Genomic DNA, 114,224 nt, shown 5'->3' on the forward strand with positions numbered 1-114,224 from the left:
CGGCCAGCAGCGTGCCCATGCGGGCGACGTTGCGGTTCTCCTCGCCGGCGCCGTTGGCGTTGCCGAGGATCACCTCGTCGATCGCGGCGGGGTCCAGCGCGGACGCGCGCCGGACCTGCTCGCCGATCACCAGGGCGGCCAGGTCGTCGGGGCGCACGCCCGCCAGGGCGCCGCCGAAGCGGCCGAAGGGGGTCCGCACGGCGTCGTAGATGTAGGCCTCGGTCATGGTGTTCCTCACTTGCGTCGTTGCACGTCGGTCACGGGGTGCCGGAATGGGGTGGTCGGAGGGCCGGCAGGTCAGGGGGCCGGGGGCGCCGCGGAGTCCTCGGCGTCGAGGGCGTCGAGGACCTGCTTGGCGTGCTTGAAGGCGTTGTTGGCGGAGGGCACGGAGAGGTAGATCGCCGACTGGAGCAGGATCTCCTTGATCTCGTCCCGCTCCAGGCCGTTGCGCAGGGCGGCGCGCACGTGCATCTCGAACTCCTCCCAGTGCCCGGCGGCGATCAGCGCGGTCAGGGTCACGGCGCTGCGCATCCGCCGGTCCAGTCCCGGCCGGGTCCAGATCTCGCCCCACGCGTAGCGGGAGATGAAGTCCTGGAACTCGGCGGTGAAGGCGTCCTTGCCGGCCTCGGCGCGGTCCACGTGGGCGTCGGAGAGCACCTCGCGGCGCACGGCCATGCCGTCCGCGTGGGCCTCCTGCTCGGTGCGCCGGGGGTTGCCGCTCATGCTCGTGCTCCTTCGTGGTGGGGTGGGTGGGCGCCGATGTGCTCCTCCAGCAGGCGTGCCACGTCCTGCGGGGCCTCGGCGGGCACGAGGTGGCCCGCGCCCTCGACGACCACGAGGCGGCCGCCGGTCGCCCCGGCCAGCTCCGCCACGGCGTCGGGCGGCGTGGCGGCGTCCTGCGCGCCGACCACGGCGAGCACGGGGACGTCGACGGCGCCGAGGCGCCCGGTCGCGTCGAAGCCCGCGAGGGCCTCGCAGGCCCGGGCGTAGGAGAACCGGTCCGCGTCCTGGAGGGCGTGCAGCAGCCCGGTGGTCGTGACCGCGTCCCGCTCGATGAAGCCCGGGGCGAACCACCGCTGCGCGGAGCCGACGATCTGGGTGGGGGTGCCGGCGGCGGCCACGAGCCGGGCGCGCTCGGACCACGCGGCGGGCTCCCCCACCCGGGCGGCGGTGCCCACCAGCACGGCCGCCGCCGGCCGGTGCGGCGCGTCGAGCAGCAGCTGGAGGCCGACGCAGCCGCCGAGGGAGGTGCCCGCGTAGTAGAACGGACCTCCGGTTTCGAGGCCGGCGGCCTCCTGGTACCGGTCCACGGCGTCGAGCACGCCCCGGGCCAGCTCGGCGGTGCCGAACGGCTCGTCGGCGGGCGCGGAGCCGCCGTGGCCGGGGAGGTCCCAGCCGACCACGCGCAGGTCGGCCTCCAGCAGGTGCGCCGCGGCGGACCACAGCGAGGCGGCGGAGGTGCCGAGCCCCGGGCCCAGCACCAGCAGGGGCGCCCGCGGCGACGGGGCCCGGCGGGTCGAGAACTCGACGAGGGTGAGGACGGGGACGGTCATGCGGATGCTCCTGGGCTGGTCCGGGTGATGGACGGACGGTCGTTCGCGGACCGGCGGTGCTGCGCGAGCACGCGGTCGATCAGCAGGTCGTTGGCCCCGAGGTACCCGGCGGGGTCGAGCAGCCCGGCCACGACGTCCCGGTCCACGGGGGTGCCGTCGGCCAGGGCGGTGCCGGCGGCGAGCCCCACGAGGGCGTCGAGCATGCCCGGTCCGTCGGTCGCGTGCTCGCGCACGACCGCCTGCACGCGCTGCCGCCCCGTGGCGCCGTCGGCGGCGGGCGGCAGCAGGGGCGCGAGCTCCGCGCTGATCCGCTCGGCGAGCACGGCGGGACCCGACGCGTCCAGGTTGGCCCGCATCCGGGCGCTCTGCACGGTGAGCCCGGCCGTGAGCTCGGCCGCGTGCGACGACGCCGCGACGGCGAGCCGGGCGAGCTCCCGCAGTGCCGGCCACTCCGTGTGCCAGGCGCCGTCGGGGCGCTCGTCGACGAACTGGGCGGCGGCGACGTGGAGCTGGGCCACGAGCTGCGGCGCCGTCAGGGCGGTGCGCTTGAGCAGCACGGACAGCACCGGGTTCTGCTTCTGCGGCATCGCCGAGGACACGCCGCGCCCTTCGACGGCCGGTTCCCGCAGCTCGCCGAGCTCGGGGCGGGAGAGCAGCAGGACGTCGTTGGCGATCCGGCCGAGGGCCGCGCAGACCGCCGCGAAGGTCTCGCCGGTGCGCAGCACCGGCCGCCTGGTGGCGTGCCACACGTGCGGCGGCAGGCTCAGGCCGAGCTCGTCGGCCCAGCGGCGGGCGAGCTCGAGGGCCTGCTCGGCGGCGTCGGGGGCGCCCGGGAAGAGCGCGAGGCTGCCGGCGAGGGTGCCGGCGGCGCCGCCGCAGGACACCGGGAGCCGGGCGAGACCGGCGAGGTCCGCCTCGAGGTCCTGCAGCCCGGCCAGCCAGCCGGCGGCCTTGAGCCCGAAGGTGGTCGGCAGCGCGTGCTGGGTCAGGGTGCGGGCGGCCTGGACGGTGCCGCGGTGGACGTCCGCCAGCCGGGCCAGGGCGTCGGCCGTCTCGGACAGTCGCTCAGCGAGGGGGACGGCGGCGCGCCGGGCCAGCAGCATCATGGCGGTGTCCATGACGTCCTGGCTGGTCAGGCCGCGGTGCACGAAGCGCACGGCGCCGGGGTCGAGCTGCCCCAGCCGGCGCCGGTAGTCGGCGAGGAGCGGGATGACGGGGTTGCCGCCGCCCTCGGCGCGCCGGGCGATGTCCCCGGCGTCGTAGTCGGCGGCGCGGGCGGCCGCACGCGCGGACGCCGCGGCGGCGCGCGGGGCGAGCCCGGCGTCCGCCTGCGCGGCGACCCAGGCGGCCTCGACGTCGAGCAGCGCCTGGAGCACCGCGGTGTCGTCCGTGTGCGCGTCACCCCGGTGGGCTCCGGGGCGGAGCAGCCCGGCGTCGGTCATGCGCGTCCTCCTTCGGTGGTCGTCGGGTCGTCCGTGGCGGGGTGGTGCCGTGCGGGGGCCCCGGGGCGGCCGGGGCCCCCGCACGGAACGGTCACGCCTGGAGGTTCGGGTAGGTGAGGAAGACGGTCTCGCCCTCGCCCTGGAGCCGGAGGTCGAAGCGCAGGGAGCCGTCGGCCTCCCGCTCGGCGACCAGGGTGCGGCGGCGGTCCTCGGGCAGGGAGCGCAGCAGCGGGTCGTTCGCGAGGGCCTCGGTGTCCTCCGGCAGGTAGATGCGGGTGAACAGCCGGTTCGTCACGCCCCGGGCGAAGACGGTCAGCGTGATGAACGGCGCCTTGCCGGGCTCGGTCGGCCCCGGGTCAACGGTGGTGAAGGTGTAGTGGCCCTCGTTGTCGACGGACGCGCGGCCGAAGCCGGTGAAGGTGTAGCCGTCGCGCACGAGCGAGCCGGTCGCGGTGGGGACGTCGCCGTTGCCGTCGGCCTGCCAGATCTCGAGCATGGCGTCCGGCACGAGGTCGCCGTGGCCGTCGGTCACCGTGCCGTGCAGGCGCACCGCCTGCGGGTGCCCGAGCGGGACGAGCAGCTCGCCCTTGTCGTAGGGCAGCGCGTAGCCGAAGAACGGCCCGATGGTCTGGCCGGGGGTGGCCGGGAGTGCGGGGGTCGCGGGGGTCTCAGACATTGGAGTCGCCTTCCGTCCAGGTGCGGTTCGAGCCGCTGAGCACGATGTCCCAGGTGTAGCCGAGCAGCCACTCGTGCTCGGACGCCTCGTGGTCGTAGTCGGCCACGAGCCGGCGGCGGGCCTCGGGGTCCACGATCGACTGGAAGATCGGGTCCAGCGCGAACAGCGGGTCCGAGGGGAAGTACATCTGGGTGATCATCCGCTGGGTGAAGTCCGTGCCGAACAGGGAGAAGTGCACGTGCGCGGGCCGCCAGGCGTTGTGGTGGTTCTTCCAGGGGTACGGCCCGGGCTTGATGGTGACGAACTCGTAGGAGCCGTCGTCGCCGGTCAGGCAGCGCCCCACGCCGGTGAAGTTCGGGTCGATGGGGGCCGGGTGCTGGTCCCGCTTGTGGATGTACCGCCCGGCCGCGTTGGCCTGCCAGATCTCCACGAGCTGGCGGCGCACGGGCCGGCCGTCGCCGTCGAGGACCCGGCCGCGGATCTTGATCCGCTCGCCGATGGGCTCCCCGCCCGACTGGATGGTCAGGTCCGACTCGAGCCGGTGCACGTCCCGCTCGCCGAAGGCGGGCGCGTGCAGCTCGATGGTCTCCGGGTCCGCGTGGTGCAGGTCCTTGGTGGGGTGCCGCAGGATCGAGCTGCGGTAGGGCGCGTAGTCCAGCCGCGGCTGCGTCTCGGTGCGGCCGGACGCGCTGTAGTCGGCGCTGATGCCGGCCATCTCGCGGTCGAGGTCGGCCTGCGTGTCCGCCGCGTCGTCGGGGCCCTTCGGGGTGAGGTGCACGAAGGACTCCTCCGGCCCCTGGTCCTGGTCGGTCATGGTTCAGCTCCTTTGTTGCGAGGTGGCTGCCGCACCGGCGGGCGTGGTGCCCGCGGCGAACTCTCCGAGGCTAGCGCATTCGGTGCAGCATTCGCACATGTGTTCACTGTGCGAACTTATTGTGGGGTCACAGTGGGGAGGTCCGGCGGGGCCGGGGGTCAGCGGTCGTCGGGCCAGCCGGTGTAGGACTCCGCGAAGTAGGCGGCGCCGCGCTCGGAGCCGGTGATCGCCTTGAACTCGCCGCGCCGGCGCTTCTGGTTGAAGGGGTTCTCCCCCGGCTGGGTGTGCATGAGGTGGGTGGCCCAGTAGGAGAAGTTCTGCGCCTTCCACACCCGCTCCAGCGCCGTGGCCGAGTACCCGGCCAGCCCGGTGCCGTCGCCCGTGCGGAAGAACTCGACGATCGCCGGGGCGAGCACGCGGACGTCGCAGAACGCGAGGTTCAGGCCCTTGGCGCCGGTCGGGGGGACGGTGTGGCCGGCGTCGCCGACGAGGAACAGGTTGCCGTGGCGCAGGGGCTCGCAGACGTAGGAGCGGAACTTCAGCACGGTCTTGTCGAAGATGGGGCCCTCCTGGAGCCGGAGCCCGTCGGGGCCCTCGACCCGGCGCTGGAGCTCGGCCCAGATCCGCTCGTCGCCCCAGTCGTCGACGTCCTCCTCCGGGTCGCACTGGAAGTACATCCGCTGGACGGTCCCGCTGCGCTGGGAGATGAGGGCGAAGCCGTGCTCGGAGTTCGAGTAGATGAGCTCCGGGGCGCTCGGCGGGGCCTCGGCGAGGATGCCGAACCAGGCGAAGGGGTACTCGATGAAGTTGTCGGTGCGCTCCTGCTCCGGGATGGCGCGGCGGCAGATGCTCTGCGAGCCGTCGGCGCCCACGAGGATCTCGCAGCGGACCTCGAAGTCCTCGCCCGCGGCGTCGGTGAAGCGGATGCCCGGCCGGTCGGTGGTCAGGTCGACCACCTCGGTTTCCGTGACGGACCAGCGGACGTCGCCGCCGTCGCGCTCCCGGGCGTCGGCCAGGTCCAGGAACACCTCGTTCTGCGGGTAGAGCCACACGGACTCGCCGACGAGCTCCTTGAAGTCGATCCGGTGGCTCTCCCCCTCGAAGCGCAGCACGGTGCCCTCGTGCTCGTGGCCCTCCGTGAGCACCCGCCCGTCGACGCCGGAGTCGGTCAGCATCCGCACCGTGGGCGCCTCGAGGATGCCCGCCCGGTGGGTGGCGTGGATGGTGTCCTTGTCGCGCTTCTCGACCACGATGCTGTCGATGCCGGCGCGGCCGAGCAGGTGGGCCAGCATCAGCCCGGCGGGGCCGCCGCCCACGATGCCGACCTGCGTGCTGAGAACGGTGCGCTGTGCGCTCATGAGTGCTCCTGGTGATACGACGGGAATCGTGTCCAGTGTCTCAGCGACCTGTGGGCGGCACCACAGTCGTCCCGTTGAACGGGATGCTGGAGGCGACGGGCGCGGTGTGCCCGGGAGCCGGTGCCGCGGCCCGTCTCAGCGGGGGGCGTCCCGCAGGGTCCGGCGGATGCCGTGCGCCGCGGTGTGCAGCGCCTGGACGATCGCCCCGGCCCGCGCGGCCGGGTCGCCCGCCGGGGTGATGACGCCCAGGCCCGCCACCACCTGGTCGCCGCGCCCCCGCACGGGGACGGCGATCCCCGCCGTGCCGGCCTCGAGATAGCCGGTCTGCAGGGCGTGGCCCGCGCCGCGGATCCGCTCGAGCTCCGCGGCCAGCACCGCGGGCTCGGTCGGCGAGAGCTCGGTGAACGCGGTGAGGGGCCCCTGCAGGTACTCCTCCTGGTAGTCCTGGGGGGCGTGCGCCAGCAGCACGAGGCCCGTGGCCGACAGGTGCAGGGGCAGCCGGCCGGCCACCTCCGACCGGACGGGCACCGCCCGGGGGTGGGAGAGCCGCTCCACGAGCAGCACCTCGCGGCCCTCCACGATGCCGAGCTGCACGTGCTGGCGCAGCACCGCGTGGATGTCGCCCATGAAGGGGCGGGCGGCGCGCGCCAGGCCGAGCTCGCGCGAGGAGCGGTTGACCAGCTCCCACAGCCGGGTGCCGACCACGTAGTGCCCGCCCTCCACCCGCTCGAGCCAGCCCTGGCGGGCCATGTCCCGGGCGAGCCGGTGCGCGGTGGCGGTGGGCAGCCCGGTGAGGGCCGCGATCCGGCCCCCGGTCAGCCGCGAGTCCTCCGCCGTGAACGCCGCGAGGATCCGGTCCGCCCGCTCGAGCACGGACTCCCCGGTGGGTGAGTTCGCCATGGTGACTCCTGGGGCTCCTTCCTGGTCCGCGGCCCGGCCCCGTGACCGGCCGCGGGACGGGGGCAGCCCCGCCCCGGAAGACGCTACTTCCGGAACGGGGCTGCCGTGGTGACCACGAGGGTGATCACGTCCTGCGCGGGACGCCGACCTCAGTTGGAGCCGAAGTCGTAGTCCTCCAGCGGGATCGCCTGGAACTCGGCGGGCGAGGAGTTCTCCTCCGCGTAGCTGAAGTCCGAGAACGAGCCCGGCTCCGTGAACAGCGAGGCCTTCGCCTCGTCCGTCGGCTCCACGTCGATGTTGTTGTACCGCGCGAGCCCGGTGCCGGCCGGGATCAGCTTGCCGATGATCACGTTCTCCTTGAGGCCCACCAGCGGGTCGGACTTGCCCTCCATGGCCGCCTGCGTGAGCACGCGGGTGGTCTCCTGGAAGGACGCGGCCGACAGCCACGAGTCGGTGGCCAGCGAGGCCTTGGTGATGCCCATCAGCTCCGGGCGGCCGGCGGCCGGCCGGCTGCTCTCGGCCACGGCCTTGCGGTTGGCCTCCAGGAAGCGCACGTTCTCGACGAGCTCGCCCGGCAGCAGGTCCGTCTCGCCCGACTCGATGATCGTCACGCGGCGCAGCATCTGCCGCACGATGACCTCGACGTGCTTGTCGTGGATGCCCACGCCCTGGGAGCGGTACACGCGCTGCACCTCGTCCACGAGGTGCTTCTGCGCCTGCCGCGGACCGCGGATGCGCAGCACCTCCTTGGGGTCGACGGCGCCCGAGACCAGCTGCTGGCCGACCTCGACGTGGTCGCCCTCGGTCACGAGCAGCTTGGCGCGGCGCAGCACCGGGTACCCGATCGCCTCGTCCCCGTTGTCCGGGGTCACGACGAGCTTCAGGGCCTTCTCGGTGTCCTCGATGCTGACCCGCCCGGCGACCTCCGAGATCGGCGCGACGCCCTTGGGCGTGCGGGCCTCGAAGAGCTCCTGGATACGGGGCAGACCCTGGGTGATGTCGCCGTCCGAGGACGCCACACCACCGGTGTGGAAGGTGCGCATCGTGAGCTGCGTGCCCGGCTCGCCGATGGACTGCGCGGCGATGATGCCGACGGCCTCGCCGATGTCCACCAGCTGGTTGGACGCCAGCGAGCGGCCGTAGCAGGCCGCGCAGACGCCCACCGCGGACTCGCAGGTCAGCACGGAGCGCACGCGCACCGTGTCGGCCCCGCCCGCGAAGAGGGCGCTGATGAGCCCGTCGGAGAGGTCCGTGCCGGCCTCGGCCAGGATCTCGCCGTTGGCGTCCACGACGTCCACCGCGAGCACCCGGCCGTGCACCGTGTTCTCGATGTCCTCGTGCAGCACGCGGGACCCGCTCTCCTGCACGTCGGCGAGCGGCAGGTTCAGGCCGCGCTCCGTCATGCAGTCCGCCTCCCGCACGATGACGTCCTGGGAGACGTCGACGAGACGACGGGTCAGGTAGCCCGAGTTCGCCGTGCGCAGCGCGGTGTCGGCCAGGCCCTTGCGGGCACCGTGGGTCGCGATGAAGTACTCCAGCACCGACAGGCCCTCGCGGTACGAGGACTTGATCGGGCGGGGCATGATCTCGCCCTTGGGGTTGGACACGAGCCCGCGGATGCCGGCGATCTGGCGGACCTGCATCCAGTTGCCTCGGGCGCCGGAGGACACCATGCGGTTGATGGTGTTCAGCGGCGAGAGGTTCGCCTGCATGGCCTGGGCGACCTCGTCCGTGGCCTTGGTCCAGATGTCGATGAGCTCCGAGCGGCGCTCGTCGTCGTCGATCAGACCACGGTCGTACTGGCCCTGGATCTTCGCGGCCTGCGCCTCGTAGCCCTCCATGATGGCGGGCTTCTCCGGCGGGGTCGCGATGTCCGAGATCGCCACGGTCACGCCCGAGCGGGCCGCCCAGTGGAACCCGGCGTCCTTGAGCTCGTCCAGCGTGTGCGCCACGGTGACCATCGGGTACCGCTCCGCGAGATCGTTGACCAGCGCGGACAGGTGCTTCTTGTCCGCGACGGCCTCGTCCCAGGGGTAGTCCTCGGGCAGCGTCTCGTTGAACAGCACGCGGCCCAGCGTGGTCTGCACCAGCACCGGCTGACCCGGCTCCCAGCCCTCGGGGGCCTCCCAGCCCTCGAACGGCACGAAGTCGTCCAGCTCGATCCGGCACAGCGCGTTGAGGTGCAGCCGGCCGGCGTCGTGGGCCATGATCGCCTCGGCCACGGAGGAGAACGAGCGGCCCTCCCCCTCCTCGCCCTCGCGGACGGTGGTGAGGTGGTACAGCCCGATGATCATGTCCTGCGAGGGCAGTGCGATCGGCTTGCCGTCCGAGGGCTTCAGGATGTTGTTCGAGGACAGCATCAGGATGCGCGCCTCGGCCTGGGCCTCCGGGGACAGGGGCAGGTGCACGGCCATCTGGTCGCCGTCGAAGTCGGCGTTGAACGCGCCGCACACGAGCGGGTGGAGCTGGATGGCCTTGCCCTCGACGAGCTGCGGCTCGAACGCCTGGATGCCCAGACGGTGCAGGGTGGGGGCACGGTTGAGCAGCACGGGGTGCTCGGTGATGACCTCCTCGAGCACGTCCCACACCTGGGGGCGGTAGCGCTCGACCATGCGCTTGGCCGACTTGATGTTCTGCGCGTGGTTGAGGTCCACCAGCCGCTTCATCACGAACGGCTTGAACAGCTCCAGCGCCATCTGCTTCGGCAGACCGCACTGGTGCAGCTTCAGCTGCGGGCCGACCACGATGACCGAGCGGCCGGAGTAGTCGACGCGCTTGCCGAGCAGGTTCTGCCGGAACCGGCCCTGCTTGCCCTTGAGCATGTCGGACAGCGACTTCAGCGCACGGTTGCCCGGCCCGGTGACCGGGCGGCCGCGGCGGCCGTTGTCGAACAGCGAGTCCACGGCCTCCTGCAGCATCCGCTTCTCGTTGTTGACGATGATCTCCGGGGCGCCCAGGTCCAGCAGGCGCTTGAGCCGGTTGTTGCGGTTGATCACGCGCCGGTAGAGGTCGTTGAGGTCCGACGTGGCGAAGCGGCCGCCGTCGAGCTGGACCATCGGGCGCAGCTCCGGCGGGATCACCGGGACGGCGTCCAGGACCATGCCCAGCGGCGAGTTGTCCGTGGTCAGGAACGCGTTGACGACCTTGAGCCGCTTCAGGGCGCGGGTCTTGCGCTGACCCTTGCCGGTGGCGATGGTCTCCCGCAGGGACTCGGCCTCCGCCTCGAGATCGAAGGTCTCGAGGCGCTTCTTGATCGCCTCGGCGCCCATCGAGCCCTCGAAGTACATGCCGTAGCGGTCCACCATGACGCGGTAGAGCGCCTCGTCTCCCTCGAGGTCGTTGACCTTGAGGTTCTTGAAGCGGTCCCAGACCTGCTCGAGGCGGTCGATCTCCAGGTTGGCGCGCTTGCGCACGTTGGCCATCTGGCGGTCGGCGGAGTCGCGGAGCTTGCGCTTCTCCGCGGCCTTGCCGCCCTCCTCCTCGACCCGGCCGAGCTCGGTCTCGAGGTCGCGGGCGATCGCGGCGATGTCGGAGTCGCGGGTGGACTCCATCTGCGCCTTCTCCCGGTCCACGGCGGCCTGCAGGTTCGGCAGGTCGTCGTGGCGGGCGTCCTCGTCCACCGACGTGATCATGTACGCCGCGAAGTAGATGACCTTCTCCAGATCCTTCGGGGCGAGGTCCAGCAGGTAGCCGAGCCGCGAGGGCACGCCCTTGAAGTACCAGATGTGGGTCACGGGAGCGGCGAGCTCGATGTGGCCCATGCGCTCACGGCGCACCTTGGCGCGGGTGACCTCCACGCCGCAGCGCTCGCAGATGATGCCCTTGTAGCGCACGCGCTTGTACTTGCCGCAGTAGCACTCCCAGTCCCGGGTGGGACCGAAGATCTTCTCGCAGAACAGGCCGTCCTTCTCGGGCTTGAGCGTGCGGTAGTTGATGGTCTCCGGCTTCTTGACCTCGCCGTAGGACCAGGTCCGGATGTCCTCCGCGGTCGCAAGACCGATCCGCATGAGGCCTAGTGAAGATTCGTTGGACATGAGGGTCCTTTATCTCTTTCTCTGGAAAAGTTGACGTCTCGTCGGGGTGGACCGAGCGGGATCAGACCTCTTCGACCGAGCTGGGCTCGGAGTGCGAGAGATCGATGCCCAGTTCCTCGGCCGCCCGGAAGACCTCGTCATCCGAATCGCGCATCTCGATGGTGTTGCCGTCCGCCGAGAGCACCTCGACGTTCAGGCACAGCGACTGCATCTCCTTGATGAGGACCTTGAAGGACTCGGGGACACCCGGCTCGGGGATGTTCTCGCCCTTCACGATGGCCTCGTAGACCTTCACGCGCCCGTGCACGTCGTCGGACTTGACCGTCAGCAGCTCCTGCAGCGTGTAGGCGGCGCCGTACGCCTCGAGCGCCCAGACCTCCATCTCGCCGAAGCGCTGGCCGCCGAACTGCGCCTTACCGCCCAGCGGCTGCTGGGTGATCATGGAGTACGGGCCGGTGGAGCGCGCGTGGATCTTGTCGTCCACGAGGTGGTGCAGCTTCAGGATGTACTGGTAGCCGACCGACACCGGGTCCGGGAACGGCTCGCCGGAGCGGCCGTCGAACAGCCGGGCCTTGCCGGACCGGTCGATCAGCCGCACGCCGTCGCGCGTCGGGTTGGTGTGGTCGAGGAGGTCGAAGATCTCCTCCTCGCGCGCGCCGTCGAACACCGGGGTGGCCACGTTCGTGGGGCCGGACTGCTTCGGGAAGTTCGGCAGCCGGTCGAGCCACTCGGGGTCGCCCTCGATGTTCCAGCCCTGCTTCGCGAGCCAGCCGGTGTGCACCTCGAGGACCTGCCCCAGGTTCATGCGGCCGGGCACGCCCAGCGGGTTGAGGATGATGTCCACGGGGGTCCCGTCCTCGAGGAACGGCATGTCCTCCAGGGGCAGGATCTTCGAGATGACGCCCTTGTTGCCGTGGCGGCCGGCGAGCTTGTCGCCGTCCGTGATCTTGCGCTTCTGCGCCACGTACACCCGGACCACCTGGTTGACGCCCGCGGGCAGGTCGTCGTCCTCGTCGTCGCGGTCGAAGACGCGCACGCCGATGACGGTGCCGGACTCGCCGTGGGGCACCTTCAGGGACGTGTCGCGCACCTCGCGGGACTTCTCGCCGAAGATCGCCCGCAGCAGGCGCTCCTCCGGGGTCAGCTCGGTCTCGCCCTTCGGGGTGACCTTGCCCACGAGGATGTCGCCGGCCTGGACCTCCGCGCCGATGTGGATGATGCCGCGCTCGTCGAGGGCGGACAGCACCTCCTCGGACACGTTCGGGATGTCCCGGGTGATCTCCTCGGCGCCCAGCTTCGTGTCGCGGGCGTCGATCTCGTGCTCCTCGATGTGGATCGAGGTGAGCACGTCCTCCGAGACCATGCGCTGGGAGAGGATGATCGCGTCCTCGTAGTTGAGGCCCTCCCAGGACATGTAGGCGACCAGCAGGTTCTTGCCCAGGGCCAGCTCTCCCTGGTCCGTGGAGGGGCCGTCGGCGATGACCGAGCGCTCCTCGACGCGATCGCCCTCGGAGACGATGACGCGCTGGTTGTAGGTGTTGCCCGGGTTGGAGCGCGTGAACTTGTTGATCGGGTAGACCGTGGTCGTCCCGTCGTCGTTGAGCACGCGCACGAGGTTCGCCGAGACCTCCTCGACCACGCCGGCCTTGCGGGCCAGCACGGAGTCCCCGGCGTCCAGGGCCGCGTAGCGCTCCATGCCGGTGCCCACGAGCGGGGCCTCGGACTCGAGCAGCGGCACGGCCTGGCGCTGCATGTTGGCGCCCATGAGCGCGCGGTTGGCGTCGTCGTGCTCCAGGTACGGGATGAGCGCGGTCGCCACGGACACCATCTGGCGCGGGGAGACGTCCATGAACTGCACGGCGGTCGGGTCGACCAGCACGGCCTCGCCCGAGCCGTCGGCGGCGCGCGCGAGGACGGCGTCCTCGGCGAACCGGTTGTCCGGGCCCAGCGGGGCGTTGGCCTGGGCGATCGTCACGCCGCGCTCGTCGTCGGCGGTGAGGTACTCGACCTCGTCGGTGACGAGGCCGCCGACGACCTTGCGGTACGGGGTCTCGATGAAGCCGAACGGGTTGATCCGCCCGTAGGTCGCCAGCGAGCCGATGAGGCCGATGTTGGAGCCCTCGGGGGTCTCGATCGGGCACATGCGGCCGTAGTGCGACGGGTGGACGTCACGGACCTCCATGCCGGCGCGGTCGCGGGAGAGACCGCCCGGGCCGAGCGCGGACAGGCGGCGCTTGTGGGTCAGGCCCGCGAGCGGGTTGTTCTGGTCCATGAACTGCGACAGCTGCGAGGTGCCGAAGAACTCCTTGATCGCCGCCACGACGGGACGGATGTTGATCAGGGTCTGCGGGGTGATCGCCTCGACGTCCTGGGTGGTCATGCGCTCGCGCACCACGCGCTCCATGCGGGACAGGCCCGTGCGGATCTGGTTCTCGATCAGCTCGCCCACGGCGCGGATGCGGCGGTTGCCGAAGTGGTCGATGTCGTCGACGTCCACGACGACCTCGCGGGGTTCGCCGTCGCGCACGCCCTTCATGGTGCCGCCGCCGGCGTGCAGGGTGACGAGGTAGCGGATCATCGCGACGATGTCGTCGACCGACAGCACGGAGGCGTCCTCGTCCTCGAACGCCTTGTCGAGGCCCAGCTTCCGGTTGATCTTGTACCGGCCGACCTTCGCGAGGTCGTAGCGCTTGGAGTTGAAGTACATGTTGTCGAGCAGCGCCTGCGCGGCGTCGACCGTGGGCGGCTCCCCCGGGCGCAGCTTGCGGTAGATGTCCAGCAGCGCGTCCTCGCGGGACTCGACGGTGTCCTTCTCGAGGGTCGCCCGGATGGAGTCGAACTCCCCGAACTCCTCGAGGATGCGGGACTCGCTCCAGCCGAGGGCCTTGAGCAGCACGGTGACCGACTGCTTGCGCTTGCGGTCGAGGCGCACGCCCACCTGGTCGCGCTTGTCGATCTCGAGCTCGAACCACGCGCCGCGCGAGGGGATGATCTTCGCGGAGTAGATGTCCTTGTCCGAGGTGCGGTCCTGGCCGCGCTCGAAGTAGGCGCCCGGCGAGCGGACGAGCTGGGACACGACGACACGCTCGGTGCCGTTGATGACGAAGGTGCCCTTCTCGGTCATCAGCGGGAAGTCGCCCATGAACACGGTCTGCTGCTTGATCTCGCCCGTGTTGTTGTTCATGAACTCGGCCTTGACGTACAGGGGCGCCGAGTACGTGGCGTCCCGGTCCTTGCACTCGTCCATGGTGTACTTCGGGTCGTAGAACTCCGGCTCCGAGAAGGACAGGGACATGGTGCCCTGGAAGTCCTCGATCGGGGAGATCTCCTCGAAGATGTCGGACAGCCCGGAGGTGCGGGCGATGCCCTGCTCCCCGGTCTCGATGGCCTGCTGGACCCGGGCCTGCCACCGCTCGTTGCCCACGAGACGGTCGAAGCTGTCCGTCTGGAGGGCCAGCAGGTTCGGCACGTCCAGCGGTTCATGGATCTTGGCGAAGGAGATGCGGCGCAGGATGTTCCCGTCGGCCGGTCGGTTAGCGGTTACGTTCGAATCGGTGCTCGAGGCGACCAAGATGGATTCCTTCCACAGACCTGCAGTTGAATCGCGCAGTTCCCGAATCGGGGATACGGGTGGGCGAGGGCCAGCGGACTCGAGATGCTGGTTCGCTCCCCGGGGGCGCCCACCGCTATATGAAGGCACGCAGAATGAGGGACAACGCAAAGATCCAGCATAGACGCGAAGTGCGGCTCTGTCCACACGACCGGTGGACGCGGGCGTCCACCGGTCGTAGGATGGGAAATTTCGTGCTCCGGGTCTCACCGGCACCGGGGGCGCCGGGCCCGCGGGTCAGCCCGCGGCCGCGAACGCCTCGACCGGCGGGCAGCTGCAGACCAGGTTGCGGTCCCCGGCGGCGTTCTCCACCCGGCCCACGGGCGGCCAGAACTTGGCGCGGCGCAGCTCGGGCAGCGGGTAGGCGGCCCGGGACCGGGGGTAGGCACGGTCCCACTCGTCGGCCGTGAGCACCTCCGCGGTGTGCGGCGCGCGGCGCAGGACCGAGTCCTCGAGTGCGACCTCGCCGTCGGCCACGGCGGTCATCTCCGCGTGGATCGCGCGCATCGCGGCCACGAACCGGTCGAGCTCCGCGAGGTTCTCGGACTCCGTGGGCTCCACCATGAGCGTGCCCGCCACCGGGAACGCGAGGGTGGGGGCGTGGAAGCCGTAGTCGACGAGCCGCTTGCAGACGTCCTCCGCGGTTACCCCGGAGGCCTTCGTGAGCGCGCGCAGGTCGAGGATGCACTCGTGGGCCACGAACCCGCCCGGGCCGGTGTAGAGGGTCGGGAAGACGTCGGCCAGCCGGGCGGAGACGTAGTTCGCGCTGAGGATCGCGGTGCGCGACGACGCGGTGAGCCCCTCCGCGCCGGTCATGGCGATGTACATCCAGGAGATCGGCAGCACCCCGGCCGACCCGTGGCGGGCCTGGGACACGGGGAAGGAGTCCTCCCCGCCGTCCGGGGCCGCGGGGTCCCCGGGCAGGAACGGCACGAGGTGCTCCGCCACGGCCACGGGCCCCACGCCGGGCCCCCCGCCGCCGTGCGGGATGCAGAAGGTCTTGTGCAGGTTCAGGTGGGAGACGTCCCCGCCGAAGCGGCCCGGCCGGGCGAGGCCCATGAGCGCGTTGAGGTTGGCGCCGTCCACGTAGACCTGGCCCCCCGCCGCGTGCACGGCCTCGCACACGGCCGTGATCTGCTCCTCGAACACGCCGTGCGTGGAGGGGTAGGTGACCATGATGCCCGCCAGCTCCTCCCCCACGCTCCCGATCTTCGCGGCGAGGTCGTCCAGGTCCACGGAGCCGTCCCCGGCGGTGGCCACGACCACCACCTTGAGGTCCGCGAGCACCGCGGAGGCGGCGTTGGTGCCGTGGGCCGAGGACGGGATGAGGACGGTGGTGCGCTGCCGGTCGCCCCGGGAGAGGTGGTAGCGGCGGATCGCGAGGAGCCCGGCGAGCTCGCCCTGGGAGCCGGCGTTGGGCTGGACGGAGACCGCGGCGTAGCCGGTGATCTCCGTGAGCCAGGACTCGAGCTGGGCGATGAGCTCGCGCCAGCCGAGGGTCTGGTCCTCGGGGGCGAGCGGGTGGATCGAGGCGAACTCGGGCCAGCTGATGGGCTCCATCTCCGCGGCGGCGTTGAGCTTCATGGTGCAGGAGCCGAGCGGGATCATGGTCCGGTCGAGGGCCAGGTCCTTGTCCGCGAGGGAGCGCAGCCAGCGCATCATCGCGGTCTCGGAGCGGTGCAGCGTGAACACGGGGTGGGTCAGGTAGGAGTCGGTGCGCAGCAGCTCGGCGGGCAGGTCCCACGCCCCGCCCGCGTCGTCCGTAGCCGCGGCGCCGAAGGCCGCGAGCACGGCGTCGACGTCGCGCTCGTCGTGGGGCTCCCCCACCGACACGGAGACGTGGTCCGCGCCGGCCCGGCGGACGTTGATCCCACGCTCCGCGGCGGCGGCCACGACGGCGTCGGCGCGGCCGGGGACCTCGGCGAGCACGGTGTCGAAGAACCGGTCGTGGACCACGCGCACGCCCGCCGCGGCGAGCCCGGCGGCCAGGCGGGCGGCCAGCCCGTGCACGCGCTCGGCGATGGCGCGGAGCCCGTCCGCGCCGTGGTAGGCGGCGTAGGCGCCGGCCACGACGGCCAGCAGCGCCTGGGCGGTGCAGATGTTCGAGGTGGCCTTCTCACGGCGGATGTGCTGCTCGCGGGTCTGCAGGGCCAGCCGGTAGGCGGGCCGGCCGGAGGAGTCGGTGGAGACGCCCACCAGGCGACCGGGCAGGTTCCGCTCGAGGCCCTTGCGGCAGGCGAGGAACGCGGCGTGGGGCCCGCCGAAGAACAGGGGCACCCCGAAGCGCTGGGCCGAGCCCACGGCGATGTCCGCGCCCTGCTCCCCCGGGGAGCGCAGCAGGGCCAGGGCCAGCAGGTCGGTGGCCACGGCCACGAGCGCCCCCCGCGCGTGCGCCTCCTCGGCGCGCTCGGCGAGGGGGACGACCTCGCCGTCGACGCCCACCTGGGTCAGGACCACCCCGAAGAGCTCGCCCTCGGGCAGCCCCTCGGCGAGGTCGGCGACGACCAGCTCGATGCCCACGGCCCGGCAGCGCCCGCGCAGCACGGCGAGGGTCTGCGGGAGCGTCCGGGCGTCGACGACGACGCGCCGGCTCGTGGCCTTCCGGTTGGCCCGGCGCATCATGAGCACGGCCTCGGCCACCGCGGTGGCCTCGTCCAGGAGGGAGGCGTTCGCCAGGTCCAGGCCGGTGAGGTCCATGACGGCGTTCTGGAACGTGAGCAGGGCCTCGAGGCGGCCCTGCGAGATCTCGGGCTGGTAGGGGGTGTAGGAGGTGTACCAGGCGGGGTTCTCGAGGATGTTGCGGCGCAGCGCGGGCGGGGTGACGGTGTCCGCGTAGCCCTGCCCGATCATCTGGGTCATCACCCGGTTCTTCGCCGCGACCCGGCGCAGCGCCGCGAGGGCCTCGTGCTCGGACATCGGGGCGGGCAGGCCCAGCGGCTCGGAGGAGGCGATGGTCGCGGGGACGGCGCGGGCGACGAGCTCGTCGAGGTCGGCCGCGCCGACGGTCTCGAGCATGATCGCGGTCTCGGCGGCGTCCGGGCCGAGGTGGCGTGGCAGGAAGGACAAGGTGAGCTCCTCGTGGTCCGAGGCCCGGTGGGGCCCGTCCGCCCTCCCCCGCCCGGACTCTCCCGCTGCGCGTGGGCGGCCGATGTGGTCGTGCCCCCAGTCTCCCACAGACCGTCCGGGCCCGGCACGGCACGAGGCCCCGGACGCCGTGCGTCCGGGGCCTCGCAGGAGCGTCCGTGAAGGGACGCGTCCGGGGTCCTACTTGAGGGTGACGGTGGCGCCGGCGCCCTCGAGGGCCTCCTTGGCCTTGTCCGCGGCCTCCTTGGTGGCGCCCTCGAGGACGGCCTTGGGGGCCGAGTCCACGAGGTCCTTGGCCTCCTTGAGGCCGAGGGAGGTCAGCGCGCGGACCTCCTTGATGACCTGGATCTTCTTCTCGCCGGCGGCCTCGAGGACGACGTCGAACTCGGTCTGCTCCTCGGCCTCCTCGGCGGCGGCGGCCGGAGCGGCGGCACCGGCGACGGCCACGGGGGCGGCGGCGGTGACGTCGAAGGTCTCCTCGAAGGCCTTCACGAACTCGGAGAGCTCGATGAGGGAGAGCTCCTTGAACGCGTCGATCAGTTCAGCGGTGGTGAGCTTGGCCATGGTTGTGGCTCCTTTTCGATGGTGTGCCCCGGCCGGGTTCGTCGGCGCGGGACGGTCTGGTTCCGTGGTGAGAATGTGCCTCGCGGCGGGGATGCTGGTCAGGCGTCCTGCTCCTCGACCTTGGCGCGCAGCGCCTCGGCCGTGCGGACGGTCTTCGACAGCGGTGCCTGGAACAGCGCCGCGGCCTGGGACAGGGACGCCTGCGCGGCACCGGCCACCTTGGCCAGCAGCACCTCGCGGGACTCGAGGTCCGCGAGCTGCTTGATCTCCGCGTCGCTCAGGGCCTTGCCCTCGAGGTAACCGCCCTTGACGACGAGCTGCGGGTTCGCCTTGGCGAAGTCACGCAGGCTCTTGGCGGCCTCGACGGGGTCCCCCGAGATGAAGGCGATCGCGCTCGGGCCGGCGAGCTGGCCGTCGAACGCGTCGATCCCCAGCTCCTTGGCCGCGATCGCGGTCAGCGTGTTCTTCACCACGGCGTATTCGGCGTTCTCACCGAGCGAGCGGCGCAGCTCCTTGAGCTGGGCCACGGTGAGGCCGCGGTACTCAGTCAGGACAGCGGCGTCCGAGTTGGAGAACAGTTCCTTCAACTCGGCGACCGCGGCTGCCTTTTCCGGGTTCGCCATGGTACTCCTTCCGGTCTTCGATGCCGGTCGCTGCCGCAAGGGCCCGGGCACAGAAAAAGCCCCGCGCAGATGCCCGGGGCTCGGCGTCGCACCCCGTGCAGGACGGGACGTGCTCGCTGTGCTGGTTCACCTGCGCTGGCGGTTCCTGGCGGAACTCTTACGGCTGTCCTCCCGCTTCGCGCACTCCGAAACGGGGCGCACGGGGCAGGGGGACCACGACCGGCGGTCTTTGGTGTCTCCCAGGCTACCGGAGGCCCCCGCCGCGGCCAAATCGGCTCCGGGGCGGCCCCGGACCCGGCTCAGGCGGAGGGGAAGTCGCGGGCCCACACGCCGCTGCGCCCGGCCACGCGGAAGCCCAGCCGGGCGTTGACCCGGCTCATCCGGTCGTCGCCGCTGTGGCTCCAGGAGTAGACGGTGCGCACGCTCGGGGCCAGCCGCTCGAGCTGCTGCAGGTTGGCCAGCTTCAGCCGGGTGGCGAGCCACCGGCGGCGGTGCTCGCGCAGGACCACGGTCTCGTCCTGCATCCCGATCGGCGGCTCCTCCCCCGCCAGGACGATCTCGGTCATCCCGACGAGGCGTCCGGTGGGCTCGTGCTCGGCGACGGCCACGAGCGAGAGGTTGCCCGCCTCGGCGCGCAGCTGCTCGGTGCGCCGCACGCGCTCGGCGTCCCAGGGCTCTGGCTCGGCGGCGGCCACGGGGGCCAGGAACGAGTCGGTCGCCATGCGCGAGTGCAGGGCGGCGAGCTCGTCGAGCCGGTCCTCGGGGGCCGGGCCGCTCCAGACGTGGATCCGGTACGGCTCCTGCGCCGGCGAGGCCGCGACCTCGTCCAGCAGGGCCGCGACGCGCTCGGGCGGCAGGGGGACGTCCAGCACCCCGAAGTCGCTGACCGACTCGAGCCGGTAGCCGGCGCTGAGGGCGAAGCGGGTCTGCCGGTTGGACACGGGCAGCCGGCCCGAGCCGTCGGCGGCGTCCACCCACTCGACCATCCCGGGCGTGACCAGCGGGAAGACCCCGGTGACGCTGCCGTCGCCCTGGATCTCCTCGGGCCCGGGGTGCTCGGTCTGGATCCGCAGGTGCCGGCGGGACTCGCCCACGGCGAGCTGCTCGGCGGCGGCCAGCAGCTCGCTGCCGGTGCCCTGGGAGGTGACGTCGGGGTCCACGTCGACGGTGATGTGGGCGGAGTCGGTGAGCGTGACCAGGGGCATCCGCACCTCGGCCCGTCCCGCCAGCCGGTCCCCGGCCCACGCCAGCAGGACGACCACGCGCTCGAAGGGGTCCAGCAGGTCCCGGTAGAGCTCCTGGGCGTCACCGGTGAGGTCCGAGATCCCCCACACGTGCTGCCGGGACCGGCGCACGAGCTCCGCGACGCGCCCCAGCAGCTCCTGCGCGGCGTCGTCGAACTCGTCGGGGATGCGCATCTGCTCGATGCGCACCGGGGGGTGCTCGCTCACGTGGGGGGTCTCCGTTCCGTGGGCGCCGGCGGACGCCCGCCGGCTGCTGGGTCGTGGGAGGAATGGTCCCGTCGGACGGGAAGGGGCCCGGCCGCATCGGCCGGGCCCCCACCCGTCGGAGCCCCGCGGGCTCCGGTGCACGGCGTCAGGCGCCGACGACGACCTCGGTGGCGTTCGGGTCGACCGGGATGCCCGGTCCGAACGTGGTCGAGACGGTCGCCTTCGTGATGTAGCGGCCCTTCGACGCGGAGGGCTTCAGGCGCAGGATCTCCTCGAGGGCGGCGCCGTAGTTCTCCGCCAGCTTCTCGAGCTCGAAGGACGTCTTGCCCACGATGAAGTGCAGGTTCGAGTGCTTGTCGACGCGGAAGTCGATCTTGCCGCCCTTGATGTCGTTGACGGCCTTGGTCACGTCCATGGTGACGGTGCCGGTCTTGGGGTTCGGCATCAGGTTGCGGGGGCCGAGGACCTTGCCCAGCCGGCCGACCTTGCCCATCATGTCCGGGGTGGCCACGGCGGCGTCGAAGTCGGTCCAGCCGCCCTGGATGCGGGCGATCAGGTCGTCGGAGCCGACGTAGTCCGCTCCGGCCTCCTCCGCGGCGGCGGCCTTGTCGCCGGTCGCGAAGACGACGACGCGGGCGGTCTTGCCGGTGCCGTTGGGCAGGTTCACGGTGCCGCGGACCATCTGGTCGGCCTTGCGGGGGTCGACACCGAGGCGGAGGACGACCTCCACGGTGGAGTCGGTCTTCGCGGTGTCGAGCTCCTTGGCCAGGGCCACGGCCTCGGCCGGGGCGTACAGCGTGCCCGCGTCGATCTTGGCGGCGGCCGCCTGGTATGCCTTGCTGCGCTTTGCCATCTGCTTCTTCTCCTTGTGCAGTTGTGGTCTGCGGGCCGCGCTCGGCCCTGCCACGTCAATAACGGTGGGTGGTGATCAGCCGAGGCTGGTCACTCGACCTCGATGCCCATGGAGCGGGCGGTGCCGGCGATGATCTTCGCGGCGGCGTCGATGTCGTTGGCGTTGAGGTCTTCCTTCTTGGTCTCGGCGATCTCGCGGACCTGGTCCATGCTGAGCTTGCCGACCTTCTGGGTGTGCGGGACACCCGAGCCCTTGGCGACGCCGGCGGCCTTCTTGATCAGCTGCGCGGCGGGCGGGGTCTTCGTGACGAAGGTGAACGAGCGGTCCTCGTAGACCGTGATCTCCACGGGCACGATGTTGCCGCGCTGGGACTCCGTGGCCGCGTTGTAGGCCTTGCAGAATTCCATGATGTTGACGCCGTGCTGACCGAGGGCCGGACCCACGGGAGGAGCCGGGTTGGCGGCGCCTGCCTGGATCTGCAGCTTGATCAGGCCGGAGACCTTCTTCTTCTTGGGAGCCATGTGCTGGTCCTTCTTCTGCTGGACGTACCGGCGCACAGGAGCGTACGACGGCGGGTGGCCGCCGTGGCGCGGCGGCCGGGCGGCCCGGCGGCGAAGCATGCACCGCGGGGCCGGGAACTGGGGCGGGCCGGAGCGGCCCGCGGGGCTCAGATCTTGGAGACCTGGTTGAAGCCGAGGGTGACGGGGGTCTCGCGCTCGAAGATCGACACGAGGACGACCAGCTGCTGGGACTCCACCTTGATCTCGGAGATCGTGGCGGGGAGGGTCTCGAAGGGGCCCTCCTTGACGATGACGGACTCGCCGACCTCGAAGTCGACGTCGATCTGCGGCTGCGCGCTGGGCTGGGCGGAGGACTCGGCCCCCGCGCCCTGCGGCGCCTCGAAGACCGGGTTGAGCATCTCGAAGACCTCGTCGAGGCGCAGCGGCACCGGGTTGTAGGCGTCCTGGCCGACGAAGCCGGTGACGCCCGGGGTGTGGCGGACCGCGCCCCAGGAGGCGTCGGTGAGGTTCATGCGCACCAGCACGTAGCCCGGGATCCGCACCCGGCGCACGATCTTGCGCTGGGCGTTCTTGATCTCGACGACCTCCTCCATCGGCACCTCGATCTGGAAGATGTCGTCCTCCATGTTGAGGGACTGGATGCGGGTCTCGAGGTTCGTCTTCACGCGGTTCTCGTAGCCGGCGTAGGTGTGGATGACGTACCAGTCACCCTCCTGGCGGCGCAGCTTCGACTTGAACTCCTCGACGGGGTCCACGGAGGGCGCCTCGTCCTCGGCCGCGGGGGCCTCCTCGTCGGCCGGAGCCTCCGCCTCGAGCGGGGCCTCCTCGTCGGCGGGCGCGGCGGGAGCCTCGTCGGCGACCGGGGCGTGCTCCGGGTCGTGGGCGGCCGCGAAGTCGTCCTCCTGCACGGAGGTCTCGGCCTCCGGCAGCTCCGGAGCCTGCTGGTCGACCTCGGCCGGTGCCTCGGTGCCGTTTTCGAGCTCGTGCTCGGTCACTGGATCTCCCTCAAAGTTCTTTCGTGGATGTCGTGCTCTGCTGGGTCACGGTGGCCGGCCGCGCCGGTCCGTGCGCCGCCCGGATCAGCCGGCGGCGTCCCCCTGCCCGAAGATCCACAGGGCGGCCTGGCCGAACGCCAGGTCCAGGACCGAGATGAGCACCATCATGAACGCGACGAACACGAGGACGACCAGGACGTAGTTGACCAGTTCGCGCCGGGTGGGGGTGACCACCTTCCGGAGCTCGCCGACGACCTGGCGCAGGAACAGGAACAGGCGCCCGAAGACGCCGCGGGGGCTCTCCGCGCCCTGCTCCGGGGGCTGGCCCGACGCGCGGCCGGCGGTGGTCTGCGACATCGGCTCTCCCTGTGTGGACTCGTGCGTGCCGCGCAGTGCTGCCGGCCCGCCGTCGCCGCGGCGGCTCCCGGCACCCCGTGGGGGTGCCGGGGACCACCCCGGACTGGAGCAGGGCAGACAGGACTCGAACCTGCAACCTGCGGTTTTGGAGACCGCTGCGCTACCAATTGCGCCACTGCCCTACGTGCCTCGCGGCCTCGGCCGGCGTGGGGACGCCGGTCTCGATCGCTCGGACCCGGTCACCGACTCTACCATCCGGTCCCGCCGTGACGGCGCGGCCGAGCAGGCGCCGATGACACCAGTCGTCCATCCTAGGCGACCCGGGCGGCGGGGTGCAATCCGGGCGGGCGCGGCCGCCGGGGCGCCGGGCCCGCGGTGCGGACGCCCGAGTAGCATGGGGGCGTCCGCACCGCCGTCCCCGCACCCGGCGGAGACCGCCCGTTCCCCTCCAGGAGGCCCCCGGTCATGACCACGTCCCGCATCTCCCGGCGCGTCGGCGCCATCGCAGAGTCCGCGACGCTCGCCGTGGACGCGAAGGCGAAGGCCCTCAAGGCCGCCGGCCGGCCCGTGATCGGCTTCGGCGCCGGGGAGCCCGACTTCCCGACCCCCCAGTACATCGTGGACGCCGCCGCGGCCGCCCTGCAGGACCCGGCGAACTTCCGGTACACGCCGGCCGCGGGCCTGCCCGAGCTGCGCAGGGCGGTGGCCGAGCAGACCGCCCGGGACGACGGCTACGCGGTGGAGCCCGCCCAGGTGCTCATCACCAACGGCGGCAAGCAGGCCGTGTTCCAGGCCTTCGCGACGGTCGTGGACGAGGGCGACGACGTCCTGCTGCCCGCCCCGTACTGGACCACCTACCCCGAGGCCATCAAGCTCGCCGGGGGCAACCCGGTCGAGGTCTTCGCCGGGCCGGAGCTCGGCTACAAGGTCACCCCCGAGCTGCTCGAGGCGGCGTGGACCGAGCGCACCAAGGCCCTGCTGTTCTGCTCGCCGTCGAACCCCACGGGCGCCGTGTACTCCCCCGAGGAGACCGCGGCCGTGGGCCGCTGGGCGGCGGAGAAGGGGATCTTCGTGCTGACCGACGAGATCTACCAGCACCTCACCTACGACGGCGTGCCGTTCACCTCGATCGCCGCCGCCGTGCCGGAGCTGGGCGAGAACGTGGTCGTCCTCAACGGCGTGGCCAAGACGTACGCGATGACCGGCTGGCGGGTGGGCTGGATGATCGGTGCCCCCGACGTGATCAAGGCGGCCACGAACCTGCAGTCCCACCTGACCTCCAACGTCAACAACGTGGCCCAGCGGGCCGCGCTGGCGGCCGTGTCCGGCCCGCTCGACGAGGCCCACCGGATGCGGGAGGCCTTCGACCGCCGCCGCCGGGTCATGGTCGAGGCCCTCAACGCCATCGACGGCGTGGAGTGCCCCACCCCGACCGGCGCGTTCTACGCCTACGCGGACGTGCGGGGCCTGCTCGGCCGGCGCTTCGGCGACGCGACGCCGCAGACCTCCGCCGAGCTGGCCGAGCTGATCCTGGAGCAGGCGGAGGTGGCCGTGGTGCCCGGCGAGGCGTTCGGCCCCTCCGGCTTCCTGCGCCTGTCCTACGCCCTCGGCGACGACGACCTCGCGGAGGGCCTGCGCCGGCTCCAGGAGTACCTGGGCGGCGCCGCGTGAGCGCCGCGACGGACGCCCGGGACACCGCCGTGGCCGCGGCGGAGCAGGTGCCCGCGGCGGCGCTCGTGAGCGCCGGGCTGATCGGCGGGTACGCCACCGCCCGGGCGACCGGCGTCCGCCCCCTGGGCGGGGCGGTGCTGGCCGCGGCCGGCGCGGCGGCCGCCCACACGTGGTGGCACCGCGGCGGGCCGGGCACCACGGCGGCGCTCGGCGCGCTCTACGTCCTGGGCTTCGGGCTCTCCCACCCGCTGGCCCGGCGGATCGGGGCCTGGCCGTCGGTCCTGGCCGTGACCGCCGTCAACGCCGCCGCCAATACCGTCCTGGTGGACCGCCCCGGCCGCTGAGCCGCGACCGCCGCGCACCGGCGCCGCCCGCCCCCGGAAGGGGACGGGCGGCGCCGTCGTCGTCCCGCGTCCCCGGGCCGCACCTCAGTCGCCGACGGCCTCCAGGCCGCGGCGCACGATCAGCGGGTCGGGGGGATAGACCACGTCCGGGTCCTTGTCCTCGTAGTCGAACTGGTCCAGGAAGAAGCGCATCGCGTTGAGCCGGGCGCGCTTCTTGTCGTTGGACTTCACCGTGATCCACGGGGCGTGGTCGGTGTCCGTGCGCAGGAACATCTCCTCCTTCGCCTCGGTGTAGTCCTCCCACCGGTCCAGGGACGCCAGGTCCATGGGCGAGAGCTTCCACCGGCGCACGGGGTCGATCTGGCGGATCGCGAACCGGGTGCGCTGCTCGTGCTGGGTCACGGAGAACCAGAACTTGGTGAGGTGGATGCCGGAGTCCACGAGCATCTTCTCGAAGACGGGCGCCTGGGCCATGAACTGCTCGTACTGCGGGTCCGTGCAGAAGCCCATGACGCGCTCGACGTTGGCGCGGTTGTACCAGGAGCGGTCGAACATCACGATCTCCCCCGCCGTGGGCAGGTGCTGGATGTAGCGCTGGAAGTACCACTGGCCCCGCTCCCGGTCCGAGGGCTTCGTCAGGGCCACCACCCGGGCGGCGCGCGGGTTGAGGTGCTCGGTGAACCGCTTGATCGTCCCGCCCTTGCCGGCGGCGTCCCGGCCCTCGAACACGATGACGTGCTGGAGGTCGTGGTCCTGGCCCCAGTACTGGAACTTCAGCAGCTCGATCTGCAGCTGGTACTTCTCGAGCTCGTACTCCTCGCGCGACAGCCGCTCGTCGTACGGGTAGTCCTCCCGCCAGGTCTCCACGGCCGATCCCCCGGGATCGATGAGATCCGGGTCCGGGGACTGCCCGTCCCGCACCGTGTACCCCTGGTCGACCAGCTTGTCGATGAACTCCCGCAGGTTCTCCCGGGCCGGTTCCTTGTCCGTGTTCAACGCCACCCCTCCTTCCGGGCCCGTCGGGGCCCTCTTCCCGGAAGTCTAGGCCGCAGGCCGGCGGGCGGCGCCGGGGGCCAACACGGCCGGGCCCGGCCCTGCCGCCCGGGCCCGGACTGACTAGACTGGGCGTGCCGGCGCACGTCCGGCCGCCACGCACGCCCCGCCCACCCGGAGGAGACTGTACGGATGAAGATCGGACTGCTGACCAGCGGCGGGGACTGCCCCGGACTCAACGCGGTGATCCGCGGCGCCGTGCTGCACGGGATCAAGACCTACGGCCACGAGTTCGTGGGCTTCCGCGACGGCTGGCGCGGGGTGCTCGAGGGCGACATCATGGACCTGCCCCGCACCCGGGTCCGCGGCCTCGCCCGGGAGGGCGGGACCATCCTCGGCACCTCCCGCACGAACCCCTACTCCGGGCCCGGAGGCGGGCCGGAGAACATCGGGGTGATGCTCGAGCGCCACGCGGTGGACGCGATCGTGGCCATCGGCGGGGAGGGCACCCTGGCCGGCGCCAAGCGCCTGGCCGACGCCGGGCTGCCCGTGGTGGGGGTGCCCAAGACCATCGACAACGACCTGCAGGCCACGGACTACACCTTCGGCTTCGACACGGCCGTGTCCATCGCCACCGACGCCATGGACCGGCTGCGCACCACCGGGGAGTCCCACCACCGGTGCATGGTCGCCGAGGTCATGGGCCGCCACGTCGGGTGGATCGCGCTGCACTCGGGCATGTCCGCCGGCGCGCACGCGGTGCTGATCCCGGAGCAGAAGGTCTCCATGGACCAGGTCTGCGCTTGGGTGCAGGAGGTCTACGACCGCGGCCGCTCCCCGCTGGTGGTCGTCGCGGAGGGGTTCATCCCCGAGGACCGGGAGGACGTGCTCGCTGGGAAGGGCACCGAGGCCGACGGCCGTCCGCGCCTGGGCGGGATCGGGGAGTACGTCACGCAGGAGATCGAGCGCCTCACCGGCATCGAGACCCGCAACACCACGCTCGGGCACATCCAGCGCGGGGGCGCCCCCACGGGCTTCGACCGCGTGCTCGCCACCCGCTTCGGGATGTCCGTGGTCGACCTCGTGCACGAGAAGCAGTGGGGGCGGATGGTCGCCATCCGCGGCACCGACATGGTCCGCGTCGACTTCGCCGAGGCCCTCGAGGGGCTCAAGACCGTTCCCCAGGACCGCTGGGACGAGGCCCGCGTCCTCTTCGGCCGCTGAGGCGGGCGGCGGCCCCGGTCGGTCAGGCCTGCGGGTCCGCGCCGCCCGGGGCCCGGGGCGGACGTCGGTGACGGGAGTCCCGGGGTCCGGCGAGGTCAGGGGCGGGGCCCGCGGAGGAAGCCCGTCTGCCGGCCGACCACCTGCCCGGCGTCCGGCGGCACGACGACCTGCTGCGCCGCGGCCCACCGCTGCTCGCCGTCGGTGACGACGAGCTCGGCGGCGGGATCGACGGTGCGCTTGAGCACGGCCAGGGCGATGGGACCCTGCTCGTGGTGGAGCTGCACGGAGGTGACGCGCCCCACCGTGCGCTCCCCCGCGACCACCTCGGCCCCGGCGGCGGGCAGCGTGTGCTCCGACCCGTCGAGGTCGAGCAGCACCAGCCGGCGGGGCGGGTGCCCGAGGTTGTGCACCCGTGCGACGGTCTCCTGGCCCTTGTAGCAGCCCTTGGCCAGGTGCACGGCGGTGCGCAGGAGGTCGAGCTCGTGCGGGATCGTCCGTTCGTCCGTCTCGGCGCCCAGGCGGGGGCGCCACGCGGCGATCCGCAGCGCCTCGGCGGCCCACGCGCCGGCGAGGGGGAGGTCGAGGGTCAGGGCGTCGAGCTCGTCGCGGGGCACGAGGTGCTCCCACCAGGTGCGCTCCTCGCCGGGGTGGGGCCCGTCGAGGACGGCGTAGCTCCACCCGCCGGGGGCGACGTGGGGCCAGGGGTCCCGCCACACGACCGTGGCGGGCAGGCCGGGCACGGGGCCCGTGGCGCCGAGCACGGCCCACTGCCCGGTGCGGTCCTCGATCTCGACGCGCAGCGCGAAGCGCATGCGCTCGAGCCACGCCACCAGGGCCGCGGTCTCGTCGGCCTCGGTGATCAGCCAGGTGCTGGTGCCGTCGTCCACCACGTGGGGGGCGTGCTCGATCCGCCCCTGCACGGACAGGAAGAGGGTCTCGGTGCTGCGCCCGGGCTCGAGCCCGGTGAGCACCTGGGAGGAGAGGGTGGTGAGCCAGCTGAGCCGGTCGGGCCCGGTGACGGTCACGACGCCCTTGTGGGAGAGGTCCACCACGGTGCCGGGGGTGCGCACGAGGGAGCGCTGCTCGCGCAGTGGGTCGCCGTAGTGGGCGGCCACCCCGCGGTCCAGGCCCTCGGCCTCGACGGCGCCCGGCCGGTGGAGCAGGGGGGAACGGTGCTCGGTCACGGAACTCAGCCGATCTTCCGCAGCTGCGCGGAGGCGTGGGTGGTCAGGGGCTCGCCGAGCGCGGCCATGTCCCAGGCCCAGAACAGGTCGCCGTGGACCAGGCCGTACATGCGGGTCGAGGAGCTGTACTCCTTGGCCCCGCGGGCGCGGATCACGGCGTCGGTGGCGAGGTCGATCCGCGGGCCCTTGATCTGCCCGGCGTAGAGCTCGGCGACGCCGCCGGGGTGGGTCAGGGTCACGAGGACGTCGAAGCCGCCGTCCGCGTTGCGCATCCGCTCCACGTCCTCGGCGCCCTGGAGCACGGGCACGAGGTCCGGCGGGAGCATCCCGGGGCCCACGTCACCGTCCTCGAGGGTGCGGTCGAGCTGCCAGAAGCCCTGTTCCACGGTGGCCGGGCGCATCGGCTGCCCCTCGTCGTCGAGGAGTGTGGTCTGTGCCCGGTAGTCGAGGAACGGCAGCCCGTTCTGCTCGAAGGTCACGCGCTGCCGGAACGGCCGCTGCTCGACCTCGCCGTAGCCCATGAAGCCGTCGCCCTCCCAGGTGCCCAGCAGCCAGGCGAAGGGGACGAGCTCGGGCAGCAGATCCGAAGGGATCTCGATCGGCACGGGACTAGTGCTGTCCCTTGAACAGTCCGAGGACCACCTTCAGGGAGATCCCGGCGATGAACAGGCCAGAGATGCCGAGCAGGGCGAGGTAGAAGATTTCGAGTGCAAGCATGGCCCTAAACTACCACGGTGCTCACCAGCCGGGCAGTGAACACGGCCCCCACCCCGAGGAACGCCACGGGGGTCACGCCGAGGGCCACGACGCCCCGCTTGGGCGAGCTCTTCGGGGCCGCCGCGATGACGCGCCCGCCCACGAGGGCCACCAGCGCGGCCAGGACGGCGCCGACCACCACGAGCAGGGCGGGGTCCGGGCCCGTGGCCCGGTAGTCGCCGGCCAGGGCGATCCAGCCGGAGGAGCTGACCGCCGCCAGCACGCCCGCCGTGGAGGCGATCGCGGACTCGAGCCGGTGCTCGGCGCCCTCGCCGCGCACCAGCTCCGCCGCGAACACCGTCATGAGGGCCACGCCGACGACGGCGGGCAGCCACACGAGCTGCTGGCCGGGCAGGAACTGCACGAGCAGGGCCGCGGCGACGCCGGCGGCGGTCATGATCACGTTGTGGCGGTGCCTCGCCGCGATGCCGGTGGCCGCCGGCCAGCCGAAGCCGATGACCACGGACATGCCCAGCGCCAGCACCAGCGGCGCGGGCCCGGCGACCGCGACCGCCACGAGGGCCGCCACCAGCACGGCCACGCTGCACGCGGCGATCATGGCGTATCTCATGGTGATCGGGTTCCTGCACTGTCGGGGGTCGGGACCTGCGCCCGGGCGGACACGAGCAACGATAGCGGCTCGCCGCGGGGCGCGGGCGGAGCGCCGGGACCGGGTGCAGGACCGGGAACCGGGCGCGGGGTGCGGGCGGGCACGGGCCGCGGGACGCTCCGGACCGGCGGGGTCGCGGAGCCGGTCGCCCGCCCGGACCTATACTGACAGCTCAGTCCGTACGCCAGAGTGGAGAAGCACGAGTGTTCCAGATCCTGATGCTGACCGACGCGGACGGACCTTCGGCATCGGTGCTCCCGGCCCTCGACCTGCTCAACCACAAGGTCTCGGTCGCCCCGACGCGGACCGTGTCCGGCAGCCTCGACGGCCGGTCCCCGGACGTGGTCCTGCTGGACGGGCGCACCGACCTGATCACCGCCCGCAACCTCGCGCAGCTGCTCACGGCCAAGGGTCTGGCCGCGCCGCTGCTGATGGTTCTCACCGAGGGCGGGATGGCGGCCGTGGCCGCGAACTGGATGGTCGACGACGTCGTGCTCGACACCGCCGGCCCCGCGGAGGTCGAGGCGCGGCTGCGCCTGGCCTCCTCCCGCACGGCCGAGGTCCCCGAGGACGACACCCGCATCCGCGCGGGCTCCGTGGTCATCGACGACGCCGCCTACTCCGCGCACGTCAACGGCCAGCCCCTGAACCTCACCTACAAGGAGTTCGAGCTGCTGAAGTACCTGGCCCAGCACTCGGGGCGGGTCTTCACCCGCGCCCAGCTGCTCAGCGAGGTCTGGGGCTACGACTACTACGGCGGCACCCGCACCGTGGACGTGCACGTGCGGCGCCTGCGCGCCAAGCTGGGTGCGGACCACGAGCACCTGATCACCACGGTGCGTAACGTGGGCTACAGCTTCGCCACGACGCGGGCCCGGGAGGGCTGAGCACCTCCCGACCCGGTCCGTGCGCCCCATCCCGTTCCGCAGGAGGTCCCCATGTCCCGTTCCGTGCCGTACGACCTCGACCGCCCGGACGTCCCGCCGGCCGAGGAGATCGTGGCGCTCGCGTCCCGCGCCGCGGCCGCGGACGGCGACCCGCCGTTCTCCGACCAGACCCTGGTGGACCTGCGCTCGGCGCGCGACGGCCGGGTCCGCACCGTCCTGGCGCGCTCGCGCGAGGGGGAGCTCCTCGGCGCCGCCGTGCGCGTGCCCGAGCCCGACGGCGCCCACCTCGTGGAGCTCGTGGTCGGCCCCTCCCACCGCGGCGCCGGGATCGGCGCGGCGCTGGCCGGCGCCGTGGCCGCCGGGACCACCGGCACGGTGCGCGCCTGGGCGCACGGCGGGCACCCCGCCGCCGCCGCGCTCGCCGCCCGGCACGGCCTGGCCCCCGTGCGGGACCTGCATCGGCTGCTGCGCCCCCTGCGCGGCGCGGCGGACCTGCCCCTCCCGGAGGCGATGCCCGAGGGCTTCCGCCTGCGGGCGTTCGAGCCCGGCCGCGACGAGCAGGAGTGGCTGCGGGTCAACGCGGCCGCCTTCGCCGAGCACCCGGAGCAGGGCAGGATGACCCTCGACGACCTCCGGCAGCGGGAGGCCGAGCCGTGGTTCGACGCCGCCGGCTTCCTGCTCGCCGTCCGGGAGGACGAGCCCGGGACCGTGGCCGGCTTCCACTGGACCAAGGTGCACGCCGCCGACGCCGAGCGCGGTCCCCTCGGCGAGGTGTACGCCGTGGGCGTGGCCCCCGGGCACCAGGGCACGGGGCTGGGCCGGGCGCTGACCGCCGCCGGCGTCAACCACCTCGCCCGGCAGGGGCTCGACGAGGTCATGCTCTACGTGGACGGGGACAACGCCGCCGCGATGCGGCTGTACGAGGCGCTGGGGTTCCGGCCCTGGCACCTCGACGTGATGTACGCCGGCACCCTCCCCGGCTGACCCGCCACCCGATCCTCCCGCGCCCGGACCGCCGGGGCGGGCACGACGAGACAGGACCGTGATGACCACCCACCAGCAGGACAGCCCGCAGTCCGCGCCGGCCCCGAGCGCCCCCGGGGCCCCGGCCGCCGGGTCCGGCACCGCACCCCCCGGGGGCCCCGACGAGCTCCCCGACTCCGCCCGGAGCCACGGGGACCGGGACCGGATCGACGACCCCGTGCCCGCGGCCCGGCAGGTGCTGGAGGGCCGGCACGGGCCCGAGCGCTTCCTGGACCGCGAGGCCAGCTGGGTGGCGTTCAACTCCCGGGTCCTGGAGCTCGCGGAGGACCCGGACCTCTTCCTCCTGGAGCGGGTGCACTTCCTGTCCATCGTGGCCTCCAACCTGGACGAGTTCTTCATGGTCCGGGTGGCCGGGCTCAAGCGGCGCATCGCCACGGGCATCGCCCGGCCGGCCGCCTCCGGGCACTCCCCCGCGGAGCAGATGGCCACCATCGCCGCGCGCGCCCACGAGCTGCAGGAGCGGCACGCGCGGGCCTTCCACGACCTGGTGCGGCCCGAGCTGACCCGGCAGAACATCCACCTGGTCGGCTGGGAGGACCTGGACGCCGCCACCCGGGAGCGGCTCACCGGGGACTTCCACCGGCAGGTGTTCCCCATCCTCACGCCGCTGGCCGTGGACCCGGCCCACCCGTTCCCCTACATCTCCGGGCTGAGCCTCAACCTGGCCGTGATGGTCCGCAACCCGCAGTCGGGCAAGCGGCTGTTCGCCCGCGTGAAGGTCCCGGACCAGCTGCCCCGGCTGCTGTCGGTGGACGGGTCCCGGGCCTCGCGCCTGCCGAACGGCCAGGCCCGGTTCATCCCGCTCGAGGACGTCATCGCCCAGCACCTGGACGACCTGTTCCCCGGGATGGAGGTCGAGGAGCACCAGGTGTTCCGCGTGACCCGCAACGAGGACCTGGAGGTCGAGGAGGACGACGCCGAGAACCTCCTGCAGGCCCTGGAGAAGGAGCTGCTGCGCCGCCGCTTCGGTCCCGCGGTGCGCCTGGAGGTCACGGACAGCATCAGCACGGAGGTGCTCGAGCTGCTCGTCTCCGAGCTGGGCATCGACGAGTCCGAGATCTACCGGCTGCCCGCCCCGCTGGACCTGCGCGGGCTGGGGGTCATCGCCGGCATCGACCGCCCGGAGCTGCACTACGCCCGCCACGTGGCCCACACCTCCCGCTACCTCAACGCCGCGGAGACCGCCAAGGCGGCGGACGTCTTCGCCGCGACCCGGGCCCGGGACGTGCTGCTGCACCACCCCTACGACTCGTTCGCCACGAGCGTCCAGGCCTTCCTGGAGCAGGCCGCCGCGGACCCGAAGGTCCAGGCCATCAAGCAGACCCTGTACCGGACCTCGGGCGACTCCCCCATCGTGGACGCGCTCATCGACGCCGCCGAGGCCGGCAAGCAGGTGCTGGCGCTGGTGGAGATCAAGGCCCGCTTCGACGAGCAGGCCAACATCTCCTGGGCCCGCAAGCTCGAGCAGGCCGGGGTGCACGTGGTCTACGGCATCGTGGGGCTGAAGACCCACTGCAAGCTCTCCCTCGTGGTCCGCCAGGAGGAGCACGGGCTGCGCCGGTACGTGCACATCGGCACCGGCAACTACCATCCCTCCACCGCGCGCTTCTACGAGGACCTGGGGCTGCTCACGTGCGACCCGGAGGTCGGGGAGGACGTCTCCCGGCTCTTCAACCAGCTTTCCGGCTACGCGCCCAAGACCACCTTCCAGCGCCTGCTCGTGGCGCCCCGCTCCGTGCGCTCCGGGCTCGTCGACCTCGTGGAGGCCGAGATCCGCCACCACCGGGCCGGCCGCCCGGCCCGGATCCAGGTCAAGTGCAACTCGATCGTGGACGAGGCCGTGATCGACGCCCTCTACCGGGCCTCGCAGGCCGGGGTGCCCGTGGACGTGGTGGTCCGCGGGATCTGCGCCCTGCGCCCCGGGGTGCCGGGGCTGAGCGAGAACATCCGGGTCCGTTCGGTGCTGGGCCGGTTCCTGGAGCACTCCCGGGTCTTCGCGTTCTGCAACGCCGGCGAGCCCCTCGTCTACATCGGCTCGGCGGACATGATGCACCGCAACCTCGACCGCCGGGTGGAGACCCTGGTGCGGATCACGGACCCCCAGCAGGCGGCCGCGCTCGTGCGGCTGCTGGCCCGCTACGTCTCGGACGCCACGGCCAGCTGGCACCTGGACGCCGAGGGCGTGTGGACCCGCCACCACCGGGACGCCGAGGGGAACCCGCTCGTGGACGTCCAGGAGCACCTGCTGCGCAGCCGGGCCCTCGGCCGGCCGACGATCTAGTCGGCGGTGGAACGGGTCAGCGGTAGCATCGTGGGGGTGCCGCCCGACGGTCCGGACCGCGGGCCCCGGCACGCCCGTGCACCACGGACAGGGGACGAAAGAGGGGCCATGCCCAGGACCGCAGAGAAGACCACCGAGCAGCGCCCGGCCGAGAGCCCCGGCCGGGCGGGCGGCAGGACCGGCACGAGCGGCGCGGCAGGGAGCGGGCGGCCCGCCGACGTGCTCGCGGCCGGGTGCCTGTGCTGGCGCCGGACGGGCGGCGGGCTCGAGGTGATGGTCATCCATCGGCCGCGCTACGACGACTGGTCCTTCCCCAAGGGCAAGCAGGACGACGGCGAGACGCTGCCCGAGACCGCCCACCGGGAGGTCAGCGAGGAGATCGGCCTGCTGCCGCGCCTGGGCGTGCCCCTGCCCACGATCCGCTACGACGTCAAGGACGGGTGCAAGGACGTGCACTACTGGGCCGCGGAGTTCGGCCCCGGCGCACGGCCCGAGCCCGATGGCAAGGAGGTGGACGCCGTCCGCTGGGTCTCGCCCGAGGACGCGCACCGGATGCTGACCAACCCCTCCGACCGGGAGCCGCTGGCGGCCCTGGTGGACCTGCACGAGCGCGGGGACCTCGCCACGCGCCCGGCGATCGTGGTGCGCCACGCCAAGGCGAAGCCGCGCTCGGCCTGGTCCCGGGCCGAGGGCGACCGGCCGCTGGCCGCGACCGGCAAGCGCCAGGCCCTCGCCGTGACCCGGCTGCTCCGGGCGTGGTCCCCCGAGCGGGTCCTCACGTCCCCCTGGCTGCGCTGCCTGTCCACCGTGGTGCCGTACGCGCGCAAGGCCGGGGTCTCCGTGCGAGAGCGCCCGCAGCTCACGGAGGCCTCGCACAAGCGCCACCCCAAGAAGGCGGCCGCCGTGGCCCAGACCATGTTCGACAAGGACACGCCGGTGGCGCTGTGCACGCACCGCCCGGTGCTGCCCACGGTCCTCAAGGTCATCGCCCGGCACGCGAGCCCAGAGCTCGCCGCGCAGCTGCCGGCCAAGGACCCGTACCTCTCCCCCGGCGAGATGATCGTGCTGCAGGTCTCCCGCCGGCACCGCCGGCGGGTGGTCTCCGTGGAGCTCGTGAAGCCCTTCGACGACTGACCCCCGGCCCGGCGCCGCAGGACCCGCGGCGCACCGTCCCGCAACCGCCGGGACCGCAGCGCACCACCCGCCACGAGCCACCCGCCACGGACCGCCCGGCCCGCCCCGACTTCCCCCGAGGAGACCCGCATGACCGCCCCCGACCCCGTGCCCGCCCCGGTGCCGACGCCCTACGAGGACCTCCTGCGCGAGGTCCTGGAGCAGGGGGTGCACAAGTCCGACCGCACGGGCACCGGGACGCGCAGCGTCTTCGGGCGCCAGATCCGCTTCGACCTGGCGGAGTCCTTCCCGCTGCTGACCACCAAGCGGGTGCACTTCCGGTCGGTGGCCCTCGAGCTGCTGTGGTTCCTGCGCGGGGACTCGAACGTGCGGTGGCTGCAGGAGCGCGGTGTGACCATCTGGGACGAGTGGGCGGACCGGGACGGGGAGCTCGGACCCGTCTACGGCGTGCAGTGGAGGTCCTGGCCCACCCCCGGCGGCGGGTCGATCGACCAGATCGCCAAGGTCGTGGAGCAGATCCGCACGAACCCCGACTCCCGGCGCCACGTGGTGACCGCGTGGAACCCCGCCGAGGTGGACGAGATGGCCCTGCCGCCGTGCCACGCCCTGTTCCAGTTCTACGTCGAGCCCAGGAAGGACGGGCCGGGGCGGCTGTCCTGCCAGCTCTACCAGCGCTCCGCGGACATGTTCCTGGGCGTGCCCTTCAACATCGCCTCCTACGCGCTGCTCACCGTCATGATCGCCCAGCAGACCGGCCTGGAGCCCGGGGAGTTCGTCTGGACCGGCGGGGACTGCCACGTCTACGACAACCACGTGGCGCAGGTCCGCGAGCAGCTCTCCCGGGACCCCTACCCCTATCCGCGGCTGCGGCTCGCCCGGCGGCCCGCCACCGTCTTCGACTACGAGCTCGAGGACTTCGAGGTCCTCGACTACCGCCACCACCCCGCGATCAAGGCCCCGGTGGCCGTATGACCGCCGGGACGACCGGGGCGATCGGGGCGATCTGGGCGCAGACCGCCGACGGCGTCATCGGCCGCGCCGGGGCGATGCCCTGGTCGCTGCCGGAGGACATGGCGTTCTTCCGGCGCACGACGACCGGCCACCCCGTGATCATGGGCCGGCGCACGTGGGAGTCCTTCCCGGAGCGCTTCCGGCCCCTGCCCGGACGGACCAACATCGTCATCACCTCCTCCCCCGGCCGGGTGGCCCGGGGTGAGGCTCCCGGCGCGGTGCTGACGGCGTCCTCGTACGCCGAGGCCGTGCGCCTGGCCCGGACGAGCCCCGGCGCGGAGCGCATCTGGGTGATCGGCGGCGGCGAGGTCTACCGGCAGGCCCTGGCCGACGCCGAGCACCCCGTGACGGAGGCGCTCGTGACCGTCATCGACCTCGACGCGGACGGGGACACGCACGCCCCGGTGCTCGACGACGGGTGGGCCACGGAGCCGGTCCTCGGCCCGTCGGTGTCCCGCACGGGCCTGGGCTACCGGATCGAGCGGCGCACGCGCGGCCGGCGGGGACCGGGCGGAGGGACGCCCGGTTCCGGTAGCCCGGCGGCTCCGGTAGCGTGAGCTGCACCACGACCAGGAGGAACACCGTGACCGACCGGCACCCCGACCCCGCGATCCGGGACGACGAGCAGCTGCGCGTCGTGAAGAACACGGACCTCGACCGCTATGAGCTGTGGCGGGGGGAGCAGTTCATCGGCTTCGAGGGCTTCCAGGACCATGAGGACGGCACGGTCGAGCTCCAGCACACCATCATCGGCGAGCAGTTCGGCCGGCAGGGCTACGCGCGCACCCTCGTCACGCTCCTGCTGGACGGCTTCCGGGAGCAGGGCGTCGCGGTGCGCCCCACGTGCACCTACGTCCAGGACTACCTCCACCGCTTCCCGCAGTACGGGGACCTGGTGGTGCCCGGCCTCGAGCTCCCGCCGGCGCAGAAGGTGAAGGAGAAGCGCCGGCGCTGGGCCCTGCACCGCGCCCACTAGACTGGGGGCCATGACTTTTAGCTCGGGTGATTCGGTAGGGTTCGTCGGCTGGCGGGGCATGGTGGGTTCCGTGCTCATGCAGCGCATGCAGGAGGAGGGGGACTTCGGGGGCATCACCCCGGTGTTCTTCTCCACCTCCAGCGCCGGCCGGCCCGCCCCGTCCTTCGCCGGGGACGCCGGCACGCTGCAGGACGCCTACGACCTCGAGACCCTGGCGAAGCTCCCGATCGTCGTCACCGCCCAGGGCGGGGACTACACCAAGGACGTGCACGGGAGGTTGCGCGCCGCCGGCTGGGACGGTCTGTGGATCGACGCGGCGTCGACCCTGCGGATGAACGACGACGCGATCATCGTCCTGGACCCCGTCAACCGGGACGTCATCGACCGCGGTCTCGCGAGCGGCGTGAAGGACTTCGTGGGCGGCAACTGCACGGTCTCCTGCCTGCTCGTGGGTCTCGGCGGGCTGTTCCGCAACGACCTCGTGGAGTGGGCCACGTCGATGACCTACCAGGCCGCCTCCGGCGGCGGGGCCCGGCACATGCGCGAGGTGCTGGCGCAGTTCGGCGCCCTCCACGGCGTCGTCGCGGATGAGCTGGCCGATCCCGCCTCGGCGATCCTGGACATCGACCGCAAGGTGCTCGCCGCCCAGCGCGGCGACGCCCTCGACACCTCGATGTTCGGCGCGCCCCTGTCCGGCTCCCTCATCCCCTGGATCGACGCCGACCTCGGCAACGGGCAGTCCCGCGAGGAGTGGAAGTCCGCGGCCGAGACCAACAAGATCCTCGGCCGCACGGACCGGTACGCCCAGGACTGGGTGCCCATGGACGGGCTGTGCGTGCGGATCGCCACGATGCGCTCGCACTCCCAGGCCCTCACGATCAAGCTGCGGGAGGACCTGCCCGTGGCGGAGATCGAGCGGATCGTCGACGCCGACAACGAGTGGGCCACCGTGGTGCCCAACACCAAGGAGGACTCGATGCGGGACCTCACCCCCGTGGCGACCTCCGGCACCCTGGACATCCCCGTGGGCCGGATCCGCAAGCTCGCCATGGGGCCGGGCTACATCAGCGCCTTCACGATCGGCGACCAGCTGCTGTGGGGCGCGGCCGAGCCGCTGCGCCGCATGCTGCGCATCGCCACCGGCACCCTGTAGCCGGTGGAGGAGACCTCGATCCCGCCGGGGCTGTCGCTCGACGCGGGCGACGACCGCCCGCCCTCCGAGCAGCTCAGGCACCGCGTGCAGCAGGGCCGCGCGGACGGCACCCTGCCGGCGGGCACCCGGCTCCCACCGGTGCGCCGGCTCGCCGAGGCGCTCGGCCTCGCGGCCGGGACCGTGGCCAAGGCCTACCGCGAGCTCGAGGCCGCCGGCGTGATCGAGACCCGGGGCCGCCGGGGTAGCTTCGTGCGCGCCGCCGACCGGACCGAGGACCTGGCGGTGCAGGCCGCCCGGCGCTTCGCCGACGAGATCGCGGACCTCGGGATCCCGGCCGAGCACGCGCTGGAGCTGGTGGCCGCGCAGCTCGGCCGCTCCCGCTGACCGGGAGGGCCCGTCCGGAGGCGTCATCGCGCGCACCGGCGCGGGCCCGTGCGACCGCGGCCGCGGGGGGCTCCCCGGCAGGAGGCCGTCCCGGCTCAGGCTCCCGGGGACCGCAGGTGCCGGGGGCCCGGCACGAGGTTGCCCGTCCCGGCGAGGGCCCGGCGGTGCCGCCCCTCGGCGGTGCGCGCCAGCCACCACCGCCAGCCGCGCATCACCTGGCCCTTCGCCCACTGGTTGAGCCGGTGCGCCCAGTGGAACTCGGTGCCCCAGATGCCGAGCCCCAGGAAGATGGCGAGCCACCCCGGGCCGGGCGTCACGAGCATGATCAGGCCCGCCAGCACGAAGACGCCCCCGAGGACCGTCACGAGCGTCCGGTAGGCCACGAACAGCAGGGGGTGGCCGCGGGACCAGCGGCGCAGCCGGCCGAGGGCTTGCCGCACACGGCTGTCGGAGCTCTCCCCCTGGGCGATCTCCTCCTCGAGGCTGCTCACGGCCGCCGCCTCAGACCGCCGTGCCCACGATGACGGGCTCGGCGACGAGGTCCACCCCGTAGACGGACGCGACGCCGTCGCGCACCGTCCGGGCCAGCGCCATGAGGTCCTGGGCGGAGGCGCCGCCGCGGTTGGTGAGGGCGAGCGTGTGCTTGGTGGACAGGGAGGCGCGGCCCCCGGCGACGGCGGCGCCGTCGAGGTCCAGGAGCTCGTTGCGGGTCCCGGGCAGGCCGAAGCCCTTGCCGAAGCCGGCGTGGTCGATGAGCCACGCGGCGGAGAGCTTGACCCGGTCCTCGAGCGGGCGGCCCGCGGCGTCCACCACGGGGAAGCGGGGGGCGTCGGCGGGCAGCCGCTCCCCCAGGGCGTCGGCCGGGAGGATGGGGTTCGTGAAGAAGGACCCGGTGCTGTAGGTGTCGCGGTCCTCCGGGTCGAGGACCATGCCTTTGCCCGCGCGCAGGGCCAGGACCGTCTCCCGCACCCGCTCCAGCGGGGCGCGCTCCCCCACCTGGACGCCGAGCCGGCGGGCGAGCTCGCCGTAGCGCACCGGGGCGCTCTCGGTGCCGCGCTCGAGCCGGAACCGCACGGCGAGCACCACGTGGCGCGGGGAGCCGGCCACCGTGCTGCGCTTGAGGGCCGAGTCCCGGTAGGAGAACGCCAGGTCGGCCGGGGCGAAGTCCCGCACGCGCCGCTCCCGGCGGTCCCAGACCCGCACCAGCTCGACGGTCTGGGCCACCTCCTGGCCGTAGGCCCCCACGTTCTGCACCGGGGTGGCACCCGTGGTGCCGGGGATCCCGGCCAGGGCCTCGATGCCGACCAGCCCCTCGGCCACGGCCTGCGCCACGAGCTCGTCCCACGGGTGGCCGGCCTGGACCTCGAGGAGGGCGCCGGCGGGATCCTCGGCGAGGACCTCGACGCCGCGCGAGAGCACGTGCACCACGGTGCCCGCGAACCCGGCGTCGGCCGCGATGAGGTTGGAGCCGCCGCCCACCACGAGCACGTCCCGCCCGGCGGCGTCGGCCGCCGCCACGGCGTCGACGACCGCCTGCTCGGACTCCGCCCGCACGTAGTCGCGGGCGGGCCCGCCCACGGCGGCGGTCGTGAGGTCTGCGATGCGAGGGGACGTCATGGCGACCACCCTATCGGGCGGCCCGCGGTGCCCGGGCCCGGGCTCACGCCAGCCGCACCACGGCCTGGGCCTTGACCAGCACCTTCAGCGCCGCGGCGGTCGCCGGGTCGGCTCCCGCCGCGGAGAGGTCGGGGGCGGTCACGGTGAGGTCGACGCGCACGGTGCGGGCGGCGTCGTCGAGGGCGCCGATCTTCCCGGACACCGTGAGGGCCGTGGAGGCCTCGACCGCGGTCCCGAACCGGTTGGGGACGACCACGGGCTTGGTGAAGCGCGTCTGGTAGTCGACCACGGCGCCGGGGTCGCCGGCCCAGTCGGTCACGAGCTGCACGGCCGCGCCCATCGTGAGCATCCCGTGGGCGATGACGTCGGGCAGGTCCACGGAGCGGGCGAACTCCTCGTTCCAGTGGATGGGGTTGAGGTCCCCGGAGGCCCCCGCGTACCGGACCAGGTCCGCGCGGGAGAGCTCGATCCGGCGCTGCCCGATCTCCTGGCCCTTCTCGAGGCTGTCGAAGGCGATGCTCACGGTCACTGGTCCTCTCCGCGCACGAGCAGGGACGAGACGGTGGTGGCGACGTGCTCGCCGTCCGCGGCGCGGATCTCGGCGCGGGACGTCACCATCGCCCCGGAGCCCATGGCCCGGACCTGGTCGACGTGCAGCTCGGCCACGAGCTCGTCCCCGGCGACGATCGGGCGGTGGTGGGTGAAACGCTGGTCGGCGTGGACCACGCGGGAGAAGTCGATGCCGGCCTCGGGGTCGGCGATCAGGGCGGCGTCGGCGCGCTGGGCCACCACGATGGCGAAGGTGGGGGGCGCCACGAGGTCGGGGTGGCCGAGGGACCGGGCCGCCTCGACGTCGTGGTGGGCGGGGTGGGCGGCCTGGACGGCGCGGGCGAAGTCGCGGATCGCCTCCCGTCCGACGCTGTAGGGCTCGGCCGGCGGGTAGGTCCGCCCGACGAGATCGGGGTTCACGGGCATGGCAGCTCCTCGCTGGACGGGCCGCGCGCGGGCGGCGGGACCCGTCCAGTCTACGGCGGCGCGCCCCGCCCCGCCGGGCGCCGCCGTCCGGGGCACGTACACTCCTGCCCATGGATCTCCTGGACGTCGGCCGGATCGTCGCAGGGCTGGCGCTGCTGGTTCTCGGCGGAGAACTCCTGGTGCGGGGGGCGTCCGCGCTCGCCCGGCGGGTGGGGATCTCCTCCCTCGTGGTCGGGCTCACCGTGGTCTCGGCCGCCACGTCGGCGCCGGAGCTCGCCGTCACCGTCGGCGCCGTGCTGCGCGACGAGCCGGGCCTGGCCGTCGGGAACGTGGTCGGCAGCAACATCGTCAACGTCCTGCTCATCCTCGGGCTCTCCGCCCTCGTCGTTCCCCTGGCGGTGAAGCAGCGGCTGGTGCGCTTCGACCTCCCCTGGATGGTCGTGCTGTCGATCGGGCTGCTGCTCGTGTCCCTCGACGGGCGGATCGGCGCGGTGGACGGAGTGGTCCTTCTCGCCGCCGTGGTGCTGCACACGGTGCTGACCGTCGTGATCGGCCGGCGCGGTGCCCCCGTCCCCGCGGCGGCGCCGTCCGGGGACCGCGGAGCCGGCGGCGGCACCGGCGGTGCCGAGGACGTCAGGACCGAGGAGGAGCCGCCCCCGGCCTCGGTCCCCCGGTCCGTGCTGCTCGTGGTGCTGGGGATCGCCCTGCTGGTCGCCGGCGCGACCCTGCTCGTCGAGGGGGCGGTGAGCATCGCCACGTCGCTGGGGGTCAGCAGCCTGGTGGTCGGGCTGACCGTGGTGGCCGTCGGGACATCGCTGCCCGAGCTGGCGACCTCCGTCATCGCGGTGCGCCGCGGTGAGCGCGACCTGGCCGTGGGCAACGTGGTGGGCAGCAACATCTTCAACATCGGGGTGGTGCTCGGCCTGCCGGCGCTGATCTCCCCCGGGGGCATCCCGGTGTCCGGTGCCGCGGTGGCCCTCGACATCCCGGTGATGCTGGCCGCCGCGGTCGCCCTGCTCCCCATCGCGTTCACCGGGTTCGCGGTGGCCCGCTGGGAGGGCGCCCTGTTCGTGGCCCTGTACGCCGCCTACACCGGCTACGTGGTGCTCGCGGCCACCGAGCACGACGCCCTGGAGGGGTTCACGTGGACCATGGCGTGGTTCGTCCTGCCGCTGGTCGCGCTGACGCTCGCCGTCTTCACCGCCTACGAGATCGGCCTGCGCCGTGGCCGCCGGGATCCGCTGCGCTCGCCGTGACCGGTCCGCCCGGACCTGCGTCGGGTCCTGGACGGGGTGCCGGATCGAGGGGCCGGTGCCGGACCGGCCCGGGGACGACAAAAGCCCGTGACCGGAGGGTCACGGGCTTTTCGCCGTAGCGGTGGACGGGCTCGATCCGTCGACCTCACGATTATGAGTCGTGCGCTCTAACCAGCTGAGCTACACCGCCAGAGGGATGGGACACCGCGGCTGACGGCCTTGACGGCCGGGCCACAGGATCTCATCACGAGAGCCCCGACCGGGAATCGATCCCGGGACCTCCATCTTACCAAGATGGCGCTCTACCACTGAGCTATCGGGGCAACGACGAAGACTCTACCAGCACGTTTCGGGAGAACCAAAATCGCCGGGCACCCCTCTCCAGCACCTCCGGAGCCGTCCTGCCGGCCCTGGATCGGACAGGGTTCTCCGGCCCGTCGGCGCCGTCCCGCCCGCCCGGGCCGGGGCGCCCCGACACGGCCGGCAGGCGCCCCGGACCCGGCGCTCAGTCGTCCACGTCGTCGTCCCGGTCGTCGTCCCGGTCGTCGTCCCAGTCGTCGTCGAGCGGGGCGGGCTGCACGGGCAGCGGGACCTGGGCCGGGGGTGCGGGGACGGCCGGCGGGGCGGGCGGGGCCGGCGGCGGCTCGACCGGAGGGACCGGCACCGCGGAGCCCCCCGCGTCCCCGCGGTCCGGTCCCGGGGCGTCTCCCCCGTCCTGCGCGGGGCCGGTGGGGGACGGCGACGACGACGGGTCCCCGGCCGGCGGCGCCGTGCCGGCCGACGGTCCCGGAGGGGGGCTGCCGCTCACGGAGACACCGCCGCGCACGACCTCCACGCGGTCCGTGCCGCTCGCCGCGTTCCACAGCAGGAGCGCCAGGCCCGCGACGACCAGGAGGGAGACTGCCGACCAGAGGATCCTCATGCCCACCAGTGTCCCGGAACCGGTTGAGGGGGGCATGAGAACATGAGAGCCCTCTCAGGAACGCAGCCCGTCGAGCAGGTCCTGCGCCACAGCGCGCCACCGCGGGCGGAACGCGTAGACGCAGGCGAGCCGCAGCCGGGTCGCCTCGGCGTGCACGGCGAGACGGCCGGGGTCGGCGCCCAGCACCCGGGCCACCGCGGTCACGGCCTCCTGTCCCGCCGCCCGGAGCGCGGGGTCGAGCAGGCCCTGCGCCGCGCGCAGCTCCAGGTGCACGGAGAGGTTCGCGAGGTCGAGCTCGGGCTCGCCGAGGGCCGCGGTGTCGAAGTCCAGGAGCCCCAGCCGTGCGCCGTCGAAGAGCAGCTGCTGGTCGTGCAGGTCCCGGTGCAGCACGACCCGGCCCCGCCGGTCGGCGGGCAGGGCCGAGAGCTCCGCCCCGATCCGCCGTGCCCGTGCGGCGACCGCCCCCGGCGGGGCCTCGAGCAGATCCGGGAACGCCTCGAGCCGGCCGGCCCAGCGGGCCAGCGTGCGGGCCTCGTCCTCGGCCGTGTGCGCGGGCAGCGGCTCCGTGCCCGGCGCGGCGGTGGCCAGGGCCGGCCAGCACCGCGCCCACTCCGCCCAGGCGGCACGGTAGGCGTCGTTCCGTCCCGCGGCCCCCAGCTCGTGCAGGCTCCGGCCGGGCAGGACGGAGAACTCGACCCGGTCCTCGGCCCGGGCCAGGACGGCGGGCACGGCGAAGCCCGCCGCCGTGCCCAGCCCGTGGAGCCGGTCGGACAGCTCGGCGACCCGGGCGGCCCGGCCGCGGGCCAGGAACTTGACGAAGCGGTCCGGGGTGCCGACCACCGCCCGCCGGCGGTGCCGGTGCACGACCACCCGGCCGCCGGCCGCGGCCGCCGCGGCGAGTCCGGGGAGGCGGGGGTCCTCGCCGTGGGGCAGGACGCGGACGGCCCACGGCCGCCCCGCGCCGGGGGCCGCCTCGCCCGCGCGAACGCGTCCGTGCTCGTCCTCGAGCTCGAGCACGAGCCGGGTGCCGTCCGCCGGCCAGGCGCGGCGCACCCGCAGCGGCCGCCCGTCGGCGTCCGGCACGGTCTCCGGCACGCGCACGGGGCGGGTCCGCGGGACGTGCCCACTGCCGGAGTCCACGACGTGCACCGGATCCCCGCCGGCGGGCACAGGGTCGGCAGGCACGGGGCCCGCGGGCACACGGTCGGCGGGCACGGCGCCGCGCGGCACGGACGGCGGGGCGCCCGGCGCGGACGGCACGGACTCCGGCGCGAGTGTGGGGGTCACCGGCGCCCGCTGCACCTGATCCACCAGCCGCTGCGCGAGCTCGATCCGCCGGTCCGTGCGCTCCCGCCAGTCGGCGGCGGCCGAGCGGAAGGGCTCCATGCTCCGGGCGAGGACGTGGAACGCGGCCCAGGCCAGGATCTCGGGCCACGGCGGCAGCGCCGCCCCGGACCCGTACCCGCGCAGCAGGGCGCCCGTCAGGGACAGCTCCTCGGCTGCGGCGGGGGGCTGTTCGGCGCCCGGGCCGAGGAGCTCCACGGCGAGGAAGCTGCCGAGGTCGTCGGCCGCCGTGCCGGTGCGGACCCGGTCGAGGTCGGCGAGCCGGAGCTCCGGCGCCCCCGGGCCCCCGTCGCCGCGCACGAGCACCTGGTCCGCGGAGAAGTCCCCGTGCAGCATCCGCACGGGGGCCCCGGTGCGGTCCGCCAGGGCCTCGGCCACGACCCGGCCGGTCCGGGCGCAGCGGACGCCCGACCGCCGGTCGAGGGCGGACAGGTCGGCGGCCAGCGAGCGCAGCTTCCGGCCCGCGTCCAGGGGGGCGCCGACCCGTGCGGGGCCGAGGAGCGCCGGTCCACGCTCGTGCAGCTGCGCCAGTGCCGTGCCCGCGGCGGCGGCGGCCTGGAGCACGGGCCCTCCGGGTCCGGTGCCGGGGCCTGGGCCGTCCGGGGCCGCGGCGCGGGCCGCGAGGTCGCCGTCCCCGAACCAGGGGTAGTGCAGCACGTGCGGTGACACGGGGAGGCCGGGGACGGGCACCGGGGCGAGCACCGGGATCCCGGCGGCGGCGAGCCGGGTCAGCAGCACCGGGTCTGCGGGGGCGGGGCCGGCGGTGAGCTTCGTGACCCGGCCGGCCCCGCCGCTGTCGGCGCCCGTGAGGACCGCGCGGCGGCGGGGGTTGTAGCGCAGCAGCCGGGCGGGGTCCCCCGGCTGCCCGAGCCGCCGGGCCCGGTCCGGCCCGAGCACGGCGAGCGCGCGCCGCAGCTCGGGGTCCGTGCTGATCGTCCCCACGGCCAGACGGTGACCGGGGCGTCCCGGCACGTCCGCGACCAGCACGGGCGCCGGCCGGCCGTCCCGCGCGGCGCGGGCCAGGACCTTCTCGAGCTTGTCCCCCCCGTCCCCGGCGGGGGCGTAGGCGGCGACCCAGTGCACCGCGCCCGTGGTCCCGGCGTCCACGCGGGCCACGACCGAGACGCCGGGCTTGTAGCGCAGGTGGCTGGTGCGCAGCGGGCCGCCGAGCTGGTGGCCGAAGAGCTCGGTGAGCCGGCCGGGGTCGAGGACCGCGGCGAGCGCGGGCAGGCTCTCCCAGGAGTCGGGCAGGTGCAGCGTCACGAGCGGACCTCCCGGCGGTCCTGCGCCCGCTGCTGCTCGACCCACGCGGCGAACACGCCGTCCGGCCGGGCGAGCAGCTCCTCGGGGGCGCCGTCGAGCAGGATGCGCCCGTCCTGGACCCACAGCACGCGGTCGGCGGCGAGCGCGAGGGCGGCGTCGTGGGTCACCGCCAGGGACGTGCGGCCGCGGACCAGGCGCCCGAGGGCGTCCAGCACGTCCCGGGCGGACCGGGGGTCGAGTCCGGTGGTGGCCTCGTCGAGCAGCACGACGGGTGCGTCCCGCAGCAGGGCGCGCGCGATGGCCAGCCGCTGGCGCTGCCCGCCCGAGACGGTCGAGCCGCGCTCCCCCACCGGGGTGTCGTAGCCCTGCGGGAACGCCGTCACGAACTCGTGGGCCTGGGCGGCGGACGCGGCGGCCTCGACCTCGGCGTCGGTGGCCCCCGGGCGGCCGAGCCGGATGTTCTCCCGCACGGTGCCGTGGAAGAGGACGGAGTCCTGCAGCAGCAGGGCGGTGCTGCCGCGCACCGTGCCGAGGCTCAGGGCGCGCAGGTCGTGGCCGTCGAGGGTCACGGACCCGGCGACCGGGTCCATCATCCGCACCAGCAGGGAGACGAGGGTCGACTTCCCGGAGCCGGACGGGCCGACGACGGCGACGTGCTGGCCCGCCGGGATCACGAGGTCGACGTCGCGCAGCACGGTGCGCCCGCCGTGCTCCGGGTCCCCGTACGCGGCGTCCACGTGGTGGAGGGCGATCTCCCCGCGCACCCCGGGCAGGACCAGGGCGCCCGAGGCCTCCCGCACGTCCACGGGCTCCGCCACGAGGTCGGCCACCCGCTCCCCGGAGGCCGCGGCGCGGGCGATGCGCCCGGTGTACTTGGCCATGTCCCGCAGGGGCTTCATGCACGTCTTGAGATAGGTCGTGAACAGGACCAGGTCGCCCAGGCTCATGGCGCCCTCGAGCACCCGCAGGCCGCCGCCGAAGATCACGGCCGCGGTGGCCACGCCCACGATCACGTCCGTGGCCCGCTCGAGCGCGGCGGCCAGACGGCGGGACTGCACGCCCTGGGTGAGAGCCTGCCGGTTGGCGCGGCCGAAGGAGCCGGCCATGTGCTCCTCCAGCCCGTAGGCCTGGACGGTGCGGATCGCGCCGAGGGACTCGTGGGCGGTGTTCGCCAGCGCGCCCTCCCCCTGCCGGGTCCGGCGCGAGGCCTCGGTGATCCGCCCGGAGGACCCTCGGCCCACCAGCAGGAAGGCCAGGATCGCCACGACCACCACGAGGGCCAGGAGCCAGTCGAGGAAGAGCATCACCGTGCACATGACCACGAGCGTGATGACGTTGGCCAGCAGCGGCAGGCCCGCGGTGACGGCCACCTCCTGGAGCTTGCCGATGTCCGAGACGAGGCGCTGGACCGTGTCCCCGGCCCGGGAGACCGAGTGGTAGCGGTCCGACAGCGCCTGGACGTGCGCGAACACCCGTGCGCGCAGAGCGGTGGAGACCCGGGAGCCGACGAGGGCGAACGCGACCGTGGCGAGGTAGTTGGCGAGCGCGCGGAACCCCACCACCGCGACCGTGGCCAGCCCGGCGGCCGCGAGCAGCTGCCACGAGGCCTCCGGGATCCACGGGTCGACGTTGTCGGCGCCGAGGGAGAGGGACACGGCGTCGACGACGATCTTCAGCGGCCACGGCTCGAGCACGCGGAAGGCCACCTCGGCCAGGAGCACCACGACGCCGCCCGCGGCGAGCAGCCGGTGCTCGCGCAGGTGCGGGGTGAGCAGCCCGAGGGTGCGCCGGAGGGCCCTGCGGTCGAGCCGCCTGCCCCCGCTCACCGCGGCGCTCCCTGCAGTGCTCCCGGTGCGGCCGGGCGCGGTGCGGCGCCGCTGCGGGGTCGCGTGCCGGTGGGATCCGGAGGGGCGAGGTCCGTGCCGGCGAGGATGCCGTCGAGCACCGCGGTCCAGGAGCGCCGGGCGACCGCGTCGCGGCGGCCGGCGCGTCCCAGGGCACGCCGCCGGCCGGGATCGGCCACCAGCGCGTCGACGGCGCCGGCCAGCGCGGTGGGGTCCGAGGGCGCCACGAGCAGCCCGGTCACCCCGTCCTCGACCGCGGCCGGCACCTGGCCCACGCGGGACGCGACGACCGGCAGGGCCGCGGCGGCGTACTCGTAGATCTTCAGCGGCGAGAAGTACTGGTCCGCGGCGTCCTCCGTGGCGGGATAGGGCGCGACGGCCACGGCGCAGTCGGCCAGCAGCCCGGGCACCGCGGCGGGGGGCACCGCGCCGGTGAACTCGGCGTCGACGCCCAGCTCGGCGGCCAGCTCCTCGAGGGACGCCCGCTGGGGGCCGTCCCCCACCACGCGCAGGCGCCAGTCGGCGGCGGCCTCCGCGCGGGCCCGGATCAGGTGCTCCACGCCGTGCCAGGGCTTGAGCGTGCCGACGAACACGACGACCGGCGACACGGGGTCCGGTCCCCGGGCGGCGGAGTCGCGGCACGGACGGATGCGCTCCACGTTCACCCCGTTGGGGGCGACCAGGACCCGGCCGGCCGGCCCGCCGGTGTCGGCCACGGTCCGCTCCACCCAGCGGGCGACCGGCTCGGAGACGCAGGCCGTGCGCTCGGCGGCGGCGACCTGCGCGGCGAGCGCGGCGCGGGCGGCCGCCCCGTCCACGAGGTCGCGGTGGGTCCGCTGCTCGTCGATCAGCGGCGAGTTCACCTCGAGGACGCCCGGGACGCCGAGCGCGCCGGTGATCCCGGCCAGGGCGGTCGAGAACAGGGAGTGCCGCTCGTGCACCGCGTCGGCGCCGTCGGCGACGACCCGCTCCGTGATCCGGCGGGCGGCGTCCGCCTGGGCCCGCTCCCGGGCCGCGACGCGCGCGGCGCGGCCGGGAGCGGCGGACGCGGGGGCCGCCGGGACCGGGACGTGGACGACCGGGACGTCGGCGAGGTCGGCGGGGACGTCGTCGCCGACCCGGGTGGCGTAGAGGCGGACCTCGGCGCCGCGGGCGCGCCAGGCGCGCAGGATCTCCTGGACGTGGACGGAGGCGCCCTTGGTGCCGAACACGGGGACGCCGGGGTCGGCGCAGACGTAGGCGAGACGCATCAGCGGTCGGCTCCTTCGCGGAGGGGGACGGGTCCTGGGACGGGGTCGGCGGCTCGGGCAGGGGCCGGGGCGGGCTCTCGGGTCCGGCCCCGGGGCGGCAGCAGGCTCGGGGCCTCCGGGGGGCGTGCGGCGTGCCGGACAGGGCCCCGGGCCGGGTCGGGCTCCGCTCGGTCCGGGACCGGCGGGGGCAGCAGCGCCTGCAGGGCGGCGGCCTGGCCGGTCGAGTCGTAGTCCCGGGTCACGAGGGCGCGGGCGGCCCGGGCGGCGCCCACCCGGTCGAATCCGGGGTCGGCGACCGCGGCGAGCGCGCCGAGCAGGGCGTCGTCGTCGTCGGCGGGGACGAGGACCCCGGTGCGCGGGGCCGCGTTGCGGACCACCTCGGGGATGCCGGTGACGTCGCTCGCGATCACGGGCACGCCCATGGCCATCGCCTCGAGCAGCACGGTGGGCAGGCCGTCGGCGTTGCCGTCGGCGCCCACCGTGCACGGGGCCGCGAAGACGTCCGCGGCGCGCAGCAGCCGGCCGACCTCGGCCTGGGTGCGGGGCCCGACGAGGTCGACGACGTCCCCGGCGCCGAGCTCCGCGACCAGGGCGCGCAGCGGCCCCTCCAGCTCGCCGCCGCCGGCGACGGTGACGGACAGCCGCCCGCCCTGCTCCCGGTACCGGGCGGCCGCCCGCACGAGGCGGTCGAAGCCCTTCTTCTCCACGAGCCGCCCCACGGCCACGACCCGCAGGGTCTCCCCCACGGGCGCGGGGTCCCGGTAGGGGAAGCGGGCGAGCTCCAGGCCGTTGCGCACGAGCCGCAGCCGGTGCGCGTGCGCGGGGAACGCGGAGGCCAGGTGCCGCCGGTTGTACTCGGAGATCGCCACCACGTGCTCCGCCCGCTCGAGGGTGCGGCGCAGCCGGGCGGGGTCCACGGACTCGTGGAAGATGTCCTTCGCGTGGGTCGTCACGGAGAACGGCACCCCCGTGAGCCGGGAGGCGATCTCGGCGACGTGCGCGGCGAGGGTCGCGAAGTGCGCGTGCAGGTGCGTGATGCCCTGCTCCACGACCCGGGTGGCCAGCGCCACCCCCTGGTGGACCTCGGAGGCCTCCGTGCCGGCCAGCTCCGGGAGCAGGGCGGCGAAGCGGGGGCCGAAGCCGGGGACCACCTCCGCCGCGCGGGCCAGGACGGCCCAGCCGGCGGAGGCCCGCTCGGGGCGCTCCACGTGGTGGACCGGTGCCTGGACGCGGGCCAGCTCGGGGTGGAAGCGCGGGTCGGTGCTGTGCCGGAGGGCGAAGATCGTGAGGTCCTCGCCCTGGGCCTCCCGGGCCAGGACCTCGGTGACCACGAAGGTCTCCGAGAAGCGGGGGTAGACCTTCAGCACGTAGCCGATGCGGTGGCCGCTCACCGGAGGCCTCCGGCACGGGCCGGCACGGCCTGCGCGGGCTCCGGCGGCGGGCCCGCGGGCAGGAGCCGCGCCGCGAGGACGGGCACGGCGTGCAGTCCGTCGAGCGCCAGGTGCCGGCGCAGGCGCACGGTGCCCACCACGCGGTGCAGCCAGCCGCTGAGCGCGGCGCCGGTGAGGGCGTCGGCGGTCAGCACGTCCACCGCGCCGTGGGCCTGGAGGGCGCGGGCCCGGATCAGCTGCTCCTGCCGGGGCCGGTCGCGCGGGACCAGGAGCGCGGGGGTGTTCGTGGTGAGGATCTCGGCGACCGAGTTGTAGCCGCCCATCGACACCACCGCGCTCGCGTCCACCACCTCCGCGAGCGCGTCGGGCACGGACGGCAGGACGAGGGTGCCCGGCACGGCGGCGGCGCGCACCTGCTCGGCGTGCTCCTCCGGCATCTGCGGACCCGTGATCACCACGTGCCGGTGGCCGTGGGGCACCCGGGCGCGCGCCGCCGCGAGGGTCAGGCGGTGGCCGTCGGAGCCCCCGCCGGCCATGGTGAGGACGTAGGGGCGGTCCACGCCGCTCGTGCGCCGTCCGGCGGCCCGGCCGGTGGCGAGGTAGCCGGTGTGGCGGACCAGGTCGGCGAGCTCGGCGGGGATCTCGCCGGAGGCCACCGGGTCGTGCACCGCGCGGTCGCCGTACACCCAGATCTGGTCGTAGACCTCCCGCACGGGGTCCAGGTCCCCGAGCGCGGCCCACTCGCGGGCCGCGGCCGCGGGCTCGTCGAGGACCTCGCGCAGGCCGAGGACCACCGCCGTGCCGGGGCTCCGGTCCCGGAGCCTGCGCAGCGGCTCCAGCAGCTCCCGGTCCACCCCCCAGGCGTGGCGGTCGACGACGACGAGGTGCGGGCGGAAGGCCGTGAGCGCGGCGTCCACCATCCCGGAGCGCAGGGCGGTCAGGTGGCGCATGTCCACGGAGAGGTTGCGGGGCGCGTAGCCGCCCGCGCCCTTGCGGATCCCGGGCAGCACCACCCAGTCGAAGCCGTCGGGGCGCCCGTAGGACGTGGCGGCGTCGATGCCGGTCAGCAGCATGCCCGTCACCGGGCGCCCCGTCAGCGCCGGCAGGTGCTGGGCGAGGGACCGGGCGAGGGCCAGGTTCCGGCGGGTGTGGCCCAGGCCCTGGGAGTCGTGCGAGTACAGCACCACCCGCAGCTCGTCGTCGCTCATCGTGTCCTCCTCGGGGGATCAGCGCCGGCGGGTCCGGCGCCGGTGCGGCTGCCGCCCACTGTGGCCGAGGGACATGATGAGAACATGAGCCGTCGATGAAAAGGTTCTCATCTGCGGACGCCCGGCCCGCCGGGACCGGCCCGGAGGCCCCGGCGGGCCGGTCCGCCCGCGTGGACCGGCCGCGGGCCGGCTCAGCCGCCGAAGACCGGCGCGACCGCCTTGACCAGCTGCTGGCCGCCCAGGACGGCGAAGAGCAGGGCCGTGATGCCCAGGGCGATGTTGGTGTGGAGCTTGTTGGCCCACTCCTTCGGGATCCGGCTGCCGTTGAGCAGGCCCAGCAGCGTGAGGGCGAGGAACGGCATGAACAGCGAGCCGAGGACGCCGTAGGCCAGGATCAGGCCGATCGGCTGCCCCAGGGCGAAGAGGACCATGGGCGGGAACGTCAGCCACAGCACGTAGAAGCGGAAGTACTTGCCGCCCACCCGGGTGTCGGGGTGGCCGGACTCCTTGCCGCGGATGTTGCCCCAGAAGTCCGCGAACATGAGGGAGACGCCGTTCCAGACGCCGATGATCGAGGAGAAGGACGCGGCCCAGAAGCCGATGAGGAAGCCGGTGCCGACCACGTCGCCGTACTCCGCGCGCAGCACGGCGTAGAGGTCGAGCAGGCCCTCGTCACCGGAGCTGAGCGCCACCCCGGCGGAGCGGACCACCTCGGCGCCCACCACGAGCATGGCGATGACGAAGACCCCCGTCACGACGTAGGCCATGGAGTTGTCGATCCGCATGACGCGCATCCACTTGGGCGTGTACCACCCCTTCTCGCGCAGCCAGTAGCCGTAGGCCGCGAGCGTGATGGTGCCGCCCACGCCCCCGGCGAGCGCCAGCGTGTAGAGCACGCCGCCCTCCGGGATGACGGGCACCAGGCCCGTCAGCATCTCGGGGATGTTGGGGGCGGCGATGACCGCCAGCCCCACCACGGTGACGAACATCAGGCCGACCAGGGCTGCGGTGACCTTCTCGAAGAAGGAGTACTTCCCGAACCACACCATGACGAACCCGAGCAGCCCCATGATGATCGCCCAGGCCCACAGGGGCAGGACGGGGAACACCGCCGCGAGGGGCAGCGCCGCCGAGGACATCGCGGTGGCGCCGTAGACGAAGCCCCAGATCATGATGTACGGGCCGAAGTACCAGGTGGTCCACCGGCCCAGTGACCGCCAGCCCTCGAAGATCGTCCTGCCGGTGGCCAGGGTGAAGCGCCCGGCGCCCTCCACGAGGATGATCTTGAGGATCACGCCGAGGATCACCGCCCACAGCAGTCCGTACCCGTACCGGGACCCGGCGACCAGGGTGGCGACCATGTCGGCGGCGCCGACGCCCGTGGCGGCGACCACCAGGCCTGGGCCGACGATCTTCCACTTGGCGGGCGCCCCGCCGTCGTCGTCCGTGCGGGCGCGGTGGGCCGCGAAAGACTTCTCGTTCGCTTCGCTCATGCTGGTTCCTCGTCAGATCGGTCCGTCGGGTGGCCGGGGCCGTGCCCCGGATCACCCTACCGGGCCGGTGCCGATCAGAGCTTGGCGAGGCGGTAGCCGGCTCCGCGCACGGTGACGATGCGCTCCGCGCCGAGCTTGTTGCGCAGGTAGCGGACGTAGACGTCCACCACGTTGGACGAGCCGTCGAAGTCGTAGCCCCAGACCTTGTTCAGCAGCTGCTCGCGCGTGAGCACCTGACCGGGGCTCTCGAGGAACGCCCTGGCCATGGCGAACTCCCGGGCGGAGAGCTCGACCTGCCGGTCCTCGAGCACCGCGCACCGGGTCCCGACGTCGAGGGCGAGCCCGCCGTAGCGCAGCCCGTCGTGGGTCTGCTCGGCCACCGCGCGGTCCCGGAGCCGGGCCCGGACGCGGGCCAGCAGCTCCTGGAACCGGAACGGCTTCGCGAGGTAGTCGTCGGCCCCCTGCTCCAGCCCCGCGACGGTGTCCTCGACCGAGTCGCGGGCGGTGCACATGATCACGGGGATCGAGAAGCCCAGGGACCGCAGCACCGAGAGCACCTGGAAGCCGTCCATGCCCGGCAGACCCACGTCGAGGACGAGCAGGTCGAACTCCCCGGTGCTCGCGTGGTCGAGGGCGCTCGTGCCGTCCTCGACCACGGTGGTCGTGTAGCCCGCGGCGCGCAGGCCCTTCTGGATGAAGCGCGCGATGCGCTCCTCGTCCTCGGCGATGAGGATGCTGGCCATGGGGTGCCTCTACTTCCTGGAGGGTGCGGGGCTGAGGTCGGGACCGGGCACGGGGGCCGGAGGCACCGCGGCACCGGACCCGGCGGCACCGGACGGGGGGACCGGGGCCGCGGCGGGCGGGGACTCCGGCAGCCGGAGCGTGAACGTGGCGCCGCGGCCGGGGCTCGACCGCAGCCCCACGGTCCCGCCGTGCCCGTGGGCGATGGCGGCCACGATCGCGAGGCCGAGCCCGGAGCCCTCCACGGTGCGCCCGGTCTCGGCCCGGCCGAAGCGCTCGAAGATCCGCTGCTGGTCCTCCGGGGCCACGCCCACGCCGGTGTCCCGGACCCACACCTCGAGGCTGCGCGCGGGGGTGTCCTCGCCGGGCGCGGCGGGCCCGGTGGCCCAGGCGGCGCCGAGGGCCACGATGTCCCCGGGGGCGGAGAACTTCACCGCGTTGGCGGCGAGCTGCACGACCGCCTGGGTGAGCCGCTGCGCGTCGGCCACGACCTGCCCCTCGGCCCGCGCCTCGAGCTCCCAGCGCCGGTCCCCCAGCGCGCGCAGCCGGTCCATCGTGTCGTCGAGCCAGGCGGGGACGTCCACGGGGCCGGGGCGGATGAAGTCGGCGCGCTGGGCCTTGGCGAGCAGCAGCAGGTCCTCCACGAGGCGGTTCATCCGCTCGATCTCGTCGAGGAGCATCGCCCGGGTCTCCTCGACGTCGGCGGGGTCGTGCTCGTCCATCAGCTCGAGGTTGCCGTGCAGGATGGTCAGGGGGGTGCGCAGCTCGTGCGCGGCGTCGTCGAGGAACTGGCGCTGCTGGACGAAGGCCGCCTCGATCCGGCTGAGCATGCCGTTGAAGTTCACGGCGAGCTGGCCCACGTCCGAGTCGTCCTGCGTGACGGGAACGCGTCGCCCCAGGTCGTCCGGGCTGATCTGCTCCGTGGCCCGGCGCAGGCGGGTGATCGGGGCGGTGACCCGGCCCACCAGGACGTAGGCCACCAGCCCCGCCACGACCGTCGTGAGGGCGGCGATGCCGAGGTAGCGCCACAGCGAGTCCAGCACGATCCGGCGCTGGGCGCTCATGTCGAAGCCGACCACGAGGTAGCCCTGGCGCGGGTCCTCGTCCAGGACCACCGAGATGACGCCGAGACGGAGCGTCCGGCCGTCCTGCTCGAGGTCGAAGACGACGGTCTGCCCGGGCCGGGCCCGCTCCACGGCCGCGGCGAGCGTGGCGGGGGCGTCGAGCTGGAACCGTGACCGGTCGGCGTGCTCGAACGCCGGCTCGCCGCCGACGAGCGCGAGGATGCTCTCGTGCTCCCCGGGCACCGTGGTGGTCATGAAGGTGTAGAAGAGCTGCGGCAGGTCCGTGAACGGCTCCTCGGCCGTGGCGTCCAGGTCCTCCGAGAGGGAGGCGTCCGGGCCGAGCGGTCCGCGCTGCGCGAGCCGCTGCAGCTCCCCCGCCTCCTGGACGATGTCCTGGCGCACGGACTCGTCGAGGTCCACCAGGCGCAGGTAGTGGGTGATCCCGCCCACGGCGAGGAGGGCGACCGCCAGGAAGGCGATGGTCGTGGCGAGCACCCGGCTGCGCACGGACCGCAGCTCCGTCCGCACCCTCTCCCACCGCGCGCCCGACATGCGCCCCAGCCTATCGACGGCACGTGAGAGGCAGATGAAGGAGGGACGGGCCGTGCGGCCCGTCCCTCCTCCCGGTCCGGGGTCCTGCCCCCGGGCTCAGTACTTCTTGCTGCGCGGCTTGCGGAACGGCTTCTCGCCGTCCCGGTCGCCCGCGGAGTACCCGGAGCGCTTGCCCTGGTAGCCGCCGCGGGAGTCGTCGCCCCGGGCGCCGCCGCCGCGGCGGGGGCGGTCCTGGTAGGAGGACGAGGTGCTGCGGGGTCGGGTCCGGGCGCCGGCGCCCGGGCCGCGGTCGGCCTCGAGCTGGATGAGCTCACCGTTGATGCGCGTGCGGGAGAGCCGGTCCAGGGTGGAGGCGGGCAGGTTCTCGGGCAGGCCCACGAGGGTGTGGGTCGAGCGGATGTCGATCGCCCCGATCTGCTCGCCGCTCAGCCCGCCCTCGTTGGTGAGGGCCCCCACCACGGAGCCCGGCGAGACGCGGTGCCGGTGGCCGACGGACATCCGGTAGGTGGCCATGCCCTTCTCGGTGCGCGGCTCGCGGCGCGGACGGTCGTCGCCGTCCCGCCCCGGACGGTCCCGGTCGCGGGTGCGCTGCACCGGCTCGGGCAGCTCCTCCACGAAGAAGGGCCGCCCGTCCTGGGCCATCACGGCGATCGCGGCGGCGATCTCCACGGCGTCGACGTCGTGCTCCGCCTGGTACTGCTCGACGAGCTCGCGGAACTGGCCGAGGTCCTCGGACTCCATGGTGTCCGTGATCTGCTGGGCGAACTTGTCCTTGCGGGTCTGGTTCACGTCCTCCGTGGAGGGCATGCGCATGAGCTCCACCGGCTGGCGGGTGGCCTTCTCGATCGCGCGCAGCAGGTACTTCTCCCGCGGGGTCATGAACAGGATCGCCTCGCCGGAGCGCCCGGCGCGGCCGGTGCGCCCGATCCGGTGCACGTAGGACTCGGTGTCGTGCGGGATGTCGTAGTTGACCACGAGCGAGATGCGCTCGACGTCGAGCCCGCGGGCCGCGACGTCCGTGGCCACGAGGACGTCGATCTTGCCCTCGCGCAGGGCCTCGACCGTGCGCTCGCGCATGTTCTGCGGGATGTCGCCGTTGATCGCGGCGGCCGCGTAGCCGCGGGCCTTGAGCCGGTCGGCGACCTCCTCGGTGGCGGCCTTGGTGCGCACGAAGACGATGACGCCGTCGTAGTCCCCGACCTCGAGGATGCGGGTCATGGCCTCCATCTTGTGGGAGCCCATGACCTGCAGGTACCGCTGCCGGGTGTTGGTGCCCGTAGTGGTCTTGCCCTTGACGGCGATCTCCTGCGGGTCCCGCAGGTACTGCTTGGCGATCTTGCGGATCGCGGGGGGCATGGTCGCGGAGAACAGGGCGACCTGCTTCTCGACGGGCGTCTGCGAGAGGATCTGCTCGACGTCCTCGGCGAAGCCCATGCGCAGCATCTCGTCGGCCTCGTCGAGGACCACGTACTGCAGGTGGGACAGGTCCAGGGACCCCTTCTTGAGGTGGTCGATCACGCGGCCGGGCGTGCCGACGACCACCTGGGCGCCGCGGCGCAGCCCGGCCAGCTGCGGACCGTAGGGGGAGCCGCCGTAGACCGGCAGGACGGTGAAGTCCTCGAGGTGGGTGGCGTAGGAGGAGAACGCCTCGCCGACCTGGAGGGCGAGCTCGCGGGTCGGGGCGAGCACCAGGACCTGGGTGTCGCGGGAGACGCCGTTGACGTCGGAGAGCTCGGCGAGCCGGGACAGCGCGGGCACGGCGAAGGCCGCGGTCTTGCCGGTGCCGGTCTGGGCCAGGCCCACCACGTCCTTGCCCTGCAGCAGCACCGGGATGGTGGCGGCCTGGATGGGCGTGGGGTTCTCGTAGCCGACCTCGTCCAGGGTGGCGAGCACCCGGGAGTCGATGCCGAGCTCGGCGAAGGTGATGGTGTGCTCCTCGGCGGTGCCGGGGGTGCTGGGGGTGTCGACGGTCATGGAGAAGTGCCTCGTTATCTGTGCGGGTGGCGGCCCGGGAGCATGCCCAGGGGCGTCGGCCACGGTCGTGGTGTCCGGACGTCCCTGCCAACCACTTGGAGCCCCGCACGGGGCGGGAGCGTCGGACTCGGCGCGGCACGGGCCGCGGCCGAACACGATGCGCGGACGGCATCGCGTTGCACGAGAAAGTGAGGGAGTGACCGGATTCGGTCCGTCCACTCTAGCGCACGCGACGGCGCGGTCAGCCCCGGCGGCGCACCAGCACGAGGTGCTTCTCGTCACGCACCTCGGTGTAGCCGGCGCCGTAGCGCTGCCGGGCCCAGCCGGCCACGTCCCCCGGCGGGTTCCCGCCCCACGCGGCCCCGAGCCGGTCGACCACCACGTAGTCGGAGGCGGGATCGCCCTCCGACCCCAGCCAGTGCACCTGCGCGCCGGGCACGAGGTGGTGCAGGAGGGTCAGGTCCGTGGCCACGCTCGCCCCCTCGGGGACGGCCGCGACGACCGCGGCCTTGGCGCCCGCCCGGGGGTCCGGACGGTAGGCGGCGGGGTCCACGAGGTCGGCCAGCGGGCGCCCCGGGACCAGCAGGAGCGCGACGACGAGCGCCAGTGCCGGCGCGGCCCGGGCGAGCCGCCGGAGGCGTCCGCCGCGCAGCCGCAGCACGGCGTCGAGCAGGGCGACGAAGACAATGGGCATGAGGACGGCGCTGTAGTGCCAGCCCGTGCCCCAGTAGCCGTGGTTCGGCGAGAGCATCCGCCAGAGCAGCGTGGGCAGCGCCACGAGCGCCAGCGGCGAGCGCACGGCGACCACCACGCCCACCGCCAGCACGGCCAGCCAGGTGAGCGCCTTCTGGCCCGGCAGCACCAGGGAGACCAGGGCCCCGGCGGGGTCGGCCGCCACCGCCGCGAGGTCCAGCCGGTCCGCGTACGCGAACCGGCCGTCCGGGCTCAGGGCGGGCAGCACCACGGTCACCGCGAGCGCCGACCAGGCCGCGCCCCACGCGGCGAGGGCGAGCCCCAGCGCCACCGGGCGCCGGTCCCCGTCCGCCTCGCGGTGCGCCCGCCAGGCGATCACCAGGCCGAGCACCGCGACCGTGACGCCCAGGTCCTCCTTGACGAACGCGACGGGGGCGGCCCACAGCGCGGCCGCCGTCCACCGCCGCTCCACCAGGCAGCCGAGGGCGAGGACCAGCAGCGGCAGGGCGAAGGCCACCTCGTGGAACTGCACCGCGACGGCGGCCTGCAGCCCGAAGCTGATCCCGTAGGCGAGCCCCAGGGCCGCGCCCGGGCCCGGGCCCAGCGCCCGGACCGCGAAGCCCGTCAGTGCCCCCGCGGAGACGGCCACGAGGACGTCCTGGACCACGAGGAGGGTCAGCGCGGACGGGAACAGCGCGTAGACCGGCCCCAGCAGCACCAGGATCGGGTGGAAGTGGTCGCCCAGCAGGTTCGCGCCGTGGCCCTTGATGTGCACGACCGGGCCGTCCCCGGCGGCGTAGGACTTGGCGAGCTGGGTGAAGATCCCCAGGTCCCAGGACGGGACCTCCCAGCGGTGCCACTGGAGCAGGGACCACCACACGTACAGGACGAGCACGAGGAGCCCCACGCCCAGCGGCACCAGCCGCGCCCGCCCGGTCAGCGGCGCGGGACGGGCCGGCGGGGCGGCGCGGCGGAGCGCGGTGGCGGGCATGGCCTCCTCGGTGGCGGGGGGCGCCGTCGGACAGGACTGCCATCATGGTCTCATGGCCGTCACCGCTCCCCCGCCCGCCCGCCGGCTCCCGGTGGCCCCGGACGCCGAGCTCGTGTGGGACCCCGAGGGCGCGCTGCACCTGGGCCAGACGCTCGGCGTGCTGGGCCGCGGCAGCGCCGATCCCCTGGTCCGGGTCGCGGCGCCCGACGCCGTGTGGGTCACCGCCCGGACGCCGGCGGGCCCGGTCACGGCGCTGTTCTCCCGCACCGGCGCCGGCCGGCCCCTGCAGCGGCCCGTGCGCGTGCGCGCGTGGGGACCGGGCGCCGAGCAGTTCCTGCTGGAGGCCCCGCGCTGGGCGGGCGCGGAGGACGCGTGGGAGCGGTTCGAGGCCTCGGACGCCTTCGGCGCGCTCCCCCACCGGCTGCGCGTCGCCCGGCACCACCACCCGGGGCTGCGGCTGCCCTCGACCGGCCGGGTGCTGGACCGCGCCGTGCTCTCGGTGCTCGAGCAGCGCGTCACCGTCCGCGAGGCCGTGGCGGCCCACCGGCAGCTCGTCCGGCGCCACGGCGAACCCGCCCCCGGTCCGGCGCCGGAGGGGATGCGGATCGCCCCGACCGCCGAGGCGTGGTGCCGGGTGCCCGTGTGGGAGTGGCACCGGGCGGGGGTCGACGGCGCCCGGGCCGCCACCGTCCGCCGCGTGGCCGGACGGGCCGCCGCCCTGGAGCGCCTGGGCCGGGCCCCGCTGGACGCCGAGCTGCACCGGGGGCTGCGCTCGATCCCCGGCCTGGGGCCCTGGACGGTCGCGGAGATCGTCCAGTGCACGCACGGGGACCCGGACTCGGTCAGCGTCTTCGACTTCCACCTCGCGGACACCGTGTGCTGGTTCTTCGACCGGCGTCCCGGCGACGACCGCCGGATGCTGGAGCTGCTGGAGCCGTGGCGGGGCGACCGGCAGCGGGTCGTGCGCCTGCTGCGGGCCTCCGGCTTCCGCAAGCCCTCGTTCGCTCCGCGGCTGCACCCGGAGGACCACCGGCGCCGGTGAGCGCCGGTGGCCCTCCGGCGCGTGCCGGTGAGGACATCCTGTCCTTGCTGGCACGGCCGCACCGGCGGGCGTTCAATGGAGCCATGACCACCGAACACGTGATCCAGGAGCCCCACGGCGTGGGCTACACCGAGCGGATGAACAAGCTGCGGGCCGGGGTGCTGGGCGCCAACGACGGCATCGTCTCGGTCGCCGCGACGGTCGTCGGCGTCGCGGGCGCCACCGCCAGCTCGAGCGCGATCCTCACCGCGGGCGCCGCCGCGCTCGTGGGCGGGGCCCTGTCCATGGCCCTGGGCGAGTACGTCTCCGTCTCCAGCCAGTCGGACTCGCACCGGGCCCTGATCGAGAAGGAGGAGCGGGAGCTCGCCGAGATGCCCGAGGCGGAGCTGCAGGAGCTCGCCGAGATCTACCAGGCCAAGGGACTCTCCGAGGACACCGCACGGCGGGTCGCGGAGGAGCTGACCGAGCACGACGCCCTGGCCGCGCACCTCGACGCCGAGCTCAACATCGACGCGGAGGACATCGTCAGCCCCTGGAACGCGGCGGTCGCCTCCGCGCTGTCCTTCCTACTCGGCGCCCTGCTGCCGCTCCTGGCGATCCTGCTGCCGCCGGAGGAGTGGCGGCTCCCCGTGACGTTCGTCGCCGTGCTCGCGGCGCTCGCCCTGACCGGCTGGCTCGGGGCCCGTCTCGGGGGCACGCCGCAGACAGGTCGCGCGGCCCTGCGCGTCGTCGTCGGCGGCGCCCTCGCCCTCGTCGCCACGTTCGCCGTGGGCTCCCTGCTCGGCGTCACGGGCCTCGTCTGAGCTGCCCCGGCACCCCCGTGCCCCCGCACCCGGGGGCACGACGACGCCGGGCCCCGCCTCACGGAAGAGGCGGGGCCCGGCGCGGTGGTGCGGGAGGGGTCAGGCGTTGGGCGCGTCCTGGGACTGCTTGGCGACCTCGGCGCGGACCTCTTCCATGTCGAGGCCCTTGACGGCGTCGATGACCTGGTCGAGGGCGGAGGCGGGCAGGGCGCCCGGCTGGGAGAAGACCAGGATGCCCTCGCGGAAGGCCATGAGCGTAGGGATCGAGGAGATCTGGGCCGACGCGGCGAGCATCTGCTGCTCCTCGGTGTCGACCTTCCCGAAGACGATGTCCTCGTGCTTCTCCGAGGCGGCCTCGTAGGTCGGTGCGAACTGCTTGCAGGGTCCGCACCACTCGGCCCACCAGTCGAGCAGGACGATGTCGTTCTCGGCGATGGTCTGGCCCAGGGTGTCCTGGGTGATGTCAACAGTAGCCATGCCCTCCAGCGTAGAGGCAGAGCCGTCCGGGGGCACAGGATTTCACTGCCGGCTCAAGACCGGACCGCGGGCGCGCACTAGACTGGGCGTCCGGGCCGGGCCTCCGGCGCGGGCTCCGGGACCGGGACGCCGGTCCGGGGACAGACCCCGTGCACGCCGAGGTGCGCCATGAACTTCGAGATCGGCATCTTCTCGCTGGGCGAGGTGGTCCCGGACCCCGTCACGGGCACCCGGCCCGACAGCCGCCAGCGCCTGCGGGACATCATCGAGCAGGCCGAGGCCGCGGAGCGTGCCGGGCTCACCGTGATCGGCGTCGGGGAGAACCACGGGACGGACGTGGTGGCGGCCTCCCCCGTGGTGCTGCTCTCCGCCATCGCCGGCCGCACCCACCTCCTGCGGCTCACCACGGCCGTCTCCGTGCTCACGGCCGGGGACCCGGTGCGGCTCTACGAGCAGATCGCCATGCTGGACAACATCTCCGGCGGCCGGGCCGAGATGATCGTGGGCCGCGGCGCCTCGCAGCGCGTGCTGCGCGCCCTCGGGCTGGAGCAGCAGGACCACGACGCCCTGTTCGAGGAGAAGCTGCGCCGGCTCCTCACGCTGCGGGAGACCAGTCCCCCGACCTTCGCCGGTCCGCTCGCCCGGGACGGCGTCGAGCTCGAGCTCGAGCCGCGCCCGCTGCAGCCGTGCCTGCCGATCTGGCTGGGCAGCTCCGGCACGCCGGCCTCCGTGGCCCGCGCCGGCGCCCTCGGGCTGCCCCTCGCCCTGCTGCGCACGCACGGCCCCTTCACCGGGGCGGTGCCCGTCGTCGAGGCCTACCGGCGGGCCCTCGAGGCGTCCGGCCGGGACGTCGGCACCCCGGTGGGCCTGAACGTGCCGGGCTTCGTCGCGCGCACCCCGGCGCAGGCCCGGGAGCTCAGCCACCCCTACTTCGCGGCGGGGGCCCGCAGCCACGGGCCTGTCGGGCCGGCGGATCCCCGCTGGTCCCGGGAGGAGTACGACCGGGAGTGCGGCCCGGACGGGACCCTCGTGGTGGGGGACGTGGACGAGGTGGTCGCCAAGATCGTGGCGCAGCAGCGCGCGCTCGGCCACCAGCGCCTCCTGCTCCGGATGGACGCGGGAGGCGTCCCGCACCACCTGGTGCTCGAGTCGATCACGCTGCTGGGCGCCGAGGTGGTGCCGCGGGTCCGCGCCGCCCTGGGCTGACGCCCGGTGCCGGGACCCGGCGCTCGGGGCCGGGGACTCCGGCTCAGGCCGGCGCGGGGGACGCCGTGAGCACCACGTTCTTCCCCCAGAGGTCCTCGGTGTAGCAGCTGACGATGACCAGCCGGTCCGGGACGATGCGCCAGATGTCGCTGTCCTTCAGGGTGTTCTTGTCGTGGGTGACCACCGAGTCCACCACGTACTCCAGCGTCCCGGACCCGGTCTCCAGCTCGATCTCGCTGCCCACGAGCCCGGGATCGCTCAGCCGGTTGAACGGGGCGTCCCGGTCCTCCCAGCTGTGGCCGGTGATGTACGTGGTGTTCTCCGAGCCCTCGCCCGGCATGCCGTACGGGGTGAGCCAGTAGCCGTCCAGGGTGTCCGGCGGGACCAGCAGCTCCGTGGCCAGCTCCTGCTCGCTCGGCGTCAGCGGCAGGACGGTCACGTCGAACCGGGCGTCCTCGACGGTCAGCCGCACGGGGGCCGCCGCCGCCGGCCGGTCGGCGGCGGGCGCTGCGACGGACGGCGTCCGCGTGGCCGCCGCGCTCGGAGGCATCACCGAGGATGCCTCCACCGGCGCGGTGGCCGTCGGGGCCGGGGAGCCGGTGTCCTCCGCGCCCCAGGGGCCGGTCAGCAGGACCGCGGACAGGGCGGCCACGGCGCCGAGACCGCCGACGGCGGCCCAGCGCGTGCCCGCACGACGGCGCGGCGCGGTCTGCTGCTCGGGTGCGTCCATGCTGGCGTCCTCCGGGGGTCGGCTCGGGAAATGGCTGCGCCCTGGTGCCGCGCGAGCGCGGCACCAGGGCGGTCAGCGGTTCGGGATCAGGCGCGGGCGCGGCGCACCCGGAAGGCCACGGCCCCGGACACGGCCGCACCGGCGGCCAGCAGGCCGGCCAGCACGCCGGTGCTGAGCCCGCCCTCCTCGGCGGTTTGCATGTTGATGCCCTGGTTCACGCCGGAGTCGGTGCCGGTGCCGGCCCCGTCGTCCGAGTCGCTCCAGTCGTCGGAGCCGCCCCCGGCGCCCAGGACGTCGCAGTTGCCCTGGAAGAGCGCCACGAGATCGGCGCCGTCCTCCATGAAGACCTCGCCCTGCGCGCGGGCGTCCACGGCGGCGGCCTGGAAGCCGGCCGCGGCGGCGGAGCTCGCCGCGTAGGCCTCGTCCACGGCAGGATCGCTGCTCGAGGCCGCGTAGGACTCCTGCAGGCGCAGGATCTCGGTCCAGGCGCCCTGCGCACGGTCGACGGTGGCGTCGTTCACGATGGCGTCCTCCAGCACGGCCTGCTGGGTCTGGAGCTGGCCCAGGACCGCCTGGTCGGTGACGAGGGAGTTGAAGTGCGTGCCCGCGTCGTAGAGGTGGTCGGCGGCGGTGACCAGGTTGGTCACCGCGGTGCTGGCGGCGGGGGCCACACAGGTGTCGGCGTGGGCGGCGGGGGCGCCCAGGAACAGGCCTCCGGCCAGGACGGCAGCCGACGAACCCGCGGCCACCCACTTCTTCACAGCAGTCATATCGGTCTGTCTCCTCAATCATTCAGAACCCCGGGCCTGCCCCTGGGGTACCAGCGCGCGGCACAGTCCTTCCCAGCGTCCTCGGCGTGGCACGCCGGCGGGAGCGCTGCGGGGTCGGTCGTGCTGCTGGTCATCCGGAGTAGGGGGTCCCGACGTGCCGGCTCGGGGAGTGCTGGCACGTGGCCGGATGATGCTGTCGCCTCAAGCTACAAGGATATTCATGTTCTTAGCAATTGTTAAGGCTGGAACGGCGCGGCGGCGCCGTCGGCGTGTCCCCGGATCAGGGGACTCGGCGCGGAATTCCGCGCGGGCCGGGGCACCTCCGGCACCCGCCCGGGCACCGCCCCGGCGCTCTCCTGGCGGCCGGGGGCGGCGGGTGCGTCCCGGCGGCGGGGGACGTGGTGACCCCGCCGTGACCGGGGACGACGAAGGCCCCGGTCCGCGGACCGGGGCCTTCGTGGTGGAACTCGTGGCAGATGAGGGATTCGAACCCCCGTAGGCATTGCCAGCTGATTTACAGTCAGCCCCCTTTGGCCGCTCGGGTAATCTGCCGGGGTGCTCCCGCCGGTCCTTCCGGACCGGTGGTGGCCGCCCCCGCGTGCGGGAGCAGTTCAACAGTACAGAAGATCCGGCGCGATGCGAAATTGCCGGGGACGGCTCAGGCGGCGAGCCGCTCGCACACCTGCTGGAGGAACTTCTCCGCCTGCTCCGCGGTGATCTCGCCGTGGGTCACGGCGTCCGCGAGGTCCTCGGCGACGCCGATCAGCCGCTGCGCCGCCTGAGGGTCGAGCCGTTCGGTGGCCGAGGCCCCCGTGCCCGGTCGGGCCGGCGGCGCCGTCCCATCGGCGGTCGCGGCCGCCGGTCCCAGCCCGATGCCCATCAGCAGGACCGCCGCCAGCGCGGTGGCCGCCACGGCGCTTCCGCGCCGGGTCCGCCCCGGGCCGGGCGTCACGTCGTCGTGACCCTCGGATGTGCTCATGCCGCCATCCTGGGAGACCGACCTGGACGGATCCTTGGGCGCAGGTCACGAAACGGTGACGGGGCCCTCCCCGGTAGGCTGGGACACAGTCCTGCGGGCCGCACGCCGCCCGTCCACCGTCCCAGCCCAGGAGGCAGCATGGCCAGCGATTCCTCGTTCGACGTCGTCAGCAAGGTCGACAAGCAGGAGGTGTCCAACGCCCTGAACCAGGCACAGAAGGAGATCGCGCAGCGCTACGACTTCAAGGGCGTGGGCGCCGAGATCGACTTCTCCGGCGAGAAGATCCTCATGAAGGCGAACTCCGAGGAGCGCGTCAACGCCGTCCTCGACGTCTTCCAGTCGAAGCTGGTCAAGCGCGGCATCTCCCTGAAGTCCCTCGACGCCGGGGAGCCCTTCGCCTCCGGCAAGGAGTACCGGATCGAGGCCTCCGTGAAGGAGGGCATCGCCCAGGACCAGGCGAAGAAGATCACCAAGCTCATCCGCGACGAGGGCCCCAAGGGCGTGAAGGCCACCATCCAGGGCGACGAGCTGCGGGTGTCGTCGAAGTCCCGCGACGACCTCCAGGACGTCATCACGCTGCTCAAGGGCTCGGATCTCGAGGTGGACCTGCAGTTCATCAACTACCGCTGAGCTCGTCCCGCGGCGCGGCTCGCGCCGCTCCCCCCGTGCGACGACGGAGCCGCCCACCTCGCGAGGTGGGCGGCTCCGTCGTCGTCGGCGGGCGGGCTCAGCGGCGGCCGATCCCCGCCATGCCCTCGAGCCGGGCCACGCGGTCCGCGGTCGGCGGATGGGTCCGGAACAGGCTGGAGGCGCCGCCGCCGCGGAACGGGTTGGCGATCATCAGGTGCGAGGTGTTGACGAGCTTCTGGTCGGCGGGGTTCAGCGGCCGGGCATTCGTGCCCATCTCGATCTTGCGCAGGGCGGAGGCCAGCGCGAGCGGATCGCCCGTGAGCTGCGCGCCGTCCTCGTCGGCGTCGTACTCGCGGGTGCGGGAGACCGCGAGCTGGATGACGGTCGCGGCGAGCGGCGCCAGGAAGGCCAGGAGCAGCCCCACGAGAGGGTTGCCGCGGTCACCGCCCCGCCCCCCGCCGAAGATGGCCGAGAACTGGAGGAACTGCGCGGCCGAGGTGATGATGCCGGCCACGGCCGCGGCGATCGAGGACGTGAGGATGTCCCGGTTGTAGACGTGCATCAGCTCGTGGCCCAGCACACCCCGCAGCTCGCGCTCGTCGAGCAGCTGGAGGATGCCCTCGGTCACGCACACCGCCGAGTTCTCCGGGTTCCGCCCGGTGGCGAAGGCGTTGGGGCTCATCGTCGGGGCGATGAACAGACGGGGCATCGGCTGGTTCGCCCGCTGCGACAGCTCCCGCACGATCCGGTAGTAGCCCGGCGCCTGCTGCTCGGTGATCGGGATGGCGCGCATGGAGCGCAGGGCGAGCTTGTCGCTGTTCCAGTAGCTGTACGCCGTGGACGCCAGGCCGATCAGCGCGAAGACCCAGATGAACACGCTGCTGCCCGTCCCGCTCGCCACGACCCACCCGATGGCCAGCAGCACCGCCCACAGGCCGCCGAGCAGCAGGACGGTCTTGAGCCCGTTGTTGTGGCTGTGCATCGAGGGTGCGGCTCCTTCATCGGGAACGGGGGTCTTCCGTTGGGCACAACGGCGCCGGCGGCGCCGGTCTTCCCGAGCCGGGCGACGCCCAGGGATCTCCCAGCCGGCGCCGGGCGTGCTCGTCGCCCGGTGCCGGCTGGGATCGCCGCGGTCACCCGCCGGGGGTGGGAGGAGTGGCACCGCCGGCACCGGGCTCCGGGGACGGGTTCCCCGGCCCGGTTGCTCCGGTCGACGGGAGCTCCTCGGCCGGAGGCACCGTTGCCGCGGGCGCCGTTGCCGGGGGCTCTGACGCCGGGGCCTCGGGGGCCTCCGGAGCCGGGGGCTCTGCCGGGGGCTGTTCCGCGCCCGGGGTCTCCGGGGCCGGGACCTCCTCCGCGGGTGGCTCGGTGCCCGGGCTCTCGGTCACCGGCGTCCTGGGCTCGGTCGGCCCGGCGGCCGGGGGCTGCTCGACAGGGGCCTCCCCGGCCGGGCTGCCGTCGTCGTCGGCCGCGGGCAGCGGCGCAGGAGTGCCGCCGCCGGCCGCCGAGGAGCCGCCGGGGGTGCCGCTGTCCGAGGGCCGTCCACCCGCCGCCGCGGGCCGGGACGCTCGGCCGTCGTCCTGGACGCTCCCCCGGGTGGAGGGGGCCGCCTCGGTGCGACGCCCGGTCGACGCGCCGGCATCGGCGGCGGCCTCCCGTGAGCCGGCGGCCGGTCCGTCCGTCGTGGCCGCGGTGGTGATCGTTCCGCCGCCCGCCCCGGCGGTCCGTGCCTCGGCCGCGGCCTCGGTCAGGGGGCCGGGGGACGGCTCGGAGGTCGGCAGCGACAGCACCCCGCCGGCACCACCGGGCACCGCTGCACCGGCGCCGCGGGCCATGGTGGCCGCGCCGTCGTCCCCGGCGGAGGCCGCGGGTGCGGAGGCCGTCGGCGCGGAGGGGCCCGTCGCGCCTGAGCCGCCGAGGCGCCCCGTGGCCTGTGTCGTCCCGTCGCCGGGACCGCCGGAGCCGGTCACGACGATCCCGGCCAGCGCCGCCGCGGCCGCCAGGGCCCCGGCGCCGAGCAGCACCTTCCGGCCCCGCCGGGTGACGTGGACGGCGGCGAGGGCCCCGCCGGCCACGTCGGTGCCCGGGGCCGCGCCGAGTCGCCCGGCGCTCATCCGTCCCGCGGCCCGGACCAGCTCCACGAGCTCGTCGGTCCGGACGTCCCACAGCGGCACCCCGGCGAGCACGGGCAGCAGCCAGCCGCGCAGGCCTGCTTCGGTGTCCTGCAGGTACAGGTGGTCGGCGGTGCAGCGCGGGCACTCGTCGAGGTGGTCCTGCACGGCCTGCGTCCGCTCGGCGGACAGGCCGCCGTCGGCGAAGGCGCCGAGGTCGGCCGCGCAGTCCGCGCACCCGGCGAGGGTCGGCAGGTCCTGCCTGGCCCGGCGGTAGGCGGCCCGCAGCCCGGCGCGCGCCTCGAGGTGCAGCGCGGTGGTGGCGGCGGGGCTCAGCCCGAGCACCGCGGCCGTCCGCTCGAGCCCGAGGGCCTCGACCTCCAGGTGCCACAGCACGGCCTGCCACGACGCGGGGAGACCGAGGTAGATGCCGGTGACCGTCCCGGCCGCGCTCGCCCGCTCCACGCCGGCCCGGCCGACGACGGCGACCAGCCGTGCCCGCAGGAAGACCCCCGGCCCGTCCTCGTCCTGCGTCTCCTCGCCGAGCTCCGCGAGGACCTGGTCGAAGGCCGTGCCCGCCAGCTGCTCCGCGTCCTGGCGGCTCGGCGTGTGGAGCCGGGCCACGACCACGGCGGTGTGCCAGTGCCGGTCCCGCAGGTCCGGGAAGGCGTCGGGCTGCTGCGCCCGCACCGCGGCGAGCAGCTCCTCGTCGGTGCGCGGGGTGCGCCCCTGGGCGAGCGGCTCGGTCGTGCGCGTCATGGGGTCTCCGTCGGTCTCGGGAACGCTCGGTCACCTTGCGGTGCGGGCGACCCGGGAGCGGTGCCGCAGGGCCGTGCCCCCGGCGAAGACGATGACGGCGCACGCCGACGGCGCGCGGTTCCAGCACTGTGGACCCCCCGGTCCCCCGAGCCCATGGTAGAGCGCCCCGGTGGAGGGCGGCACGCCGCTCCTGTCACGAGCCGTTCCCGTTCGTAACACAGTGCCGCCGGGAGCCGCGGGGTCGCCGGGTGACGCCAGGCCTCCGGGAGAGGCGGGCGGGGCTGGGCCCTCAGCGGTGGGGGCGGCCCTCCCCCTGGTCGGCGTGACCGCCGGAGCGGCCGGGCGCCCCGTCCGACCCCCGCTGGTGCTCGCGGCCGTGGCGCCCCGAGTGCTTCCGCTCGCGGGACCCGTCCTCGTCCCAGCTCGTCCCGCGGTGCCGGGGCCCGCGCTCGGCGTACCGCACCCCGGGGGCGCCGGCCCCCTGCTGCCCGTGCCGGCGTCCGGGAGCGGCGTCCGAGCCCGTGCGGTCGCTCGGCGGTCCGGCCGTCCGGGCCGGGGGCGCCGGCGCCTTGAACGGCGCGGGGCTCGCGTCCACGACCGGCTGCGGGGTCAGCACCGACGGGACGGGCGAGGGGGTGCCCGCCTCCCGTGCCGGTGTGGGAGCGGTCGCGGGGTCGTCGGCCCTGCGGGCCGGCGGCGCGCTCGTCGGCGCGTCCCCGGACGACGCGTCCCGGGCAGCTCCGGCTCCATCGCCCGACGCCGCGCCGGGCGTCCCGGTCTCCGGGGCACGGTCCCCGCCCGGCACGGACGCCGGCCGCTCCGCACCGGACCGCGGCGGGGTGGCACCCCCGTCCCCGGACGGTCCCGGCACGCCGCCGGCGGCCGCCGCAGCGCCCGCGTCGTCACCGCTGCGGCCGGCACCGGCCACAGCGTCACCGGCCAGGTCGTCATCGCTGCGGTCGGCGTCGGCCACGAGGGCCGCGGCCTCCGGCCCAGCACCGTCCTGGGTCGCGCCGGCCGGGGCGTCGCCCGGCGTCTGCCCGGCCGCGGCCTCGTCCGACCCGGACGGGCTCCCGTCGCGCTCCGCCGCGGAGACCCCGGCACCGGACTCGTCGTCGTCCTGCTCCGCTCCGGCCGCAGGACCGTCCGCGCGAGGCTTCTCCAGGTCCTCGGCGGTGCGCGGCGCCCGCTCGGCGGCGAGGCTGTCGGCGGCCGGGACCGGGTCGCCCCCGCCGGACACGCCCACCGCGGCGACCGCCACGGCGGTCGCCAGGGCCCCTGCGCCCAGGAGGACCTTCGTCCTGCGGCTCGACCACGGCGAGGTTCCCGGCGCGTCCTCCGGACGGGCACGGGAGGCCCCCGCGCCGACGGCAGCGACCCCTGCGGGGGCACCGGCCGCGGCGGCGCCCGTTGCGGCCCCTGCTCCGGCGGCCGCGCCGGTCCCCGCACCGGCGGCGGCGATGAGGTTGGTGAGCTCGAGGGACTCGGTGCCCCACAGCGGCAGACCGGCCAGGACGGGCAGCGTCCACGTGCGCAGGCCCGTCCCGATGTCCTGTCGGCCCAGGTACTCGGCGGTGCAGCGGGCGCACCCGTCCAGGTGCGCCTTGACGTCCCGCCGGCTCCGCTGCCCGCGGGTGCCCCGGACGAAGTGGGGCAGCTCGGCGGAGAACTCCGCGCAGTCCGGTCCCGCTGCCCGGTCCGCCGAGGCCTGGCCGTAGAGCCCGCGGAGACCCCGGACCATGTCACGGTGCAGACCGGCGGCCGCGACCGCGCCGAGCCCCAGCGCCGCCGAGGCACGGCGGGCGCTCTGGCCCAGCACCTCGGTGCGCCAGAGGAAGCCCTGCCACTCGGCGGGCAGGCCGCTGAAGACCCGGACCAGGGACGCGGGGTCGGCGGGATCGTCCGGCAGCGCGACCGGCCGCGTGCCGCCGTCGGCCTCCCGCCCGACCATCCACACGACGAAGGCGCCGAGGAAGGCGCGGGGTCCGCCGCCCTCGCCGACGATCTGCTCGATCCGCCCGAGAGCCGCCGCGGCGACGCCCTCCGCCTCCTCCGTGCTGCCGGTCCGCGACCGCGCCACGGCGAGGGCCGTGCCGTGGTACCGCTCCCGCAGCACCCCGAAGGCGTCGGCGTCCCCGGAGTGGGCGGCGTCGAGGAGGACGTCGTCACGGAGCGCCTCAGGGTCGCCGGCGGGGCCGTTCGGACGGGCGTGGGCAGGACGGGTCATGTCTGTCTCCGTGGTGGTCGCGGTCGTTCGGGAAGAAAGAGCTCCGGGAACGTCCCGTCCGACCCGCGGGCGCGCACGCCACGACGACGGTGCCGGACCCCCATCCCCCGCGCACATCGTAAGCGCAGGTCAGAGGCGGGTGAAAGCCGGCGCCCGCCGGTGCGACCAGAACTGTCACGAGGGATCGACCATGGCGCACACGGGCGGAGCGGATGCGTCCCGCTATTGTGAGTCCATCGTGATAACGCTACGGTAGAAGGATGCAGACAACGGAACGCCCCGCACCGGACACCGCCCGGGCCGCCGCGTGGTCGGACCTGTTGCGCTCCCACGGCCGCCGGGTCACCAAGCAGCGGCTGGCCGTCCTCGACGCGGTGGACCGCCGCCCGCACTCCACCGCCGACGAGGTCCTCGCGGACGTCCGCACGGTGCTGCCGGCGATCACCCTGCAGTCCGTCTACGTGGTCCTCTCCGACCTCACGGCCGTCGGCATGCTCCGCAAGTTCGAGCCGCCCGCGTCCCCGGCCCGGTACGAGACCCGCACCGGTGACAACCACCACCACGCGTACTGTGTGCGCTGCGGAACGGTGGCCGACGTCGACTGCGCCGTCGGCCACGCCCCGTGCCTCACGCCCTCCGAGCACCACGGCATGCAGCTGCTCACCGCCGACGTCGTCTACCAGGGCATCTGCGCCGACTGCCTCGCGGCCGGGGCCTCCCCCGCGCAGGCCGCCCCGGAGCAGCCCTCCGCAGAGCAGCCCCTCCCCGCCGCGGGCTGACGCCCGCCGGGACTCAGCTCCGCCCGGTGCCGTCCCCGGCCGGACCCGGCCCGGCCTCGGCGCCCCCTGCCTGCCCCGGCTCCTTCTCCACGAGGGCCAGGAGCTCCCGGAGCTGATCGGCGGTCAGCGTGGCCACCGGGGGGTGCGCGTTGATGCTGACCTTCCGCGCCCCGGCGTCGAGGGCGAAGCGAAGCGCCTGCCGGGCCGGCGCGGAGCGGACCTCCAGGGTGGTGTCCAGCACGGCGACCTCGGGCGCGGACGTGAACAGCAGGAGGGTGTCCGGCGCGGCGCCCTCCTCCTGCGGCTTCGCGTAGACCGGCACGGCGCGCCCGTCCTGCACGCGCGCGCCGAGCAGCAGCACCGCGTCCGGGGCCAGGAGCCCGGCGAGCAGCTGCGACATATTGTTCTCGAGCATCGCGGCCTTCACGGCGTCGTTGCGCGGCGCCCGCATCGCCCACTCCACCTGGGGGCGGCTGATCCGGCAGCCGCGGTGGGCCGGGTCGATGACCAGGTGGTCGTGCTGCGGGTCGTCGGCGAGCATCTTCAGGACCTTCACGGCGGACTCGCGCAGCAGCACGGGCTTGCCGCCGTCCGGGTGGTGGCGGTCGAACATGGCCTGGGCCTCCGCCGCCGAGGTGTAGGCGGCGAGGGACCGCGTGCCGTCCGGCTCCCCCAGGGTCTGGACGCGCAGGGTGGACTCCGGGCCCACGGCCTCCCCGCCCGGGCCCGCCACGAGGTCGCTGGCCGTGACGTCCAGCAGCAGGGAGCCCGCCATGCACTGCCGGACGACCTCGATCATCGCCTTGTTGTCGGGGGCGCCCACGAACCGGTCGACGGCCGCCCGCACCAGGGGGTTGACGACTCCCTCGGGGTCGGCCTGCTGCTCGGCGCCCGGGGCGAGGACGGGCAGCTCGACGCCGTCCCGCCGGGCGAGCTCGAGGGCCCACGCGGGGATCCGGGCGCGGGTGCGGGGGAAGCGCTCGAGGTGCGCCAGGACGTCCTGGGCCGTGAACGGCCCCTCCGTCCCCCACTGGCGGGGCTCGCCGTCGAGGTCGCAGGTCCCTCCGATCCGGTGGGTCGGCTCGGGCCAGCCCTCGGCGAGGATCACGACCGTGGCTGTGAACCACGTCCCGCGCCCCGGGACGTGGACGTTCTCCCGCAGCTGTTCGACGGCGGGGATGACGGCGCTGTCCTCCTTGATGGGCCCGGCGGTGCCGGGCACCACCTCGTCGCCCCGCTGCTCGCGCACGCGCAGGTGCACGCGCCCGCCCTGGACCTTGAGGTCCACGACCATCCGGTCCCATCCCGGCTCCGTGCGCAGCACGGAGAGCACCCACGAGCCGATCGTGTTCAGCAGCTCCTGCCGGGCCGGTCCGGGGGTCGGGGTGGCGGGGGTCTCGCTCATGCGGTGGCTCGTTCCCGGCCCGCGAGGGGGCCTGCTCGGATCGTGGTGGTCACGGGACGGGCGCGGGGCCGGGCGCGGCACCCGCGGGGCCCCGGAGGTCTCGCCCCACCCTACCCAAGCGGTCCCCGGCCGCCGCGGGCGGAGCGGCCGTCCGGCGCCCCCGCCGACGCACCGGGCGGCGCCCGCCGTGACGCTCCCGCACCCGCGAGGGTTGCTAGCCTGGACGCATGACGAAAACGCTGCAGGAACTGATCGACGAGTCGATCTTCATCTCCACCGAGTACCAGGCCAGGCTGGCCGAGCTGACCCAGGGCGCCGGGTGGGACGTCGACTTCTCCGCGCCGGCGTTCACCCTGCAGACCGAGCCCCCCGTGACCCTGACGCCCTATCTGCTGGGCACCGAGTCCGCCTCCCGCGGCTCCTGGATCTGGTCCTGGCAGGAGCTGGGCCACTTCCCGGCCGCGGTGGTCTCCGCCGCGGTCCAGGCCCGCGAGGCCGGGGAGCGGCTGGGCGTGGACGAGCTGTCCACCGACGAGCTGCCCGTGGCGGAGGGCCTCGCCCGCCGGCTGACGCTGGCGGCCAAGGCCGTGACGGGCGTGTACGCGCACTACCCCGCGGGAGCGGGCGGCGGCGTCACCGCGTGGCTGCTGCTGGACGGACCCGAGTTCGAGCTCCCCGAGCTCACCGTGGAGCGGATGATGCGGGTCATCGCCGAGGCGCTGACCACGGACACCGCGGTGGACCACAACCTCGCCGTGGACTCCTACGCCAAGCTGCGCGGCGCCCACATCGAGTGGGACACCGAGGCCACGTGCGTGGTGACCGTGCGGGACGGCGCGCAGCGGTTCTGGTTCGACGACCACCAGATCTCCGGTGTCGAGCCCGCCGAGCCGTCCGTGGGCCCCGAGATCCTGGTGGACCTGGCCGCCGACGCCCGGGAGCGCGCCGCCATCCTGCGCGAGGACCGTGCCGCCGCCGAGGCCACGGCCGCCCGGCAGGAGGCCGAGCCGCACCGCGCCGCGGCCCCGGCGGCTCCCGCGGAGACCCCGGTGCCCGAGGAGGCCCCCCGGGAGCAGCCCGAGCCGATCGAGGTGCCCGACTTCGTCGAGACGGAGCACGTCCGGCCCGAGCCGGCCGAGGAGTCCCGGCCGGCCGAGGAGCCGGCCGCCGCGCACGCCGGTGCCGCCGAGACCGACCTCCCGTTCGACCAGGAGCCCTCGGACCGGGAGGTGCGCCCGGGCCGCGTGAGCACCACGGTGGTGCCCGGCCCCGAGCCCGTCCGCCCGGCCCGCGAGGAGGTGCCCGAGCCCGCCGCCGCGCAGCACCGGGAGCCCGTCGCGGAGCCGCAGGTGGAGCGCGAGGTCGAGCGCGAGGTCGTGGCCGGCCCCGGCGTCCCGGGCAGCGCCGGGACGGAGCCCGTGGTGGAGGGCGAGGAGATCGCCGAGGAGGAGCAGGGCGAGCGGAAGAAGGGCTTCTTCAGCCGATTCTTCGGCCTCTGACCCCCGGCGGTACCCTCGAGCGTGACCGCCTACAACACCGCACCCGGCCCGGATCCCGACGAGCAGTCGAGGACCCGGGCCGGTGTGCTCTCCGGATTCGCCGCCTACGGGATCTGGGGCCTGCTCCCGCTGTACTTCGTGGCCCTGGAGCCGGCCACGCCGGTGGAGATCGTGGCGATGCGCGTGCTCTTCTCCCTGGTCTTCTGCCTGGCGCTGCTGGCGCTCACCGGGCAGCTGCACCCCCTGGGCCGGGCACTGCGCGCTCCGCGCACTCTCGGGACCCTGGCCGTGGCCGGCCTGCTGATCGGGGTCAACTGGTGGCTCTACACGGTCGCCACGACCACGGGGAACACCCTGGAGGCCTCCCTCGGCTACTTCATCAACCCCCTCGTGGCCATCCTGCTCGGCGTGCTGGTGCTGCGGGAGCGGATGCGGGCCCTGCAGTGGACGGCCGTGGGCATCGGGTTCGTGGCGGTCGTGGTCATGGCCGTCTTCTACGGGCGGGTGCCGTGGCTCTCGCTGGGCCTGGCCTTCTCCTTCGGCTTCTACGGCCTCGTGAAGAACCGGATGGGCGGGTCCTACCCGGCGATCGTGACCCTGACCGTGGAGACGATGGCGCTGACCCCGGTGGCCGCGATCGTCGTGGCGCTGCTCGGGGCGGACGGCCGGCTGACCCTGGGCAGCGAGGGCACGGGCCACCTCCTGCTGATGCTGTCCTCGGGCGTGATCACGGCCGTGCCGCTGATCCTGTTCGGGGTCGCCGCGACCCGCCTGCCGCTGAGCACCGTGGGCATGATCCAGTACGTGGCGCCCATCGGGCAGTTCCTGCTGGCCGTGCTCGTGTTCGGCGAGCAGATGCCCCTGGAGCGCTGGGTCAGCTTCTGCTTCGTGTGGCTCGCGGTGCTGCTGCTCGTGCTGGACGCGGTGCGCGCCCCGCGGGCGCGCCGCGCCTGAGCACCACGTGCAGGAGGGCCCCCGGCGCCGCGCGGCGCCGGGGGCCCTCCTGCTGGTCCCGAGGGTCCGGGACGGGGTCAGGTGGTGCGGACGTAGTCGTCGCCGCCGAAGCCCTGGTCGTTCTCGTCCACCTCCGGGGTGCGCCGCAGGTGCAGGACGGCGGCGATGAAGCCGCCCCAGACCGTGCACACGGCCACGATGAGCATGATGATGGCGGGAGTGGTCATCGGGGGTCCTCCTGGGATCCGGTGGTGCTGGACGGGGTGCCGGAGCTCCAGGGCGCCGCGCCGGTCCCCTCGGCGGGGGCCTCCGCGTGCCGGCCCGTGGACCCGGCCGTGCCCTCGGCGAGGGTGCGGTAGGAGAAGTCCTGGTCGAGGGCCGGGGTGCGCAGGGCGGTGTCCGACCAGTGGGAGAGGTGCCGGTCCCCCTCCATCCGGTTCCGGTCCGTGAAGGCGTCCAGGATCGCGGGGGACGGGCTGAGCTCGTTCGCCCGGGAGGCTCCTGGCCACGGGAGCTTCGAGAGCACGTAGGCGATCACGATGAGCCCGATCGCCATGCCCCAGCCGAACGTGTTGACGAACCAGGTGGGCATCTCGCCGTAGCCCTCCGCCACGGTGGTGGTGAGCGTGTCGATGAGGATGTAGCCCAGCACGATCGGGGTGAGCCCGCCGGCCACGACCATCCAGGTGCGCCCCAGCTTGAAGGAGGACACCGAGTTGAGGTGGTCCCGCAGGGTCGGCAGCGCGGAGAAGCCGGCCGTCAGGAGCATCACGGACACGAGTGCCGCGGCCACGATGCCGAACTGGTTGACGAAGTTGTCCGTGACGTCGAGCAGGTTCAGCCCCGTGGTGGTCGTGAACAGGGCCAGGGAGATCAGCGCCATGGGCACCACGACAGCCACCACGGCGGTGCGCCGGCGCAGGCCGAGCTTGTCCTGGACCGCCGCGACGACGACCTCGACGATGGACACGAGCGAGGTGAACCCGGCGAAGGTCAGCGACGCGAAGAACAGCACCCCGATGAGGGTGCCGAGGGGCGCCTGGGAGATGATCGTCGGGAACGCGATGAACGCGAGGCCGATGCCCGAGGTGGCGACCTCGTCGACGCCCACCCCGGCGACCCCGGCCATGAAGCCCAGTGCCGCGAAGACGCCGATGCCGGCGAGGATCTCGAAGCTGGAGTTGCCGAAGCCCACCACGAGACCGGAGCTGGTGAGGTCCGTCTTGGGCTTGAGGTAGGACGAGTAGGTGATCATGATGCCGAAGCCGACCGAGAGCGAGAAGAAGATCTGGCCGTAGGCGGCGACCCACACGGCGCTGTTGCCCAGTGCGGCCCAGTCCGGGGTGAACAGCGCGTTCAGGCCGTCCGTTGCACCGGGCAACGTCAGGGCGATGACGACGATCACGAGGAACATCAGCACCAGCAGCGGGATGAGCACGAGGTTGACCCGGCCGATGCCCTTCTGCACGCCCAGCAGCAGGACCACCAGCAGCGCCACCCAGGCCACGGCGGTGGTGCCCAGGACGCTGGGGACGAAGTCGAACGCGACGGTCACCTCGTCGGAGGTCTGCAGGACGTCCGCGAGGAAGAACGTGCCGGGGTCCTCGCCCCAGGCCTTGCTGAACGAGAAGTAGGTGTAGAGCATCGCCCAGCCGAGGATGACGGCGTAGTACACGGCGATCACGAAGCTGATGCCCATCTGCCACCAGCCGATCCACTCGGTCTTGGGGTGCAGGCGGCGGTAGGCCAGCGGCGCCGAGGCGCGGAAGCGGTGGCCGATGCCGTACTCGAGCATCAGCAGCGGCAGACCGGCCGTCAGCAGCGCGACGAGGTACGGGATCAGGAACGCCCCGCCGCCGTTCTCGTAGGCGATGTAGGGGAAGCGCCAGATGTTGCCGAGGCCGACGGCGGAGCCGATCGCGGCCAGGATGAAGACGGTGCGGCTGGAGAACGCCTCGCGTGGCGCGGCGGCACGGCCGGGTGGGGACTGAGGGGTCATGGTCGTCCTCGGGTGCGGGAAGTGGTCTGCGGACGGCTACAGGCTAGCCCGTGGGACCGCGGGAACCACACCTGGCGCCACGGCCCGTGACGTACGGTGCGGAGCTCGCTCAGGCCTCGCGGTGGACGACGGCGTGCGCGAACGCCACGAGCGCGCGCTTGGCCACCGTGTCCGGCAGCGGCTCCAGCGACGCGATGGCCTCGTCGGCCCACTGCCGGGCGATCCGCCACGCCTCCTCGGTGGCCCGGTGCCCCGAGACCGCGGCCACGGCCCGGGCCAGGGCCTCGTCCGAGGTGAGGTCGGAGTCGAGGTGCTCGAGGGCGCGCACCGCGTCGGCGTCGCCCTCCCCTGCCATCCGGCGCAGGATGAGCACCGGCAGGGTGGGCACCCCCTCGCGCAGGTCGGTGCCGGGGGACTTCCCGGAGACCTCGTCCTCGCCGGTCACGTCGATCACGTCGTCGGCGAGCTGGAAGGCGATGCCGACCTTCTCCCCGTACTCGACCATGACGTCCACGACGTCCTGGTCGGCCCCGGCCAGGACCGCGCCGAAGTGCCCGCACGCCGCGATGAGGGAGCCGGTCTTGCCCGAGAGGACGTCGAGGTAGTGCTCCAGCGGGTCCTGCCCCTCGCGGGGGCCGACCGTCTCGTGCAGCTGGCCGAGCACGAGCCGCTCGAACGTGTCCGCCTGGATCTTGAGGGCCCGCTGGCCGAGCTCGGAGACCATCGAGGAGGCGCGGGCGAAGATGAGGTCGCCGGTGAGGATGGCCACCGAGTTGCCCCACACGGTCTGCGCGGTCGCGACGCCGCGGCGCAGCGGCGCGGAGTCCATGACGTCGTCGTGGTAGAGGGTCGCCAGGTGCGTGAGCTCCACGACGGCCGCGGACTCGAGGACGGCGTCGTTGATGCCGCCGCCGATCTCCCCGGCCAGCACGGTCAGCAGGGGCCGCACGCGCTTGCCCCCGGCCTGGAGCAGGTGGCGGGAGGTGACGTCGGCCAGGTGGTCGGCGCTGCGCACCGCCTCGTCGAGCCGCTCCTCGATCCGGGCCAGCGACCCGAGCACGACCGGGCCCAGCCGGTCGTCGGACGCGATGAGGTCGAAGCCGGCGGGCAGCCTCACCTGATCGGTGCCGAGACCTGCGGCGGGGCCGTCGGCGCTCGGGGAGGAGGATTCAGTCACGGTCCACCACTCTAGCGAGTTTTCGGGGGGCGGGTGTTGCCGGTCGCGGGCGTCAGGGCGTCCAGGAGGGAGACCACCCGGTCCTCCCACGTGGCGGCGGGGCGGTCGGAGAGCTCCGTCATGACCCGGACCACGAAGCGCATCAGGGCGGGCACGGCCATGCCGGTGCGCACGGCCGCCTTCATCACGGCGGGGCTGCCGATGAGCTGGGCCAGGACCCGGCCCTGGGTGAAGTGCGCGCCCCACTCCTGCCGGACCCGGTCGGGGTAGCCGGCGAGCACGAGCTCCCGCTGGGCGGGGCCGTTGGCGGCCGCGGCCGCCACGACGTGCTCGGCGGCGTAGCGGGCGGACTCCATCGCGTTGGAGATGCCCTCCCCGTTGAACGGGGAGACGAGGCCCGCGGCGTCGCCCAGCAGCAGCATCCCCGGGACGTGGTGCGGCGTGCGGTTGAACGCCATCGGCAGGGCCGCGCCGAGCACGCGGCCGCGGCGGTGCTCCTCGTCGAACGTCCACTCGGCGGGCATGGACGCGGTCCAGTCCGCGAGCACCTTCCGGTAGTCCAGGTCCCCGAACGCCGGGGAGGTGTCCAGGATCCCGAGTCCCACGTTGGCGGTGCCGTCCCCGACGCCGAAGACCCAGCCGTAGCCCGGCAGCAGCGCCCGCTGCGGGTCGGTGCCGTCGGTGAGCTCGAGCCAGCCCTCCATCCAGTCCAGGTCCGAGCGCGGGGACTCGAAGTAGGCGCGCACCGCCACCCCCATCGGGCGGTCGTCCCGCTTGTGCAGCCCGGCGGACACCGCGGTGCGGGAGGAGTTGCCGTCGGCCGCGAGCACGACGTCCGCCCGGTGCTCCTCGGTCTCGCCGGTGCGCCGCCCGGCGGCGTCGAGGACGTTGGCGCGGGCGCCGACGACCCGGCCGGAGCCGTCGCGGAGCACCCCGGTCACGGCCCGGCGCTCGAGCACCCGGGCCCCGGCGGCGCGGGCGTGCCCGGCCAGGTGCTCGTCGAAGCCCAGCCGGGTGCGCACGAGCCCGTAGGGCGGGAAGTCGCTCAGCTCGGGCCACGGCACCTCGACGCTGCGCTCGCGGGCCACGAGCCGCAGCCCCCGGTTGCGGGCGTAGCCGAGCTCGGGCCCGTGCGGGAGGCCCATGAGCCGCATCTCGCGCACGGCGCGCGGGGTCAGCCCGTCGCCGCAGACCTTCTCCCGCGGGAACGCGGTCTTCTCCAGGACGGTGACCTCGATCCCGTGCGCCGCGAGCCAGTACCCGGCCGTGGCGCCGGCGGGGCCGCCGCCGAGGACGAGGGCCCTCATCGGGCGGGGGCGTCCGCGGCGGGCTTGACGGCCCGGTGCACGGCCACGATGCCGCCGGTGAGGTTGCGGTACTGCACGCCGGTCCAGCCGGCCGCGAGGATCTCGGCGGCGAGGTCCTCCTGGTCCGGCCACGCCGCGATGGACTCCGCGAGGTACCGGTAGGCCTCCGGGTTGGACGCCGCGCGCGCGGCGATCCCCGGCAGCGCCTTCATGAGGTACTCCGTGTAGACGGTGCGCAGCGGGGCGGCCGTGGGGGTCGAGAACTCGCAGATCACGAGCCGCCCGCCCGGCCGGGCGACCCGCAGCATCTCGGCGAGCGCGCGGCGGTAGTCCTGGATGTTGCGCAGCCCGAAGGAGATGGTCACGGCGTCGAAGGACGCGTCCGCGAACGGCAGCCGGGTGGCGTCGGCCTGCACGAACTCGATGTCCGGGCGGCGGGCGCGGCCCACCTCGAGCATCCCGAGCGAGAGGTCCGCGGCCACGACGTCGACGCCTGCGTCCGCGTACGGCTCGGACGAGGTCCCGGTCCCGGCGGCGAGGTCGAGGACCTTCTCCCCCGGGACGGCGCCGACGGCCTCCGCGACGACCCTGCGCCAGCCGCGGGTCCGCCCCAGCGAGAGGATGTCGTTGACGAGGTCGTAGCGGGGCGCCACGTCGTCGAACATGGCGGAGACTTCGTGCGGCTGCTTGGACAGGTCTGCTCGGTTCACCCGGTCATTGTCGCACCTCGCTCCGACGCCCCCGCCCGGGCCCCTCCCCCGGCGCCCGCCCCGGACGCCCTCCCGGCGGCCCCGCCCGCGGGAGCGGGACCGGGGGCTGTCCGGCGGTCGGCCTAGACTGGGGGGCGATGTCTCCCACCGCCCCCGCCGCCGACCCCGCAGCCGCCCCGCCGGTCCCCGTGCTGCACGCCCTGACGGTGCCGCTGTCCGCGCTGGGCGCGGACCCCGCAGCCGCCCCGGACCTGCGGGACCTGCTCGCCGGACCGGAGCTGCTCACCTGGACGGTGGACGGGCGCGGACTCGTGGCCTGGGGCCGGGCCGCCGAGCACACGGTGCGCGGCGCGGACCGGTTCACGGCGGCCCGCGTGTGGTGGGACGACCTGGTCGGCGCGGCCGTGATCGAGGACCGCGTGGGAGTGCCCGGGACCGGGCTGACCGCCTTCGGCGCGTTCACGTTCGCGACCGCCTCCGCCGTGGACTCCGGGCTCGTGGTCCCGGAGCTGCTCGTGGGCCGCCGGGGCGACGTCGCGTGGGCGACCCTCGTGGTGGCCGTGGCCCCCGGGACCCCCTTCGCGCTGGGCGCCGACGACGTCGCGGCCGCCTGGCTGCGCCGGATCGGCTCCGCCCCCGGGCGCCCGCCCGCCGCGAGCGGGCCGCCCGCGGCGCCGGCCGTGGTCCGGCTGTCCTCCGGGACCCTGGGCGAGCACGAGTGGACGGAGGCGGTGCGCGAGGGCGTCGAGCGCATCCGCTCCGGCCGGATGGAGAAGCTGGTCCTGGCCCGGGACGTCGTGGCGCGCACGGACGCCCCGCTCGATGCCGTGGCCGTGGTGCGGGACCTCGCCCGGCGCTACGAGCAGTGCTGGACGTACTGCGTGGGCCTCGGCGGGGACCCCGCGGGCGCGGGCCGGCTCATGGGGGCCACCCCCGAGATGCTGGTGCGGGTCCTCGACGGCGTGGCCCACGCCCGGGTCCTCGCCGGCACCCTGGACCGGGACGCCGCGCCCCCGGACGAGGACCCGCACGAGTACGCCGCGCGGGTGCTCGGCGAGTCGGAGAAGCAGCAGCACGAGCACGGGTTCGCGATCGACTCCCTCGAGGCGTCGCTGGCCCCCTACACCGACGCCGTCACGACCTCCCCGGAGCCGTTCATCCTCGAGCTGCCCAACGTGTGGCACCTCGCCTCGGACGTCACCGCCGCGCTGCGCCCGGGCCCGGCCGGGGACCCGCCGTCCTCCCTCGAGCTCGCCGAGGCCCTGCACCCCACCGCCGCGGTGTGCGGGACGCCCACGGCGGTGGCCGCCGCCGCGATCCCGGAGCTGGAGCAGATGGACCGGGGACTCTACGCCGGCCCGGTCGGCTGGCTCGACGCGGCCGGCAACGGGGACTGGGGCATCGCCCTGCGCGGCGCGGTGCAGGAGGACGAGCGCACGGTGCGGCTCTACGCCGGGTGCGGCATCGTGGCCGCCTCCGACCCCGAGTCCGAGCTGGCCGAGACCTGGGCGAAGCTGCGGCCGATGCTCCAGGCCCTGGGGCAGCGGGCCGCCGGGGCCCCGGAGCGCCTCGTGCCCGCCCCGGGCCTGTCCGCCGGCTGAGCCGGAGCCGGGCTCGCACCGTATCCTGGTGCCCGAACACGCGCGGGGCCACCGCCCCGCAGGGCCGGGCCCGCGCCCGGCCCGTCCGCGCCGACGACCACTGCTCCCACCGGAGGAACCCCGCATGCCCCGTCCGACGACCCGCCCGTCCCGCGCGCACGCGCTGGCGGCGCTGTCCGCGATCGCCGCCCTCGCCCTGACCGCCTGCACGTCCGAGAGCCCCTCCGGGGAGGCCGCGGACGGCGGCGGGGAGACCGCGGGGGCCACCGCGTCCTCGGCCGTGGCCCTGGTGGAGCCCGGGTTCCTCACCGTGTGCTCGGAGTCCAACTACCCGCCGTTCGAGATGGAGGAGGGCGGCGAGATGGTCGGTCTCGACATGGACCTCGGCCGGGAGATCGCCGAGGACCTCGGCGTGGAGATGAAGAACGTCACGCTCGCCTTCGAGTCGATCCAGTCCGGCGCGGCCCTCGAGACCGACCAGTGCGACGTCGCGATCTCCGCCCTGTCCATCACCGAGGAGCGGCGGACGGTGATGGACTTCTCCGACCCCTACTACGACAACGAGGTCGGCCTCGTGACCGACGGGGAGGACGGGGTCGACTCCATCGACGCCGCCCGCGAGGAGCAGGTGCGGGTCGGGGTCATGCAGGGCACGGTCGGCGAGACCCAGGCCCGGGAGCTCGGCCTCAACGCCGTCCAGTTCGAGGACGCCACCACGCTGTTCACCGGGCTCAGCACCGGGAGCGTGGACGCGGTGCTCGACGACGTCACGGCGATCGCCCAGCACGCCCAGGACGACCCGGACTTCGTGGTGCAGGAGACCGCCGACCTCGACGACCAGCTCGGCGTGGCCGTGGCGAAGGGCGACGAGGCGATGCTCGGCGCGGTCGACGCCACCCTGGACCGCATCGAGGAGGACGGCACGCTCGAGAAGATCGTCGAGACGTGGATCCCCGTCCAGGAGAACTGACCCGGGGCCGGCGACCCGCACCCGGGACGCCGGCCCCGTCACCGTCCCACCCGTACCACCCAGAACGGACCAACCCATGGCCATGACCATGCACCAGAGAGCACGGCTCTCCCGCGGCGTCCAGTACGCCGTCCTGATCCTCGTCGTCCTCGCCCTCATCGCGGTCGCCGACTGGCCGCTGCTGGTCGAGAAGGTGTTCAACCCGGCCATCGCGGCCCAGCAGTTCCCCGGCATCATCGTGGTCGCGCTGAAGAACACGCTCATCTACACGCTCCTCGGCTTCGTGGTCGGCCTCACCGGCGGTGTGGTGCTCGCGCTCATGAAGCTCTCGTCCGTGGCGCCCTACCGGTGGCTGGCCACGATCTACATCGAGTTCTTCCGCGGCGTGCCCGCCCTGCTGGTCTTCCTCGCCTTCGGCTACGGCATCCCGCTGGCCTTCGGCTTCCGCTTCAACCACTACGTCACGGTGATGATCGCCCTGGGCCTCGTGGCCGCCGCATACATCGCGGAGTCCCTGCGGGCGGGTCTGCAGGCCGTGCCGAAGGGCCAGTACGAGGCCGCGCGCTCCCTGGGCATGTCCCACGCCCGGGCCATGGTCACGATCGTCATCCCACAGGCGCTGCGGATCGTGCTGCCCCCGCTGACCAACGAGGTGATCCTGCTGACCAAGGACTCGTCGCTGGTCTACCTGCTGGGCATGGGCGTGGGCCAGTACGAGCTCACCAAGTACGGCCGCGAGGCCATCTCCGGTGCCGGGGCGGGGCTCACGCCGCTGGTGGTGGCGGGTGTCTGCTACCTCATCATCACGGTGCCCCTGGGCATCCTGACCCGCCGCTTCGAGTCCAAGACCGACCGCATGAAGAAGTCCTAGGAGCCTGACTGTGAGCACTGCATCCTCCCCCACTCCCCGGTCCGGGCCCGGCGGCGCCGACGGCCTCGCGGACGCGGCCTCCGTCGTCGTCGAGGGCCTGCACAAGTCCTACGGCTCCCTCGAGGTCCTCAAGGGCATCTCCCTCAGCGTCGGCGCCGGCCAGGTGGTCTGCCTCATCGGCCCCTCCGGCTCCGGCAAGTCCACGCTGCTGCGCTGCGTCAACCTGCTCGAGACCCCCCAGCAGGGGCGGATCACGATCGGCGACTTCGAGGTCACCGACCCCGAGGCCGACGTCGACCGGATGCGCCGGCACGTGGGCATGGTCTTCCAGCAGTTCAACCTCTTCCCGCACCTGAACGTGCTCGAGAACTGCACCGTGGCCCAGCTCAAGGTGCTCAAGCGGGACCGCGCCGAGGCCGAGCGGATCGCCCGCGGCAACCTGGAGCGCGTGGGCCTGGCCGAGAAGGCGGACAACTACCCCGACCAGCTCTCCGGCGGGCAGCAGCAGCGCGTGGCCATCGCCCGGGCCCTGTCGATGGACCCGTCCCTCATGCTCTTCGACGAGCCGACCTCCGCCCTCGACCCCGAGACGGTGGGCGACGTCCTGGCCATCATGCGCAACCTCGCCGCCGAGGGCATGACCATGCTCGTGGTCACCCACGAGATGGAGTTCGCCCGCGACGTCGCCGACAAGGTGGTGTTCATGGACGGCGGGGTGGTCGTCGAGGAGGGCCCCGCCGCCGAGGTGATCCGCCACCCCCGCGAGCCCCGCACCCAGGCGTTCCTCTCCCGCGTGCTCAACCCCACGCAGGTGCAGGCCCCGGAGCAGTGACCCGGCGCGGTCCGGGCCCGTCGTCTGCGGACGACGGGCCCGGACTCATATCCGCAACAGACCCGATCGAGGACATCAATACCTCCGACATGTGAATCACCCCCTGGTGGATCCCTGGGTCTTTGCCTCATATGACCCGGATCACAGCTCTGCCAGGCTGGACGCAGCCAGGGGACGCACCGCCGGTCTCCCCCGCTTCCTGCCTTGTCCACGCGCTGCCCAGAGAGGTCCCGGGGAACATGACCCAACCACACACCATCATCGCGGAGAACCCGCTGCTCGAGCAGAGGACCGCCCGCTTCGTGGCGTTCATCATCTGCCTCGCCCTGCTCTTCGACGGCTACGACCTCGTCATCTACGGCGTGGTCCTGCCGGGCCTGCTCGCCGACCCCACCCAGATCGGGACCCTGGAGCCGGCCGTCGCCGGCCTGGTGGGCTCCTACGCCCTCATCGGCGTGCTCATCGGCTCGCTCGTCTGCGGGGCCATCGGCGACTTCTTCGGCCGCCGCCGGCTGCTGATCACCGGTGTCGCCTGGTTCTCCGTGGGCATGTTCGTCACCGCGCTCACCACCAGCGTGCTGGCCTTCGGCGCGATGCGCTTCCTCACCGGCATCGGCCTCGGCCTCGTGATCGCCACCGCCGGCGCCACCATGGCCGAGTTCGCCCCCGCCGGCCGCCGCCAGTTCTACAACGGCATCGTCTACTCCGGCATCCCCGCCGGCGGCGTCTTCGCCGCCCTCGTGGGCATCGCCTTCCTCGCCGACCTGAGCTGGCGCGGGCTCTTCATGATCGGGGCCCTCCCCCTCCTCCTGCTCGTCCCGCTCATGCTGTGGAAGCTCCCCGAGTCCCCGCGCTGGCTGCTCACCCGCGGCGAGACCGAGCGGGCCGAGGCCGTCGCCCTCCGGACCGGCGTCCCGCTGATCGAGGAGCAGGTCATCCAGACGGTGGGGGCCGCACCGCGCAGGACCGGCTACGCGGCCGTGTTCTCCAGGCAGTTCGCCCTGGCCTCGATCCTGCTGGGCTTCATGTCCTTCTGCGGCCTGCTGCTCACCTACGGACTGAACACCTGGCTCGCCGTCATCATGAACGGCTACGGCCACAGCATCAGCCCGCTCTACTTCGTCCTCGTGCTCAACGGCTCCGCCCTGGTCGGCGGTCTGCTGGCCTCCCGCCTCGCGGACCGCACCGGCCCGCAGCGGATGATCGCCACGACCTTCGCGCTGGCCGCGATCGCCCTGGTCCTGATGACCTTCAGCTTCCCGCTGCCGCTGCTGTTCCTCTTCATCGCCGTGGCCGGCGTGGGCACCATCGGCACCCAGGTCCTGGTCTACGGGTTCCAGTCGAACTACTACACCACCAACGCCCGGGCCGCCGGCGTGGCGTTCTGCGCGAGCATGGGCCGGTTCGGCGGCATCTTCGGCCCGATCATCGGCGGCTGGCTCGCCGCGGCCGGCTTCGGCGGCCCCCAGGCGTTCTACGTCTTCGCCGGCGTGGCCCTGCTCGGTGCGCTGGTCACCCTCGTGGTGCCCCACCAGCGCGGGCTGGAGGAGGCCGAACACCGGGTGGAGGAGCTCGCCGGGCACCCGCAGGCGCCCGCCGAGCAGGAGGCGCCCACCGTGCGCGGCTGACCCCCGCGGCACCGCCTCCGGGCCCCGTCCCCCCTCGCCGGGGGGCGGGGCCCGCCCGCGTCCCCGGCCCCGGGGCGCCGGCCGGCGCAGGGCACCCGGCGCACCTCGAGACCCGTCAGCGGCCGGTGCGGCCTCCCGCACCGTTGTCCGGAGCCGTGTCCTGCGCGGTGTCCTGAGCCATGTCCTGCGCGGCGGCCTCCGCGGCGGCCCGGGCGACGGCGGCCCGGATCCGCGCGTGGAGGTCCCGCAGCCCGCGCCGGTCCACCACGACCTCCAGGACCGAGCGCCCCCGCACGGGCGCGGCGAGCGCCTGCTCGAGCTCGGCGACGCCGGCCGCACGCCGGTGGGCCACGCCGTAGCCGGCGCACAGCGCGTCGAGCCGGGCCTCGTGCGGGGTGCCGAAGAACCGCTCCACGACCGCCCGGTACTCCTCCTGCTCCCCCAGCACGCCGTGCTCCAGGGTCGTGAAGATCCCCCCGCCGCCGTCGTTGAGGACCACGAGCTGGAGGTCGGGCTCGCGCTCGCCCGGGCCCAGCAGCAGGGACGAGACGTCGTGCAGGAACGTCAGGTCGCCCAGGAGGGCGCGGACCGGCCGGTCCCCGCCGAGCGCCGCGCCGGCGGCCGTGGCCACCGTCCCGTCGATCCCGGCGAGCCCCCTGTTGGCGAGCACGAGCGGGGAGGCCGGGCCGGGCCGGGCGGCCAGGTCGAGGTCGCGCACGGGGTTGGAGGAGCCCGCCAGCAGCACGGCCCCGTCCCGCCGGCAGGCCTCCCACACCGCGGCGGCCACGGCCGGGCCCGTGGCCCGGCCCGGCGGCTCGGCGGCGAGCAGCCCGGCGACGGCGCCGTCCGCGGCGGCGCCCGCCTCCCGCCAGGCCTGCGCCCAGCCGGGGGCGCCGCGGCCGGTGAAGGCGGCCGCCTCGGCCCAGCTCGTGAGCACCCGCTCACGGCGCCGCCCGGGCTCGTACCAGGCCACGGGTGCCGGCCGCACGGCTGCGGTGGCGACGCCCTCCCGGGCGAGCAGGGCCCCGACCGGGCGGGAGAGCGTGGGCCGGCCCACGAGCAGGACCCGCTCGATCCGCCGGCCCAGCGGGGAGTCCAGCAGCAGCCGGTAGGCCCCCACGGCGTGCGGGCCGCTCCGCGCGTTCGAGGAGGGCTCCGCGAGCAGCGGCAGCCCGCACGCCTCGGCGAAGCGTGCCGCGTCCGGTCCGGCGCCGTCCCCGGCGACGACGACGGAGCGCGCCGTCCCGGCGTCCGGCGGCGGGACCGCGACCGGGCCGGCCGCCACCGCGGCCGGCCCCGGGTCCGGCCGTGCCCCCGTCCGGGCGGCCAGCAGCCGGGCCCGGGCCGCGAGCACCGGGCCGTCCTCCGGCGCGGGGTGCAGCGGCTCGCGCAGGGCCACGTTGAGGTGGACCGGTCCCGCCGGCCGGGGCCCCTGCGGTCCACGGCCGGCCAGGGCGGCGAGGACCTCCTCGAGCCGGGCGGGCACGTCGTCGTCCGGGAGGAGGTCCACGGCGGCGCGCACGTGGTCGCCGAAGATTCCCGGCTGGCGGGTGGTCTGGTTGGCGCCGGTGCCCCGCAGCTCCGGCGGGCGGTCGGCGGAGAGCACCACGAGGGGCACCTCGGCGTGGTCGGCCTCCAGCACCGCGGGGAGCAGGTTGCCCACGGCCGTGCCCGAGGTGGTGAGCACCCCGGCCGGCCGGCCGGTGGCCCGTGCGATGCCGAGGGCGGTGAACGCCGCGCTCCGCTCGTCCACCCGCACGTGGACCTCGAGGGCCCCGGCGGCCTGGGCGGCCGCCGCGGCGTAGGCCAGCGGCGCGGACCGGGAGCCGGGGGCTACGACGAGGTGCCGCATCCCGGCGGCGACGAGCTCCTCCAGGACGGTGCGGGCGGTGTCGAGAGAGGGTGTGGTCACAGGAGACCAGGGTAGTCCGGGAACGCAGCGGTCCCCGGCCCGCCGCGGGGCGGGCCGGGGACCGGTGGGCTCCGGACGCCTCAGGAGGCGGGGCTCAGTAGGAGCGGGACGCGGTCCTCGCGGCCGCCTTCGTCTCCGCGGTGGCCTTGCCCTTGTAGCCGCGGTAGCGGGGCCCGCGCTCGCCGTTCTTGCGCCGCTTGTGCTGGTTGCGGCCCCGCCCCGGCCGGTCGTGGATCGCGCCGGGGAACTCGGGCTCCCCGGCCCGGTCCACGGCGAAGACCTGGGCCACGGACGGCCGCGGCAGGGACCACTCGCCCTCGCCCTGGCGGGTCTCCACCACGTAGTCCGGGAAGTAGGAGCGGGGCTCCTCGAAGGAGCCGTCCTCGCCCGGGTGCTGCACGGCCACGTAGACCATGCGCTCGCGGTCGCGGATCACGGGCCCGCAGGTCTCGGCGTCCTGCGGCACGGCGAGGAACTGCTCGACGTTGCCGCGCTCGCGCCCGGACAGTCCCACCTTGAACAGTCCGTCGTTGTAGCCGATGGTCCCCGGGGCGCCGTCCGTGGAGATCCACAGGTTGCCCTCCGAGTCGAAGGCCAGGTTGTCCGGGCAGGAGATCGGGGAGACCTTCTCCACCGGGTAGCCGGAGAAGTAGGTGGAGGCGTTCTTCGCCGGGTCCCCGGCGACGAGGAGGATGTTCCAGCCGAACTCGGTGGCGTCGGCACGGTGGTGACGCTCCGTGATCTCGATGACGTGCCCGTCGCGGTTCTGGGTGCGCGGGTTGGCCTCGTCCGGGCTGGCCTTGCCCGGGGTGCCGCGGTCGGTGTTGTTGGTCAGCGCCACGTAGACCTTGCCGGTGTGCGGGGAGGGCTCGACGTCCTCGGGGCGGTCCATCTTGGTGGCGCCGACCTGGTCCGCTGCCAGGCGGGTGAACACCAGGACCTCCTCCACGGACATGCCGGCCACGGCCGACTCCCCGTCCACCACCAGGGGCAGCCACTCGCCGGAGCCGTCGAACGCGCCGTCGGAGGGCAGCCGGCCGGAGCCGTCGATCTCGGCCGCGGTGTCCCCGGTGAACTTCGCGACGTACAGGTTGCCCTCGGAGAGCAGCGTTATGTTGTGGGCGCGGTCGCCCTCGACGTACTTCTGGGCGGAGACGAACTTGTAGAGGTAGTCGAAGCGCTCGTCGTCGCCGGAGTAGGCCACCACGGTGCCGTCCTCGGCCACGCGCACGTTGGCGCCCTCGTGCTTGAAGCGGCCCAGTGCGGTGTGCTTGACCGGGGTCGAGGCGGGGTCCTGGGGGTCGAGCTCCACGACCCAGCCGAACCGGTTCGGCTCGTTCTCGTAGCCCGGCAGGGTCGAGTCGAAGCGGGGGTCCACCTCGTGCCAGCGCCGGCTCGGGGCCTCGGCGGCGATCCCGTAGCGCTTCTGCTCGGCGGAGCCGTTGCCCTTGAAGTACTGGTTGAAGTTCTCCTCGCCGGACAGGACGGTGCCCCACGGGGTGGTGCCGCCGGCGCAGTTGTTCTGCGTGCCGAGGACCACGGTGCCGGTCGGGTCGTCCTGCGTCCTCAGCAGCGCGGAGCCGGCGGCCGGGCCGTCCACGGCGAAGGGCGTGCTCAGGGTGATGCGCCGGTTGCGGGCTCCGCCGCGGACGTAGGTCCAGGGCCGGCCGGGGCCGGTGCGGGCGATCTCCACGACGGACATGCCGTGGGCGGCCATGGCCACCCGGGCCACCCGCTGGAGGTCGTCCTGCTGCTCGGCGGGGAACATGAGGTTCTCGTTGGTGTACTCGTGGTTGTTCACGAGCACTCCGCTGCGCCCGCCGCGGTCCTGGAGGATGTCCAGGTAGTCGCTGTTGTAGCCGAACTGGGCCGCCTGGGACTCCGGGGTCTGCCGGAGGGGGTCGAACTCCGGGGAGTCCTCGAACAGGGGGTCGCCCCAGCGGATGATCGGGGACCAGTCGAAGCCCTCGGGGACCGTGAGGTCGTCCACGGTGTTCGGCACGGGGGCGATGGGCGCGAAGGACAGCCCGGAGCGTCCGCGGCCGTGGGCCTGGGCGGCCTCCGGGGTGGCGCCGACGACGCCGACGGTCACGGCCGCCGCGGCGCCCAGGCCCAGGGCGGAGCGGCGGGACAGCGCCGCGCTCGCGATGTCGCGGAAGTAGCCGTTGCCGGAGGTGTTGCACTCCGGTCCGGCGCAGGCGCTGCCGCACTTGAGCTGGCACGTGACGGGGCTGCGCTTGCCGCGCGTGTGGCCGAGCAGGGGCAGGACGGTGCGCTTGGCGGTGTCGGTCATGGCTCTCCCAGGGGACGGGGCCCGCGGCGGACCGCGGTCGGGGAACGGGTGCTCCGCCACTGCACCACCGCCCGGTGAGGCCCCGGGGGCGGCCGTGCGAACCGCAGGTGAACGGGCAGTGACCGGCCGGGGACCCATCCGCCCCTGATCAGCGGGTCCGTCCCGGGCCGAGTTCACTCAAAGAAACAATGCGCCGGCGGATTCCGCGGCCGTCCCGGTTCTGGGATGCTCGAGGCGTCAGGCCGTCCCATCCGTTCAGCGCCCCGGACCGTGACCGGGAACGTCCGGAAGACCCCCCTCCTTCTGCTCGATCCGCCCACGGGCCGTGCCGCCGCGGCGGCGGAGCCGGCCGGGACACCGGCGGAGGAGGCGCGCGATGCACACCGAACCAGAGGGGGGACTGCTGTCCCCGCGGGAGCACGGGGGGAACGTTCCGCACGAGCACGGCGCGCACGGGTACCGGCGTGCGGCCGTGGACTGCCTGAGCATCCACCGCGCGTGGGACCTCCACCCGGGGGACTGCCTGCACGGACGGATCATCGCCTCCGTCCGCGGGGTGGTGGGGCTCGCCTGCAGCCCCGTGGCGGTCTTCTCCTTCACGGGCGACGACCCCGAGCACACGGCCCAGACCCGGATCGGCGCCGCCCACCCCGACATGGAGCTCGGCTGCGACGACGTGTGGCGCGCCGCCCGGGCCTGGGTCCGGGGCCACGGGCTGCACGAGGGCGAGCCGGTGGACCCGGACCGGCTCCGGGCCGAGGTCCTGGGGGTCGCGGCTCAGGGGTGAGGCGCGACCCCGGCCAGGGCGTGCACGCGGCGCAGCCGCTCCAGCCACCACCGGCGCCGGTCGGCGGGCACGGCGTGGCGCGCCAGCAGCTCGGGGTCCGGGACCGCGTCCCGCAGCTCGAGCATCCCGCCCACCGGCCGCAGCGGCTCCCGCAGGACGTCCGCCCGCATGAGGGACACCGTCCCGAGCCCGCAGGCGTACGGGAGCTCGGGCAGGGCGGCGGCGAGCGCGAGACCCGCCCGGATGCCCACGGAGGTGTCCAGGGCGGAGCTGACCACCGCCGGCAGGCCGGCCTGGGCGACCACGTCCAGGGCGCGGCGCACCCCGCCCAGCGGGGCCGCCTTGACCACGAGCAGGTCGGCGGCGCCCGCCCGGGCCACCGCCAGGGGGTCGTCCTCCTTGCGCACGGACTCGTCCGCGGCCACCAGCACCGCCACGCCCCGGTCGGCGAGGCCCTCCCGGACGGCGGCGAGGCCCTCGATCGTGGGCACGGGCTGCTCCGCGTACGCGAGCCCGTGCCGCCCGAGCCGTTCCAGGGCCGCGAGGGCCGTGGGCACGTCCCACCCGCCGTTGGCGTCCACCCGCAGCTCGGCCTCCGGCAGCAGGGCCCGCACGGCCGCGACCCGGGCGTCGTCGTCCCCCGGCCCCTGGCCGCGCTCGGCGACCTTGATCTTCACGGCACGCACCCCGCCCCCGAAACCGGCGAGGACCTCCCGGACCCGGGCCGCCGGCACGGCGGGCACGGTCGCGTTGACGGGGATGCGCGTGCGCCGGGGCGCCGGGAAGCCGTGCCACGCGGCGTCGACCGCGGCGCGGAGCCAGGCGCCCGCCTCGGCGTCCCCGTACTCGGGGAACGGGCCGAACTCCCCCCACCCCGCCGGGCCGCGCAGGAGCACCGACTCGCGCACGTCGACGCCGCGGAAGCGCACCCGCATCGGCAGGGCGACGACGTGCGCGTGCGCGAGCAGGTCGTCGAGCGGGGGCAGGACCACGGCGGGGAGCATGCTCCCCAGCCTAGGCGGCGCCTCTCAGCCCGCTCCGATCCGTGCGTGGAATGATGAGGGCTCCGCGGGTGCCCGCACGGCCGCGGCCGTGCCCGCGCCCCGACGATCCGCACCACCGCGGCCGTGCCCGCGCCCCGACGATCCGCACCACCGCCCAGGAGCTCGATGACCACGACCGCCCGCCGCCCCGCCCCCACCGTCCTGCAGATCCTGGGCCACCTGCTCGGCGCCGCCGCCCTGTGGGCGTCGGCCGCGCTGGTCGGGGTCGTGGCCCTCACCACCGCGACCGGGCAGTGGCTCGACGAACTGGCCCTGCGCCAGGCGAGCGGCGCCTTCCCCGACCTCTCCGACCGCGCCGCCCAGCTGCTCGACTCGGTCCCGTGGGTGGTGGGCGCCGTCTCCGCCCTGTGCCTCGCGGTCCTGGCCGTGCGCTCCCGGCGCCTCGCCCCGGCGGTGGTCGGGGCGGCGGTGGTCGTGCTCTCCAACCTCACGGTCCAGCTGCTCAAGCGGGTGCTGCTGGAGAAGCCGGACCTGGGGATCCAGGAGGCCGCCGTCAACTCCTTCCCGTCCGGGCACACGGCCGCCGCGGCCGCCGCCGTGGCGGTGGTGCTGCTCGCGGCCCCCGCCTCCTCCCGGCCGGTGGTCGGGCTGCTGGGGGCGGCCGCCACGACCGCGACCGGGGTGGCCACGCTGCTGAACGGCTGGCACCGGCCCTCGGACGTGGTGGCGTCCCTGCTGGTCGTGGCGGGCTGGGCGGCCCTGGGCGGGCTCGTGCTGCGCCTGACCGGGCCCGTGGAACGCCCCGTGCCCGGCGGGGGCCTGACCGCCCTGCTGGCCGTCTCCGGCGCGGGGGCCCTGCTGGTCGGCCTGCTGCCGCTGTGGGCGGCCCTGCGCGTGCCGGGCGGGGGCTGGGCTGCGGTCGCGGCGTGCGCGGCGATCCTCGGGGTCAGTCTCCTGGCGGCAGCGGCGCTGACAGCGCTGCAAGCTCCTCGGTCGCGGCGTCCTCGGCCCTGATCCGCTCGAGCCGGTCCAGGAGGATCCGCGCCGCCCCCGGGTTGTAGGGCAGGCGGAACATCGAGGCCGTCACGGGCCGCATGCCGTCCGGCTGCGCCGCGGCGGCCTCGCTCGCGTCCACCCGCTCGATCGCGGTGCGCATGAGCCGGGCCTGCTGGAGCACGAAGCCGCGCTCCACCGGGTTGCCGTGGCCGGGGACGAAGACCTGGTACCGGTCGAGGGCGGCCAGGCTCTCGAGGGCCGTGGCCCAGCCCCGCGGGTAGGAGTCGTCGAAGCTGGGGTCGGCGCCCTGCTCCACGAGGTCCCCGGTGAACACGACGTCGTCGACGCCCACGCAGAGGTCGTTGTCGGTGTGGCCCGGGCCGAAGGAGAAGAGCACCGCCGCCCGCTCCCCCAGGTCCACCCGGGTCAGGGCGGGGCGCCGGCCCGTGCCCGGCAGGTGCCGGTTGGGCACGACGAGACGGGTGTCCGGCCCCTCGGCGGCGGCCATCTCGGGCTCGTGGGTGCCCACGAAGGAGCGCTGGAAGTCGCCGTGCGCTTGGATCGCCGCCGCGCAGCCGCGGTGCGCCCAGAAGTCCTCGGCCCCGGCGCGCTGGAACACGGCGTTGCCCAGGAAGTGGTCGTAGTGGGCGTGGGTGTTCACCACCGTCAGCGGCAGGCCCGTGAGCGAGCGGACGGCCTCGAGGATCTCGCGGGCCTGGCGCGGGCCCGCGCCCGTGTCGATCACGAGGGCGCGACGGGACCCGAGCACGACCCCGGAGTTCAGCCTCCAGTTGTCCGTGCTCACGGCGAAGACGCCGTCGCGGATTTCGTTGATGCGCGCCACCCGACCAGGGTACCGACCGCCGCTGGCTATCCTGGCAACCATGACCGCTCCGTCCTCGGGCCGTGCGGCCGGAGGCGCCGGCCGCTATGCTCCGTCCCCCTCGGGGGACCTCCACCTCGGCAACCTCCGCACGGCGCTGCTCGCGTGGGCCCTCGCGCGCTCCACGGGCCGGGGCTTCGTCCTGCGCGTCGAGGACATCGACCGGGTGCGGCCGGGGGCGGCCGAGCGGCAGCTCGCGGACCTCGCCCGGCTGGGCCTCGACTGGGACGGCCCGCCCCTGCTGCAGTCCTCGCGGGAGGCCGAGCACCGGGCCGTGGTGGAGCGTCTCACCGCGGCGGGGCACACCTACGAGTGCTACTGCACGCGCCGGGAGGTGCAGGCGGCCGCGAGCGCGCCGCACGGGGCCCCGGGCGCCTATCCGGGCACGTGCCGGGACCTCGGCGACGCCGAGCGGGCGCGGCGCCGCCGGGAGCGGCCCCCGGCGGTGCGGCTGCGCGCGGACGTGCGCTCCCGCACGGTCGTGGACCGCTGGGCCGGGGCGTTCACGGGGCTCGTCGACGACTTCGTGCTGCTGCGCAACGACGGCCGCCCCGCCTACAACCTCGCGGTGGTCCTCGACGACGCCCACCAGGGCGTGGACCAGGTGGTCCGGGGCGACGACCTGCTGCCCTCGACCCCCCGGCAGGCGTACCTGGCCTCGATGCTCGGTCTGGACGAGCCGGAGTGGGTGCACGTGCCGCTCGTGCTCAACGCGCACGGGCAGCGCCTCGCCAAGCGGGACGGCGCCGTGACCCTCGCCGAGCTCGCCGCGGGGGGTCACGGCGCCGAGGAGGTGCTGGGCTGGATGGCCGCGTCGCTGGGCCTCCCCGGACCGGTCCGGTCGGCGCAGGACGTCCTCGCCGTGTTCGACGAGGACGTCCTGCCCCGGGCGCCCTGGGTCGTGGACCCGGCCCGGTGGGCCGCTCAGGCGCGCGAGGACGCGGAGGTGCCGGCCTCCTCCGGGGCGTGCGGGTCCTCGGGCTCGGCCAGGAACCGCTCGTAGGCGGGGGTGGTCAGGAACGCGGGGTAGTCGTCGCCCAGGGCCACCTCCTCGAAGATGGCGCGGGCGTCGTCGAAGCGGTCGCCCTCGGCGCGCTCGATCTTCGCGAACTCCTCCTCCAGCAGCTCCTGCACCCAGTCCCGGGTGATCTCCTCGCCCTCGTCCGTGATGGCGCGGGTGTTCACCCACTGCCAGATCTGGGAGCGGGAGATCTCCGCGGTCGCGGCGTCCTCCATCAGGTTGTGGATGCCCACGGCGCCGTTGCCGCGCAGCCACGCCTCGATGTAGCGGATGCCCACCTCCACGTTGTTGCGGATCCCCACCTCGGTGATCCTCCCCTCGGCCGAGGCGATGTCGATGAGCGCCTTGTCGTCGGGCACCACGTCCTCGCGGAGCCGGTCCAGCTGGTTCGGGCGGTCGCCGAGCACCGCGTCGAAGACCTCGCGGCACACGGGGACCAGGTCGGGGTGGGCCACCCAGGATCCGTCGAACCCGTCCTCGGCCTCGCGGGTCTTGTCGGCCTGCACCTTCTCGATCGCGGTGCGGTTGACCTCCTCGTCCCGGCGGGAGGGGATGAACGCGGCCATCCCGCCGATGGCCATCGCCCCGCGGCGGTGGCAGGCCCGCACGAGCTGCTCGGTGTAGGCCCGCATGAACGGCTGCGTCATGGTCACCGCGTTGCGGTCCGGGAGGATGAAGCGGGGCCCGCGGGTCCGGAAGTTCTTGATGATGGAGAAGATGTAGTCCCAGCGGCCGGCGTTGAGCCCCGCGGCGTGCTCCCCGAGCTCGTGGAGGATCTCCTCCATCTCGAAGGCCGCGGTGATCGTCTCGATCAGCACGGTGGCGCGGATGGTGCCGCGGTCCGTCCCCAGCATGGACTCCGCCCGGCTGAAGATGTCGTGCCACAGCCGCGCCTCCTGGTGGGACTCGGTCTTGGGCAGGTAGAAGTAGGGGCCCAGGCCGAGCTTCTTGAGCCGGCGCGCGTTGTGGAAGAAGTACAGGCCGAAGTCCACGATGGCGCCCGCGATGGGCTCGTCCCGCACGGACAGGTGCCTCTCCTCGAAGTGCCACCCGCGGGGCCGCACCACGATGGTCGGGTTGGCCCGGGCGTCCCTGTTCTTCAGCGCGTACTTCTTGCCGTCCGGGTTGGTGAACTCGATGGTCCCCTCGAGCGCGTCGATGAGGTTGAGCTGGTTGGTGACCACGTTCGTCCAGTGCGGGGTGTTGGCGTCCTCCATGTCCGCGAGCCACACCTTCGCCCCGGAGTTGAGGGCGTTGATGGTCATCTTCCGCTCGGTGGGACCGGTGATCTCCACGCGGCGGTCCTCGAGCCCGGGCGGGGGCGGGGGCACGCGCCAGGAGTCGTCCTCGCGGATCCTCCGCGTCTCGGGCAGGAACGTGGGGTCGGTGCCGCGGGCGATCGCCTTGCGCCGCTCCTCGCGGGCGGCCAGCAGCTCGCGCCGGCGGGGCTCGAACTCGCGGTGCAGCGCCGCGAGGAAGCCGAGCGCGTCGGGGGTGAGCACACTGTTCTGCCGGGGCACGTGGTGACCGGTGAGGGTCACGCCGTTGATCGTCACGGGGTTGCTGGTCATGGTCATCATGGCTGGGTCCTCGCCTGAAGAGTGTCCTGGGGAGTTCGGGTGGGGCGGCCCCGAAGGGCGCCGGAGCGGGTCGTCGTCGGATGCGGCGCGGCCGGGGACCCTGTCGGGCCCCCGGCCGGTCACGGCCGTTCGGCTCAGGGCCGTTCGGCTCAGAACTGGGCGGTCTCGGTGGACCCGGCCAGCGCCGTGGTGGAGGACTGCGGGTTGAGGACGGTGGAGACCAGGTCGAAGTAGCCGGTGCCGACCTCGCGCTGGTGGCGGGTGGCGGTGTAGCCGCGCTCCTCGGCCGCGAACTCCCGCTCCTGCAGCTCCACGTAGGCCGTCATCTGGTTGCGGGCGTAGCCGTGGGCGAGGTCGAACATCGAGTAGTTCAGGGCGTGGAAGCCGGCCAGGGTGATGAACTGGAACTTGAAGCCCATCGCGCCCAGCTCGCGCTGGAACTTGGCGATCGTGGCGTCGTCCAGGTGCTTCTTCCAGTTGAAGGACGGCGAGCAGTTGTAGGCGAGCATCTGGTCGGGGTGCTCCGCGTGGATGCCGTCGGCGAACTTCTTGGCCAGCTCGAGGTCCGGGGTGCCCGTCTCCATCCACAGCAGGTCGGCATACGGGGCGTACGCGTTGCCGCGGGCGATGCAGGCTTCGAGGCCGTTGCGGACCTTGTAGTAGCCCTCCGCGGTGCGCTCGCCGGTGACGAACGGCTTGTCGCGGTCGTCCACGTCCGAGGTGATCAGGGTGGCCGCCTCCGCGTCGGTGCGGGCGATGATCAGCGAGGGGACGTCGGCGACGTCGGCCGCGAGCCGGGCCGCGCTCAGGGTGCGGACGTGCTGCTGGGTGGGGATGAGCACCTTGCCGCCCAGGTGGCCGCACTTCTTCTCGGAGGCCAGCTGGTCCTCCCAGTGCACGCCGGCCGCGCCGGCGGCGATCATGGACTTCATGAGCTCGTAGGCGTTGAGCGGGCCGCCGAAGCCGGCCTCGGCGTCGGCCACGATCGGGACCAGCCAGTCCTCGACCGTGCTCGTGCCCTCGGAGTGCTCGATCTGGTCGGCGCGCATCAGTGCGTTGTTGATCCGCCGCACGACCGCCGGGACGGAGTTCGCGGGGTAGATCGACTGGTCGGGGTAGGTCTGGCCCGCGAGGTTCGCGTCGCCGGCGACCTGCCAGCCGGAGAGGTAGATGGCCTTGAGACCGGCCTTGACCTGCTGGACCGCCTGGTTGCCGGTCAGGGCGCCCAGGGAGTTCACGAAGTCCTCGGTGTGCAGCTTCTCCCACAGCTGCTCCGCGCCGCGGCGGGCCAGGGTCATCTCCTCCTGCACCGTGCCGCGCAGGCGGACGACCTCCTCCGCCGTGTAGTCGCGGGTGATCTGCGCCCAGCGGGGATCGGCGTCCCACTCCTGGCGGATCTCGTCGGCGGTCTTGGGGGCGTTGGGGTAGGACATGTCGGCTCCTCGTTGAGTGGTCCGAGAACGGGTGCTTCGGCTTCGGGGTCACCGGGAAGTTCACTCCTCCGTGGTGACACATCCCACTTTGCCCCAGTTCAACCCGGATCAACCCCACATTTCTCGTCGAACTTTCGCCGTTTTTCGTCTATCGTGAAGAAATGACGACCAGCGCGTGGGGCACCGAGGAACCGACGACGGCGGAGCCGGCCGGCAGCACCGACCTGATCGGTCTCGGCCGGCGCATCCGCTCGCTGCGCAAGGACCGCGGCATGACGCTCGCGGAGCTCGCCGACCGGGCGGGCACCGCCACCTCGCAGCTGTCCGTGATCGAGAACGGGCGCCGCGAGCCCCGGCTCAGCCTGCTGCGGCGCCTCGCCGAGGTCCTGGGCACGAGCGTGGACGCCCTGCTCGGGGCCGAGCCCGGCACCCGGCGGGAGGCGCTCGAGATCCAGCTCGAGCGCGCCCAGCGCTCCCCGTTCTACGAGCAGCTGGGGCTGCCGACCGTCCGGGTCAGCTCCGCGCTGTCCACCGAGGTGCTCGAGGCGCTCGTGGCCCTGCAGGAGCGGCTGGCCGAGGCCCTCGAGAAGAACTCGGCCACCCCGGAGGAGGCCCGCCGGGCCAACGTGCAGCTGCGCCGGCTCATGCGGGCGCAGGACAACTACTTCCCGGACCTGGAGCAGGCCGCCAAGGAGCTGCTGACCCTGGGCGGCTACTCCTCGGGCCCCGTGTCCAACTCCGTGATCTCCGAGATGGTGGGCAGGCTCGGCTACAGCATCCACCACGTCACCGACCTCCCGCACTCGACCCGCTCGGTGACCGACCTGCTCAACCGGCGGATCTACCTGGTGCAGAGCCCCCGGGCGGACCACGACCCCCGCGCGGTGCTGCTCCAGGCCGTGGGGCACCAGGTGCTGGGCCACGAGCCGCCCAAGGACTACGCCGAGTTCCTCGCCCAGCGCGTGCAGACCAACTACTTCGCCGCCGCGGTGATGCTTCCGGAGGACAAGACCGTCCCGTTCCTGCTCGAGGCGAAGAAGGACCGGGACCTCTTCCTGGAGGACCTCAAGGACCGCTTCGCCGTCTCCCACGAGACGGCGGGCCACCGCTTCACGAACCTGGCCACCCGGCACCTGGGGATCCGCACCCACTTCCACAAGGTGCACTCGTCCGGGGTGATCCACAAGGCCTACGAGAACAACGGGCTGGCGTTCCCGACGGACCACACCGGGGCGATCGAGGGCCAGATCTCCTGCCGCAAGTGGTCCGGGCGCACCGTCTTCGACCAGCCCAACCAGTTCACGGCGTTCGCCCAGTACACGGACACCCCCTCCGGCACGTACTGGTGCTCCACGCGCACGGAGCTCTCGAGCCAGGGCGCGTTCTCCATCGGCGTGGGCGTCGCGTTCACCGACGCCCGCTGGTTCCGCGGCCGCGACACCCCGCACCGCACGGTGTCGACCTGCCCGGACCCCTCGTGCTGCCGGCGCCCGCCCGAGGAGCTCAGCCGGGTGTGGGCGGGCCACGCCTGGCCCAACACCCGGGCCCACTCGCACGTGCTCGCCGCCCTCCCGGAGGGGGCCTTCCCCGGCGTCGACGAGCGGGAGGTCTACGAGTTCCTGCAGGCGCACGACGACGCCTGAGCCGGCCCCGCGGGCCGCCGGCGCGGTCTCCCCGCACCCCCGGGACCGCCTCCCTATACCCGTAGTGGCTGGCCACTGCCCGGGAGCGGGCGTAAAGTTCTGTGGGACCTCTGCTCCACCCACCCCCCTGGACGCTGCGCTCCACCGGGCCGGCTCCGGGCGGAAAGGACACCATGCCCCAAGAGATAGCCCAGACGATCGCGATCGTCATCTACTTCGCCGCCATGATCGGGATCGGCCTCTACGCCAACAGCAGGACGAAGAACCTCGACGACTACATGCTCGGCGGGCGCAACCTCAAGCCCGGGACCGCCGCCCTCAGCGCCGGTGCCTCCGACATGTCCGGCTGGCTGCTGCTCGGTCTGCCCGGCGCGGTGTTCCTCTCCGGTCTGGTCGAGGCGTGGATCGCCGTCGGCCTGATCGTCGGCGCGTGGGTCAACTGGAAGTTCATCGCGCCCCGGCTGCGCTCCTACACCGAGGTCTCGCACAACTCGATCACGATCCCGTCCTTCCTGGACAACCGGCTCAAGGGCGGCAGCCGGCTGCTGCGCATCGTCTCCGGGCTCATCATCCTGGTGTTCTTCACGTTCTACGTCTCCTCCGGCATGGTGGCCGGCGGGCTGTTCTTCCAGTCGTCCTTCGGCTCGACGTACCACGCCGGGCTGCTCCTCGTCGTCGGCGTCACCATCGCCTACACGCTCTTCGGCGGCTTCCTCGGTGCGACCTACACGGACGTGGCCCAGGGCCTCCTGATGTTCGCGGCCCTGCTCCTCGTCCCCGTCGTGGGCGTGATCAACGTGGGCGGCTTCGGCCAGATGGCGGAGAACATCCGCGCCGTCCAGCCCGACGCCCTCTCCATGGTGTCCGGGGCCACGGCCATCGGCGTCATCTCGGCCCTGGCGTGGGGCCTCGGCTACTTCGGCCAGCCGCACATCATCGTCCGCTTCATGGCCATGCGCTCCCCCGCCGACGCCAAGACCGGCCGCCGGATCGGCCTGACCTGGATGGTGCTCAGCGTCATCGGGGCGATCGCCACCGCCCTGGTCGGCGTCGCCTACTACGGTAACCGCCCGGACGAGAGCCCGACCGACCCGGAGTCCGTGTTCCTGGACCTCGCGCAGGTCTTCTTCCACCCCGTGATCGCCGGCTTCGTGCTGGCGGCCGTGCTCGCGGCGATCATGTCCACGGTCTCCTCCCAGCTCATCGTCTCCTCCTCCGCCCTGGTGGAGGACCTGTACAAGCTGACGGTCAAGGAGTCCCCCTCCGAGCGCAAGCAGGTGTGGATGGGCCGCGCGGGCGTGGCCCTCGTCGCCCTCGTCGCCACGTTCCTGGCCTGGGAGCAGAACAACACGATCCTCGGCCTCGTGGCGTTCGCGTGGGCCGGCTTCGGCGCCTCGTTCGGCCCGATCGTGATCCTGTCCCTGTTCTGGCGCAAGCTCACGAACCTGGGCGCGATCACCGGAATGCTCCTGGGCGCGGTCACCGTGTTCGCGTGGACCGTGACCCCGTGGGCCGACCTCTACGAGATCATCCCCGGCTTCCTCGTGAGCCTCGTCTCCGCCGTGCTGGTCTCGAAGGCCACCTATCGGCGCGACGAGGAGATCGAGCGCGAGTTCGACGACGCCGTGCGCCTCGCCCACGCGGCGGAGGACGAGATGGCCGCCCGCTGACCTCTCGCACCGCTCCGCCGGGGTCAGTACCCGATCGAGGCCAGGGTGGCCCGGATCGCCTCGGCGGAGCGGTGCAGCATGGCCAGCTCCTGCTCGTCCATGGGCACGGCCAGCCGCTCGACGACGCCCCGCCGCGCGACGATCGACGGCACGGACAGGGCGACCCCGCTGATCCCCCGGTAGTCGTCGAGGACCGTGGAGACGGGCAGCACGGCGTGCTCGTCCCGCAGCACGGCCTCCGCCACGCGCGCCCCGGCCAGGCCGATCGCGTAGTTGGTGGCGCCCTTGCCCTGGATCACCGTGTACGCCGCGTTGATCGTCCGGTGCGTGATCTCGTCCAGCCGCTCGTCGGTGAAGGGCCGCCGCCCCTCGACGGTCCAGTCCCGCAGCGGGATCTGCCCGATGTTCGCGTTCGACCACAGGGGGAACTCGGTGTCCCCGTGCTCGCCGACGATCGTGGCGTGCACGCTCGTGGTGGACACCCCGCCCTCCTCGGCCAGCAGCCACCGCAGCCGGGACGTGTCCAGCACGGTCCCGGAGGACATCACCCGCTCCGTGGGCAGGCCGGTGAGCTTCTGCGCGATGACCGTGAGCACGTCGCACGGATTGGTCACCAGCACGTACACGGCCTCGGGCGCCTGCTCCACCAGCCGCGGCATCAGCTGCTCGAGGATCGCGGCGTTGGCGCCCGCCAGCTCCATCCGGGTCTGGCCGGGCCGCTGCTTGGCCCCGGCGGTCACGAAGACGACGTCCGAGCCCGCCAGCACGGCGACGTCGTCGGAGCCGGTCACCCGGGAGCTGGGGGTGAACATGGCCCCGTGGGCGAGGTCCAGGCCCTCGGCGCGGACCCGGTCCCCGGCGAGGTCGTAGAGGGCCACCTCCTGGGCGACGCCCTTGATGAGGACCGCGTAGGCCAGGGACGAGCCGACGGAGCCGGCGCCGACCACGCCGATCTTGGTTCTCGCGGGAGTGGTGGGCACGGTCTCGGGCACGGGGAACTCCTCGGTGGTCCGGTGGTCCGCGGCTGCGGACGGTGTGCTCCCATCCTGGGCCAGCGGCGCGGGCCGCGGAAGGGCCCGGGCCACCGTGTCGCGGCTCAGCCGGCGGTGGACGCGGAGGCCGCGGCCAGGAAGTCCCGCATGATGGGTCCGCCGGTGACCGAGCCCAGGCCGCCGTCCTCCACGAAGACCGCCACGGCGAGGTCCTCGTGCTCGGCGATCACCCACGAGTGGGTCCGGGGCGGGTCCTCGTCGCCGAACTCGGCCGTGCCGGTCTTGCCGATCGCGGTGTCCGGCTCGAGCCCCTGCAGCACGCCCAGGTGCCCGGACGAGACGACGGCCCGCATCCTGGTGCGCAGCTGCTCCGCCTCCTCGGCGGTCAGGGGCTCCTCCGGTCCGGGCCGGGTCGCGGCGTCCTCGTCGAGCAGTCCCTCGGTGCTGACCAGCCGGGGGGTGACGAGCTCTCCGGCGGCGACCGAGGCGGTGAGCCCGGCCATGCTCAGCGGGGACACGAGCGTGCGGCCCTGCCCGAACATCGCGGCGGCGTGCTGGGCCGGCGGCTCCTCCCGCGGGACCTCACCCCAGAACGCGGGCACGGACAGCTCCGCGGGCACCCCGATCCCGAGCGCGGCCGCGGCCTCGGCCAGCTCTGCCTGGTCGATACGGTCGTGCTGGTCCACGAAGGTGGTGTTGCAGGAGTGGGCGAGCGCCTCGGTGAGGGTGATCGAGCCGGTGAACTCGGCCGGATAGGACTCGACGTTGTCGACCCGCACGCCCGCGGCGGTCGTGGACGGCGGGCACTGCACGACCGTCCCGGGGGTGTCGCCCTGCCGGAGCATCCCGAGGGCCGTGACCACCTTGAAGGTGGAGCCGGGCGCGTACCGGCCCAGCAGCGCGGTGGAGTAGCCCTCGGAGCCCGGCCCGTTGGCCGAGGCGACGAGCTCGCCCGTGGAGGGCCGGACGGCCACGACCGCCGAGGGGGACTCGATCCCGGCCAGCAGCTCACCGGCGGTGGCCTGGAGCCCGCGGTCCAGGGTCACCGCGACCGGCTCGCCGGCCTGCGCCGGGACCTCGAACAGCGGCTCGCCGGCCGCGGACTCGTCCCCGATCTCCTCGACGACGACGCCGGGCGTGCCGCGCAACCGGTCGTCGAAGCGCTCCTGCACTCCCCCGCGGCCGATCGCCGTCCCGGGGGCGAGCTCCCCGCCGGAGTCCGCCACGTCCTCGGCCGTCGCCTCGGCCACCCCGCCCAGCAGGTCGGCGGCGAAGCCGCGGGAGGGCGCCAGCGGCAGCTCGTCCTCGACCACGAGCAGGCCCGGGACCGCCTCCATCTCCGCCGCGTCCAGCTCCCGGAAGTCCTCCAGCCGCAGCGGGACGGCCTCGACGAACGCCTCGGGCCCGGCCTGTCCGACGGCCTCGGCGTAGGCGTCGGCGTCGATGTCCACGGCCTCGGCGAGCCGGCGGGCCGCCTCCTCGGGGTCCGCCCCGTCGAGCTGCGACCGGTCGATGCCCACCCGCCGGATCGGGCGCTCCGTCACCAGCGTCTCGCCGTCCGCCCCGAGGATGTCCCCGCGGTCCGCGGCCACCGTCCGGGCGCGCAGGGCCTCCCCCTCCGCCAGGCCCGGGTGCACCACGGCCGGGGACCACTCGGCGGACCAGTCCCCGGACCCGGTCCGGACCAGCGGGAGGACCGAGTCGTACGCCCAGTCCTGCGCCACGCCCGGGAGGTCCCACGACCAGGACAGGGTGGCCTCGCGGCGGTCCTCCTGCCCGGTGTCCTCGACCGCGGAGACCTCGACGGCCGGGGCGGCCTCCCCGAGCGGCGCGGTGATCCGCTCGTACTGCTGCTGGGCGGAGGGACCCTCGACGTCGCCGAAGGACAGCTCCTGGACGCTGCCCGCGCCCAGGGCCGCGGCGACCCGGTCGGCGGTCTCCCGCCCGCCGTCGGGGGCGAGCGCCGAGCAGCCGGTGGCGAGGAGGGCCGCGGAGAGGGCGACCGGGAGGGCCGCCCTCGGCCGCCGGGGGCGGGGCCGGGACGCCGGGGGCTGCGGGGCGGGGCGGGGAGTCTGCACGGTGTCGAATCTAGTCCGTCCCGCCCCGGACGGGACAGGCCGGGGCGGAGGGATCCGGACACGGAAGAACCGGTGGGCGCCGTGTCTGCACGGCACCCACCGGTCCGTCGGACGCGCGGGGAGGGGGTGCGCTCCCGCGCGGGGGCGGGGCCGGGTGCCGGCCCCTCACCACCGGATCAGCAGTGGTACGTGTCGGTCGGCGCCTCGAAGTGGACGTCGTAGCCCTCGGGGATGCTCAGGCCGAAGGCGCCGGCCAGGCCCAGGATCTTCTTGGCGCGGGCGAGGCGCGGCAGGTCGGAGCCGTTGCGGATCTCCCCGCCGTCGGCGTCGAACTCCTGGAGGAACTCGGTGGCCCAGGACAGCTCGGACAGGGACGGGCTCAGGCCCTCGTTGACCGTGGCGGTCTGCTCCGGCATCAGGCACAGCTTGCCCGTCATGCCGAACTCCAGGGTCACGGACGTGGCCTCGGCCAGCTTCGGCCCGAGCGCGCCGACGGCGGGCCCGTCGATGGGGCCGGGCAGGTTGGCCGCCCGGGAGGCGATCGTGAACTGCGAGCGCGTGTAGGCCAGCGTCATGGGGTTCTCCCCGAAGCCCGTGTCGCGCCGGAAGTCGCCCAGGCCGAAGCCGAGGCGGTACGTGGAGCGGGCGCCGGCGATGGCCTGCAGGTGCTGCACGCCGCGGGCCGTCTCGACGAGCGCCACGATCCGCGTGTCCTTGAGCAGCTCCGCGGTGCGGGTGACGTGCTCCGGGGACTCGACCATGGCCAGCATGACGCCGTCCAGGCCGCGGACGCCGGCAAGGGCCCGGAGGTCCTCCTCCCACCACTGGGTGCCGAAGCCGTTGACCCGCACCCACGCGTGGTGCTGCTCGCCGTGCTCGTCCCGGGCGTCCAGCCAGCTGATGACGTTGCGGCGGGCGCGCTCCTTGTCCTTGGGCGCCACGGAGTCCTCGATGTCCAGGACGACGACGTCGGCCGCGCTCGCCCGGGCCGCCGCGAACCGCTCGGCCTGGGCGCCGTTGACGAGCAGCCAGGAGCGGGCGAGCTCCGGGCCGACCGCGGGAGCGGCGACCTGGGGAACCAGCGGCAGGGACGAGGTGGTCGGGGTCGTCGGCGTGGTCTCGATCGAGGTGGCAGTCATGAGGGCGTACCCGTTCTCCGTGAGGTGCAGCGAGCTGCGGTGTGACAGATGTGCCGGGGCACCCGTGCTGGGAGGGCAGGTGCTGCCCGGCGGAACCGTGACCGGTGCCGGGCCCGCGGGAACGATCGCGTCGCGGGGGTCCGGCCGGTGCGTGCCCCGGACCGGGGATCGCGAGGTGGGCGAGCCGGTCCGTGCGCGCTGGATCAACGCGCTCGGCAGGTGCGGTGACTCCACCGTAACCCAGATCACACCGGGACGCCACCCGCCGTGCCCGGGCACGGGTCCGGGCTCAGGAGCGGCGCGCGGTGCGGGCGGTCGCGGGCGCGGTCCAGGGGTCCTCGGGCCAGGGGTGCCGGGGGTAGCGGCCGCGCATCTCGGCGCGCACCTGGGCGTAGGGGCCGGACCAGAAGGAGGCGAGGTCGTCGGTCACGGCCAGCGGCCGCCCCGCCGGGGAGAGCAGGTGGAAGAGGACCGGGACCCGGCCGCCGGCCACGGCCGGGGACGCCGCCCACCCGAAGCACTCCTGGAGCTTGACGCTGACCACGGGCCGGCCGGCGGGGTCGTCGGCGGCCGGGTAGTCGATCCGGGCCCGGGAGCCGCTGGCCACGGTCAGCCGCTCGGGCGCGAGCTCGTCGAGGCGGGCGGCCTCCGGCCACGGGAGCAGCCGCCGCAGGGGCGGGGCGAGGTCGACCCGGCGGCCGGCGGCGAGGGCGTCGAGCTCAGGGGCGAGCCACTCGTCGAGCCGGTCGAGCAGGGCGGCGTCGGACACGTCGGGCCACGGGTCCCCGAGCCGGTGGTGGAGCAGCGCGAGCCGGCGCCTCAGCCGGTCGGCGCCGTCCGACCAGCCGAGCAGGCCGAGGCCCTGCTCGGCCAGGGCGGCGCGCACCGCCTCGCGGGCCGCCGCCGGGGTGGGCCGCACCGGGGTCGAGGACAGCTCGATCGCCCCGAGGGCCCGGACCCGGCGGGCGCTCGCCCGCCCGTCCTCGAAGCGGGTGCGGACCTCGTCGGTGAGCAGGTGCTCGGCGCAGCGCTCGGCGAGGGGCCGGTCGAGCGCCGCCGCGGCGCGCACGACCGCCCCGGTCCCGGCGGCGGCCTGGCCGGACGCCCGGGTGACGTCCGCGACGGCGAGCCACTCGTGGCCCGCCAGGCCGCTCCCCGGGGCCAGTCCCGCACGGGTCCCGGAGGCGAGCAGGTAGGTGTCCCCCACCTTCCGGGCGACCCGCTCCGGCAGGGCCAGCGCCACGACGGCACCGGTCACGGAATCGGCCGGGACGTCCCCGGCCGCCGGCGGCGCGGGCGCTGCGGAGAACGCGGGGTCCGTGGCGATCCGCTCCAGCCGGCGGGCCTCGTCGGCCCAGCGGCGGGCCTCCGGGGCCCGCCCGGCGCGCAGCTCGGCGAGCAGGCGGGTCAGGTCCCCGCCGGGCGGACGGTGGTCGTCCGAGACCATCGCGACGACCTCGGCCGCCGGCCGGGCGCCCACCGCGTGGGCGCCGTCCAGCAGGCCGCGGGCCAGGCGCGGGTCCACGGGCACCGCCGCGAGCAGCCGGCCGGTGGCGGTGGCCCGGCCGTCCTCGTCGAGCGCGCCGAGCCCGTGCAGCACGGTGACGGCGTCGGCCAGGGCCGGCGCGGGCAGGGGGTCCGGCAGGGGCAGGCCCCGTCCGCCGGGGGCGCCCCAGCAGGCGAGCAGCAGCGCGGCGCCCGTGAGGTCGGCGGCCGCGAGCTCGGGGGTGAGGTGGCGGGGCATCGCGGCCCAGGTCCGCTCGTCGTAGCAGCGCACGACCTCCCCGGGCCCGAGCCGGGCGGCACGGCCCGCCCGCTGCTCGGCCGAGGCCCGGGAGGCCGCCACCGTGACCAGGCCCGTCATGCCGCGGCCGGCGTCCCGCCGGGGCTCGCGGGAGAGCCCGGAGTCGACCACGAGGCGCACGCCCGGCACCGTCAGGGAGGACTCGGCCAGGGACGTGGAGACGACCACGCGGGGCGGGTCCCCGGGCCGGCGTCCCGAGGTCGCCCGGTCCTGCTCGGCGGCCCCGACCCGGCCGTGCAGCTCGAGCACCTCGGTCCCGCGGCAGGTCTCCCGCAGCCGCCGGGCGACCTGGTCGACCTCCCACGCCCCGGGGACGAACACGAGCGCGTCCGCGGCGCCGTCCCGGGCCAGGGCCCGCGCGTGGGCGTCGGCCGCGGTCCGGGCGACGTGGTCGAGGAACGGGCGGGTGACCCCGCGCTCGTCGGTGCGCCGCCCGGGGGCCGGGGCCCACCGGACCGTGAGCGGGTGGAGGGCGGCCGGGCAGTCGACCACGGGGGCCGGGGCGCCCTCGCCCAGCAGCCCGGCGAAGCGCGGGGCGTCGAGGGTCGCGGACATCGCGACGAGCACCAGGTCCTCGCGCAGCTGCCGGACCTCGGCCAGCATGCCGACGAGCAGGTCGGACTCGAGACCGCGCTCGTGGACCTCGTCGAGGACCACGGCGCCCACCCCGGGCAGCCCGGGGTCCTGCAGCAGCCGGCGCAGGAGCACGCCGGGCGTGACGAACTCGACGAGGGTGCCGGCCCCGGTGCGCCGGTCGCCGCGCACCGTGTGGCCCACGAGCTCGCCCACCCGGGTCCCGGTCAGGTGCGCCAGGCGCCGGGCCGCCGCGCGGGCGGCGACCCGGCGGGGCTGGGTGACGACCACCCGGCCGGGCCCGGGACCCGTGGCGCGCTCGTGCAGCAGGTCGGCGACCAGCGGGGGCACCAGGGTGGTCTTGCCGGTGCCGGGCGGGGCCTGCACCACGGCGACGCCGCCGGCGAGGGCCGCGCGGAGCTCGCCGAGCACCCCGGCGACCGGCAGGCCGGCGCCGATCCGGGCGAGGTCGAAGGGGACGGGGCTCATCGCCCCAGTCTCCCACCGCCGCGGGGGCCGGCCGCGGCGGACGGCGGCCGCCGCACCCGGCGCGCACCGTCCGGGGCGGCCGCGCCCCGGGCGGGGAGGGCGGTCAGGGCCCGGTGCGGGCCAGGAACCCGCGCAGCACCGCGGCGAACTTCTCCGGCTCCTGCGAGTGGACCCAGTGGCCGGCCTCGCGGATCGTCACCCGGTGCGCCCGGGGGAACAGCCGGCGCATGACCGGCGCGTGCTCGTCGCGGACGTAGTCCGAGCGCCCGCCGGCGACCCAGAGCACCGGCCCCTCGTAGACGGCGTCCCCGGTGTCCGGGAAGCCGCCGATGGTGTCCAGGCTCGACCGCAGCAGCTCGAGGTTCGGCTCCCAGGAGAGGCCCTCCGGGCCCCTGCGCAGGTTCTGCAGCAGGAAGCTCCGGGTGGTGTCCCACGGGATGGGCCCCCGGAGGGCCTCGTCCGCGTCCGAGCGGCGCTCGACGGCCGTGAGGTCCACGGCCGCGAGGCTGTCCAGCAGGTGGGCGAACTCGCCCTCGCCGCCCCCGGCCCGGGCGGGGGCGATGTCCACCACGACGAGCCGGGAGACGAGCTCCGGGTGCCGCAGCGCCAGCACCATCGCCACCTTGCCGCCGAGGGAGTGCCCGACGACGGCGACCGGCCCCGCCGCGGCGAAGTCGTCGCGCAGGGTCTCGGCCACGGAGTCCGCCATCTGCTCGTAGTCCACCCGGTCCGTCCACGCGGACCCGCCGTGGTTGGGCAGGTCCACGAGCAGGCTCCGGAAGTCCGGCTGGAGGTCCTTGGCGATCCGGGTGAAGTTCTTGCCCCGGCCGAACAGACCGTGCAGGAAGACGACGCGGTCGCCGTCGTCCCCGACAGCGGTGGTGTGCAGGGTGCTCGTCCGGATCTCAGCCATCCTCCGAGCTTAGGGTCTCGGCCGCCGGGGGACGGCGCTCTCGTCGCGCGCCGAGGACTCAATGCCCCACAGTCGTCCGGAGCTGTTGTCACGACCACCGGCGGAGTGGTCGGATGGGGCACATGAAGAAGCTCATCAACGACCCGGCCGACGTCGTCCGGGAGGCCCTGCTCGGCATGCAGGCGGCGCACGGGGACCGCCTGCGCGTCGACCACTCCAACCGCGTCGTCTTCCGCGCCGACGCGCCCCGGCGCGGCAAGGTGGGCCTGGTGTCCGGCGGCGGCTCCGGACACGAGCCGATGCACGGCGGGTTCGTGGGCCCGGGGATGCTGGACGCGGCCTGCGCCGGCGAGGTGTTCACCTCCCCGGTGCCGGACCAGATGCTCGCCGCGACCCTCGGCGTCGACGGCGGCGCCGGCGTCCTGCACATCGTGAAGAACTACACCGGCGACGTCATGAACTTCGAGATGGCCGCCGAGCTCGCCGCCGAGAACGGTGTCGAGGTGGTCTCGGTCGTCACCGACGACGACGTCGCCGTGCAGGACAGCCTGTACACCGCCGGACGTCGCGGCGTGGGGGTCACCGTGCTGCTGGAGAAGATCGCCGGTGCGGCCGCCGAGGAGGGCCGTCCGCTCGCCGAGGTCGCCGACATCGCGCGGCGGGTCGACGAGCAGGGGCGCAGCATGGGCATGGCGCTCACCTCGTGCACGGTCCCGGCCGCGGGCAGACCGACGTTCGAGCTCGGCGAGAACGAGATCGAGGTCGGCATCGGCATCCACGGCGAGCCCGGACGCGAACGGCGGCCGATCGCTCCCGCGCGGGAGGTCGCGGCCATGCTCGTCGAGCCGGTCCTGGCCGACCTGCCCGCGGCCGACGGCGCCCCGGTGATCGTGTTCCTCAACGGCATGGGCGGCACGCCGCTGATCGAGCTGTACATCATGTACTCCGAGGTGCAGCAGCTGCTGCAGAAGGCCGGCATCCCGGTCGCCCGCAGCCTGGTCGGCAACTACATCACCTCGCTGGACATGGCCGGCTGCTCCGTGACCCTGCTGCGCGCGGACGACGAGGTCGTCCGCCTGTGGGACGCGCCGGTCAACACCCCCGGCCTGCGCTGGGGCACGTGATGCCGGAGGTCACCGCCGAGGGTCTCGACCGCTGGCTGCGGAGGTTCGCGGAGGTCGTCCACGACCACGCCGCCGAGCTCACGGAGCTCGACTCCGCCATCGGCGACGCCGACCACGGGAGCAACATGGACCGTGGCATGCGGGCGGTCGTCGGCGCGCTGGACGCGGGCGGTGCCGGGGACGCCGGCGCGATGCTGAAGAAGGCCGGCATGACCCTGGTCAGCACCGTCGGCGGGGCCAGCGGCCCGCTGTACGGCACGTTCTTCCTGCGGGTCGGCGGCGGGCTGGCCGATGGGCGGGCCGTCGACGCCGCCGCGCTGGGCGGGGCGCTGCGGGCCGGCCTGGAGGGCGTGGTCGCCCGGGGCAAGGCCCAGCAGGGCGACAAGACGATGGTGGACGCCCTGGTCCCGGCACTCGACGCGTACGACGCGGCGGTGGCCGGGGGCGCCGGCATCGCCGACGCGCTGTCCGCCGCGGCCGACGCAGCGGAGGCGGGCTGCGCCGCGACGATCCCGCTCGTGGCCCGCAAGGGCCGGGCCAGCTACCTGGGCCAGCGCAGCGCCGGGCACCAGGACCCGGGCGCCACCAGCACGGCGCTGCTGCTGCGGTCCGCGGCCGACAGTCTGCCGTGATCGGCATCGTCGTCGTCTCGCACAGCCGCGCGCTGGCCGAAGCGGCCGTCGAGCTGGCCTGCGAGATGGTCGCGGAGCGCCCGCCGATCGCCGTGGCGGCGGGTGCCGGCGCCGGGTTCGGCACGGACGCCGTCGCGGTCGCCGACGCCATCACCGCCGTCGACTCACCGGACGGCGTGCTGGTGCTCCTCGACCTCGGCAGCGCCGTGCTCGGCGCGGAGATGGCGCGGGAGCTCGTGCCGCCCGACGTCGCCGAGCGGGTGCGCCTGTCGCCCGCTCCGCTCGTCGAGGGGCTGGTCGCCGCCGTGGTGACGGCCGCGACCGGCGCGCCGCTGGACGCGGTGCTCGAGGAGGCCGGCCGCGGACTGGCCGCCAAGCTGGATCACCTGGGGGAGGCGGCGGACCCGTCGGCGGCGGGCACGACGGCGCCGCCCGCGGCACCCGAGGTCGTCGCCGAGCTGCCCGTGGACACCCCGCACGGCCTGCACGCGCGCCCGGCCGCCCGGCTGGTCGGGCTCGTGCGGGCCGCCGACGCGGCCGCCGTGGTCACGAACCTGCGCACGGGCCGCGGTCCGGTCGACGCCCGCAGCCTCTCCGGGCTCGTGACGCTCGCCGTCCGGCAGGGCGACCGGCTGCGCTTCGAGGCGTCCGGACCCGGCGCCGAGTCGTTGACCGAGGCGGTGCGGGCGCTGGCCGCGGACTCCTGGGGCGACCGGCCCGCCGACCAGGCGCCCCCGGCGGCCCCCGGGTCGGCCGGTCCGACGGTCGTGCCCGTGCCGCCCGCCGCCGGACCGGGCGGCGACGTCGCCCTCGGCCCGGCGGTGGTGCGGGGCGGCGCGATCGACCTCTCCGGCTACCGGCCGGGCGGGCCTGCCGAGGAGCAGCGGCGCTCGGACGCGGCCGTCGCCCGCGCACTCGCCGAGCTGGCCGCACTGCGCCGTTCCGCCACCGGGGGCCCCGGCCCGGTGGGCGCCGTCCTCGAGGCCCACGAGGCCCTGCTCGTCGACCCCGGCCTGATCGAGGCGGTCTCCGCCGGCATCGCCGCCGGCGCGCCCGCGCCCACGGCGTGGGAGGACCGGCTCTCCGCGCTGGGCGGAGAGCTCGAGGCGACGGACGACCCCTACCTGCGGGCGCGCGCCGAGGACGTCCGCAGCGTGCGGCAGCGGGTGCTCGCCGCACTGGCCGGAGCCGGCGCGCCCGAGGACGCCGTCCCGGCCGAGGGTCCGCCCGCGGTCCTCGTCGTGCGGGAGCTCGACGCCGCGACGGCGGCGACGCTGGACCCGCACCGGGTCGCGGGCGTGGTCACGCTGGCGGGCGGGGACACCGGCCACGGCGTCCTCGTCGCCCGCTCGCGCGGCATCCCGGTGTACCACGACGCCGGGCCGGCCGCGGCCGCTGTGGCACCCGGCACCGTCGTCGGCTTCGACGCGCGGGCCCGGCGGTTCGTCGTCGACCCCGACGAGAGCACCCGGCGCTCCCTCCGCGAGCTGTCGGCCGCCCGGGCCGTCGAGGCCGAGCGCGTCCTGGCCACCGCCCGCGAACCGGGCGCGACGGCGGACGGCCACCCGGTGCCGGTGCTCGCCAACGTCACGACGCCCGCCGACGCCGGCCGGGCCGTCGCGTTCGGCGCGCAGGGGTGCGGGCTGCTGCGCACCGAGGTCCTGTTCGGCCACCTGGACGACGTCCCGTCGGTCGAGGCGCAGGCGGCCGCGTTCGCCGGGATCGCCGAGGCTTTCGCCGGGCGGCCGGTGACCGTCCGCACCTGGGACGTCGGCGGCGACAAGCCGCTGTCCTTCCTGCCGGCGCCCGACGAGGCGAACCCGTTCCTCGGCGAGCGCGGGCTCCGGCTCATGCGGCGGGCACCGGAGGTGCTCCGCGACCAGCTGACCGCGATCTGTCTGGTGGCCCGGGACCACCCGGTGCACGTCATGTTCCCCATGGTCAGCACCGCCGAGGAGGTGGCGTGGGCGCTGGAGCGGCTCGACGAGGCCTCCTCGGCGATCGGCGGCCGCCCGGCGGGCATGAGGGTCGGCGTCATGATCGAGGTCCCGGCCGCGGCCCTGGCCGTCCGCCGCGTGGCGCAGGGGCTCGACTTCGTGAGCATCGGCACCAACGACCTCGCGCAGTACACGATGGCCGCCGAGCGGGGCAACACCGCGGTCTCGGCGCTGGCGGACGCCCGGCAGCCCGCCGTGCTCGACCTGGTGTCCCGGGTGTGCGCCGAGGTGCCCGAGGGCACGCACGTCGCGGTGTGCGGCGACCTCGCCGGTGACCCGGCCGCGGCGGTGGTGCTCGCCGGGCTGGGCGTCGAGGAGCTCAGCGTGGTGCCCACCCGGGTGGCCCTCGTCAAGGCGCGCCTGCGGGACGTGACGCTGGCCGGTGCGCAGGACCTCGCGCGGCGGGCCCTGGCGTGCGGGTCCGCCGCGGAGGTGCGGGCGCTGCTGGCGGGCGCCGCTGGCGCGATCCCGGCCTGACGGCCGGTGGCTGTCGTGGGGCGTTCTCCTCCCGCCCTCCACCGCACCGTTGCTGACGGTCCGGGGGGCGGTCTCGAGGCCGGCGGAGAAGTCCCCGTAGACTCGGACCCGTGACCGACGCGACCCCGACCCCCGCCAGCAACCACCTCCCCGAGCAGGTCTCGGAGCTCTTCGACCCCGTGCAGTGGCGGACGGTCGAGGGCTTCCAGGACCTGCAGGACCTCACCTACCACCGCGGTGTGGAGCGGGACGC

At 74.4% G+C, this 114,224-nt stretch carries 95 protein-coding genes and 4 tRNA genes (2 of these 99 running past the window's edge); 34 read left to right on the forward strand and 65 right to left on the reverse strand.

All coding sequences use genetic code 11. From position 1 onward, the window contains the following. The 19 genes from ACZ2G1_RS06530 to ACZ2G1_RS06620 form a co-directional block, all read right to left on the reverse strand. Positions 1–226, reverse strand: partial view of a thiolase family protein gene (locus ACZ2G1_RS06530; RefSeq protein WP_017833287.1) — the 5' portion only. It extends 968 nt beyond the left edge of the window; 226 of the gene's 1,194 nt are visible here — the first part of the coding sequence; it begins with the start codon at positions 224–226; its stop codon lies off the left edge, out of view. Between the two features lie 71 nt (positions 227–297). Then, complete coding sequence (gene pcaC / locus ACZ2G1_RS06535) at positions 298–723, reverse strand: 4-carboxymuconolactone decarboxylase (protein WP_035924888.1); 426 nt, start codon at positions 721–723, stop codon at positions 298–300. Continuing rightward, entirely contained in the window at positions 720–1,553 is an 834-nt protein-coding gene (locus ACZ2G1_RS06540) for an alpha/beta fold hydrolase (RefSeq protein ID WP_052132801.1), read from the reverse strand. Before ACZ2G1_RS06540 ends, pcaC begins: the two co-directional genes overlap by 4 nt. Next, entirely contained in the window at positions 1,550–2,995 is a 1,446-nt protein-coding gene (locus ACZ2G1_RS06545) for a lyase family protein (RefSeq protein ID WP_470377590.1), read from the reverse strand. The genes ACZ2G1_RS06540 and ACZ2G1_RS06545 overlap by 4 nt, the downstream gene beginning before the upstream one ends. Positions 2,996–3,086: 91 nt before the next feature. Continuing rightward, on the reverse strand, positions 3,087–3,671 hold the full coding sequence (gene pcaG / locus ACZ2G1_RS06550; RefSeq protein ID WP_017833283.1) for a protocatechuate 3,4-dioxygenase subunit alpha: 585 nt from the start codon (positions 3,669–3,671) through the stop codon (positions 3,087–3,089). Then, positions 3,664–4,485, reverse strand: coding sequence for a protocatechuate 3,4-dioxygenase subunit beta (gene pcaH, locus ACZ2G1_RS06555; protein WP_017833282.1), 822 nt, complete (start codon positions 4,483–4,485; stop codon positions 3,664–3,666). Before pcaH ends, pcaG begins: the two co-directional genes overlap by 8 nt. A gap of 158 nt (positions 4,486–4,643) precedes the next feature. After that, positions 4,644–5,843, reverse strand: a complete 1,200-nt coding sequence (locus tag ACZ2G1_RS06560) for a 4-hydroxybenzoate 3-monooxygenase (RefSeq protein ID WP_017833281.1) — start codon at positions 5,841–5,843, stop codon at positions 4,644–4,646. A 135-nt stretch (positions 5,844–5,978) separates the two neighbouring features. Beyond that, positions 5,979–6,743, reverse strand: coding sequence for an IclR family transcriptional regulator (locus tag ACZ2G1_RS06565; RefSeq protein ID WP_017833280.1), 765 nt, complete (start codon positions 6,741–6,743; stop codon positions 5,979–5,981). A gap of 149 nt (positions 6,744–6,892) precedes the next feature. Continuing rightward, complete coding sequence (locus ACZ2G1_RS06570) at positions 6,893–10,777, reverse strand: DNA-directed RNA polymerase subunit beta' (protein WP_031282944.1); 3,885 nt, start codon at positions 10,775–10,777, stop codon at positions 6,893–6,895. Between the two features lie 61 nt (positions 10,778–10,838). After that, positions 10,839–14,348 carry a DNA-directed RNA polymerase subunit beta gene (rpoB, locus tag ACZ2G1_RS06575; protein ID WP_470377591.1) on the reverse strand — a complete coding sequence of 1,170 codons (3,510 nt, stop codon included), beginning with the start codon at positions 14,346–14,348 and terminating at the stop codon, positions 10,839–10,841. Between the two features lie 276 nt (positions 14,349–14,624). Further along, entirely contained in the window at positions 14,625–17,453 is a 2,829-nt protein-coding gene (gcvP, locus tag ACZ2G1_RS06580; protein WP_470377592.1) for an aminomethyl-transferring glycine dehydrogenase, read from the reverse strand. A 198-nt stretch (positions 17,454–17,651) separates the two neighbouring features. Further along, complete coding sequence (gene rplL, locus ACZ2G1_RS06585) at positions 17,652–18,035, reverse strand: 50S ribosomal protein L7/L12 (RefSeq protein WP_017833276.1); 384 nt, start codon at positions 18,033–18,035, stop codon at positions 17,652–17,654. Between the two features lie 98 nt (positions 18,036–18,133). Beyond that, positions 18,134–18,658 (reverse strand): 50S ribosomal protein L10, encoded by a 525-nt coding sequence (gene rplJ / locus ACZ2G1_RS06590; protein ID WP_017833275.1) that lies wholly within the window; start codon positions 18,656–18,658, stop codon positions 18,134–18,136. Between the two features lie 299 nt (positions 18,659–18,957). Then, a complete protein-coding gene (locus tag ACZ2G1_RS06595; RefSeq protein ID WP_035924897.1) occupies positions 18,958–20,109 on the reverse strand; it encodes a GNAT family N-acetyltransferase in 1,152 nt (383 codons plus the stop codon). Positions 20,110–20,254: 145 nt separating this feature from the next. After that, a complete protein-coding gene (gene rplA / locus ACZ2G1_RS06600; RefSeq protein WP_017833273.1) occupies positions 20,255–20,962 on the reverse strand; it encodes a 50S ribosomal protein L1 in 708 nt (235 codons plus the stop codon). 89 nt (positions 20,963–21,051) lie between these two features. After that, positions 21,052–21,483: a 50S ribosomal protein L11 gene (rplK, locus tag ACZ2G1_RS06605; protein ID WP_017833272.1), complete on the reverse strand. Its 432-nt coding sequence runs from the start codon at positions 21,481–21,483 to the stop codon at positions 21,052–21,054. Between the two features lie 146 nt (positions 21,484–21,629). Next, entirely contained in the window at positions 21,630–22,478 is an 849-nt protein-coding gene (gene nusG, locus ACZ2G1_RS06610; protein WP_115162905.1) for a transcription termination/antitermination protein NusG, read from the reverse strand. Positions 22,479–22,562: 84 nt separating this feature from the next. Continuing rightward, positions 22,563–22,835, reverse strand: coding sequence for a preprotein translocase subunit SecE (gene secE, locus ACZ2G1_RS06615; protein ID WP_017833270.1), 273 nt, complete (start codon positions 22,833–22,835; stop codon positions 22,563–22,565). A gap of 109 nt (positions 22,836–22,944) precedes the next feature. Continuing rightward, a tRNA-Trp gene (locus tag ACZ2G1_RS06620) sits at positions 22,945–23,017 on the reverse strand. Positions 23,018–23,300: 283 nt separating this feature from the next. On the opposite strand from ACZ2G1_RS06620, the gene ACZ2G1_RS06625 reads away from it, so the two are divergent. Continuing rightward, positions 23,301–24,506 carry a pyridoxal phosphate-dependent aminotransferase gene (locus ACZ2G1_RS06625; protein ID WP_035924906.1) on the forward strand — a complete coding sequence of 402 codons (1,206 nt, stop codon included), beginning with the start codon at positions 23,301–23,303 and terminating at the stop codon, positions 24,504–24,506. After that, positions 24,503–24,850 (forward strand): hypothetical protein, encoded by a 348-nt coding sequence (locus tag ACZ2G1_RS06630; RefSeq protein ID WP_017834232.1) that lies wholly within the window; start codon positions 24,503–24,505, stop codon positions 24,848–24,850. The genes ACZ2G1_RS06625 and ACZ2G1_RS06630 overlap by 4 nt, the downstream gene beginning before the upstream one ends. 84 nt (positions 24,851–24,934) lie before the next feature. Here ACZ2G1_RS06630 and ppk2 read toward each other — a convergent pair whose 3' ends face one another. Then, the gene (gene ppk2 / locus ACZ2G1_RS06635) at positions 24,935–25,846 is read right to left on the reverse strand and encodes a polyphosphate kinase 2 (RefSeq protein ID WP_035924909.1); all 912 of its coding nucleotides are present in this window, start codon (positions 25,844–25,846) and stop codon (positions 24,935–24,937) included. A gap of 189 nt (positions 25,847–26,035) precedes the next feature. On the opposite strand from ppk2, the gene ACZ2G1_RS06640 reads away from it, so the two are divergent. Then, positions 26,036–27,067 carry a 6-phosphofructokinase gene (locus ACZ2G1_RS06640; protein ID WP_017834233.1) on the forward strand — a complete coding sequence of 344 codons (1,032 nt, stop codon included), beginning with the start codon at positions 26,036–26,038 and terminating at the stop codon, positions 27,065–27,067. 95 nt (positions 27,068–27,162) lie between these two features. On the opposite strand, the gene ygfZ is transcribed toward ACZ2G1_RS06640, so the two are convergent. From ygfZ to ACZ2G1_RS06655, 3 genes are all read right to left on the reverse strand, one after another. Then, complete coding sequence (ygfZ, locus tag ACZ2G1_RS06645) at positions 27,163–28,251, reverse strand: CAF17-like 4Fe-4S cluster assembly/insertion protein YgfZ (protein WP_017834234.1); 1,089 nt, start codon at positions 28,249–28,251, stop codon at positions 27,163–27,165. Between the two features lie 5 nt (positions 28,252–28,256). Then, positions 28,257–28,856 carry a heme-binding beta-barrel domain-containing protein gene (locus ACZ2G1_RS06650; RefSeq protein WP_017834235.1) on the reverse strand — a complete coding sequence of 200 codons (600 nt, stop codon included), beginning with the start codon at positions 28,854–28,856 and terminating at the stop codon, positions 28,257–28,259. A 116-nt stretch (positions 28,857–28,972) separates the two neighbouring features. Continuing rightward, positions 28,973–29,578, reverse strand: a complete 606-nt coding sequence (locus tag ACZ2G1_RS06655) for a hypothetical protein (RefSeq protein ID WP_031283389.1) — start codon at positions 29,576–29,578, stop codon at positions 28,973–28,975. Positions 29,579–29,820: 242 nt separating this feature from the next. Between ACZ2G1_RS06655 and ACZ2G1_RS06660 the strand changes: the two genes are divergently transcribed. The 9 genes from ACZ2G1_RS06660 (at position 29,821) to ACZ2G1_RS06700 (ending at position 38,487) form a co-directional block, all read left to right on the forward strand. Beyond that, entirely contained in the window at positions 29,821–30,504 is a 684-nt protein-coding gene (locus tag ACZ2G1_RS06660; protein ID WP_017834238.1) for a response regulator transcription factor, read from the forward strand. A 51-nt stretch (positions 30,505–30,555) separates the two neighbouring features. Beyond that, positions 30,556–31,488, forward strand: a complete 933-nt coding sequence (mshD, locus tag ACZ2G1_RS06665) for a mycothiol synthase (protein ID WP_017834239.1) — start codon at positions 30,556–30,558, stop codon at positions 31,486–31,488. Between the two features lie 61 nt (positions 31,489–31,549). Further along, a complete protein-coding gene (locus tag ACZ2G1_RS06670; RefSeq protein WP_109222005.1) occupies positions 31,550–33,829 on the forward strand; it encodes an RNA degradosome polyphosphate kinase in 2,280 nt (759 codons plus the stop codon). 108 nt (positions 33,830–33,937) lie between these two features. After that, positions 33,938–34,963 (forward strand): NUDIX hydrolase, encoded by a 1,026-nt coding sequence (locus tag ACZ2G1_RS06675; RefSeq protein WP_244915784.1) that lies wholly within the window; start codon positions 33,938–33,940, stop codon positions 34,961–34,963. A 129-nt stretch (positions 34,964–35,092) separates the two neighbouring features. Continuing rightward, complete coding sequence (locus ACZ2G1_RS06680; protein ID WP_095650596.1) at positions 35,093–35,935, forward strand: thymidylate synthase; 843 nt, start codon at positions 35,093–35,095, stop codon at positions 35,933–35,935. After that, positions 35,932–36,531: a dihydrofolate reductase gene (locus ACZ2G1_RS06685; protein WP_470377593.1), complete on the forward strand. Its 600-nt coding sequence runs from the start codon at positions 35,932–35,934 to the stop codon at positions 36,529–36,531. Before ACZ2G1_RS06680 ends, ACZ2G1_RS06685 begins: the two co-directional genes overlap by 4 nt. 26 nt (positions 36,532–36,557) lie before the next feature. After that, the gene (locus ACZ2G1_RS06690; protein ID WP_017834244.1) at positions 36,558–36,950 is read left to right on the forward strand and encodes a GNAT family N-acetyltransferase; all 393 of its coding nucleotides are present in this window, start codon (positions 36,558–36,560) and stop codon (positions 36,948–36,950) included. A gap of 10 nt (positions 36,951–36,960) precedes the next feature. After that, a complete protein-coding gene (gene asd / locus ACZ2G1_RS06695; protein ID WP_470377594.1) occupies positions 36,961–38,103 on the forward strand; it encodes an aspartate-semialdehyde dehydrogenase in 1,143 nt (380 codons plus the stop codon). Between the two features lie 3 nt (positions 38,104–38,106). Continuing rightward, positions 38,107–38,487 (forward strand): GntR family transcriptional regulator, encoded by a 381-nt coding sequence (locus ACZ2G1_RS06700; protein ID WP_133409313.1) that lies wholly within the window; start codon positions 38,107–38,109, stop codon positions 38,485–38,487. A gap of 95 nt (positions 38,488–38,582) precedes the next feature. On the opposite strand, the gene ACZ2G1_RS06705 is transcribed toward ACZ2G1_RS06700, so the two are convergent. Genes ACZ2G1_RS06705 through ACZ2G1_RS06720 form a run of 4 tightly spaced genes read right to left on the reverse strand, consistent with a single transcriptional unit; the run spans position 38,583 to position 41,079 of the window. After that, positions 38,583–38,978 carry a TIGR02611 family protein gene (locus tag ACZ2G1_RS06705; protein ID WP_035924921.1) on the reverse strand — a complete coding sequence of 132 codons (396 nt, stop codon included), beginning with the start codon at positions 38,976–38,978 and terminating at the stop codon, positions 38,583–38,585. Between the two features lie 10 nt (positions 38,979–38,988). Then, entirely contained in the window at positions 38,989–40,104 is a 1,116-nt protein-coding gene (locus ACZ2G1_RS06710; RefSeq protein WP_017834248.1) for a UDP-N-acetylmuramate dehydrogenase, read from the reverse strand. Between the two features lie 43 nt (positions 40,105–40,147). Continuing rightward, positions 40,148–40,627 carry a MaoC family dehydratase gene (locus tag ACZ2G1_RS06715; protein WP_133409311.1) on the reverse strand — a complete coding sequence of 160 codons (480 nt, stop codon included), beginning with the start codon at positions 40,625–40,627 and terminating at the stop codon, positions 40,148–40,150. A 2-nt stretch (positions 40,628–40,629) separates the two neighbouring features. Continuing rightward, entirely contained in the window at positions 40,630–41,079 is a 450-nt protein-coding gene (locus tag ACZ2G1_RS06720; protein WP_035924924.1) for a MaoC family dehydratase N-terminal domain-containing protein, read from the reverse strand. A gap of 110 nt (positions 41,080–41,189) precedes the next feature. Between ACZ2G1_RS06720 and ACZ2G1_RS06725 the strand changes: the two genes are divergently transcribed. Further along, on the forward strand, positions 41,190–42,335 hold the full coding sequence (locus ACZ2G1_RS06725; RefSeq protein WP_035924927.1) for a calcium/sodium antiporter: 1,146 nt from the start codon (positions 41,190–41,192) through the stop codon (positions 42,333–42,335). 116 nt (positions 42,336–42,451) lie between these two features. Here the strand turns inward: ACZ2G1_RS06725 and ACZ2G1_RS06730 are convergent. The 13 genes from ACZ2G1_RS06730 to ACZ2G1_RS06790 form a co-directional block, all read right to left on the reverse strand. Then, positions 42,452–42,525: transfer RNA gene (locus tag ACZ2G1_RS06730), tRNA-Met, on the reverse strand. 61 nt (positions 42,526–42,586) lie between these two features. Next, a tRNA-Thr gene (locus ACZ2G1_RS06735) sits at positions 42,587–42,658 on the reverse strand. A 182-nt stretch (positions 42,659–42,840) separates the two neighbouring features. Further along, complete coding sequence (locus ACZ2G1_RS06740) at positions 42,841–43,257, reverse strand: hypothetical protein (protein ID WP_115162910.1); 417 nt, start codon at positions 43,255–43,257, stop codon at positions 42,841–42,843. Between the two features lie 54 nt (positions 43,258–43,311). Next, a complete protein-coding gene (locus ACZ2G1_RS06745; RefSeq protein ID WP_470377595.1) occupies positions 43,312–45,864 on the reverse strand; it encodes a phosphotransferase in 2,553 nt (850 codons plus the stop codon). Next, positions 45,861–47,690, reverse strand: coding sequence for an ABC transporter ATP-binding protein (locus tag ACZ2G1_RS06750; protein ID WP_272026032.1), 1,830 nt, complete (start codon positions 47,688–47,690; stop codon positions 45,861–45,863). The genes ACZ2G1_RS06745 and ACZ2G1_RS06750 overlap by 4 nt, the downstream gene beginning before the upstream one ends. Beyond that, positions 47,687–48,958 carry a glycosyltransferase family 4 protein gene (locus ACZ2G1_RS06755; RefSeq protein WP_095651596.1) on the reverse strand — a complete coding sequence of 424 codons (1,272 nt, stop codon included), beginning with the start codon at positions 48,956–48,958 and terminating at the stop codon, positions 47,687–47,689. The genes ACZ2G1_RS06750 and ACZ2G1_RS06755 overlap by 4 nt, the downstream gene beginning before the upstream one ends. Further along, positions 48,958–50,349 (reverse strand): glycosyltransferase, encoded by a 1,392-nt coding sequence (locus ACZ2G1_RS06760; RefSeq protein WP_470377596.1) that lies wholly within the window; start codon positions 50,347–50,349, stop codon positions 48,958–48,960. The genes ACZ2G1_RS06755 and ACZ2G1_RS06760 overlap by 1 nt, the downstream gene beginning before the upstream one ends. Next, positions 50,346–51,557 carry a glycosyltransferase family protein gene (locus ACZ2G1_RS06765; RefSeq protein WP_144836164.1) on the reverse strand — a complete coding sequence of 404 codons (1,212 nt, stop codon included), beginning with the start codon at positions 51,555–51,557 and terminating at the stop codon, positions 50,346–50,348. Before ACZ2G1_RS06765 ends, ACZ2G1_RS06760 begins: the two co-directional genes overlap by 4 nt. Before the next feature lie 191 nt (positions 51,558–51,748). Then, positions 51,749–53,050: an Nramp family divalent metal transporter gene (locus ACZ2G1_RS06770; protein WP_017834256.1), complete on the reverse strand. Its 1,302-nt coding sequence runs from the start codon at positions 53,048–53,050 to the stop codon at positions 51,749–51,751. Positions 53,051–53,124: 74 nt separating this feature from the next. Further along, entirely contained in the window at positions 53,125–53,793 is a 669-nt protein-coding gene (locus ACZ2G1_RS06775) for a response regulator transcription factor (protein WP_470377597.1), read from the reverse strand. A 9-nt stretch (positions 53,794–53,802) separates the two neighbouring features. Further along, positions 53,803–55,407, reverse strand: coding sequence for a sensor histidine kinase (locus ACZ2G1_RS06780; RefSeq protein WP_146200251.1), 1,605 nt, complete (start codon positions 55,405–55,407; stop codon positions 53,803–53,805). A 96-nt stretch (positions 55,408–55,503) separates the two neighbouring features. After that, on the reverse strand, positions 55,504–57,444 hold the full coding sequence (locus ACZ2G1_RS06785) for a DEAD/DEAH box helicase (protein ID WP_370658560.1): 1,941 nt from the start codon (positions 57,442–57,444) through the stop codon (positions 55,504–55,506). Between the two features lie 178 nt (positions 57,445–57,622). Next, positions 57,623–59,065, reverse strand: coding sequence for a DUF2079 domain-containing protein (locus tag ACZ2G1_RS06790; protein ID WP_470377598.1), 1,443 nt, complete (start codon positions 59,063–59,065; stop codon positions 57,623–57,625). Positions 59,066–59,117: 52 nt separating this feature from the next. Between ACZ2G1_RS06790 and ACZ2G1_RS06795 the strand changes: the two genes are divergently transcribed. After that, positions 59,118–60,107 (forward strand): DNA-3-methyladenine glycosylase family protein, encoded by a 990-nt coding sequence (locus tag ACZ2G1_RS06795; protein WP_017834261.1) that lies wholly within the window; start codon positions 59,118–59,120, stop codon positions 60,105–60,107. Positions 60,108–60,190: 83 nt separating this feature from the next. After that, positions 60,191–60,910, forward strand: a complete 720-nt coding sequence (locus tag ACZ2G1_RS06800; RefSeq protein ID WP_109221997.1) for a VIT1/CCC1 transporter family protein — start codon at positions 60,191–60,193, stop codon at positions 60,908–60,910. A 99-nt stretch (positions 60,911–61,009) separates the two neighbouring features. Here the strand turns inward: ACZ2G1_RS06800 and trxA are convergent, their stop codons facing one another. Continuing rightward, complete coding sequence (gene trxA, locus ACZ2G1_RS06805; protein ID WP_035924949.1) at positions 61,010–61,387, reverse strand: thioredoxin; 378 nt, start codon at positions 61,385–61,387, stop codon at positions 61,010–61,012. 168 nt (positions 61,388–61,555) lie between these two features. On the opposite strand from trxA, the gene ACZ2G1_RS06810 reads away from it, so the two are divergent. After that, the gene (locus ACZ2G1_RS06810; protein ID WP_109221996.1) at positions 61,556–62,593 is read left to right on the forward strand and encodes an LLM class flavin-dependent oxidoreductase; all 1,038 of its coding nucleotides are present in this window, start codon (positions 61,556–61,558) and stop codon (positions 62,591–62,593) included. A gap of 43 nt (positions 62,594–62,636) precedes the next feature. On the opposite strand, the gene ACZ2G1_RS06815 is transcribed toward ACZ2G1_RS06810, so the two are convergent. The 4 genes from ACZ2G1_RS06815 to ACZ2G1_RS06830 form a co-directional block, all read right to left on the reverse strand. Beyond that, on the reverse strand, positions 62,637–63,323 hold the full coding sequence (locus ACZ2G1_RS06815; RefSeq protein WP_126350301.1) for a class F sortase: 687 nt from the start codon (positions 63,321–63,323) through the stop codon (positions 62,637–62,639). Between the two features lie 86 nt (positions 63,324–63,409). After that, positions 63,410–64,093, reverse strand: a complete 684-nt coding sequence (locus ACZ2G1_RS06820) for a hypothetical protein (protein WP_470377599.1) — start codon at positions 64,091–64,093, stop codon at positions 63,410–63,412. A 470-nt stretch (positions 64,094–64,563) separates the two neighbouring features. After that, positions 64,564–64,645 (reverse strand) — tRNA-Tyr (locus ACZ2G1_RS06825). Between the two features lie 106 nt (positions 64,646–64,751). Then, positions 64,752–65,072, reverse strand: coding sequence for a hypothetical protein (locus tag ACZ2G1_RS06830; RefSeq protein WP_017832434.1), 321 nt, complete (start codon positions 65,070–65,072; stop codon positions 64,752–64,754). 138 nt (positions 65,073–65,210) lie between these two features. Between ACZ2G1_RS06830 and ACZ2G1_RS06835 the strand changes: the two genes are divergently transcribed. Next, positions 65,211–65,702 (forward strand): YajQ family cyclic di-GMP-binding protein, encoded by a 492-nt coding sequence (locus ACZ2G1_RS06835; protein ID WP_017832435.1) that lies wholly within the window; start codon positions 65,211–65,213, stop codon positions 65,700–65,702. 97 nt (positions 65,703–65,799) lie between these two features. On the opposite strand, the gene htpX is transcribed toward ACZ2G1_RS06835, so the two are convergent. The 3 genes from htpX to ACZ2G1_RS06850 form a co-directional block, all read right to left on the reverse strand. Beyond that, the gene (htpX, locus tag ACZ2G1_RS06840; protein ID WP_017832436.1) at positions 65,800–66,684 is read right to left on the reverse strand and encodes a zinc metalloprotease HtpX; all 885 of its coding nucleotides are present in this window, start codon (positions 66,682–66,684) and stop codon (positions 65,800–65,802) included. A 151-nt stretch (positions 66,685–66,835) separates the two neighbouring features. Next, on the reverse strand, positions 66,836–68,572 hold the full coding sequence (locus ACZ2G1_RS06845) for a zf-HC2 domain-containing protein (RefSeq protein WP_470377600.1): 1,737 nt from the start codon (positions 68,570–68,572) through the stop codon (positions 66,836–66,838). Positions 68,573–68,861: 289 nt separating this feature from the next. Continuing rightward, the gene (locus tag ACZ2G1_RS06850; RefSeq protein WP_470377601.1) at positions 68,862–70,799 is read right to left on the reverse strand and encodes a zf-HC2 domain-containing protein; all 1,938 of its coding nucleotides are present in this window, start codon (positions 70,797–70,799) and stop codon (positions 68,862–68,864) included. A gap of 260 nt (positions 70,800–71,059) precedes the next feature. Here ACZ2G1_RS06850 and ACZ2G1_RS06855 point away from each other — a divergent pair, with 260 nt between their 5' ends. Next, positions 71,060–71,578, forward strand: coding sequence for a Fur family transcriptional regulator (locus ACZ2G1_RS06855; RefSeq protein ID WP_017832439.1), 519 nt, complete (start codon positions 71,060–71,062; stop codon positions 71,576–71,578). Positions 71,579–71,591: 13 nt separating this feature from the next. On the opposite strand, the gene ACZ2G1_RS06860 is transcribed toward ACZ2G1_RS06855, so the two are convergent. Next, positions 71,592–72,983, reverse strand: a complete 1,392-nt coding sequence (locus ACZ2G1_RS06860; RefSeq protein WP_290467860.1) for an SseB family protein — start codon at positions 72,981–72,983, stop codon at positions 71,592–71,594. A gap of 227 nt (positions 72,984–73,210) precedes the next feature. Between ACZ2G1_RS06860 and ACZ2G1_RS06865 the strand changes: the two genes are divergently transcribed. Then, positions 73,211–74,482: a DUF6882 domain-containing protein gene (locus ACZ2G1_RS06865; protein ID WP_095651588.1), complete on the forward strand. Its 1,272-nt coding sequence runs from the start codon at positions 73,211–73,213 to the stop codon at positions 74,480–74,482. Between the two features lie 21 nt (positions 74,483–74,503). Next, positions 74,504–75,436: an EamA family transporter RarD gene (rarD, locus tag ACZ2G1_RS06870; protein ID WP_241975596.1), complete on the forward strand. Its 933-nt coding sequence runs from the start codon at positions 74,504–74,506 to the stop codon at positions 75,434–75,436. A 77-nt stretch (positions 75,437–75,513) separates the two neighbouring features. On the opposite strand, the gene ACZ2G1_RS06875 is transcribed toward rarD, so the two are convergent. The 5 genes from ACZ2G1_RS06875 to ACZ2G1_RS06895 form a co-directional block, all read right to left on the reverse strand. Further along, positions 75,514–75,663, reverse strand: coding sequence for a methionine/alanine import family NSS transporter small subunit (locus ACZ2G1_RS06875; RefSeq protein WP_126350305.1), 150 nt, complete (start codon positions 75,661–75,663; stop codon positions 75,514–75,516). After that, positions 75,660–77,435 (reverse strand): sodium-dependent transporter, encoded by a 1,776-nt coding sequence (locus ACZ2G1_RS06880; RefSeq protein WP_470377602.1) that lies wholly within the window; start codon positions 77,433–77,435, stop codon positions 75,660–75,662. Before ACZ2G1_RS06880 ends, ACZ2G1_RS06875 begins: the two co-directional genes overlap by 4 nt. A gap of 109 nt (positions 77,436–77,544) precedes the next feature. Beyond that, entirely contained in the window at positions 77,545–78,612 is a 1,068-nt protein-coding gene (locus ACZ2G1_RS06885; RefSeq protein ID WP_043738630.1) for a polyprenyl synthetase family protein, read from the reverse strand. Positions 78,613–78,623: 11 nt separating this feature from the next. Continuing rightward, positions 78,624–79,919 carry a geranylgeranyl reductase family protein gene (locus ACZ2G1_RS06890; protein ID WP_035924977.1) on the reverse strand — a complete coding sequence of 432 codons (1,296 nt, stop codon included), beginning with the start codon at positions 79,917–79,919 and terminating at the stop codon, positions 78,624–78,626. Further along, positions 79,916–80,629, reverse strand: a complete 714-nt coding sequence (locus tag ACZ2G1_RS06895; protein ID WP_081615708.1) for a demethylmenaquinone methyltransferase — start codon at positions 80,627–80,629, stop codon at positions 79,916–79,918. The genes ACZ2G1_RS06890 and ACZ2G1_RS06895 overlap by 4 nt, the downstream gene beginning before the upstream one ends. Positions 80,630–80,766: 137 nt before the next feature. Between ACZ2G1_RS06895 and ACZ2G1_RS06900 the strand changes: the two genes are divergently transcribed. The 5 genes from ACZ2G1_RS06900 to ACZ2G1_RS06920 all read left to right on the forward strand — a co-directional run bounded on the left by ACZ2G1_RS06900 (position 80,767) and on the right by ACZ2G1_RS06920 (position 86,531). Continuing rightward, positions 80,767–82,230 (forward strand): isochorismate synthase, encoded by a 1,464-nt coding sequence (locus ACZ2G1_RS06900; protein ID WP_017832448.1) that lies wholly within the window; start codon positions 80,767–80,769, stop codon positions 82,228–82,230. Between the two features lie 124 nt (positions 82,231–82,354). Beyond that, entirely contained in the window at positions 82,355–83,200 is an 846-nt protein-coding gene (locus ACZ2G1_RS06905) for an ABC transporter substrate-binding protein (RefSeq protein WP_017832449.1), read from the forward strand. Positions 83,201–83,276: 76 nt separating this feature from the next. Further along, on the forward strand, positions 83,277–84,071 hold the full coding sequence (locus ACZ2G1_RS06910) for an amino acid ABC transporter permease (protein WP_035924981.1): 795 nt from the start codon (positions 83,277–83,279) through the stop codon (positions 84,069–84,071). 10 nt (positions 84,072–84,081) lie between these two features. Further along, positions 84,082–84,903, forward strand: coding sequence for an amino acid ABC transporter ATP-binding protein (locus tag ACZ2G1_RS06915; protein ID WP_017832451.1), 822 nt, complete (start codon positions 84,082–84,084; stop codon positions 84,901–84,903). Positions 84,904–85,142: 239 nt separating this feature from the next. After that, positions 85,143–86,531, forward strand: coding sequence for an MFS transporter (locus tag ACZ2G1_RS06920; protein ID WP_017832452.1), 1,389 nt, complete (start codon positions 85,143–85,145; stop codon positions 86,529–86,531). Positions 86,532–86,646: 115 nt separating this feature from the next. Here the strand turns inward: ACZ2G1_RS06920 and menD are convergent, their stop codons facing one another. After that, positions 86,647–88,443, reverse strand: a complete 1,797-nt coding sequence (menD, locus tag ACZ2G1_RS06925; RefSeq protein ID WP_290467855.1) for a 2-succinyl-5-enolpyruvyl-6-hydroxy-3-cyclohexene-1-carboxylic-acid synthase — start codon at positions 88,441–88,443, stop codon at positions 86,647–86,649. 94 nt (positions 88,444–88,537) lie between these two features. Next, positions 88,538–90,736: a PhoX family protein gene (locus tag ACZ2G1_RS06930; RefSeq protein WP_470377603.1), complete on the reverse strand. Its 2,199-nt coding sequence runs from the start codon at positions 90,734–90,736 to the stop codon at positions 88,538–88,540. 376 nt (positions 90,737–91,112) lie between these two features. Here ACZ2G1_RS06930 and ACZ2G1_RS06935 point away from each other — a divergent pair, with 376 nt between their 5' ends. Further along, entirely contained in the window at positions 91,113–91,523 is a 411-nt protein-coding gene (locus tag ACZ2G1_RS06935; RefSeq protein WP_290467854.1) for a hypothetical protein, read from the forward strand. On the opposite strand, the gene ACZ2G1_RS06940 is transcribed toward ACZ2G1_RS06935, so the two are convergent. Beyond that, positions 91,514–92,527, reverse strand: a complete 1,014-nt coding sequence (locus ACZ2G1_RS06940) for an o-succinylbenzoate synthase (protein ID WP_109243605.1) — start codon at positions 92,525–92,527, stop codon at positions 91,514–91,516. The two genes, ACZ2G1_RS06935 and ACZ2G1_RS06940, sit on opposite strands and share 10 nt — an antisense overlap. Before the next feature lie 165 nt (positions 92,528–92,692). Here ACZ2G1_RS06940 and ACZ2G1_RS06945 point away from each other — a divergent pair, with 165 nt between their 5' ends. Continuing rightward, on the forward strand, positions 92,693–93,541 hold the full coding sequence (locus tag ACZ2G1_RS06945) for a phosphatase PAP2 family protein (RefSeq protein ID WP_017832457.1): 849 nt from the start codon (positions 92,693–92,695) through the stop codon (positions 93,539–93,541). Here ACZ2G1_RS06945 and ACZ2G1_RS06950 read toward each other — a convergent pair. After that, positions 93,474–94,367 carry an MBL fold metallo-hydrolase gene (locus ACZ2G1_RS06950; RefSeq protein ID WP_017832458.1) on the reverse strand — a complete coding sequence of 298 codons (894 nt, stop codon included), beginning with the start codon at positions 94,365–94,367 and terminating at the stop codon, positions 93,474–93,476. The two genes, ACZ2G1_RS06945 and ACZ2G1_RS06950, sit on opposite strands and share 68 nt — an antisense overlap. Positions 94,368–94,407: 40 nt before the next feature. Here ACZ2G1_RS06950 and gluQRS point away from each other — a divergent pair, with 40 nt between their 5' ends. Further along, on the forward strand, positions 94,408–95,409 hold the full coding sequence (gene gluQRS, locus ACZ2G1_RS06955; protein WP_470377604.1) for a tRNA glutamyl-Q(34) synthetase GluQRS: 1,002 nt from the start codon (positions 94,408–94,410) through the stop codon (positions 95,407–95,409). Here the strand turns inward: gluQRS and aceB are convergent. Both aceB and aceA read right to left on the reverse strand, forming a co-directional pair. Continuing rightward, positions 95,331–97,004: a malate synthase A gene (gene aceB, locus ACZ2G1_RS06960; RefSeq protein ID WP_109268254.1), complete on the reverse strand. Its 1,674-nt coding sequence runs from the start codon at positions 97,002–97,004 to the stop codon at positions 95,331–95,333. The two genes, gluQRS and aceB, sit on opposite strands and share 79 nt — an antisense overlap. Before the next feature lie 152 nt (positions 97,005–97,156). Beyond that, a complete protein-coding gene (gene aceA / locus ACZ2G1_RS06965) occupies positions 97,157–98,440 on the reverse strand; it encodes an isocitrate lyase (protein ID WP_017832461.1) in 1,284 nt (427 codons plus the stop codon). 161 nt (positions 98,441–98,601) lie between these two features. On the opposite strand from aceA, the gene ACZ2G1_RS06970 reads away from it, so the two are divergent. Beyond that, positions 98,602–100,083, forward strand: coding sequence for a helix-turn-helix domain-containing protein (locus ACZ2G1_RS06970; protein WP_017832462.1), 1,482 nt, complete (start codon positions 98,602–98,604; stop codon positions 100,081–100,083). Positions 100,084–100,256: 173 nt separating this feature from the next. Further along, complete coding sequence (gene putP, locus ACZ2G1_RS06975) at positions 100,257–101,753, forward strand: sodium/proline symporter PutP (RefSeq protein WP_017832463.1); 1,497 nt, start codon at positions 100,257–100,259, stop codon at positions 101,751–101,753. Positions 101,754–101,776: 23 nt separating this feature from the next. On the opposite strand, the gene ACZ2G1_RS06980 is transcribed toward putP, so the two are convergent. The 5 genes from ACZ2G1_RS06980 to ACZ2G1_RS07000 form a co-directional block, all read right to left on the reverse strand. Further along, positions 101,777–102,745, reverse strand: coding sequence for an L-lactate dehydrogenase (locus tag ACZ2G1_RS06980; protein ID WP_035924999.1), 969 nt, complete (start codon positions 102,743–102,745; stop codon positions 101,777–101,779). A 104-nt stretch (positions 102,746–102,849) separates the two neighbouring features. Next, complete coding sequence (locus tag ACZ2G1_RS06985) at positions 102,850–104,823, reverse strand: penicillin-binding transpeptidase domain-containing protein (RefSeq protein ID WP_470377605.1); 1,974 nt, start codon at positions 104,821–104,823, stop codon at positions 102,850–102,852. A gap of 176 nt (positions 104,824–104,999) precedes the next feature. Next, positions 105,000–105,962, reverse strand: a complete 963-nt coding sequence (locus ACZ2G1_RS06990) for an HpcH/HpaI aldolase/citrate lyase family protein (protein ID WP_017832466.1) — start codon at positions 105,960–105,962, stop codon at positions 105,000–105,002. Between the two features lie 289 nt (positions 105,963–106,251). Continuing rightward, positions 106,252–108,828: an ATP-dependent helicase HrpB gene (hrpB, locus tag ACZ2G1_RS06995; RefSeq protein WP_284563445.1), complete on the reverse strand. Its 2,577-nt coding sequence runs from the start codon at positions 108,826–108,828 to the stop codon at positions 106,252–106,254. A gap of 103 nt (positions 108,829–108,931) precedes the next feature. Further along, positions 108,932–109,741: an alpha/beta fold hydrolase gene (locus ACZ2G1_RS07000; RefSeq protein ID WP_017832468.1), complete on the reverse strand. Its 810-nt coding sequence runs from the start codon at positions 109,739–109,741 to the stop codon at positions 108,932–108,934. A gap of 122 nt (positions 109,742–109,863) precedes the next feature. On the opposite strand from ACZ2G1_RS07000, the gene dhaK reads away from it, so the two are divergent. From dhaK to ACZ2G1_RS07020, 4 genes are all read left to right on the forward strand, one after another. Next, positions 109,864–110,865: a dihydroxyacetone kinase subunit DhaK gene (dhaK, locus tag ACZ2G1_RS07005; protein ID WP_470377606.1), complete on the forward strand. Its 1,002-nt coding sequence runs from the start codon at positions 109,864–109,866 to the stop codon at positions 110,863–110,865. After that, on the forward strand, positions 110,865–111,497 hold the full coding sequence (gene dhaL, locus ACZ2G1_RS07010) for a dihydroxyacetone kinase subunit DhaL (protein ID WP_017832470.1): 633 nt from the start codon (positions 110,865–110,867) through the stop codon (positions 111,495–111,497). The genes dhaK and dhaL overlap by 1 nt, the downstream gene beginning before the upstream one ends. Further along, positions 111,494–113,971, forward strand: a complete 2,478-nt coding sequence (ptsP, locus tag ACZ2G1_RS07015) for a phosphoenolpyruvate--protein phosphotransferase (protein WP_470377607.1) — start codon at positions 111,494–111,496, stop codon at positions 113,969–113,971. Before dhaL ends, ptsP begins: the two co-directional genes overlap by 4 nt. A 110-nt stretch (positions 113,972–114,081) precedes the next feature. After that, positions 114,082–114,224, forward strand: partial view of a 1,4-dihydroxy-2-naphthoyl-CoA synthase gene (locus ACZ2G1_RS07020; protein ID WP_017832472.1) — the 5' end (the start) only. Its footprint extends 835 nt past the window's final position; the window shows 143 of its 978 coding nt (coding positions 1–143); its start codon is at positions 114,082–114,084; the stop codon falls past the right edge of the window.

Source organism: Kocuria sp. KKT182 (assembly GCF_055635395.1).

Coding starts and splice junctions, on each gene's coding strand:
- pcaC (WP_035924888.1), bottom strand. CDS start 723: ATGAGCGGCAACCCCCGGCGCACCGAGCAGGAGGCCCACGCGGACGGC.
- ACZ2G1_RS06540 (WP_052132801.1), bottom strand. CDS start 1,553: ATGACCGTCCCCGTCCTCACCCTCGTCGAGTTCTCGACCCGCCGGGCC.
- ACZ2G1_RS06545 (WP_470377590.1), bottom strand. CDS start 2,995: ATGACCGACGCCGGGCTGCTCCGCCCCGGAGCCCACCGGGGTGACGCG.
- pcaG (WP_017833283.1), bottom strand. CDS start 3,671: ATGTCTGAGACCCCCGCGACCCCCGCACTCCCGGCCACCCCCGGCCAG.
- pcaH (WP_017833282.1), bottom strand. CDS start 4,485: ATGACCGACCAGGACCAGGGGCCGGAGGAGTCCTTCGTGCACCTCACC.
- ACZ2G1_RS06560 (WP_017833281.1), bottom strand. CDS start 5,843: ATGAGCGCACAGCGCACCGTTCTCAGCACGCAGGTCGGCATCGTGGGC.
- ACZ2G1_RS06565 (WP_017833280.1), bottom strand. CDS start 6,743: ATGGCGAACTCACCCACCGGGGAGTCCGTGCTCGAGCGGGCGGACCGG.
- ACZ2G1_RS06570 (WP_031282944.1), bottom strand. CDS start 10,777: ATGTCCAACGAATCTTCACTAGGCCTCATGCGGATCGGTCTTGCGACC.
- rplL (WP_017833276.1), bottom strand. CDS start 18,035: ATGGCCAAGCTCACCACCGCTGAACTGATCGACGCGTTCAAGGAGCTC.
- rplJ (WP_017833275.1), bottom strand. CDS start 18,658: ATGGCGAACCCGGAAAAGGCAGCCGCGGTCGCCGAGTTGAAGGAACTG.
- rplA (WP_017833273.1), bottom strand. CDS start 20,962: ATGGCAAAGCGCAGCAAGGCATACCAGGCGGCCGCCGCCAAGATCGAC.
- rplK (WP_017833272.1), bottom strand. CDS start 21,483: ATGGCTCCCAAGAAGAAGAAGGTCTCCGGCCTGATCAAGCTGCAGATC.
- secE (WP_017833270.1), bottom strand. CDS start 22,835: ATGTCGCAGACCACCGCCGGCCGCGCGTCGGGCCAGCCCCCGGAGCAG.
- ACZ2G1_RS06625 (WP_035924906.1), top strand. CDS start 23,301: ATGACCACGTCCCGCATCTCCCGGCGCGTCGGCGCCATCGCAGAGTCC.
- ACZ2G1_RS06640 (WP_017834233.1), top strand. CDS start 26,036: ATGAAGATCGGACTGCTGACCAGCGGCGGGGACTGCCCCGGACTCAAC.
- ACZ2G1_RS06655 (WP_031283389.1), bottom strand. CDS start 29,578: ATGAGATACGCCATGATCGCCGCGTGCAGCGTGGCCGTGCTGGTGGCG.
- mshD (WP_017834239.1), top strand. CDS start 30,556: ATGTCCCGTTCCGTGCCGTACGACCTCGACCGCCCGGACGTCCCGCCG.
- ACZ2G1_RS06670 (WP_109222005.1), top strand. CDS start 31,550: ATGACCACCCACCAGCAGGACAGCCCGCAGTCCGCGCCGGCCCCGAGC.
- ACZ2G1_RS06675 (WP_244915784.1), top strand. CDS start 33,938: ATGCCCAGGACCGCAGAGAAGACCACCGAGCAGCGCCCGGCCGAGAGC.
- ACZ2G1_RS06680 (WP_095650596.1), top strand. CDS start 35,093: ATGACCGCCCCCGACCCCGTGCCCGCCCCGGTGCCGACGCCCTACGAG.
- ACZ2G1_RS06685 (WP_470377593.1), top strand. CDS start 35,932: ATGACCGCCGGGACGACCGGGGCGATCGGGGCGATCTGGGCGCAGACC.
- asd (WP_470377594.1), top strand. CDS start 36,961: ATGACTTTTAGCTCGGGTGATTCGGTAGGGTTCGTCGGCTGGCGGGGC.
- ACZ2G1_RS06710 (WP_017834248.1), bottom strand. CDS start 40,104: ATGACGTCCCCTCGCATCGCAGACCTCACGACCGCCGCCGTGGGCGGG.
- ACZ2G1_RS06720 (WP_035924924.1), bottom strand. CDS start 41,079: ATGCCCGTGAACCCCGATCTCGTCGGGCGGACCTACCCGCCGGCCGAG.
- ACZ2G1_RS06725 (WP_035924927.1), top strand. CDS start 41,190: ATGGATCTCCTGGACGTCGGCCGGATCGTCGCAGGGCTGGCGCTGCTG.
- ACZ2G1_RS06740 (WP_115162910.1), bottom strand. CDS start 43,257: ATGAGGATCCTCTGGTCGGCAGTCTCCCTCCTGGTCGTCGCGGGCCTG.
- ACZ2G1_RS06755 (WP_095651596.1), bottom strand. CDS start 48,958: ATGCGTCTCGCCTACGTCTGCGCCGACCCCGGCGTCCCCGTGTTCGGC.
- ACZ2G1_RS06765 (WP_144836164.1), bottom strand. CDS start 51,557: ATGAGCGACGACGAGCTGCGGGTGGTGCTGTACTCGCACGACTCCCAG.
- ACZ2G1_RS06770 (WP_017834256.1), bottom strand. CDS start 53,050: ATGAGCGAAGCGAACGAGAAGTCTTTCGCGGCCCACCGCGCCCGCACG.
- ACZ2G1_RS06775 (WP_470377597.1), bottom strand. CDS start 53,793: ATGGCCAGCATCCTCATCGCCGAGGACGAGGAGCGCATCGCGCGCTTC.
- ACZ2G1_RS06780 (WP_146200251.1), bottom strand. CDS start 55,407: ATGTCGGGCGCGCGGTGGGAGAGGGTGCGGACGGAGCTGCGGTCCGTG.
- ACZ2G1_RS06790 (WP_470377598.1), bottom strand. CDS start 59,065: ATGCCCGCCACCGCGCTCCGCCGCGCCGCCCCGCCGGCCCGTCCCGCG.
- ACZ2G1_RS06795 (WP_017834261.1), top strand. CDS start 59,118: ATGGCCGTCACCGCTCCCCCGCCCGCCCGCCGGCTCCCGGTGGCCCCG.
- ACZ2G1_RS06800 (WP_109221997.1), top strand. CDS start 60,191: ATGACCACCGAACACGTGATCCAGGAGCCCCACGGCGTGGGCTACACC.
- trxA (WP_035924949.1), bottom strand. CDS start 61,387: ATGGCTACTGTTGACATCACCCAGGACACCCTGGGCCAGACCATCGCC.
- ACZ2G1_RS06810 (WP_109221996.1), top strand. CDS start 61,556: ATGAACTTCGAGATCGGCATCTTCTCGCTGGGCGAGGTGGTCCCGGAC.
- ACZ2G1_RS06815 (WP_126350301.1), bottom strand. CDS start 63,323: ATGGACGCACCCGAGCAGCAGACCGCGCCGCGCCGTCGTGCGGGCACG.
- ACZ2G1_RS06820 (WP_470377599.1), bottom strand. CDS start 64,093: ATGACTGCTGTGAAGAAGTGGGTGGCCGCGGGTTCGTCGGCTGCCGTC.
- ACZ2G1_RS06830 (WP_017832434.1), bottom strand. CDS start 65,072: ATGAGCACATCCGAGGGTCACGACGACGTGACGCCCGGCCCGGGGCGG.
- ACZ2G1_RS06835 (WP_017832435.1), top strand. CDS start 65,211: ATGGCCAGCGATTCCTCGTTCGACGTCGTCAGCAAGGTCGACAAGCAG.
- htpX (WP_017832436.1), bottom strand. CDS start 66,684: ATGCACAGCCACAACAACGGGCTCAAGACCGTCCTGCTGCTCGGCGGC.
- ACZ2G1_RS06845 (WP_470377600.1), bottom strand. CDS start 68,572: ATGACGCGCACGACCGAGCCGCTCGCCCAGGGGCGCACCCCGCGCACC.
- ACZ2G1_RS06850 (WP_470377601.1), bottom strand. CDS start 70,799: ATGACCCGTCCTGCCCACGCCCGTCCGAACGGCCCCGCCGGCGACCCT.
- ACZ2G1_RS06855 (WP_017832439.1), top strand. CDS start 71,060: ATGCAGACAACGGAACGCCCCGCACCGGACACCGCCCGGGCCGCCGCG.
- ACZ2G1_RS06860 (WP_290467860.1), bottom strand. CDS start 72,983: ATGAGCGAGACCCCCGCCACCCCGACCCCCGGACCGGCCCGGCAGGAG.
- ACZ2G1_RS06865 (WP_095651588.1), top strand. CDS start 73,211: ATGACGAAAACGCTGCAGGAACTGATCGACGAGTCGATCTTCATCTCC.
- ACZ2G1_RS06875 (WP_126350305.1), bottom strand. CDS start 75,663: ATGACCACTCCCGCCATCATCATGCTCATCGTGGCCGTGTGCACGGTC.
- ACZ2G1_RS06880 (WP_470377602.1), bottom strand. CDS start 77,435: ATGACCCCTCAGTCCCCACCCGGCCGTGCCGCCGCGCCACGCGAGGCG.
- ACZ2G1_RS06890 (WP_035924977.1), bottom strand. CDS start 79,919: ATGAGGGCCCTCGTCCTCGGCGGCGGCCCCGCCGGCGCCACGGCCGGG.
- ACZ2G1_RS06900 (WP_017832448.1), top strand. CDS start 80,767: ATGTCTCCCACCGCCCCCGCCGCCGACCCCGCAGCCGCCCCGCCGGTC.
- ACZ2G1_RS06905 (WP_017832449.1), top strand. CDS start 82,355: ATGCCCCGTCCGACGACCCGCCCGTCCCGCGCGCACGCGCTGGCGGCG.
- ACZ2G1_RS06910 (WP_035924981.1), top strand. CDS start 83,277: ATGGCCATGACCATGCACCAGAGAGCACGGCTCTCCCGCGGCGTCCAG.
- ACZ2G1_RS06920 (WP_017832452.1), top strand. CDS start 85,143: ATGACCCAACCACACACCATCATCGCGGAGAACCCGCTGCTCGAGCAG.
- ACZ2G1_RS06930 (WP_470377603.1), bottom strand. CDS start 90,736: ATGACCGACACCGCCAAGCGCACCGTCCTGCCCCTGCTCGGCCACACG.
- ACZ2G1_RS06935 (WP_290467854.1), top strand. CDS start 91,113: ATGCACACCGAACCAGAGGGGGGACTGCTGTCCCCGCGGGAGCACGGG.
- ACZ2G1_RS06940 (WP_109243605.1), bottom strand. CDS start 92,527: ATGCTCCCCGCCGTGGTCCTGCCCCCGCTCGACGACCTGCTCGCGCAC.
- ACZ2G1_RS06945 (WP_017832457.1), top strand. CDS start 92,693: ATGACCACGACCGCCCGCCGCCCCGCCCCCACCGTCCTGCAGATCCTG.
- gluQRS (WP_470377604.1), top strand. CDS start 94,408: ATGACCGCTCCGTCCTCGGGCCGTGCGGCCGGAGGCGCCGGCCGCTAT.
- aceB (WP_109268254.1), bottom strand. CDS start 97,004: ATGACCATGACCAGCAACCCCGTGACGATCAACGGCGTGACCCTCACC.
- aceA (WP_017832461.1), bottom strand. CDS start 98,440: ATGTCCTACCCCAACGCCCCCAAGACCGCCGACGAGATCCGCCAGGAG.
- ACZ2G1_RS06970 (WP_017832462.1), top strand. CDS start 98,602: ATGACGACCAGCGCGTGGGGCACCGAGGAACCGACGACGGCGGAGCCG.
- putP (WP_017832463.1), top strand. CDS start 100,257: ATGCCCCAAGAGATAGCCCAGACGATCGCGATCGTCATCTACTTCGCC.
- ACZ2G1_RS06990 (WP_017832466.1), bottom strand. CDS start 105,962: ATGACTGCCACCTCGATCGAGACCACGCCGACGACCCCGACCACCTCG.
- hrpB (WP_284563445.1), bottom strand. CDS start 108,828: ATGAGCCCCGTCCCCTTCGACCTCGCCCGGATCGGCGCCGGCCTGCCG.
- ACZ2G1_RS07000 (WP_017832468.1), bottom strand. CDS start 109,741: ATGGCTGAGATCCGGACGAGCACCCTGCACACCACCGCTGTCGGGGAC.
- dhaK (WP_470377606.1), top strand. CDS start 109,864: ATGAAGAAGCTCATCAACGACCCGGCCGACGTCGTCCGGGAGGCCCTG.
- dhaL (WP_017832470.1), top strand. CDS start 110,865: ATGCCGGAGGTCACCGCCGAGGGTCTCGACCGCTGGCTGCGGAGGTTC.